This window comes from Mycobacterium europaeum, assembly GCF_002102155.1.
In the GTDB taxonomy this organism is placed as follows: Bacteria; Actinomycetota; Actinomycetes; order Mycobacteriales; family Mycobacteriaceae; genus Mycobacterium; species Mycobacterium europaeum.
In genome coordinates, this window is sequence record NZ_LQOU01000032.1 from 54,623 (window position 1) to 169,965 (window position 115,343).

103 protein-coding genes and 2 pseudogenes (2 of these 105 running past the window's edge) are annotated in these 115,343 nt (G+C 70.4%); 42 read left to right on the forward strand and 63 right to left on the reverse strand.

Going from position 1 to position 115,343, the window contains the following annotated elements; genetic code table 11:
- Nucleotides 1-44: the 3' end of a DUF302 domain-containing protein gene (locus tag AWC03_RS15650; protein WP_085241638.1), read on the forward strand. The gene continues 442 nt to the left of window position 1, outside the view; only the last 44 of its 486 coding nucleotides appear in the window; the start codon falls outside the window, past its left edge; it ends in the stop codon at nt 42-44.
- On the opposite strand, the gene AWC03_RS15655 is transcribed toward AWC03_RS15650, so the two are convergent.
- From AWC03_RS15655 to AWC03_RS15695, 9 genes are all read right to left on the reverse strand, one after another.
- Nucleotides 41-577 (reverse strand): hypothetical protein, encoded by a 537-nt coding sequence (locus AWC03_RS15655; RefSeq protein WP_085241639.1) that lies wholly within the window; start codon nt 575-577, stop codon nt 41-43. The genes AWC03_RS15650 and AWC03_RS15655 overlap by 4 nt on opposite strands.
- 27 nt (nt 578-604) lie before the next feature.
- A complete protein-coding gene (locus AWC03_RS15660; RefSeq protein ID WP_085241768.1) occupies nt 605-2,101 on the reverse strand; it encodes a flavin-containing monooxygenase in 1,497 nt (498 codons plus the stop codon).
- Nucleotides 2,102-2,181: 80 nt separating this feature from the next.
- Nucleotides 2,182-3,246: an AraC family transcriptional regulator gene (locus AWC03_RS15665; protein ID WP_085241769.1), complete on the reverse strand. Its 1,065-nt coding sequence runs from the start codon at nt 3,244-3,246 to the stop codon at nt 2,182-2,184.
- A gap of 46 nt (nt 3,247-3,292) precedes the next feature.
- Nucleotides 3,293-4,588, reverse strand: a complete 1,296-nt coding sequence (locus AWC03_RS15670) for a fatty acid desaturase family protein (RefSeq protein ID WP_085241640.1) — start codon at nt 4,586-4,588, stop codon at nt 3,293-3,295.
- Between the two features lie 97 nt (nt 4,589-4,685).
- Nucleotides 4,686-5,879: a ferredoxin reductase gene (locus tag AWC03_RS15675; RefSeq protein ID WP_420845676.1), complete on the reverse strand. Its 1,194-nt coding sequence runs from the start codon at nt 5,877-5,879 to the stop codon at nt 4,686-4,688.
- A gap of 176 nt (nt 5,880-6,055) precedes the next feature.
- Entirely contained in the window at nt 6,056-6,406 is a 351-nt protein-coding gene (locus AWC03_RS15680; RefSeq protein WP_338067424.1) for an FAD binding domain-containing protein, read from the reverse strand.
- 11 nt (nt 6,407-6,417) lie between these two features.
- Nucleotides 6,418-6,936, reverse strand: a complete 519-nt coding sequence (locus tag AWC03_RS15685; RefSeq protein WP_085241642.1) for a DUF6912 family protein — start codon at nt 6,934-6,936, stop codon at nt 6,418-6,420.
- A 1-nt stretch (nt 6,937) separates the two neighbouring features.
- Nucleotides 6,938-7,732 carry a polyphosphate kinase 2 gene (gene ppk2 / locus AWC03_RS15690; protein ID WP_244275518.1) on the reverse strand — a complete coding sequence of 265 codons (795 nt, stop codon included), beginning with the start codon at nt 7,730-7,732 and terminating at the stop codon, nt 6,938-6,940.
- A gap of 110 nt (nt 7,733-7,842) precedes the next feature.
- On the reverse strand, nt 7,843-9,261 hold the full coding sequence (locus tag AWC03_RS15695; RefSeq protein WP_085241644.1) for a WS/DGAT/MGAT family O-acyltransferase: 1,419 nt from the start codon (nt 9,259-9,261) through the stop codon (nt 7,843-7,845).
- Nucleotides 9,262-9,446: 185 nt separating this feature from the next.
- On the opposite strand from AWC03_RS15695, the gene AWC03_RS15700 reads away from it, so the two are divergent.
- Nucleotides 9,447-9,995 (forward strand): Rv3235 family protein, encoded by a 549-nt coding sequence (locus AWC03_RS15700; RefSeq protein ID WP_085241645.1) that lies wholly within the window; start codon nt 9,447-9,449, stop codon nt 9,993-9,995.
- 9 nt (nt 9,996-10,004) lie between these two features.
- Here AWC03_RS15700 and AWC03_RS15705 read toward each other — a convergent pair whose 3' ends face one another.
- From AWC03_RS15705 to AWC03_RS15780, 16 genes are all read right to left on the reverse strand, one after another.
- Nucleotides 10,005-11,162: a cation:proton antiporter gene (locus tag AWC03_RS15705; protein ID WP_085241646.1), complete on the reverse strand. Its 1,158-nt coding sequence runs from the start codon at nt 11,160-11,162 to the stop codon at nt 10,005-10,007.
- Nucleotides 11,163-11,166: 4 nt separating this feature from the next.
- Complete coding sequence (locus AWC03_RS15710) at nt 11,167-11,649, reverse strand: cation:proton antiporter regulatory subunit (RefSeq protein WP_085241647.1); 483 nt, start codon at nt 11,647-11,649, stop codon at nt 11,167-11,169.
- A gap of 71 nt (nt 11,650-11,720) precedes the next feature.
- Nucleotides 11,721-12,476, reverse strand: a complete 756-nt coding sequence (mddA, locus tag AWC03_RS15715) for a methanethiol S-methyltransferase (protein ID WP_085241648.1) — start codon at nt 12,474-12,476, stop codon at nt 11,721-11,723.
- Nucleotides 12,477-12,631: 155 nt separating this feature from the next.
- Nucleotides 12,632-15,457, reverse strand: coding sequence for a preprotein translocase subunit SecA (secA, locus tag AWC03_RS15720; RefSeq protein WP_085241649.1), 2,826 nt, complete (start codon nt 15,455-15,457; stop codon nt 12,632-12,634).
- A 110-nt stretch (nt 15,458-15,567) separates the two neighbouring features.
- Nucleotides 15,568-16,236 carry a ribosome hibernation-promoting factor, HPF/YfiA family gene (gene hpf / locus AWC03_RS15725; RefSeq protein WP_085241650.1) on the reverse strand — a complete coding sequence of 223 codons (669 nt, stop codon included), beginning with the start codon at nt 16,234-16,236 and terminating at the stop codon, nt 15,568-15,570.
- 322 nt (nt 16,237-16,558) lie between these two features.
- Entirely contained in the window at nt 16,559-17,191 is a 633-nt protein-coding gene (locus AWC03_RS15730; protein ID WP_085241651.1) for a ComF family protein, read from the reverse strand.
- Nucleotides 17,192-17,231: 40 nt separating this feature from the next.
- Nucleotides 17,232-18,989 (reverse strand): MtrAB system accessory lipoprotein LpqB, encoded by a 1,758-nt coding sequence (lpqB, locus tag AWC03_RS15735; RefSeq protein WP_167542751.1) that lies wholly within the window; start codon nt 18,987-18,989, stop codon nt 17,232-17,234.
- A complete protein-coding gene (gene mtrB, locus AWC03_RS15740; protein WP_085241653.1) occupies nt 18,989-20,671 on the reverse strand; it encodes an MtrAB system histidine kinase MtrB in 1,683 nt (560 codons plus the stop codon). Before mtrB ends, lpqB begins: the two co-directional genes overlap by 1 nt.
- A gap of 13 nt (nt 20,672-20,684) precedes the next feature.
- Nucleotides 20,685-21,371 (reverse strand): two-component system response regulator MtrA, encoded by a 687-nt coding sequence (mtrA, locus tag AWC03_RS15745; RefSeq protein ID WP_067925378.1) that lies wholly within the window; start codon nt 21,369-21,371, stop codon nt 20,685-20,687.
- Between the two features lie 80 nt (nt 21,372-21,451).
- Nucleotides 21,452-22,141 (reverse strand): dTMP kinase, encoded by a 690-nt coding sequence (locus tag AWC03_RS15750; protein WP_085241654.1) that lies wholly within the window; start codon nt 22,139-22,141, stop codon nt 21,452-21,454.
- A 64-nt stretch (nt 22,142-22,205) separates the two neighbouring features.
- Nucleotides 22,206-23,678 carry an adenosylhomocysteinase gene (gene ahcY / locus AWC03_RS15755; RefSeq protein WP_085241655.1) on the reverse strand — a complete coding sequence of 491 codons (1,473 nt, stop codon included), beginning with the start codon at nt 23,676-23,678 and terminating at the stop codon, nt 22,206-22,208.
- A 96-nt stretch (nt 23,679-23,774) separates the two neighbouring features.
- Nucleotides 23,775-24,371 (reverse strand): TetR family transcriptional regulator AlkX, encoded by a 597-nt coding sequence (gene alkX, locus AWC03_RS15760; protein ID WP_090422814.1) that lies wholly within the window; start codon nt 24,369-24,371, stop codon nt 23,775-23,777.
- Between the two features lie 49 nt (nt 24,372-24,420).
- Nucleotides 24,421-24,603: a rubredoxin gene (locus tag AWC03_RS15765; RefSeq protein WP_085241657.1), complete on the reverse strand. Its 183-nt coding sequence runs from the start codon at nt 24,601-24,603 to the stop codon at nt 24,421-24,423.
- Between the two features lie 46 nt (nt 24,604-24,649).
- Entirely contained in the window at nt 24,650-24,832 is a 183-nt protein-coding gene (locus tag AWC03_RS15770; RefSeq protein ID WP_085241658.1) for a rubredoxin, read from the reverse strand.
- Nucleotides 24,829-26,070 carry an alkane 1-monooxygenase gene (locus AWC03_RS15775; protein WP_085241659.1) on the reverse strand — a complete coding sequence of 414 codons (1,242 nt, stop codon included), beginning with the start codon at nt 26,068-26,070 and terminating at the stop codon, nt 24,829-24,831. Before AWC03_RS15775 ends, AWC03_RS15770 begins: the two co-directional genes overlap by 4 nt.
- Nucleotides 26,071-26,169: 99 nt before the next feature.
- Entirely contained in the window at nt 26,170-27,678 is a 1,509-nt protein-coding gene (locus tag AWC03_RS15780; protein WP_085241660.1) for an APC family permease, read from the reverse strand.
- 63 nt (nt 27,679-27,741) lie between these two features.
- Here AWC03_RS15780 and AWC03_RS15785 point away from each other — a divergent pair, with 63 nt between their 5' ends.
- On the forward strand, nt 27,742-29,193 hold the full coding sequence (locus AWC03_RS15785) for an FAD-dependent oxidoreductase (RefSeq protein ID WP_085241661.1): 1,452 nt from the start codon (nt 27,742-27,744) through the stop codon (nt 29,191-29,193).
- Between the two features lies 1 nt (nt 29,194).
- Here AWC03_RS15785 and manA read toward each other — a convergent pair whose 3' ends face one another.
- The 4 genes from manA to AWC03_RS15805 all read right to left on the reverse strand — a co-directional run bounded on the left by manA (nt 29,195) and on the right by AWC03_RS15805 (nt 33,479).
- Nucleotides 29,195-30,421, reverse strand: a complete 1,227-nt coding sequence (gene manA / locus AWC03_RS15790; protein WP_085241662.1) for a mannose-6-phosphate isomerase, class I — start codon at nt 30,419-30,421, stop codon at nt 29,195-29,197.
- 8 nt (nt 30,422-30,429) lie between these two features.
- A complete protein-coding gene (locus AWC03_RS15795) occupies nt 30,430-31,530 on the reverse strand; it encodes a TobH protein (RefSeq protein ID WP_085241663.1) in 1,101 nt (366 codons plus the stop codon).
- Nucleotides 31,527-32,924: a phosphomannomutase/phosphoglucomutase gene (locus AWC03_RS15800; protein ID WP_085241664.1), complete on the reverse strand. Its 1,398-nt coding sequence runs from the start codon at nt 32,922-32,924 to the stop codon at nt 31,527-31,529. Before AWC03_RS15800 ends, AWC03_RS15795 begins: the two co-directional genes overlap by 4 nt.
- Before the next feature lie 111 nt (nt 32,925-33,035).
- Nucleotides 33,036-33,479, reverse strand: a complete 444-nt coding sequence (locus tag AWC03_RS15805; RefSeq protein ID WP_085241665.1) for a DUF3499 domain-containing protein — start codon at nt 33,477-33,479, stop codon at nt 33,036-33,038.
- Between the two features lie 172 nt (nt 33,480-33,651).
- Here AWC03_RS15805 and AWC03_RS15810 point away from each other — a divergent pair, with 172 nt between their 5' ends.
- The gene (locus AWC03_RS15810) at nt 33,652-34,074 is read left to right on the forward strand and encodes a metallopeptidase family protein (protein WP_085241666.1); all 423 of its coding nucleotides are present in this window, start codon (nt 33,652-33,654) and stop codon (nt 34,072-34,074) included.
- A 27-nt stretch (nt 34,075-34,101) separates the two neighbouring features.
- On the opposite strand, the gene AWC03_RS15815 is transcribed toward AWC03_RS15810, so the two are convergent.
- Nucleotides 34,102-34,440: a WhiB family transcriptional regulator gene (locus AWC03_RS15815; protein ID WP_085241667.1), complete on the reverse strand. Its 339-nt coding sequence runs from the start codon at nt 34,438-34,440 to the stop codon at nt 34,102-34,104.
- A gap of 352 nt (nt 34,441-34,792) precedes the next feature.
- On the opposite strand from AWC03_RS15815, the gene cofD reads away from it, so the two are divergent.
- Genes cofD through AWC03_RS15840 form a run of 4 tightly spaced genes read left to right on the forward strand, consistent with a single transcriptional unit; the run spans nt 34,793 to nt 39,258 of the window.
- Nucleotides 34,793-35,794: a 2-phospho-L-lactate transferase gene (gene cofD / locus AWC03_RS15825; protein ID WP_085241771.1), complete on the forward strand. Its 1,002-nt coding sequence runs from the start codon at nt 34,793-34,795 to the stop codon at nt 35,792-35,794.
- Nucleotides 35,791-37,131: a coenzyme F420-0:L-glutamate ligase gene (locus AWC03_RS15830; RefSeq protein ID WP_085241668.1), complete on the forward strand. Its 1,341-nt coding sequence runs from the start codon at nt 35,791-35,793 to the stop codon at nt 37,129-37,131. Before cofD ends, AWC03_RS15830 begins: the two co-directional genes overlap by 4 nt.
- Nucleotides 37,132-37,141: 10 nt before the next feature.
- On the forward strand, nt 37,142-38,728 hold the full coding sequence (locus tag AWC03_RS15835) for an Eco57I restriction-modification methylase domain-containing protein (protein ID WP_085241669.1): 1,587 nt from the start codon (nt 37,142-37,144) through the stop codon (nt 38,726-38,728).
- Entirely contained in the window at nt 38,725-39,258 is a 534-nt protein-coding gene (locus AWC03_RS15840) for an NUDIX hydrolase (protein ID WP_085241670.1), read from the forward strand. Before AWC03_RS15835 ends, AWC03_RS15840 begins: the two co-directional genes overlap by 4 nt.
- An 84-nt stretch (nt 39,259-39,342) precedes the next feature.
- Here the strand turns inward: AWC03_RS15840 and manB are convergent, their stop codons facing one another.
- The 3 genes from manB to rfbD are packed head-to-tail and all read right to left on the reverse strand — an operon-like array spanning nt 39,343 to nt 42,233.
- On the reverse strand, nt 39,343-40,422 hold the full coding sequence (manB, locus tag AWC03_RS15845) for a mannose-1-phosphate guanylyltransferase (protein ID WP_085241671.1): 1,080 nt from the start codon (nt 40,420-40,422) through the stop codon (nt 39,343-39,345).
- A 1-nt stretch (nt 40,423) separates the two neighbouring features.
- Nucleotides 40,424-41,323: a glycosyltransferase family 2 protein gene (locus AWC03_RS15850; RefSeq protein ID WP_085241672.1), complete on the reverse strand. Its 900-nt coding sequence runs from the start codon at nt 41,321-41,323 to the stop codon at nt 40,424-40,426.
- Entirely contained in the window at nt 41,316-42,233 is a 918-nt protein-coding gene (rfbD, locus tag AWC03_RS15855; protein ID WP_085241673.1) for a dTDP-4-dehydrorhamnose reductase, read from the reverse strand. The genes AWC03_RS15850 and rfbD overlap by 8 nt, the downstream gene beginning before the upstream one ends.
- A 99-nt stretch (nt 42,234-42,332) precedes the next feature.
- Between rfbD and AWC03_RS15860 the strand changes: the two genes are divergently transcribed.
- The 4 genes from AWC03_RS15860 (at nt 42,333) to ctpC (ending at nt 47,077) form a co-directional block, all read left to right on the forward strand.
- Nucleotides 42,333-43,805, forward strand: coding sequence for an LCP family protein (locus tag AWC03_RS15860; protein ID WP_085241674.1), 1,473 nt, complete (start codon nt 42,333-42,335; stop codon nt 43,803-43,805).
- The gene (locus AWC03_RS15865; protein WP_211279242.1) at nt 43,793-44,515 is read left to right on the forward strand and encodes a TIGR03089 family protein; all 723 of its coding nucleotides are present in this window, start codon (nt 43,793-43,795) and stop codon (nt 44,513-44,515) included. The genes AWC03_RS15860 and AWC03_RS15865 overlap by 13 nt, the downstream gene beginning before the upstream one ends.
- Nucleotides 44,516-44,612: 97 nt before the next feature.
- On the forward strand, nt 44,613-44,894 hold the full coding sequence (locus AWC03_RS15870; protein ID WP_085241675.1) for a DUF1490 family protein: 282 nt from the start codon (nt 44,613-44,615) through the stop codon (nt 44,892-44,894).
- 11 nt (nt 44,895-44,905) lie between these two features.
- Nucleotides 44,906-47,077: a manganese-exporting P-type ATPase CtpC gene (ctpC, locus tag AWC03_RS15875; protein WP_085241676.1), complete on the forward strand. Its 2,172-nt coding sequence runs from the start codon at nt 44,906-44,908 to the stop codon at nt 47,075-47,077.
- Nucleotides 47,078-47,169: 92 nt separating this feature from the next.
- Here the strand turns inward: ctpC and AWC03_RS15880 are convergent, their stop codons facing one another.
- Nucleotides 47,170-48,780, reverse strand: a complete 1,611-nt coding sequence (locus tag AWC03_RS15880; protein ID WP_142278406.1) for an AMP-binding protein — start codon at nt 48,778-48,780, stop codon at nt 47,170-47,172.
- 116 nt (nt 48,781-48,896) lie between these two features.
- Between AWC03_RS15880 and AWC03_RS15885 the strand changes: the two genes are divergently transcribed.
- Nucleotides 48,897-49,811 (forward strand): class I SAM-dependent methyltransferase, encoded by a 915-nt coding sequence (locus tag AWC03_RS15885; protein WP_085241774.1) that lies wholly within the window; start codon nt 48,897-48,899, stop codon nt 49,809-49,811.
- 14 nt (nt 49,812-49,825) lie between these two features.
- Entirely contained in the window at nt 49,826-51,040 is a 1,215-nt protein-coding gene (locus tag AWC03_RS15890) for a CoA transferase (protein WP_085241677.1), read from the forward strand.
- Here the strand turns inward: AWC03_RS15890 and AWC03_RS15895 are convergent.
- From AWC03_RS15895 to AWC03_RS15920, 6 genes are all read right to left on the reverse strand, one after another.
- A complete protein-coding gene (locus AWC03_RS15895; RefSeq protein ID WP_085241678.1) occupies nt 51,030-51,470 on the reverse strand; it encodes a response regulator in 441 nt (146 codons plus the stop codon). The genes AWC03_RS15890 and AWC03_RS15895 overlap by 11 nt on opposite strands.
- Nucleotides 51,467-52,999: a sensor histidine kinase gene (locus AWC03_RS15900; protein WP_249025896.1), complete on the reverse strand. Its 1,533-nt coding sequence runs from the start codon at nt 52,997-52,999 to the stop codon at nt 51,467-51,469. Before AWC03_RS15900 ends, AWC03_RS15895 begins: the two co-directional genes overlap by 4 nt.
- 71 nt (nt 53,000-53,070) lie before the next feature.
- Nucleotides 53,071-54,264 carry a PP2C family protein-serine/threonine phosphatase gene (locus AWC03_RS15905; protein ID WP_085241680.1) on the reverse strand — a complete coding sequence of 398 codons (1,194 nt, stop codon included), beginning with the start codon at nt 54,262-54,264 and terminating at the stop codon, nt 53,071-53,073.
- 137 nt (nt 54,265-54,401) lie between these two features.
- Nucleotides 54,402-55,571, reverse strand: coding sequence for an acyl-CoA dehydrogenase (locus AWC03_RS15910; protein ID WP_085241681.1), 1,170 nt, complete (start codon nt 55,569-55,571; stop codon nt 54,402-54,404).
- A gap of 78 nt (nt 55,572-55,649) precedes the next feature.
- The gene (gene purE, locus AWC03_RS15915) at nt 55,650-56,168 is read right to left on the reverse strand and encodes a 5-(carboxyamino)imidazole ribonucleotide mutase (RefSeq protein WP_085241682.1); all 519 of its coding nucleotides are present in this window, start codon (nt 56,166-56,168) and stop codon (nt 55,650-55,652) included.
- A complete protein-coding gene (locus AWC03_RS15920; protein WP_085241683.1) occupies nt 56,155-57,447 on the reverse strand; it encodes a 5-(carboxyamino)imidazole ribonucleotide synthase in 1,293 nt (430 codons plus the stop codon). Before AWC03_RS15920 ends, purE begins: the two co-directional genes overlap by 14 nt.
- A gap of 97 nt (nt 57,448-57,544) precedes the next feature.
- Between AWC03_RS15920 and AWC03_RS15925 the strand changes: the two genes are divergently transcribed.
- Nucleotides 57,545-58,204: a GtrA family protein gene (locus AWC03_RS15925; protein WP_085241684.1), complete on the forward strand. Its 660-nt coding sequence runs from the start codon at nt 57,545-57,547 to the stop codon at nt 58,202-58,204.
- Here the strand turns inward: AWC03_RS15925 and AWC03_RS15930 are convergent.
- Complete coding sequence (locus AWC03_RS15930) at nt 58,159-58,677, reverse strand: PH domain-containing protein (protein ID WP_085241685.1); 519 nt, start codon at nt 58,675-58,677, stop codon at nt 58,159-58,161. The two genes, AWC03_RS15925 and AWC03_RS15930, sit on opposite strands and share 46 nt — an antisense overlap.
- Before the next feature lie 11 nt (nt 58,678-58,688).
- Nucleotides 58,689-59,504 (reverse strand): biotin--[acetyl-CoA-carboxylase] ligase, encoded by an 816-nt coding sequence (locus tag AWC03_RS15935; protein ID WP_085241686.1) that lies wholly within the window; start codon nt 59,502-59,504, stop codon nt 58,689-58,691.
- Between the two features lie 49 nt (nt 59,505-59,553).
- On the opposite strand from AWC03_RS15935, the gene AWC03_RS15940 reads away from it, so the two are divergent.
- The 7 genes from AWC03_RS15940 to AWC03_RS15970 all read left to right on the forward strand — a co-directional run bounded on the left by AWC03_RS15940 (nt 59,554) and on the right by AWC03_RS15970 (nt 66,044).
- Nucleotides 59,554-61,194: an acyl-CoA carboxylase subunit beta gene (locus AWC03_RS15940; RefSeq protein ID WP_085241687.1), complete on the forward strand. Its 1,641-nt coding sequence runs from the start codon at nt 59,554-59,556 to the stop codon at nt 61,192-61,194.
- A gap of 8 nt (nt 61,195-61,202) precedes the next feature.
- Nucleotides 61,203-61,451, forward strand: coding sequence for an acyl-CoA carboxylase subunit epsilon (locus AWC03_RS15945; protein ID WP_085241775.1), 249 nt, complete (start codon nt 61,203-61,205; stop codon nt 61,449-61,451).
- Nucleotides 61,448-62,077 carry a Maf family protein gene (locus AWC03_RS15950; protein WP_085241688.1) on the forward strand — a complete coding sequence of 210 codons (630 nt, stop codon included), beginning with the start codon at nt 61,448-61,450 and terminating at the stop codon, nt 62,075-62,077. Before AWC03_RS15945 ends, AWC03_RS15950 begins: the two co-directional genes overlap by 4 nt.
- 124 nt (nt 62,078-62,201) lie before the next feature.
- The gene (locus AWC03_RS15955) at nt 62,202-63,095 is read left to right on the forward strand and encodes a sulfurtransferase (RefSeq protein ID WP_085241689.1); all 894 of its coding nucleotides are present in this window, start codon (nt 62,202-62,204) and stop codon (nt 63,093-63,095) included.
- Entirely contained in the window at nt 63,092-63,538 is a 447-nt protein-coding gene (locus AWC03_RS15960) for a SufE family protein (protein WP_085241690.1), read from the forward strand. Before AWC03_RS15955 ends, AWC03_RS15960 begins: the two co-directional genes overlap by 4 nt.
- Before the next feature lie 99 nt (nt 63,539-63,637).
- Complete coding sequence (locus tag AWC03_RS15965; RefSeq protein WP_085241691.1) at nt 63,638-65,434, forward strand: acetyl/propionyl/methylcrotonyl-CoA carboxylase subunit alpha; 1,797 nt, start codon at nt 63,638-63,640, stop codon at nt 65,432-65,434.
- A 178-nt stretch (nt 65,435-65,612) separates the two neighbouring features.
- Entirely contained in the window at nt 65,613-66,044 is a 432-nt protein-coding gene (locus AWC03_RS15970) for an STAS domain-containing protein (RefSeq protein ID WP_085241692.1), read from the forward strand.
- On the opposite strand, the gene AWC03_RS15975 is transcribed toward AWC03_RS15970, so the two are convergent.
- Nucleotides 66,015-66,803, reverse strand: coding sequence for an RNA polymerase sigma factor SigF (locus AWC03_RS15975; RefSeq protein WP_067918163.1), 789 nt, complete (start codon nt 66,801-66,803; stop codon nt 66,015-66,017). The genes AWC03_RS15970 and AWC03_RS15975 overlap by 30 nt on opposite strands.
- On the reverse strand, nt 66,800-67,237 hold the full coding sequence (locus tag AWC03_RS15980; protein ID WP_068059208.1) for an ATP-binding protein: 438 nt from the start codon (nt 67,235-67,237) through the stop codon (nt 66,800-66,802). The genes AWC03_RS15975 and AWC03_RS15980 overlap by 4 nt, the downstream gene beginning before the upstream one ends.
- Before the next feature lie 107 nt (nt 67,238-67,344).
- Between AWC03_RS15980 and AWC03_RS27495 the strand changes: the two genes are divergently transcribed.
- Complete coding sequence (locus AWC03_RS27495; protein WP_167542750.1) at nt 67,345-67,494, forward strand: hypothetical protein; 150 nt, start codon at nt 67,345-67,347, stop codon at nt 67,492-67,494.
- Between the two features lie 132 nt (nt 67,495-67,626).
- Here AWC03_RS27495 and usfY read toward each other — a convergent pair whose 3' ends face one another.
- Nucleotides 67,627-67,938 (reverse strand): protein UsfY, encoded by a 312-nt coding sequence (gene usfY / locus AWC03_RS15985; protein WP_085241693.1) that lies wholly within the window; start codon nt 67,936-67,938, stop codon nt 67,627-67,629.
- Nucleotides 67,939-68,035: 97 nt separating this feature from the next.
- Nucleotides 68,036-68,419, reverse strand: a complete 384-nt coding sequence (locus AWC03_RS15990) for a hypothetical protein (protein ID WP_085241694.1) — start codon at nt 68,417-68,419, stop codon at nt 68,036-68,038.
- A gap of 351 nt (nt 68,420-68,770) precedes the next feature.
- Here AWC03_RS15990 and AWC03_RS15995 point away from each other — a divergent pair, with 351 nt between their 5' ends.
- From AWC03_RS15995 to nei2, 3 genes are read left to right on the forward strand one after another with little or no spacing between them, the layout of a single operon-like run.
- Nucleotides 68,771-69,442: a TetR/AcrR family transcriptional regulator gene (locus AWC03_RS15995; protein ID WP_085241695.1), complete on the forward strand. Its 672-nt coding sequence runs from the start codon at nt 68,771-68,773 to the stop codon at nt 69,440-69,442.
- A 38-nt stretch (nt 69,443-69,480) separates the two neighbouring features.
- Nucleotides 69,481-74,091: an ATP-dependent helicase gene (locus tag AWC03_RS16000; protein WP_085241696.1), complete on the forward strand. Its 4,611-nt coding sequence runs from the start codon at nt 69,481-69,483 to the stop codon at nt 74,089-74,091.
- A gap of 13 nt (nt 74,092-74,104) precedes the next feature.
- On the forward strand, nt 74,105-74,860 hold the full coding sequence (gene nei2 / locus AWC03_RS16005) for an endonuclease VIII Nei2 (protein WP_085241776.1): 756 nt from the start codon (nt 74,105-74,107) through the stop codon (nt 74,858-74,860).
- Between the two features lie 83 nt (nt 74,861-74,943).
- On the opposite strand, the gene AWC03_RS16010 is transcribed toward nei2, so the two are convergent.
- Complete coding sequence (locus tag AWC03_RS16010; RefSeq protein WP_085241697.1) at nt 74,944-75,861, reverse strand: extracellular catalytic domain type 1 short-chain-length polyhydroxyalkanoate depolymerase; 918 nt, start codon at nt 75,859-75,861, stop codon at nt 74,944-74,946.
- 161 nt (nt 75,862-76,022) lie between these two features.
- Here AWC03_RS16010 and AWC03_RS16015 point away from each other — a divergent pair, with 161 nt between their 5' ends.
- Both AWC03_RS16015 and AWC03_RS16020 read left to right on the forward strand, forming a co-directional pair.
- Nucleotides 76,023-76,373, forward strand: a complete 351-nt coding sequence (locus AWC03_RS16015; RefSeq protein ID WP_085241698.1) for a DUF732 domain-containing protein — start codon at nt 76,023-76,025, stop codon at nt 76,371-76,373.
- 25 nt (nt 76,374-76,398) lie between these two features.
- A complete protein-coding gene (locus AWC03_RS16020) occupies nt 76,399-76,668 on the forward strand; it encodes a hypothetical protein (protein WP_244275367.1) in 270 nt (89 codons plus the stop codon).
- Here AWC03_RS16020 and mgtA read toward each other — a convergent pair.
- The 3 genes and pseudogenes from mgtA to phoU form a co-directional block, all read right to left on the reverse strand.
- Nucleotides 76,665-79,301, reverse strand: coding sequence for a magnesium-translocating P-type ATPase (mgtA, locus tag AWC03_RS16025; protein ID WP_085241700.1), 2,637 nt, complete (start codon nt 79,299-79,301; stop codon nt 76,665-76,667). The two genes, AWC03_RS16020 and mgtA, sit on opposite strands and share 4 nt — an antisense overlap.
- Nucleotides 79,298-80,295: pseudogene (locus tag AWC03_RS16030) on the reverse strand (magnesium transporter CorA family protein). Before AWC03_RS16030 ends, mgtA begins: the two are co-directional and overlap by 4 nt.
- A 36-nt stretch (nt 80,296-80,331) precedes the next feature.
- Nucleotides 80,332-80,997, reverse strand: coding sequence for a phosphate signaling complex protein PhoU (gene phoU / locus AWC03_RS16035; protein ID WP_085241701.1), 666 nt, complete (start codon nt 80,995-80,997; stop codon nt 80,332-80,334).
- A gap of 166 nt (nt 80,998-81,163) precedes the next feature.
- Between phoU and AWC03_RS16040 the strand changes: the two genes are divergently transcribed.
- The 3 genes from AWC03_RS16040 to AWC03_RS16050 are packed head-to-tail and all read left to right on the forward strand — an operon-like array spanning nt 81,164 to nt 88,956.
- Nucleotides 81,164-85,651: a cation-translocating P-type ATPase gene (locus AWC03_RS16040; protein WP_085241702.1), complete on the forward strand. Its 4,488-nt coding sequence runs from the start codon at nt 81,164-81,166 to the stop codon at nt 85,649-85,651.
- A gap of 9 nt (nt 85,652-85,660) precedes the next feature.
- Entirely contained in the window at nt 85,661-86,275 is a 615-nt protein-coding gene (locus tag AWC03_RS16045; RefSeq protein WP_244275365.1) for a DUF5994 family protein, read from the forward strand.
- A 17-nt stretch (nt 86,276-86,292) separates the two neighbouring features.
- The gene (locus AWC03_RS16050; RefSeq protein WP_085241704.1) at nt 86,293-88,956 is read left to right on the forward strand and encodes a cation-translocating P-type ATPase; all 2,664 of its coding nucleotides are present in this window, start codon (nt 86,293-86,295) and stop codon (nt 88,954-88,956) included.
- Here the strand turns inward: AWC03_RS16050 and AWC03_RS16055 are convergent.
- Both AWC03_RS16055 and AWC03_RS16060 read right to left on the reverse strand, forming a co-directional pair.
- Nucleotides 88,925-90,463 (reverse strand): FMN-binding glutamate synthase family protein, encoded by a 1,539-nt coding sequence (locus AWC03_RS16055; RefSeq protein ID WP_085241705.1) that lies wholly within the window; start codon nt 90,461-90,463, stop codon nt 88,925-88,927. The two genes, AWC03_RS16050 and AWC03_RS16055, sit on opposite strands and share 32 nt — an antisense overlap.
- Nucleotides 90,460-90,864, reverse strand: a complete 405-nt coding sequence (locus AWC03_RS16060; protein ID WP_085241706.1) for a CBS domain-containing protein — start codon at nt 90,862-90,864, stop codon at nt 90,460-90,462. Before AWC03_RS16060 ends, AWC03_RS16055 begins: the two co-directional genes overlap by 4 nt.
- 107 nt (nt 90,865-90,971) lie before the next feature.
- On the opposite strand from AWC03_RS16060, the gene AWC03_RS16065 reads away from it, so the two are divergent.
- The gene (locus AWC03_RS16065; protein ID WP_085241707.1) at nt 90,972-93,344 is read left to right on the forward strand and encodes a heavy metal translocating P-type ATPase; all 2,373 of its coding nucleotides are present in this window, start codon (nt 90,972-90,974) and stop codon (nt 93,342-93,344) included.
- On the opposite strand, the gene AWC03_RS16070 is transcribed toward AWC03_RS16065, so the two are convergent.
- The 3 genes and pseudogenes from AWC03_RS16070 to AWC03_RS28240 all read right to left on the reverse strand — a co-directional run.
- Nucleotides 93,333-94,472 (reverse strand): PPE family protein, encoded by a 1,140-nt coding sequence (locus tag AWC03_RS16070; RefSeq protein WP_085241777.1) that lies wholly within the window; start codon nt 94,470-94,472, stop codon nt 93,333-93,335. The genes AWC03_RS16065 and AWC03_RS16070 overlap by 12 nt on opposite strands.
- A 128-nt stretch (nt 94,473-94,600) precedes the next feature.
- Nucleotides 94,601-95,737: a PPE family protein gene (locus AWC03_RS16075; protein WP_085241708.1), complete on the reverse strand. Its 1,137-nt coding sequence runs from the start codon at nt 95,735-95,737 to the stop codon at nt 94,601-94,603.
- Nucleotides 95,738-95,978: 241 nt separating this feature from the next.
- Nucleotides 95,979-96,181, reverse strand: a pseudogene (locus AWC03_RS28240) (MBL fold metallo-hydrolase); the annotation flags it as partial.
- 146 nt (nt 96,182-96,327) lie between these two features.
- Here AWC03_RS28240 and AWC03_RS16085 point away from each other — a divergent pair.
- From AWC03_RS16085 to AWC03_RS16095, 4 genes are all read left to right on the forward strand, one after another.
- Complete coding sequence (locus AWC03_RS16085) at nt 96,328-96,630, forward strand: CDGP domain-containing protein (RefSeq protein WP_085241709.1); 303 nt, start codon at nt 96,328-96,330, stop codon at nt 96,628-96,630.
- A 447-nt stretch (nt 96,631-97,077) separates the two neighbouring features.
- Complete coding sequence (locus AWC03_RS27000; RefSeq protein WP_249025894.1) at nt 97,078-97,251, forward strand: cation-translocating P-type ATPase C-terminal domain-containing protein; 174 nt, start codon at nt 97,078-97,080, stop codon at nt 97,249-97,251.
- 737 nt (nt 97,252-97,988) lie between these two features.
- Nucleotides 97,989-98,765, forward strand: coding sequence for a CBS domain-containing protein (locus tag AWC03_RS27920; RefSeq protein ID WP_249025897.1), 777 nt, complete (start codon nt 97,989-97,991; stop codon nt 98,763-98,765).
- Complete coding sequence (locus AWC03_RS16095; protein ID WP_249025895.1) at nt 98,653-100,482, forward strand: NRAMP family divalent metal transporter; 1,830 nt, start codon at nt 98,653-98,655, stop codon at nt 100,480-100,482. Before AWC03_RS27920 ends, AWC03_RS16095 begins: the two co-directional genes overlap by 113 nt.
- Before the next feature lie 134 nt (nt 100,483-100,616).
- Here AWC03_RS16095 and AWC03_RS16100 read toward each other — a convergent pair whose 3' ends face one another.
- From AWC03_RS16100 to AWC03_RS16110, 3 genes are all read right to left on the reverse strand, one after another.
- Nucleotides 100,617-101,405 carry a pseudouridine synthase gene (locus AWC03_RS16100; protein WP_249025898.1) on the reverse strand — a complete coding sequence of 263 codons (789 nt, stop codon included), beginning with the start codon at nt 101,403-101,405 and terminating at the stop codon, nt 100,617-100,619.
- A gap of 79 nt (nt 101,406-101,484) precedes the next feature.
- On the reverse strand, nt 101,485-103,242 hold the full coding sequence (locus AWC03_RS16105; RefSeq protein ID WP_085241713.1) for a glycerol-3-phosphate dehydrogenase/oxidase: 1,758 nt from the start codon (nt 103,240-103,242) through the stop codon (nt 101,485-101,487).
- 66 nt (nt 103,243-103,308) lie between these two features.
- Complete coding sequence (locus AWC03_RS16110; protein ID WP_085241714.1) at nt 103,309-104,724, reverse strand: NAD(P)H-quinone dehydrogenase; 1,416 nt, start codon at nt 104,722-104,724, stop codon at nt 103,309-103,311.
- A 207-nt stretch (nt 104,725-104,931) separates the two neighbouring features.
- Here AWC03_RS16110 and AWC03_RS16115 point away from each other — a divergent pair, with 207 nt between their 5' ends.
- Entirely contained in the window at nt 104,932-105,411 is a 480-nt protein-coding gene (locus AWC03_RS16115) for a gamma-glutamylcyclotransferase family protein (protein ID WP_085241715.1), read from the forward strand.
- Here AWC03_RS16115 and AWC03_RS16120 read toward each other — a convergent pair.
- From AWC03_RS16120 to AWC03_RS16130, 3 genes are read right to left on the reverse strand one after another with little or no spacing between them, the layout of a single operon-like run.
- Nucleotides 105,408-106,586 (reverse strand): M20 family metallopeptidase, encoded by a 1,179-nt coding sequence (locus AWC03_RS16120; RefSeq protein WP_085241716.1) that lies wholly within the window; start codon nt 106,584-106,586, stop codon nt 105,408-105,410. The genes AWC03_RS16115 and AWC03_RS16120 overlap by 4 nt on opposite strands.
- Complete coding sequence (locus tag AWC03_RS16125; RefSeq protein ID WP_085241717.1) at nt 106,583-107,776, reverse strand: M20 family metallopeptidase; 1,194 nt, start codon at nt 107,774-107,776, stop codon at nt 106,583-106,585. Before AWC03_RS16125 ends, AWC03_RS16120 begins: the two co-directional genes overlap by 4 nt.
- A gap of 35 nt (nt 107,777-107,811) precedes the next feature.
- Complete coding sequence (locus AWC03_RS16130; RefSeq protein ID WP_085241718.1) at nt 107,812-108,477, reverse strand: cutinase family protein; 666 nt, start codon at nt 108,475-108,477, stop codon at nt 107,812-107,814.
- Nucleotides 108,478-108,553: 76 nt separating this feature from the next.
- Between AWC03_RS16130 and AWC03_RS16135 the strand changes: the two genes are divergently transcribed.
- A complete protein-coding gene (locus AWC03_RS16135; protein ID WP_085241719.1) occupies nt 108,554-109,360 on the forward strand; it encodes a purine-nucleoside phosphorylase in 807 nt (268 codons plus the stop codon).
- Between the two features lie 57 nt (nt 109,361-109,417).
- Nucleotides 109,418-111,001: a phospho-sugar mutase gene (locus AWC03_RS16140; protein ID WP_142278412.1), complete on the forward strand. Its 1,584-nt coding sequence runs from the start codon at nt 109,418-109,420 to the stop codon at nt 110,999-111,001.
- A gap of 3 nt (nt 111,002-111,004) precedes the next feature.
- Here AWC03_RS16140 and upp read toward each other — a convergent pair whose 3' ends face one another.
- The gene (gene upp, locus AWC03_RS16145; protein WP_085241721.1) at nt 111,005-111,628 is read right to left on the reverse strand and encodes a uracil phosphoribosyltransferase; all 624 of its coding nucleotides are present in this window, start codon (nt 111,626-111,628) and stop codon (nt 111,005-111,007) included.
- 219 nt (nt 111,629-111,847) lie between these two features.
- On the opposite strand from upp, the gene AWC03_RS16150 reads away from it, so the two are divergent.
- From AWC03_RS16150 to AWC03_RS16160, 3 genes are all read left to right on the forward strand, one after another.
- Nucleotides 111,848-112,624 carry an alkaline phosphatase family protein gene (locus AWC03_RS16150; protein ID WP_085241778.1) on the forward strand — a complete coding sequence of 259 codons (777 nt, stop codon included), beginning with the start codon at nt 111,848-111,850 and terminating at the stop codon, nt 112,622-112,624.
- A 120-nt stretch (nt 112,625-112,744) separates the two neighbouring features.
- Nucleotides 112,745-114,043: a protein export chaperone SatS gene (gene satS, locus AWC03_RS16155; RefSeq protein WP_085241722.1), complete on the forward strand. Its 1,299-nt coding sequence runs from the start codon at nt 112,745-112,747 to the stop codon at nt 114,041-114,043.
- 42 nt (nt 114,044-114,085) lie between these two features.
- Nucleotides 114,086-115,069 (forward strand): VWA domain-containing protein, encoded by a 984-nt coding sequence (locus tag AWC03_RS16160; protein ID WP_085241723.1) that lies wholly within the window; start codon nt 114,086-114,088, stop codon nt 115,067-115,069.
- A gap of 4 nt (nt 115,070-115,073) precedes the next feature.
- Here the strand turns inward: AWC03_RS16160 and AWC03_RS16165 are convergent, their stop codons facing one another.
- Nucleotides 115,074-115,343, reverse strand: partial view of a VWA domain-containing protein gene (locus AWC03_RS16165; protein WP_085241779.1) — the 3' end only. 738 nt of this gene lie beyond the right edge of the window; the window shows 270 of its 1,008 coding nt (coding positions 739-1,008); the start codon falls outside the window, past its right edge; the stop codon is at nt 115,074-115,076.

Sequence of the window (115,343 nt, forward strand, 5' to 3'; positions counted from 1 at the left end):
TCGACGCCAAGCTGGCCGCCCTGGCCGCGACGGTGACCGGCTAGAGCCAGCCGGTGCGGGCCGCGGCCACCGGCTCCGCGGGTATCGGGGCCAATGCCCCGTCGCGGACGCCGTCGAGCATCCGTTTGACCGCGGTGACGATCTCCGGGGCCGCGGCGGCGAGGCCGGCCTTGTCGGCCTCGCTGACCTCGTCGGGGTCGACGCCCGCCCGGGCCAGCACGGCGGCCGGGTCGGCCAGCTGGCCGGCCAGCCAGGACACGGGGTCGGCCGACAGCTCGGGTACGAAATGCCGGCGGCCGGGTTCCCAACCCTCGAACCGCGGATGGTGATGGGCCCGGTCGAGCGTGCCCGGCGGGCTCTCGGTGGACCCGAACAGGTCCACCCGCCACACCGGGCGGTTGAAGCAGATCGGAACCCCGGCGTAGATCGACCCCTGCGGCTCGTCGCGGTCGACGAGGCGCAGTTCCAGCCTGACTCCCCGCTCCGGGGTTTCCTGACCTTCGAGCGGGCGCGGGTCGACGAAGAACATGTCCCCGACGACGACACCCATGGTTTCGAATCCGAACGCTGCGAGCATGTTTTCGAGCGTAGTCCGGCCGTCGCGTCAGGCGCCGACCTTCTTGGCCGCGCGCTCGGGCACCACCACCTCGTAGTCCGCGAGCACCGCGGTCCGGGTGCGGCGCTGGTATTCGTGCACCAGGCCGGGCCAGTTGGTGGTGACGCGGCCGGAGGCCGTGCGGTACCAGGAGTCGCAGGTGGTCCATACGCCGGCATCCAGGCGGGACTGAACCTCCGCGTCGTAGGCCTGCTCCACCGCGCGTCGGACCTCGAACGCGCGGACCACGCCCCCGCGGGCGAGCTCCTCGGTGAGCTGGCGGATGTAGCGGGCCTGCTGCTCCATCATCAGGATGATCGAGCTGCTGCCGAGGTTGGTGTTCGGGCCGTAGATCAAGAACATGTTCGGGAAACCCGGTACGGCCATGCCGAGGTGGGCGCGCGCCCCCTGGGCCCATTCGGCCTGCAGGTCACGCCCGTCACGGCCGGTGATCGTCATGGGCGCAAGGAATTCGGTCGCCTTGAACCCGGTGCCGTAGATGATCACGTCGACTTCATGCAGCCGGCCGTCGATGGTGCGCACACCCGTGGCCGTCACCTCGGTGATGGCGTCGGTCTCGACGTCGACGTTGTCGCTGGCCAGTGCGGGATACCAGTCGTTGCTGAACAGCACCCGCTTGCAGCCGACCGGGTAGTCGGGCGTGAGCTTGGCCCGCAGCACCGGATCCTTGATGTGGTGCTTGAGGTGCGCGGACGCGACGACGCCGATCAACCGGGCGAGCGGGGCCACCTTGGTCAGCGCGAGGCCGAAGAACTCCGAGATCTCCCAGATCAGCCCGCGCATCGCGGCGGCGAACCCCGGCACGCCGCGGAAGGCGGCGTGGTGCGCGCCGGTGTAGGCCCGGTCGGGCTTGGGGATGATGTACGGCGCGGAGCGCTGAAAGACGGTGACATGCGCGGCGGATTCGCGGATCCGCGGGACGAACTGGATTGCCGATGCGCCGGTGCCGAGCACCGCGACGCGCTTGCCGGCCAGGTCGACGTCGTGGCGCCACTGCGCCGAGTGGAACGCCGGTCCCTCGAAGGCATCGAGCCCCGGGATGTTCGGCAGCGCCGGCCGCGACAGCTGGCCGACCGCGGGCACCAGCACGTCGGCCTCGAACGCCTCGCCGGCCGACGTCTCCACCCGCCAGGTGGCGGCGCCGTCGTCGTAGCGGGCCGAGGTCACCTCGACCCCGGTGCGCACCAGGTCGCGCAGGCCGAACCGGTCGGCGGTGTCGTGGATGTAGCGCAGGATGTCGGGCTGCTCGGCGTACCGGCGCCCCCAGTCGGTCTTACGGGAAAAGGAGTAGGAGTACAGGTTGGACGGGACGTCGCAGGCCGCCCCGGGGTAGGTGTTCTCCCGCCACACGCCGCCGATGTCGTCGGCCTTCTCCAGCACGGTCACATCGGCCAGGCCGTCCCGGGACAGCTCGTAGGCGGCGGCCAGGCCACCGAAGCCGGCGCCGATCACCAGCACGCGAGGCTTGCTCATGGTCGAAGTCATGAGGCCCACGTTAGGGGCGAACTGCACCCCGCCGGCAGCCGATTGCGGTCGGCAAATCCATCATTCCGGCCACGCCTCTCTCAGCCGGCGGCCAGCCGGGCCCGCGGCGCGACCGAACGCTGGTAGCGCGCCGGGGTGGTGCCCGTCCAGCGTTTGAACGCGGCGATGAAGCTCGTCGACTCGGCGTAGCCCAGCCGCAGCGCGACGTCCTCGACCGACAACGCGCCCGTCGCCAGCAGCTCCTCCGCGAGGACCCGGTGGACCTCCTCGGCCAGATCCCGGAACGTGGTGTTCTCCTCGGCCAGCCGCCGGCGCAGCGTCCGCTCGCTCATCGCCAACTGCCGCGCGACGGCCGCGATGGTGTGGGGTTCGCCGTCGATCGACGCCAGCCGCTCACGCACTCGGCGCGAGACGCCGGTCCGCAGCCGGCGGCGCTCCAGCAGGGCGCGGCACTGCTGCTCGCACATGGCGACGCTGCTCGCGCTGGCCCGCGGGAGCGGGTTGTCCAGCAGCGCGGCCGGCCAGCGCGCCACGTTGGCCGGCGCGTCGTAACTCGGCATCACGCCGAATTCCTTGCGCGCCAGGGCATCCCCCGACGACGGCGCGGGGCCCGCGAACTCGATGGAGGTGAACGGGACGGGTCGGCCCAGCATCTCCGCCATGACCCGGGCGATCGCGACCAGGTCGCGCCGGACCAGGAATTGCGCGACCGGACCGGTCAGGTCGGGCAGGTCCAGCCGCATGGCCGCCACCGGCCCGTCGACCGTGACCGTGGGCAGGCCGAAGCCGTAGCTGAGTTCGTAGAACCGGGCCGCGAACCGGACGGCGTCGCCCAGCGTCGAACTGGTGAGGCAGGCGAAGCCGAAGATGCCCAACGAGCCGACGTGATAGCTGCCGCCCACCCGCACCCCGAGGTCGGCGGCGTCACCCAGCAGGCTGACCAGGTTGGTCGCGACGGCCAACTCCTGGCGCCCGACGATCATCCGGTCGTGGTCGCGCAGGTCGGCCTCCGACAGGCCGGACCCTGCGAGGACGTCCGCCAGGGCAAGCCCGTTGCGGGAACCGAACTCGGCCATCAACGCGACGCTGGCCGTGCTGCGCGGGAAATCCCAGTGGGAGACCTGCGACCCGACGAAGACCTGCACGTATCCCAGTATGGCGAAGGACGATGCGCCGGTTGGCGCGAAAACGCTAGGCCGCGAGGCCGTCGGCGCCGTCGGTGGCCCGGCGCGCATCGCGCTGCGCGCGCTTGGCCCGCCGCCACCCCCGCACGGTCTCGATGGCGGTCTTGAGCCCGCGCCGCCGGCCGGTCTCCGGGTCGGTGCCCAAGAAGCCGGGCTCCAACTCGGCGAACATGCGCTCGCTGCGCGTTTCCGGCGCATCGTCGGCGCTGTCGCGCAAATACTGGTTGGGCAGCGACAGCTTGGCCAGCGTGCGCCACGTCTTGGCGTACTGCACCAGGAACGAGCCCGTGGTGTAAGGCAGGTCGTACTTGTCGCACACCTCGCGCACCCGCACCGCGATCTCCTCGTACCGGTTGCTGGGCAGATCCGGGAACAGGTGGTGCTCGATCTGGTGGGACAGGTTGCCGCTCATGAACCGCAGCACCGGCCCGGCGTCGAAGTTGGCGCTGCCCAGCATCTGGCGCAGGTACCACTGGCCCCGGGTTTCGCCGATCATGTCGGTCTTGGTGAATTTCTCGGCGCCGTCGGGGAAATGGCCGCAGAAGATTACCGCGTTGGCCCACACGTTGCGGATCACGTTGGCCACCGCGTTGGCCTTCAGCGTCGAGGTGTATGTGGCGCCGGGTGACAGCGCGGTCAGCGCCGGGAACGCGACGTAGTCCTTGAGCACCTGCCGGCCCGCCTTGGCCAGGAACTCGTCGACCCGCTGCCGGGCGTCGTCGTGGTCCATCCGCCTCTTGGCGATCTTGCCGAGTTCCACGTGCTGCAGGCCGACGCCCCACTCGAACAGGAGCATGAGCATGGTGTTGTAGACGAGGTTGAACAGGTTGAAGCGCTTCCAGCGCTGGTCCCGGGTGACACGCAGCAGGCCGTAGCCGACATCGTCGTCCATCCCGAGGATGTTCGTGTACTTGTGGTGCACGAAGTTGTGAGTGAAGCGCCAGTGCTTGGACGACCCGCTCATGTCCCACTCCCATGTCGAGGAGTGGATCTCCGGGTCGTTCATCCAGTCCCACTGGCCGTGCATGACGTTGTGGCCGATCTCCATGTTCTCGATGATCTTGGCCACGCCCAAGGTGACGGCCCCCGCCCACCACGCCGAGCGGCGGGAACTCGCGGTCAGCATCAGCCGGCCCGATACCTCCAGCGCGCGCTGCGCCGCGATGGTGCGGCGAATGTAGCGGGCGTCCCGCTCGCCGCGAGAGTCTTCGATCTCCTGGCGGATGGCGTCCAGCTCAACGGCCAGGCTCTCGATGTCGGCGTCCGTCAGATGGGCGAATACGTCGACGTCGGTGATCGCCATCGTCTTCCTTCCCTGCGGTCGATTTGTCGGTTCGAAAACCAGATCCAGACCTACGCTATCGTAACCTACGAATCCGTAGGTTACCTGTGAGTAGCAGTTAGATGTCGAGCACACAATCGCCCGAGGCGGCAGACACACAGGTCTGAATCCGCGTCCCCGGGTCGTGTTCCGCGCCGGTGCGCAGGTCACGCACGTGGCCCTCCACGAGGCCGACCACGCACGACTGACATATACCCATCCGGCAGCCGAAAGGCATCTGCACGCCGGCACCCTCGCCGGCGTCCATCAACGACGTCGCGGCGTCTGCGGCGACGGCGCGGCCGCTTCGTGCGAAGGTGACCATGCCGCCGGCCCCCGCCGGCGCGGCCTTGGACACGGCGAACCGTTCCAGGTGCAGCCGGTCGCCGACGCCCGCCGCCGACCAGAGCTTCTCCGCCTGGGCCAACATGCCCTCCGGCCCGCACGCCCAGGTGTGGCGGTCGCGCCAGTCCGGCACCTCGCGGTCCAGCAGCGCGAGGTCGAGCCGGCCCTGGGAGCGGGTTTCCCGCAGCGTCAGGCGATAGCCCGGATGCTCGTCGGCCAGCGCCGCCAACTCCGCGCGGAACAGCACGTCGGACTCGGTCGGCGCGGAGTGCACGTGCGCGATGTCACCAATCTGGTTGCGGCGCACCAAGGTTCGCAGCATCGACATCACCGGCGTGATCCCCGATCCGGCGGTGAGGAACAGAATCGACGGCGGCGCCGGGTCGGGCAGCACGAAGTTGCCCTGTGGGGCGGCCAGCCGGACGATGGTCCCCCGTTCGACGCCCGCCACCAGATGGGTGGACAGGAACCCCTCGGGCATCGCCTTCACGGTGATGGTCACCGTGCGCGTCGAGCCGGATCCGGACGTCTCGGCCGGGCTGGACGTGAGCGAATACGACCGCCAGCGCCAGCGCCCGTCCATCAGCAGGCCGATCCCGATGTACTGGCCGGGCTGGTAATCGAAGTTGAAGCCCCAGCCGGGCTTGATCACCAGGGTGGCGGAATCCTCCGTCTCGCGGCGCACCTCGAGGATGCGTCCGCGCAGTTCGCGCGCCGACCACAGCGGGTTGGCCAGATGCAGATAGTCGTCGGGCAACAGCGGCGTGGTGATGCGTGCGACCAGCTTGCGCAGCGCATGCCAGCCGGGATGCCGCTCAGCGCCCGCGACCACCGGCCGCTTGGTGTCGACGACGTTGCCCGTAATCGAGGGGTTACGTCTGCCCAGTGGAAGCTCCTGCTCACGATGCTGCGTCTTGCTTGCGCTCACCATTGTGGTCGACTCTGTGGGCCTCACGAAACCTACGGTACCGTAACCTACGGTTGCGTAGCCAGTGTTCGGTGGGCGCGATCACATGCCCCGCCGGCCGCGGCGTGCTCGATCACCGCGGTGCGCGCCCGCGCCTTGTGGGGGACTGACCTAGCCGGCCGCACCGGCGGCGAGCGTCAACGCCCGGACCACGGCTTGGGCGCCACCCCGCCCAGCGCCATCGCCGCCGACGCGATGACACCGTCGGACAGCACGACGCCGACCGCCACCGACACCAGCGCGAACGCGTAACTGTGCCGGTCCCGCACCTTCAGGTACCAGGATTTCGCCGGGTACGGCGAGGGCGGGAGCTCGACGCCCACGATCAGTTCGGCGGGCTCGAGGGCATTGTCGATCTCCGGTGTCTCGCCGGGCAGGCGGAAGAACTCCCCGATCGGAATGCGGCGCGCGCCGCCGGGGCCCACCACATGCACCACGGCATCGAGGATCGTCAAGGCCACCGCCATGTCGGAGGGATTCGTGGCCACGCACCGCTGCCCTACAGCAGCTCGAGCAGGAACGGCAGCTCCTGGTTGGCGTACCACGCCAGGTCGTGGTCCTGCGCGTCGCCGACGATCAACTCGGCGTCCTCGTCGCCCAGGTCGGCGGCGTCGATGGCCTCGATCGCCTTCGTCACCGCCGGCTCGGCGCCGGGGTTGTCGACGTACGCGGCGATCACGTCCGCGAGCGCGACCGGCCCGCCGAGCCGCACCACCGCGTCGTCGAGGTCGGGCCGGTAGCTGACGTCGCCGGCCTCGGCGGCCAGCACCGCGCGCCGCGGCGGCAGGGAGCCGGTCGCGCCGGCCCCTTCGGCTTCCGAGTCCGCCAACAGGCGCAGCGAGGCCAGCGCCGCCTCGCGCAGCGCGACCTCGGCGAGCTCGTCGTCGTCGCCCTCGGCGTACGCCTCGCGCAAGGTCGGGGTCACCGCGAACGCGGTGCCGTTGACGGGCCGCAAAGAGCCGTCGGCGACCAGCCGCTCAAGCATGGCCAGCGTCGCCGGAATGTAGACGACCGTCATGTCACGAATTCCCGATCAGTGTGGCCGCGTAGTCGTCGACGTATTTGGACAGCTCGCGTGGCGGGCGCCGGTAGTTGCCGCTCACCACCGGGTTCTTGGGCAGTTTGACCCGAGGCCGCTCGACGTCGTGATACGGGATCGTCGACAGCAGGTGCGCCATCATATTCAGCCGCGCGTGCTTTTTGATGTCCGATTCCACGACATACCAAGGGCTCACCGGGGTATCGGTGTGCACCATCATCTCGTCCTTGGCGCGTGAGTAATCCTCCCGCTTGTACAGCGATTCGGTGTCCATCGGGCTCAGTTTCCATTGCCGCACAGGGTCGTTCAGCCGCGCCTTGAACCGGCGGAGCTGCTCGCCCTCCGAAACCGAAAACCAGTATTTGCGCAGCAGGATCCCGTCGTCGATGAGCATCTGCTCGAAGATCGGGGTCTGCCGCAAAAACAGCGCATGCTCTTGGGGCGTGCAGAATCCCATGACCTTCTCCACGCCGGCGCGGTTGTACCACGACCGGTCGAACAACACGATCTCCCCTTTGGCGGGCAGGTGGGCGATGTAGCGCTGGTAATACCACTGGCCCCGCTCCCGGTCGGTCGGCGAGGGCAGCGCCGCGATGCGGGCGACCCGCGGATTGAGGTATTCGGTGATCCGCTTGATGGTGCCGCCCTTGCCCGCCCCGTCGCGGCCTTCGAAAACGACCACCAGGCGCTGGCCGGTATGGCGCACCCATTCTTGTAGCCTCACCAATTCCGTTTGCAGTCGGAACAATTCAGCTTCGTATACCTCATCGGAAATCCTGGGCGCGTTTGCCGCAGTTGATTTCGCCGGCCTCGCCTTGGCGCTCTTCGTCGCAGTGCTCACATCAACGAATGATAGAACCGGCCACCGATTTTCACCGTGACTAATTACCGGGAAGCTTCCAGCAATTCCTCGAGCGATTGGCTCAACAGGCCCGGCAGCAGCTCGACGTCGCTCATCGCTTCGCGGTCGGCGTTGATGCCGAAATACAGCATGCCGTTGTAGGACGTCACGCTGATGGCCAGCGCCTGGTTGTGCAGCAGGGGCGGGACGCCGTAGGTCTCCAGCAATTTGGTGCCGGCGATGTACATCTGCGACTGGGCCCCCGGCGCATTGGTGATCAGCAGGTTGAACGTCCGCCTGGAGAAGCTGGGGAAACTGGTGGCGACCCGGATGCCCATGGCGTGCAGCGTCGGCGGCGCGAATCCGGACAGGGTGACGATGGTCCTGGCGTCCACCAGGCGGGCGGCCGTCGGGTTCGACTCGGTGGCGTGCGCGATCTGCGACAGCCGCACCACCGGGTTCGGCTCCCCCACCGGCAGGTCGACCAGGAACGGCATCACCTGGCCGATGGCCTGGCCGGGGCCGGTCGCGTCGAGCTGGCTGTCGGCGTAAATGGACAGCGGCGCCATGGCGCGCACGGTCGCGGTCGGCGACACCGCCACCCCGCGTGACATCAGCCAGTTGCCCAGGGCGCCGGCGATCACCGCGAGCACGACATCGTTGACGTCGCAGTCGTAGCGCGCGCGCACGGTGCGGTAGTCGTCGAGGTTGCAGCTCGCGACCGTGAATCGCCGGTGCCGGGACACGTTGGCATTGAGCGGGCTGCTCGGCGCGGTGCCGCGCGCCACGGTCCGCGCGAAATCGACGACCCGGCGACCCGCGGCCAGGAGTTCGCCATGGTTGGTCACCAGGCCGCCGATCGTCGACCCGACGGCCTGCAGCTGGGTGGTCGGCCCCACGAACCAGTCGCCGATGGCCCCGAAGATCAGCCGCGCGTTGCCCGGGTCGCGTTCCGGGACCCAGATGTCCTCGACCAGGGCCGGCGGGCGCCTGGTGCGATCGGCGATGACGTGGTTGATCTCCAGCGCCGCCATGCCGTTGATCAGGGCTTGATGCGACTTGGTGTAGAGGGCGACCCGGTTCTTGGCCAGGCCCTCGACCAGATACATCTCCCATAGCGGCCGCGACTTGTCCAGCGGCCGGGCGGCCAGCCGGGCGATCAGCTCGTGCAGCTGTTCGTCGCTGCCCGGGGAGGGCAGCGCCGAGCGCCGCACGTGATAGGTGATGTCGAAGTCGGCGTCGTCGATCCACACAGGCCGGGCCGGGCCCACCCGCACCTCGCGCACCTTCTGCCGGTAGCGCGGGATTTGCGGCAACCGCCGTTCCACCGTGGACAGCAGCGTCTCGTAGCTCAATCCCGCGCGCGGACGGCGCAGGATCGACAGCGATCCGACGTACATCGGGGTGGCCGTGTTCTCCAGCCGGTAAAACGCCGCGTCCGATGGGGACAACCGGGTCACCATAGGGCGCTGTCCTCCTCGTCGAATCATCGCCGGCGTCGCTGAGGGAGATTTCCCGCCCACGGTAATCGCCGGGCCGGGGCCCGGCCGAGCGCGGGTACGCGCGGGCGCGAGTTGTGCCATGATGACCACTGCCTGCCACTCTCCAGCGGGCTCTGAGGTCCGGCCGTCGAGTTGGAGAGTGCGCGTTGAACACCAGTCCCGTCGTGCGTCCGCCCGACGCCTTCGCCGTCTCGCCCGTCGTCGACTACGAGCCTCCGGCGCAAGACGTACCGCGCAATGCCCCGGCCTGCCGGCGATCGCCCCGCGCGCCGTCGCTGCGGCGCAGCACCCACGCGCCGCGCCGGCCCCACCCGCCCGGAAGGCCGGCGGCCGAGGCCCGCGCCGCCGTGTCGGCGCCGATGCGGCAGGCCGCGGCGTTCGCCGACGCGGCGCTGCGCCGGGTCCTGGAAGTCATCGACCGCCGCCGGCCGGCCGCCCAGCTGCGGCCCCTGCTGGCGCCCAGCCTGGTGGATTCCGTGCTCGCGGCGGGCCATTCGGCCACCGGTCAGCGGGGCGCCGCGGTGCTGCGACGGATGCGGCTGCAGCCGGCCGGGCACCGGGACCCCGACTCCGCGGCGGAGGTCTGCGGCTCGTACAGCCGCGGGAACCGGATCCACGCCATCGCCTGCCGCGTCGAGCGGGTCCCCGCCGATTCCGGGACAAGGTGGCTCGTGGTGGCCCTGCACATCGGTTGACCCGTCAGGTCAGCGCACGGGACCGGCGCTGGGCGCCAGCGGGCCGCCCGTGTAGCGGGCCAGCACCGGCCCGGCGATCGCCATGACGAAGACGTACGACGTCGCCAGCGCGGCGACCGCGGGGATCGACGTGCCCGCCAACCCGATGATGATCAGCGAGAACTCGCCCCTGGCGATCAGCGCGGTGCCCGCGCGCAGCTGTCCGCGCCGCGCCACCCCGTCGCGCCGGGCGGCGAAGACCCCGGTGGCGACCTTGGTCGCCGCGGTCACCGCGGCCAGGATCAGCGCCGCCGGCAGCATCGGGATCAGCTCCTTCGGATCCACCGAAAAGCCGATCGCCAGAAAGAAGATGGCGGCGAACAGGTCCCGCAGCGGACCCAGCACCTGGCGCGCCCGGTTCGCCGTCTCCCCGGTGAGCGTCAGGCCCACCAGGAAGGCGCCCACCGCGGCCGACGCGTGCAGGGATTCCGCCACGGCCGCCACGATCAAGGTGATGCCCAGCACCCTCAGCAGGAGCTGTTCGGACTCGGGGTGTTCGACCAACCGGCCCACGTGGTGGCCCCAGCGGTAGGACGCGGCGAACGCCGCCAACAGCGCGGCCACCGCCGCCACCATGCCCACGACGGCGTGCGGCCAACCGCCCCCCGAGGCCAGGACGGCGAACAGCGGCAGGTAGGCCGCCATCGCGAAGTCCTCGAGGACCAAAACGGAGAGCACGGCCGGGGTCTCCCGGTTACCGAGCCGGCGCAGGTCCTCCAGCAGGCGCGCGATGACGCCCGACGAGGAGATGTAGGTGACCCCGGCCAGGCACAGGATCGCCACCCCGTCCAGTCCCAGCAGCCAGCCGGCGATCGCGCCGGGCGTGGCATTGAGGACGACGTCGACGCCCGCGGAGGGCAGGTGGTGGCGCAGGCTGGCGGCGAATTCCGCCGCGGAGAACTCCAGGCCCAGGGTCAGCAGCAGCAGCACCACGCCGATGGGCGCGCTGGTCGTGATGAACTGGCCCCCGGCGTCCAGCGGAAGGATCCCGCCCTTTCCCAGCGACAGGCCCGCCAACAGGTAGACCGGGATCGGGGACAACGCGAACCGGCGCGCGACGCCGCCCAGGACGGCCAGCGTGGCCAGGAGGGCGCCGAGCTCGAGCAGCAGCGCCCACGAAACCTGCACCGGCTCAGCCCTTGTCGATGATCTGTTCGACGCCGGCGATGCCGTCATGGGTGCCGATGACGATCAAAACGTCTCGGGCGTGCAGCGTTTCGGCCGGGCCGGGCGAGGCGAGCACCTCCTCGTTGCGCACGATCGCGACGATGGAGGCGCCGGTGCGGGTGCGGGCGCGGGTGTCGCCCAGGGGGTGGCCGACGAACGGGCTGCCGGCCAGGATGTGGACCTGACCCGTCTCGAGTCCGGGTATTTCGCGGGCCAGCTCGGTGAACCGCTCGGCGATCCGGGGCGCCCCCAGGATCTGGGCCACCGCCTCGGCCTCTTCGTCACTGAGCTGCAGGAGCGGCCGGGCCTCGTCCGGGTCCTCCCGGGCATAGACGACGACCTCGAACTCGCCGCTTCGCCGCGCGATGATGCCGATGCGGTCGCCCTTGTGGTCGGTGAATTCGTAGCGAAGGCCGACGCCCGGCAGCAGCACCTCCTTGACATCCATGCGGTCAATCCTGACAGGTCGGCCGGTGGTGCGGTCGCCGGATCGCGGGGCTCCTAGAGAACTGCTGTGAATCAGCCCTGCCGGGCCACGCCGGTGGGCTGCCGGCGCGGAATCGGCAGCAGCATCGACACCTCGCGGCGGTAGTCGCGGTACTGGGGACCGAGCGTCGCGACCAGGTCACGCTCCTCCAGCTGCGTGGCGACGAGGACGTAGATCGTCATGCCCGTCGAGAACAGCAGGTGCCCGGCCGTCATGACGGGCGCGGCCCAGAACGCGATGACCATGCCGAGCATCAGGGGGTGGCGCACCACGCGGTAGAGCAGGCGGACGCGGAATTCGACGCTGGTATAGGGCTCTTGGCGCGAAGCCAGATACACCTGCCGGAGCCCGAACAGGTCGAAATGGTTGATCAGGAACGTCGAGAGCAGCGCTATGGCCCAGCCGAGCCAGAACAGCGCCCACAACACCGCGCGGACGGCCGGCTGCCGCACGTCCCAGATGACCGTCGGCATCGTTCGCCATTGCCAGTACAGCAGGGCCAGCACCGCGCTGGACAGCAGCACATAGGTGCTGCGTTCGATCGGTGACGGCACGACGCGGACCCACCATCGCTTGAATGCGGGGCGGGCCATCACGCTGTGCTGCACCCCGAACGCGGCCAGCAGCGCCGCGTTGATCAGTACGGCCGTGGCGAGGGGCGCGGCGGGCCCATGATCGACGCTTCGTGGCACCGCGAAGTTTCCCAGGAAGCCGATGAGATACAAGAAGGCCGCGAGGAAGAGCAGGTACGCCGCGGCGCCGTAGCCAAGCGTCAGGTATCGCTTCATGGGCTAAGTGTCCGCCGCGCGGGCGCGCTCGCCTATAGGTCGATTGCCTCATCTTCGCGAAGGCGGGCGCTAGGCAATTTTGACCAGTCCGAGCGTGAAGCTACCTTCACGCTCGGCGCCGAGTGTGAAGGTGGCTTCACGCTCGGCGGAAAGCCCTAGCGGCGCTTGACCGATTTGGGCGGCTTGGCGCCGCGGCCCTGCTGCCTGGCGGCGGCACGGCGCTCGCGCCGGGAACCTCCCCCCGCCACGCCGGCCGGCGTCTTCTGGCCGTCGCCGCCGTTGCGCTGCACCTGCGCCGAGCCGTCCTCCGACGGGCCGGAGTAGGTCATGGCCGGCGCGGCGTTGTCAATCCCCTTGGCACGCAACTGCGGCGGGGCCTCCTCGCGGGCAGCCGCGGGTGTGGCGGGCTGCTCTTCGGCGGCCCCGAGCTCCGCCAGCCCCTCCGGCGCTTCCATCGGCGCGATCTGCGGGGACGGCACCGCCTCGACGGTGACGTTGAACAGGAACCCGACCGACTCCTCCTTCATGCCGTCGAGCATCGCCATGAACATGTCGTAGCCCTCGCGCTGGTATTCCACCAGCGGGTCGCGCTGCGCCATGGCGCGCAGCCCGATGCCCTCCTTGAGGTAATCCATCTCGTAGAGGTGCTCGCGCCACTTGCGGTCGATGACGTTGAGCAGCACGTTGCGCTCCAGCTGCCGCATCGCGCCCTCGCCGGCGATCTCCTCGAGCTCGGCTTCCCTTGCAGCATAAGCGTTTTCGGCGTCCTTGAGCAGCTCGTCGAGCAACTCCTCGCGGGTGAGATCATCGCGCTCGGACTCGGCGTCCAGGCGCATCAACGTCTCGTGGTCGATGCCGACCGGGTACAGCGTCTTCAGGGCCGTCCACAACGCCTCCAGGTCCCAGTCCTCGGCGTAGCCGTCGGACGTCGCGCCGTCGACGTAGGCGGTGACCACGTCGCGGACCATGTCCAGCGCCTGCTCCTTGAGGTTCTCGCCCTCCAGGATGCGGCGGCGCTCGGCGTAGATCACCTTGCGCTGCTGGTTCATCACCTCGTCGTACTTGAGGACGTTCTTTCTGACCTCGAAGTTCTGCTGCTCGACCTGGGTCTGGGCGCTCTTGATCGCCCGGGTGACCATCTTGGCCTCGATCGGCACGTCGTCGGGCAGGTTCAGCCGGTTCAGCATCGCCTCCAGCGCGGCGCCGTTGAACCGGCGCATGAGCTCGTCGCCCAGCGACAGGTAGAAGCGGGACTCGCCCGGGTCGCCCTGGCGGCCGGAGCGGCCGCGCAGCTGGTTGTCGATGCGGCGCGACTCGTGCCGCTCGGTGCCCAGCACATAGAGGCCGCCCGCCTCGACCACCTCGGCGGCCTCCTTGCCGGCCTCCTCCTTGACGATCGGCAGCTCTTCGTGCCAGGCCGCCTCGTACTCGTCGGGGGTCTCCACCGGATCCAGCCCGCGCTCCCGCAGCCGCAGGTCGGTCAGGAAGTCGACGTTGCCGCCCAGCACGATGTCGGTGCCGCGGCCGGCCATGTTGGTGGCCACCGTGATGCCGCCGCGGCGGCCCGCCACGGCGACGATGCCCGCCTCCTGCTCGTGGTACTTGGCGTTGAGCACGTTGTGCGGGATGCGGCGCTTCTGGAATTGCCGCGACAGGTACTCCGAGCGCTCGACGCTGGTGGTGCCGATCAGCACCGGCTGGCCCTTCTCGTAGCGCTCGGCGACGTCGTCGACCACCGCGATGTACTTGGCCTCCTCGGTCTTGTAGATGAGGTCGGAGCAGTCGGTGCGGATCATCGGCTTGTTCGTCGGGATGGGGACCACGCCCAGCTTGTAGATCTCGTGCAGCTCGGCCGCCTCGGTCTGGGCGGTACCGGTCATGCCGGCCAGCTTGTCGTAGAGCCGGAAGTAGTTCTGCAGCGTGATGGTGGCCAGCGTCTGGTTCTCGGCCTTGATCTCGACGTGCTCCTTGGCCTCGATGGCCTGGTGCATGCCCTCGTTGTAGCGGCGGCCATACAGCACGCGGCCGGTGAACTCGTCGACGATGAGCACCTCGCCGTCGCGGACGATGTAGTCCTTGTCGCGGTTGAACAGCTCCTTGGCCTTCAGCGCGTTGTTGAGGTAGCTGACCAGCGGCGAGTTGGCGGCCTCGTACAGATTGTCGATGCCGAGCTGGTCCTCGACGAACTCGACGCCGAGCTCGTGTACGCCGACGGTGCGTTTGCGCAGGTCCACCTCGTAGTGGACGTCCTTCTCCATCAGCGGCGCCAGCCGGGCGAACTCGAGGTACCAGTTGGAGGCGCCGTCGGCGGGCCCGGAGATGATCAGCGGGGTGCGGGCCTCGTCGATCAGGATGGAGTCGACCTCGTCGACGATGGCGAAATTGTGCCCGCGCTGCACCAGGTCGTCGAGCGAATGCGCCATGTTGTCGCGCAGGTAGTCGAAGCCGAACTCGTTGTTGGTGCCGTAGGTGATGTCGGCGTGGTAGGCCACCCGGCGCTCGTCGGGCGTCATCTGGGCCAGGATCACCCCGACGTCCAGGCCGAGGAAGCGGTGCACGCGGCCCATCCACTCGCTGTCGCGTTTGGCCAGGTAGTCGTTGACGGTGACGATGTGCACGCCCTTGCCGCCGATGCCGTTGAGGTAGGCGGGCAACACCGAGGTCAGGGTCTTGCCCTCACCGGTCTTCATCTCGGCGACGTTGCCGAAGTGCAGCGCCGCGCCGCCCATCAGCTGCACGTCGAAGGGACGCTGGTCGAGCACCCGCCAGGCCGCCTCGCGGGCCACCGCGAACGCCTCGGGAAGCAGGTCATCGAGGCTCTCGCCGTCGGCGTGCCGCTTCTTGAACTCGTCGGTCTTGGCGCGCAGCTCCGCGTCGGTCAGCTTCTCGACCTCGTCGGACAAGGTGTTGACGTAGTCCGACACCCGCTTCAGACGCTTGAGCATGCGACCTTCGCCGAGGCGCAGCAACTTCGACAGCACGGTGTTGTCCCCTTTTTCGGGATGTTCCCCTGTTGGTAGGAGTCTCTATAAGGCGACTCCCATGGTAGGTGACAACCCCGCGGGGGCCGTCCAACCTCAGGAGGGCCTGCTCAGGCGAGCCTGATCAGCCCGTAGTCGTAGCCGTGGCGGCGGTAGACCACGCAGGGCCGTTCGGTCTGCTTGTCGTGGAACAGGAAGAAGTCGTGCCCGACGAGCTCCATCTCGTAGAGCGCGTCGTCGACCGTCATCGGCGTGGCCGGGTGCTCCTTGGTGCGCACGATGCGCCCGGGCTCGTGGTCGGTCTCGGCGCCGTCATGGTCGAGGGGCGGCTCCGGCAGGGGTTCGGCCGGCGGCGCCGGCACCACCGCGGTGGCGGCGGCCAGCGACACCGGCGTCTTGTCGCCGTAGTGGACCTTGCGGCGGTCCTTGGCGCGGCGCAGCCGGTTCTCCAGCTTGTCGACCGCGGACTCGAACGCCGCGTAGAAGCTGTCGGCGCAGGCCTCGGCCCGGCTCACCGGCCCGCGGCCGCGCGCGGTGATCTCGACGCGTTGACACGATTTGCGCTGGCGCCGGTTCGGCGCGTGTTTGAGCTCGACATCAAAGAGGTAGATGGAGCGATCGAACCGCTCGAGGCGGGCGAGTTTCTGGGAGACGTAGAGGCGGTAGTGATCGGGGACTTCTACATTGCGGCCCTTGAAGACCACGTCGGCGCTGGTCGTCGGTTGAGCTTGGCCGTCGGTGTGCGTCGGCGGTTGGTCGAGAATCTGACCGGAATCCACGGATAGCCTTGACATACGTGACAACTCGTTTCTCTTTCACGTCGCACGCGCCCTGCGTGCCCGGCTTACTACGACGCGCCGACGAGGTGGGAGAGCGGTCCTTTCAACAGGTAACCGCCGCAGGCTGCTCGCCGATGCAAGGTGTCGAATACTCACCCCTTCCCGCGAGTGGGGTCTCAACCTGGGAACGTCGCGACCAGTGAAGTCAGCCCAGTGAGTCGATTGATGTTGTCCTCGACGTTAGCTCTTGTTCGCCTCGCCATGCCACTGATTTCGCGGAGGTGTTGCGAGTTCTTCACATACTCTTGGCGGCCGCACAGCCTCACGCGACCGCGACCGTCAGCACGGCCGCGACCCGCACGCCGGCGGCGCTCAACACCCGCACCGACTCGCGCGCCGTCGCCCCGGTGGTGACGATGTCGTCGACGATCAAGGCCTCGCTGACCGGCCGTGTTCCCCGCAGCAGCACCCGGCCCGCGACGTTGCGCTCGCGGGCGGCCGTCCCCAGGCCCACCGAGTCGCGAACCAGCGCCCTCATCCGCAGCGCCGGGACGACGCTGATGGCCGGGTGGCCGGCCACCGCGGCGCGCGCCAGCCGGGTGACCGGATCGCCCCCGCGCCGGCGCGCCGCCGAACGGCGCGTCGGAGCCGGCACGACCGTCACCGGCGTTTCGACGATCCCCCACGACAGCAGCCGGTGCACCCCGGTGGCCAGCGCGGCCGCCAACGGCCCGACGAGGTCGGCGCGGCCGTGCTCCTTGAGCTCCAGGATCGCCTGCCGGCGCGCGCCGGCGTAGCGGCCGAGCGCGAACACCGGCACCCCCGGGTCGACCCGCGGGTTCACCACGTGCGGCTGGTCGGGCGCCACCGACAGCTCCCGGGCGCACGCGTCACACCAGCGGGTCGACGGCGCCCCGCAGCCGCCGCACTGCAGCGGCAGGATGAGGTCGAGCACGGCGCCAGTCTGGCGCGCGGGACCGACAACGCCGGTGGGGTCAGCCCGGGAGCACGGGGGCCGCCCCGAACACCGCCAACCCCGGCACCTCCGACCAGCCCTGCTGGCTTTCGGCCGCCGACGCCGAATACTGCAGCACCCCCTGCGGGGCCCCGACGTAGATCGTCGACGGGTTGGCCGCGACGGTCAGCACCGGCATCTGCAGGCCGCGGGCGGGCGCGTCGGAGTTCACCCCGTCGAGGTTGACGTAGGACACGGGATGGCCGGCATCGGTACGCGTCACCACGATGTCGTCGCCGGTGCGCCAGGACAACGAGACCACCGAGTTGCCCAGCCCGAAGCCGAGCCGCCGCGGGTAGGTCAGGGCGAACTGGCCGGCCTGGGTCTGCTCCACGCTGGCCAGGATCACCTGGCCGCCGATCACCATCGCGGCGCGCGTGCTGTCGCGGGACAGCTGCAGGTCGGTGATCGGCCCCGGGAAGCGGCTGGCCACGGCGACGGAATCGACCGGGATGCGGGCGGGTTGCCCCGACGCCGGCTCCTGGATCGCGCGCAGCACGTTGTTGCCGTCCACCACCGTCCAGACCGCGTCGTCCAGCGACCAGCTGGGCCGCGTCAGGCTGTGCCCGTCGGCGGACTGGACCGCCTCGCCGCCGAGGTCGCCGATCCACAGCGACGCCGCCTCGTCGGGCGCGCCCCGGTGCAGCGTGACGACGGACGCCACCTGCCGCCCGCTGCGGGACAGCGCGGCGCCGGTCTGGTCGCCCATGCGGCCGAAGGCGCCGGGCACGTTGCCGAAGCGCTGGCCGTCCAGCGACACCAGCGAGCCGTTCACCAGCGCGTGCAGCCCGGCGCCCGCGCCGTCGGCCACACCGGGGTCGGTGGCCGCCACATCGGAGGTCGTCCAGCCCTCGGCGAACCGGTCGTCCAGCGGCGCGCCGTCGGCGTTGATCACATACGGGCCCCGGATGTCGGCCCTGGCCAGCGTCCAGATGATCTGCGCGGCGAGCAATTGCCTGCTGTGCGGATCGGTGGTGGACAGCTTCTCCAGGTCGACGCGCGCCCCGCCGTAGCCGCGCCCGATCCCGTTCTTGCCGCCATCGGCCCGGGTCACCGGCCCGCGCAGCCGCAGCGGCGGGGCGAGCAGGTTGCGGACGGTGTGCGCCATCTCGGGCCGCGGGCCGCCGATCAGCTTGGAGACCAATTCGGTGGCCAGCTGGTCGTGGTCGGCGACCGCGACGTAGCGCGGATCGGGAACCACCGTCTTGCCGGTGGGGTCGGCGAAGTACAGCGTGTTGCGCTTGTAGGTCGCCTGAAACTGCTGCCAGTCCAGGAACACCCCATTGGGCAGCCGGTCGATGCGCCACCCGCCCGACGTCTTGACCAACTCGATCGGGCCCGGGTCGGGCAGCACCCCCTCCGCGGTCTCGAACACCCCCATGTCCGACAGCGACCCGAGGATGTCCGCCCGCATGTTCGCCGAAACACGTTCGGCCGCACGGGTTTCCACGAACACCACGTGGTCGATCAGCAGGGCGCTACCGGCGTCGTCCCAGGCGTTGGACGCCGACTGGGTGAGGAACTGCCGGGCCGCCAGATGCCGGTTCGCGGGATCGGCTGTGGCCTTGAGGAATTCGCGCAGCAGCACGTCGGGATCCATGCCCGGCGTCGGCTTGGGCAGGTTCGACGGGGCCGGCCGTTCGACGGTGCCGATGGCCTGCGGGGCCGACGAGCTGGGCACCCCCGCGCAACCGGCCAGCACCACCGTGAGGAACACCAACCCGAGCAGGCGCCGCATCACCCGCTCCTCTCGGCGTGTTCCCGTTGCCGCGACCGGTCTTTGGTCGGTTGCGGCCCCGTGTTTGTCGTCGCGGTGGGCGGAATGGGCTTCATGGGCAGCGGGCTGGTGGTCACCTTGTGGCCGCGGACCAGCGGAAGCGTCAGCCGGAAGCAGGATCCCTCACCGGGTTCGCCCCACGCCTCCAGCCGGCCCTGGTGCAGGCGGGCGTCCTCCACGCTGATCGCCAGGCCGAGCCCGGTGCCGCCGGACCGGCGCACCCGCGACGGGTCGGCCCGCCAGAACCGGCTGAACACCAGCTTCTCCTCGCCGGGCCGCAACCCCACCCCGTAGTCGCGGACGGTGACGGCCACGGTGTCCTCGTCGGCCCCCATCCGGATCTGCACCGGCTTGTGTTCGGCGTGGTCGATCGCGTTGGCGATCAGGTTGCGCAGGATCCGCTCCACCCGCCGGGTGTCGACCTCGGCGATCACCTCCTCGTCCGGCAGGTCGACGAGCAGCTCGATGCCGGCGTCCTCGGCCAGGTGGCCGACGTTGCTCAGCGCGCTGCGCACGGTGGTGCGCAGGTCCACCGCCTCGACGGACAACTCGGCCACCCCGGCGTCGTGCCGGGAGATCTCCAGCAGGTCGTTGAGCAGCGACTCGAACCGGTCCAGCTCGTTGACCATCAGCTCGGTGGAGCGCGCCAGCGTGGGATCCAGGTCGGCACTGTGGTCATAGATGAGGTCGGCGGCCATCCGGACGGTGGTCAGCGGGGTGCGCAGCTCGTGGCTGACGTCCGAGGTGAACCGGCGCTGCAGGTTGCCGAACTCCTCGAGCTGGGTGATCTGGCGGGACAGGCTTTCGGCCATGTCGTTGAACGACACCGCCAACCGGGCCATGTCGTCCTCGCCGCGCACCGGCATCCGTTCGGACAGGTGCCCCTCGGCGAACCGCTCGGCGATCCGCGACGCCGACCGCACCGGCACCACCACCTGCCGGGATACCAACAGCGCGATCCCGGCGAGCAGCACCAGCAGCACCGCGCCACCGGTGATCATGGTGCCGCGGACCAGCGCGATGGTGGACTGCTCGTTCTTCAGCGGGAAGATCAGGTACAGCTCCAGGTTGGCCACCTGCGACGACGCCGGCGTGCCCATCACCAGCGCCGGGCCGGAAAAACCGTCGGTGTGCACGGTGGCGTACTGGTACGCCGCCTGCCCGGCCTTGACGAAGCCGCGCAGCGCATTGGGCACCTGGTCGACCGGTCCGGCCGTGGTCGCCGCGCGGGGCCCGTCGCCCGGCACGATCAGCACCGCGTCGAACGCGCCGGCCAGCCCGGCGCCCGACGCGGAGTCGGTCTTCGACGTCAGCGTGTTGCGGGCCAGCTGCAGACTGCTGTCCAGCGAGCGCGTCTCCTCGCCGCTGACGATCCCGCCGACGGTCGTGCGCGCGCGCTCGATCTGCTCGATGCCCGCCTTGACCTTGACGTCGAGCACACGATTGGTGACCTGAGAGGTCAACACGAAGCCGAGCGCGAGGATCACCGCCAACGACATCCCGAGCGTCAGCGCGACGACCCGCAGCTGCAACGACCGGCGCCAGGCAACAGCAACGGCGCGACTCACCGCGCCCATGCCGCGGGTCATGGGACCGGAGCGCCCCCAACGGCTCCGAGTGCGTCGCCGAGAGCCCCAGATCAATGGCGCCCCCGGATCACGGAGGTCCGGCCTTGTATCCCACTCCTCGAACGGTCAGCACCACGGTCGGGTTCTCCGGGTCCTTCTCAACCTTGGCCCGCAGACGCTGGACGTGCACGTTCACCAGGCGGGTGTCCGCCGGGTGCCGGTAGCCCCACACCTGTTCGAGCAGCACATCACGAGTAAACACCTGCCGCGGTTTGCGCGCCAACGCGACCAGCAGGTCGAACTCCAGCGGAGTCAGGGAGATCTGCTCGCCGTTGCGCGTCACCTTGTGCGCCGGCACGTCGATCTCGACGTCGGCGATCGACAGCATCTCGGCGGGCTCGTCGTCGTTGCGCCGCAGCCGCGCCCGCACTCTCGCCACCAGCTCCTTGGGCTTGAACGGCTTCATGATGTAGTCGTCGGCGCCGGACTCGAGGCCCAACACCACGTCCACGGTGTCGGTCTTGGCGGTCAGCATCACGATCGGCACACCGGAATCGGCGCGCAGCACGCGGCACACGTCGATGCCGTTCATGCCCGGCAGCATCAGGTCCAGGAGTACCAAGTCGGGGCGCAGTTCGCGCACCGCAGTCAGGGCCTGGGTACCGTCACCGATGACCGCGGTGTCGAAACCCTCCCCACGCAACACGATGGTGAGCATCTCGGCCAGCGAAGCGTCGTCATCGACGACTAAGATCCTTTGCCTCATGGCATCCATGGTGTCACCAGATCGGGACAAAACTGGCGCGCCACACGGGCGTTTCTTGGGCCTGGCCGCAAATATAGCGGCAATTCGGGTCAAAAACCCCTGCCCGGCGCCCCCGGTGTGCCCTCCCGGACGGTCGGGGGCACCTCCTTGGCGCCGATGAGGGTGGCGGCCAGCCGGGCCGGATCGACGTCGGCGTCGGCGACCAGCCAGGGCCCGCCCCAGCCCGCCGCGGCCAGCTCGGCGTAGACCGCGCCGGTGCGCAGCTGCAGTTCGTCGTCGAGTTCGTAGCTGTCGCGCGCCCGCCCCGGATCGGACTGCGCCCGGCTGCGCGCGCGCTGCCCGGCCAGCTCCGCCGGCACCGCGAGCAGCAGCTGCCAGTCGGGTGCGGGCAGCCGCAGCCGCCGGTACTCCAGCTCGAGCACCCAGGCGGCGGCCGCCCCGCCCGCGCCCTCGTGCAGGCGCGCGGCGCTGTAGGCGGCGTTGGACGCGACGTAACGATCCAGGATCACCACGTCGTGGTCGCGGCGCAGCGCCTCGATGTCGTCGACGGCCCCCGCCCGGTCGAGCGCGAACAGCATCGCCATCGCGTAGACCGACGACGCCAGGTCGCCGTGCTCGCCGTGCAGGGCCTCGGCCGCGACGTCGGCGGTCACCGACTTGCCGTAGCGGGGGAAGGCCAGGATCGCCACGGACTTCCCGGCCGCCTCGAAGGCCTTGCGCAGGCCCTCGGACAGCGTTCGCTTGCCCGCCCCGTCGACCCCTTCGATCGCGATCAGCACCGCGCGAGCCTATCCCGCGCACGAGTGTGCGGCTGGCCGCACACCCGGCATGAGGACCGAGGACTCAGTAGCGGTAGTGGTCGGCCTTGTAGGGACCGTCGACGTCGACGCCGATGTACTCGGCCTGCTCCTTGGTCAGCTTGGTCAGCTTGCCGCCGAGCGCCTCGACGTGGATGCGGGCCACCTTCTCGTCGAGGTGCTTGGGCAGCCGGTACACCTCGTTGTCGTACTCGTCGTTCTTGGTCCACAGCTCGATCTGGGCGATCACCTGGTTGGAGAAGCTGTTGCTCATCACGAACGACGGGTGCCCGGTGGCGTTGCCGAGGTTCAGCAGCCGGCCCTCGGAGAGCAGGATGATCGACTTGCCGCTGTCGGGGAACGTCCACACGTCGACCTGCGGCCGGATGTTGGTCTTGGTGGCGCCCGAGCGCTCCAGCGCGGCGACCTGGATCTCGTTGTCGAAGTGCCCGATATTGCCCAGCACCGCGTAGTCCTTCATCGCCTTCATGTGCGCCAGCGTGATGATGTCCTTGTTGCCGGTCGCGGTGATGACGATGTCGGCGGTGCCGATCGCGTCCTCGACCGTCTCGACGTCGTAGCCCTCCATCAGCGCCTGCAGCGCGTTGATCGGGTCGATCTCGGTGACGACGACGCGCGCGCCCTGCCCCTTGACCGACTCGGCGCAACCCTTGCCCACGTCGCCGTAGCCGCAGACCAGCACCTTCTTGCCGCCGATCAGCACGTCGGTGCCGCGGTTGATCCCGTCGATCAGCGAGTGCCGGCAGCCGTACTTGTTGTCGAACTTGGACTTGGTCACCGAGTCGTTGACGTTGATCGCTGGGAAGGCGAGGTCGCCGGCCGCGGCGAACTGGTAGAGGCGCAGCACGCCGGTGGTGGTCTCCTCGGTGACGCCCTTGACCGACTCGGAGATCTTCGTCCACTTGTCCTTGTCGGTCTCGAAGCGCTTGCGCAGCAAGTCCAGGAAGACCTTCCACTCGGTGGGGTCGTCCTCCTCCGCGGGCGGCACCACGCCGGCCTTCTCGTACTGCGCGCCGCGCAGCACCAGCATGGTGGCGTCGCCGCCGTCGTCGAGGATCATGTTGGCCGGCTCGTCGGGCCACGTCAGCATCTGCTCGGCGGCCCACCAGTACTCCTCCAGCGTCTCGCCCTTCCAGGCGAACACCGGGACGCCCTTGGGCTCCTCGGGCGTACCGTGCGGGCCGACGACCACGGCGGCTGCGGCGTGGTCCTGGGTGGAGAAGATGTTGCAGGACGCCCACCGGACTTGCGCGCCCAGCGAAACCAGGGTCTCGATGAGCACGGCGGTCTGCACCGTCATGTGCAGCGAGCCCGAGATCCGCGCCCCCTTCAGGGGCTGCACCTCGGCGTACTCGCGGCGCAGCGACATCAGACCCGGCATCTCCTGCTCGGACAGCTCGATGTCCCGGCGACCGTATTCAGCCAACGACAGGTCGGCGACCTTGAAATCGATGCCGTTGCGGACGTCGGCGGTCAACGAACTTTCGGTCGTCGTCATAAAAGTCTCATTCCTTCTGCGGCTTAGGTTCCACGCGGATTACTTAGCTTAGGTATGCGCTCTTGCGCCACTGTAGTCGGCGGCCGCGGGAGGGCGTCAGGGGACGTTGACGACGCCGTGGCGCTCCGCGAACGGTGTCATCAGCCGCGCCAGGTCGGCCGCCACGTCGTGGTCGGCCTCCGGCGGCATCGACACGTAGCTCATCGCCAGCCGGACGATCGCCCGGGCCAGGACGCCGGCGTCGAAGTCACTGGTGGCCACCCAGCTCTGGGTGAAGGCCGCGCTCAGCCGGTCCGACGCCCGGGTGATGATGGGGCCGCTGTCGGTGGTGATGATCTGCAGCAGGTCCGGCTTGGCGACGCCGGTCAGCAACGAGATCACCAGCGGGTCCGCCGCCGACTCGGCGAAGAAGGCGCGAAAGCCCTGCAGGAACGCCTCATAGATGTTGCCGACGTTGGCGTCGATGGCGGCCTGCACGGCGTCGACCAGCCGGTCGGCCAGGCGCAGGGCGTAACCCTGCGCCAGGCCTTGCCGCGAGCCGAACTCGTTGTAGATGGTCTGCCGGCTGATGCCCGCGGCGCGGGCCACGTCCGACAGCGTGACGGCGGACCAGTCGCGGGTCAGCAGCAACTCTCGCATCGCGTCCAGCACCGAGTCGCGCAGCAGCGCGCGCGACGCCTCGGGGAACGGCATCCGCTTCACAGGCGCGACAATAGCCGCTTTCGAGCCGCTTTCGCGCCGATCACGAACGAGCAATCTCCACCATCTCGAAGTCGGATTTCGCCGCGCCGCAGTCCGGGCAGCTCCAGTCCTCGGGGATGTCGTCCCAGCGGGTCCCGGGCGCGATGCCGTCCTCCGGCCAGCCCTTGGCCTCGTCGTATTCGAATCCGCACTGCACGCAGACGAAGAGTCTGTAGTCGCTCACCGGTTCACTCCACTCCTATCCGATTGTCCGGCTTCTCCTCACCCGCTTACGCGGCTGCATCGTCGCCGGACGTCAATTCGAAATCGGCCTTATCCCGCACCGCACAGTCCGGGCAGCGCCAGTCGTCGGGGATGTCACCGAACGGCGTGCCCGCGGGAAATCCTTCCCGCGGAGCACCTTTCGCCTCATCGTAGGTGTAGCCGCAGCCCGGGCACCGGTAGGCGGTCACGCCCGCACCCCGTAGCGCGCCAGCACCCGCTCCCGCACCCGCGGGTGGATGTTGACCTTGGTGATGTCGCCGTCGTAGTGCTCGAGCACCCGGTGGTCCATCACCTTGCGCCACAGCGGCGGGAGGTAGGTCAGCGAGATCATCGACGCGTACCCGCTCGGCAGGTTGGGCGCGCCCGCCATGCTGCGCAGGGTCTGGTACCGCCGGGTCGGGTTGGCGTGGTGGTCGCTGTGCCGCTGCAGGTGGTACAGGAACAGGTTGGTGACGACGTGGTCGGAGTTCCAGCTGTGCACCGGGGTGCAGCGCTCGTAACGGCCGTTGGCCTGCTTCTGCCGCAGCAGCCCGTAGTGCTCGAGGTAGTTGACGGACTCGAGCAGGCTGAAGCCGAAGACGGCCTGGATGACCACGAACGGGATCAGCGCCGGGCCGAAGACCGCGATCAGCACCCCCCACAACACGATCGACAGCAGCCAGGCGTTGAGCACGTCGTTGGACAGGTACGTCCGGGGGTCCCACGGGCTCCGCCCCTGCCGGCGCAGCCGCTGGGCCTCCAGCCGCAACGACGAGCGCAGGCTGCCGAAGACGCTGCGCGGCAAGAACTCCCAGAACGTCTCGCCGAAGCGCGCCGACGCCGGGTCCTCAGGGGTGGACACCCGCACGTGGTGGCCGCGGTTGTGCTCGATGTAGAAGTGGCCGTAGCAGGTCTGGGCCAGGGTGATCTTGGACAGCCACCGCTCCAGGGAGTCCTTCTTGTGGCCCATCTCGTGGGCGGTGTTGATGCCCACGCCGCCGAGCACGCCCACCGACAGCGCCACCCCGAGCTTGCCCGCCCAGCCCAGCGCGCCGTCATAGCCGAGCCAGCTCAGGTTCGAAGCGGTGAACAGGTAGGCGCCGAAGACCACGCTCAGGTACTGGAACGGGATGAAGATGTAGGTGCAGTAGCGGTAGTACTTGTCGTTCTCCAGCTGCTCCATCACCTCGTCGGGCGGGTTCTGGCCGTCGGGCCCGAAGCGCAGGTCCAGGATCGGCAGCAGGACGTAGACCAGGATCGGCCCGATCCACAGCAGCGCCTGCGAGCCGGTCCGCCAGCCGAGTGAGTTCATCGCCCAGACCAGCGGCAGCACCACGAACAACGCCGTCGGCGCGATCAGCCCCATCAGCCACAGGTGCCGCTTCTTGTCCCGCCAGACCGGCGGCTCGGACGCCTCCGGGTGTACCTGCCGTTCGAGTGTGGTCATATGCCAAACCTCCTTGTGAGTCACACCACGCTTGAGTTTGACAATATCGCCTACCGCGTCTCGTGTCTAGACAAGAGACGTACTTTTGTAAACCGGCCGCTACGGCACGGTGTCGGGTTCCGCGCGCGCGGGCGCCTCGATCCCGTGGGCCTCGCGCCGGCCCTGCACCGAGTGCCGGTATCCGTAGCCGACGTAGATCGCGGTCCCCACCGCCAGCCAGACGGCGAACCGTACCCAGGTCAGCGCGGTGAGGTTGACCATCAGCCACACGCACGCGGTGATCGAGGCGATCGGCAGGACCGGCACCCACGGCGCCCGGAAGCCGCGCTCCAGGTCCGGGCGGGTGCGCCGCAGCACCATGACGCCGGCCGAGACCAGTACGAACGCGAACAGGGTCCCGACGTTGACCATCTCCTCGAGCTTGTCGATGGGGAACACCGATGCCGTCGCGGCCACCACGACCGCAACCAGCACGGTGATCCGGACCGGGGTGCCGCGCGTGCCGGTCTTGGCCAGTTGCCGCGGCAAGAGGCCGTCGCGCGCCATCGCGAACAGGATGCGGCACTGGCCGAGCATCAGGACCATCACCACGGTGGTCAATCCGGCCAGCGCGCCGATGGCGATGATCTTGCTGGCCCAGTGGATCCCGTTGGCCGTGAACGCCGTGGCCAGGTTCGCCGGCCGGTGGCCCGGGGCCGTCTTGAGCTGGGTGTAGGAGACCATGCCCGACAACACCACCGAGACGGCCACGTAGAGCACGGTCACGATGGCCAGCGACGCGAGGATGCCCCGCGGGACGTCGCGCTGGGGCCGCTTGGTCTCCTCGGCCATGGTGGCGACGATGTCGAAACCGATGAACGCGAAGAACACGATCGACGCGCCCGCCAGCACGCCGTACCACCCGTAGTGGCTGCTGTGCGCCCCGGTCAGCAGCGACAGCACCGACTGGTTGATGCCGGAGGCCTCATGCCCGGCTTCGGGCTTGGGAATGAACGGCGAATAGTTGGAGCCCTTGATGTAGAAGGCGCCGACCACGACCACCAACAGCACCACCGACACCTTGATACCGGTGACCACCGCGGAGAACCGCGACGACAGCTTGGTGCCCAGCGCGATCAGGGTCGCCACCCCGGCGACGATCACCAGCGCACCCCAGTCCAGGCTGATCGACCCGAATTCGGTTGTGCCACCGGCGAACCCGAACACGTTGCCCAGGTAGCTCGACCACCCCTTGGCCACGACCGCGGCGCCGATCGCGAGCTCCAGCAGCAGGTTCCACCCGATGATCCAGGCCAGGAACTCCCCGAAGGTGGCATAGGAGAAGGTGTAGGCGCTGCCGGCGACCGGGAGCATGGAGGCGAACTCGGCGTAACACAACGCCGCCAGGGCGCAGGTGATCGCCGCGATGACGAACGAGACCCAGATGGCCGGGCCGGTGATGTCGCCGGTCGTGGACGCCGTCACCGTGAAGATCCCGGCGCCGATCACCACCGCGACGCCGAAGACGACCAGGTCCAACCAGGTCAGGTCCTTGCGCAGCCGGGTGTCGGGCTCGTCGGTGTCGGCGATCGATTGTTCGACCGACTTCGTCCGCCATCGGTTGGCCATCCGTCGCCCTTCGGAATCAACTGGGACCCATTGGTCCGCCACAGTACTGGGTACTCTGCCGAGATGCCGGACACCAAAGCAAACACCAGGGAGCATGCGGCGGTCATCGGAGGCAGCGTCGCAGGCCTGTGCGCCGCGCGGGTGCTCGCGGATTCGTATGCGCGTGTCACCGTCTACGAACGCGACGACTTGCCGGCCACACCGTCGAACCGGGCGACGGTCCCGCAGGACAGGCACCTGCACATGCTGATGGCCCGCGGCGCAATGGAGTTCGAGAGTTTGTTCCCCGGACTGCTGGACGACATGGTGGCCGCCGGCGTGCCCATGCTGGAGAACCGGCCCGACTGCATTCACCTCGGCGCGGCCGGCCACGTGCTCGGGACCGGGCACACGCTGCGCGACGAATTCACCGCGTACGTGCCCAGCCGCCCGCACCTGGAGTGGCAGTTGCGCAAACGCGTCCGCGACACCGACAATGTCGCGATCGTGCGCCGCTCGGTGGCCGAACCGCGGTACGACCCGGCGCGCCGGCGGGTGACCGGGGTGCTGTTGGACGCGACCGGCACCGACGGCGGGGAGCCGGAATTCGTGGCCACGGACCTCGTCGTCGACGCGGCCGGACGGGGCACCCGGCTGCCGGTCTGGCTGGAGCAGTGGGGGTACGAACGCCCCAGGGAAGACGCCCTGGACATCGGCATCCACTACGCCACCCAGCAGTTCCGCATCGCGGACGGGCTGATCACCGAGAAGGTGGTGGTCGCGGGCGCCTCGCACGACAAGTCGCTCGGGCTGGGCATGCTGTGCTACGAGGACGGCACCTGGGTGCTGACCACGTTCGGGGTGGCCAACGTCAAACCGCCCCGGACCTTTCCCGAGATGCTGGCGCTGGCCGACGAGCTGCTCCCGGCCCACTTCAGCACCGCCCTGACACGCGCCGAACCCCTGGGGGAACCGGCTTTCCACGCCTTTCCGGCCAGCCGTTGGCGCCGCTACGACAAGCTCGACCGCTTCCCCGCGGGGATCATCCCGTTCGGCGACGCCGTCGCCAGCTTCAACCCCACCTTCGGGCAGGGCATGACGATGACGTCGCTGCAGGCCGGTCACCTGCGGCGCGCGCTGTCCTCCCGCGACGAGCAGCTGGCGGCGGAACTGAGCCGGGCCACCGCCAAGACCACCTTCCCCGTCTGGATCATGAACGCCATCGGCGACGTCACCTTCCACCACGCCGGCGCCAAGGGGCCGATCCCCTGGTGGTGGCGACCGTCCGGTGCGCTCTTCGACCAATTCCTGGGGGCCGCCGAGACCGATCCCGTTCTCGCCGAGTGGTTTTTGCGCCGGTTCTCGCTGCTCGACAGCCTGTACATGATCCCGCCGCCGCGCATCATCGGGCGGGCGATGGCCCACAACCTGCGGCTGTGGCTGGGCGAACGCCGTCAGGCCGCCCGGGACCGGCACACCGTGGCGATCGCGAGCGCGGCGGAGCCGGGCGATGCGGGTCGCCACCATCGGGTCTGAGTTACAGCCCTACGGTCGCCCTGAACAGCTTGGTGGGTTCGCGCGCGACCAGCCGGATCGGGGCGTCGTCGGCCGCCACCCAGGCGGCCATCCCCCGCTGCAGGGTCAGCGACCCGGACTTGCCGTGCACGGTCGTGCAGCCCTCGGTGCACAGCAGGATCTGCGGGCCCTCGTGGCTGCAGGTGGCGTCGACCTCGTGGCCCAGGTAGTCGCCGTCGAGCTCGAGCAGCGCCACCGCGAACTCCTCGGCCGGGGTCTCGTAGATCAGGCCGAAGCCCTCGCGGTGGACGCGGGGCCGCACCTGAGCCTCGGTGGTCGGGGTGAAGTCGAGCACCCGCAGCAGCTCGGGCACGTCCACGTGCTTGGGGGTCAGGCCGCCCCGCAACACGTTGTCGGAGTTGGCCATCACCTCCACCGCGAACCCGCGCAGGTAGGTGTGCAGGCTGCCGGCCGACACGAAGATCGCCTCGCCCGGGGCCAGCGTGATGCGGTTCAGCAACAGCGCCGCCAGCACCCCGGCGTCGCCGGGATAGCGTTCCCCGAGTTCCAGCACCGTCTTGACCTCGCCGGCGAATTCGGTCGCCCCGGAGCTGATGTACTGGATGGCGCCGTCGAGCACCGCGGGCACCAGCACGTCGATGTCGGGCTGGGGTGCGGTGATCCAGGTGGTGAACAGCGCGCGCAGGCCGTCGGCGTCGGACTGGTCGTTGAGCAACTCGATGTACGGGTCGAGGTCGGAGACGGCCAGGGCCCGCAGCAGCTCGACGGTGCGGGTGACCTGACGGAATCCGGCGAGCGCCTCGAACGGCTGCAGCGCGACCAGCACCTCGGGCTTGTGCGAGGTGTCGCGGTAGTTGCGCACCGGGGAGTTCAGCGGGATGCCCAGCCGCTCCTCGCGCAGGTAGCCCTCGGCCGCCTGCGCCGCGCTCGGGTGGGCCTGCAGGGACAGCGGCTCGTCGGCCGCGAGCACCTTGACCAGGAACGGCAACATGTCTCCGAAGCGGGCGCGCGCCCCGGGGCCGAGCTGGCCCTCCGGGTCTTCGACGAGCGCGTCGAGCAGCGTGATCTCGCCATGGTCGGTCTCCAGCCAGGCGGGGTCGCCGGGGTGGGCGCCGAACCAGAGCTCGGCCTCGGGGTGGGCGGCCGGGACCGTCCGCCCGGTGAATTCCGCGATGGCGGTGCGTGATCCCCAGGCGTACGTCCGCAACGCTCCGCGAAGCAATTCCACTGTTCTATCTATCCCCGCACCAGTCGCGCATAAACCGCGGCCATCTCCAGCCGGACGGCCAATACTGCCAGTTGCTGCTCGGCGCTGATGGCCCCGCCCAACGCCGGCGCGACGGTGGAGCCGGCCGAGCCGCCGGGTCCGTCGGGCACGTCCTCGGCGGCCAGCAGGTACACGTCGTCGAGCCCCGCGGTGCGGGCCGCCACCACCGGCTGTTCGGCGGACAGGGTCAGCGCCAGCACCAGCAGCCGCTGGGGCAGCGGGCCGTCGATCTGTTCGTCGTGGAACAGCGCCTCGGCGGGATCCACGAACCCGGCGGACGCGCCTGCGCGCAGCGCGACGACGGCGTCGGGCAATCCGGCGGCGGCAACCGCCTGATGGGCGATCCGCAGCAGCACCGAGCTGCCGTGCCGGGCCAGCGCCAGCGTCGCGGCGCAGTCGCCGGCCAGCGCCACCTGACGGTCGGCCAGGCGCGCGGCGATGGTCTTAGCCGGGTTGGTGAACAGCTCGCGACCCGCGCTGTTGCGCAGCGCCTCGGCGTCCAGCTCGTCGGCCAGCGCCCGCAGGTCGATGCCCGGTCGCCGGTCCACGGTTTGCAGGACGGCCAGGCCGGCGGCCAGGTACCGGCACAACCCGAACTCGTCGGGCACGTCAAGGCGCGGCGCCAGCACCGCCGCCCGCCCGGCCGTGGAATCCCGCATCGGCCCCTCGTACGGCGCGGCGACCACGACCCGCGCCCCGCGCCGCACGCCGGTCGCCGCCGCGCTGACCAGAGCGGGGTCGCCCGGGTCGTCGCCGGCGACGACCAGCACGTCGAGGGGGCCGACCCACGGCGGAACCTCCGCGGTCAGCGCGATCGGCTGGGAGGCCGCACCGCCCACCGTCGCGGCGAGCATGGCACCGGCGGAGTCGGCGGCGCCGCGGCCGGCGACCCAGATCAGGCTGCGCGGCCGGTCGTCGGTCCGCAGCGAATCCAGCGCGCCCTCGTCGACCGCCGCGGCGATCGCGCGCACCTGCGCGCCGGTCGACGACGCCGAGCGCAGCAGGCCGTCCCGGTCGGCGGCCAGCAGACCGTCGGTGTCCTCGAGATCGATCGCCCGCACGGCGCTCACGGGGCGGCCCCGGCGGGCGCCGACTGCGCCTCGATCTCCGCGCGGACCTGGGCCACCACCGCGTCGACGTCCTCGGTGGTGCGCCCCTCCACGTTGAGCCGCAGCAAGGGCTCGGTGTTGGAGCTGCGCAGGTTGAACCAGCTGCCGCCGCCCAGGTCGACGGTCACCCCGTCCACGTGGTCGATGGAGTGGATCCGGCTGCCGAAGGACTTCAGCACCGCCTCCGTGCACAGCGCCGCGTCGGCGACGGTGAAGTTGATCTCGCCGGACGATTCGTAGCGCTGGTAGTCGGCGGTCAGCTCCGACAGCGGCCGGTCCTGCTCGCCGAGGGCGGCCAGCACGTACAGCGCCGCCAGCATCCCGGAGTCCGCGCCCCAGAAGTCGCGGAAGTAATAGTGCGCCGAGTGTTCGCCGCCGAAGATGGCGCCGGTGTCGGCCATCATCGCCTTGATATAGGAGTGCCCGACGCGGGAGCGCAGCGGCGTGCCGCCGCGTTCGGCGACCAACTCCGGCACCGCGCGCGACGTGATCACGTTGTGGATGATGGTCGCGCCGATCTCCCGGCCCAGCTCGCGGGCGGCCACCAGGCTGGTCACCGTCGAGGGCGACACCGGCCGGCCGCGTTCGTCGACCACGAAGCAGCGGTCGGCGTCCCCGTCGAAGGCCAGCCCGAGGTCGGCACCCGTCTCGCGCACGTAGGCCTGCAGGTCGACCAGGTTGGCCGGGTCCAGTGGGTTGGCCTCGTGGTTGGGGAACGAGCCGTCGAGCTCGAAGTACAACGGCAGCAAGGTGATCGAACCGATCGCCCCGAGCACCGCGGGCGCGGTGAGACCGGCCATGCCGTTGCCGGCGTCCACGGCCACCCGCAGGGGCCGCAGCCCCGACGTGCTCACCAGCGAACGCAGGAACACCCCGTAGTCGTCGAGCACGTCGCGGTCGGTGACGGTTCCCGGCCGCCCGGCATACGCCGGCACCCCGGCGATCACGTCCTCGCTGATGGTGCGCAGGCCACTCTCCGCGCCGACCGGCTTGGCGGCCGCCCGGCACAGCTTGATCCCGTTGTAGGCGGCGGGGTTGTGGCTCGCGGTGAACATCGCGCCGGGGCAGTCCAGCGAACCGGAGGCGAAGTAGAGCTGGTCGGTCGAGGACAGGCCGATCCGCACCACGTCCAGGCCCTGGCCCAGCACCCCGGAGGCGAAGGCCGCGGCCAGCGCGGGCGAACTGTCGCGCATGTCGTGGCCGATCACCACCTGCCGCGCACCCTCGCCGCGCATCAGCCTGGCGAACGCCGCCCCCAGGGCGGTGACCAGCGGCTCGTCGAGCTCTTCACCGACCAGCCCTCGCACGTCGTAAGCCTTGACGACACGGTGGACGGTCGCGGCGAGCCGAGACATGCGGGGGCCTCCTGACGCCTTGAACGGGTTCGCGTTCCTTCGCCTCTTGGCCGTCAGCCTATCGGCCCGCGGGAAACACCGACCGCAGCGGTGGGCGCGGATCGCGGTCGCCTAGTCACTGGGGTCGGGCAACACCCGCAGATGCCCGCGGCGCCGGCCGGACCGATGCTCGGGCGGCGCGAGCACGCTGCTGCTCGGCGCGGTGGCCTGCGACCCGCCGTGATGAAGGTGCGGGTCGGCGAAGCCGTTCACCGGGGTTGCGGCGTACGGCACGCCCCGATCGCCACCTTCGCGCACCGCGTCAGCCAGGGCGACCAGGTCGTCCTCATCGGGATGCGTGGGCTCGGACAAGAGGGGCCCGGCGTGGCGCACGAGATCCCACCCGCGGGGCGCGGTGATCCGGCCGGCATGGCCGACGCACAGGTCCCACGAATGCGGCTCCCGCGCGGTCGCGAGTGGCCCGACCACCGCCGTGGAGTCCGAGTAGACGAACGTCAGGGTCGCTACGGCGTAGTGCGGACACCCGGGCCGGCAACAGCGACGGGGAACGTTCACGCCGAAAGGCTATCGTGCGCAAACGCTCGTGAAGCGCCGGACACGCGCAACCGGCGGACCGCCGATGTTCAACCGTTACCATCGGCGCGTGGGCGATTCGCGCAGCTCCCCGCGGAGGGGTCGGTCCCCGGGCCGATTCGCTTCCCACCGGTCCAGCCGGCGGGGCCGCGACGTGCGCGGCCCGCTGCTGCCGCCGACGGTGCCCGGGTGGCGCAGCCGGGCCGAGCGGTTCGACATGGCGGTGCTGGAGGCCTACGAGCCCATCGAGCGGCACTGGCAGGCCCGCCTCGCCGAGCTCGACGTGGCGGTCGATGAGATCCCCCGCATCGCGGCCAAGGATCCCGACAGCGTGCAGTGGCCGCCGGAGGTCGTGGCCGACGGGCCGATCCCGCTGGCGCGATTGATCCCGGCCGGCGTCGACGTCCGCGGCAACGCCACGCGGGCGCGAATTGTCCTGTTCCGCAAGCCTATTGAGCGACGGGCCAAAGACACCGTCGAACTCGGTGATTTGCTGCACGAGATACTGGTGGCCCAGGTAGCCATCTACCTCGATGTCGAGCCGTCGGTCATCGACCCGACGATCGACGACGAATAACCCTGGCGCGTCGGCGCCTTCGGCGCCTTAGATGATGCCGCGCTTGAGGCGACGGCGCTCCCGTTCGGACAGGCCGCCCCAGATGCCGAAGCGCTCGTCGTGCTCCAGGGCGTACTCCAGGCACTCATGACGTACCTCGCACCCCAGGCAGATCTTCTTGGCCTCGCGGGTCGACCCGCCCTTCTCCGGGAAGAAGGCCTCGGGGTCGGTCTGGGCGCACAGCGCCCGGTCCTGCCATTGGTCCGCAACTGGCTCCGGCAACGGCTCGGGCTCGAATGCGACTGGCGCATCAGGAACCACGGTCAGGTGCGGCCGAACGGGTCGGACCGGCGCCGAGCCGATAGGGGTGTGCGGCGTGCTCGCCATGACTCCTCGAAGATGTTCGTAAGACATACGGTCGTCCGCCTCCTCAGATCGATTGAGAGAGTGAGTGGTTCCCACTTTTCTGATGTGTACAGACAATTCGAACAAGTGATCGAATCTCGGTCTGCGACACCGGAACCGGCCGGCCAACCGGGAAATGACACTGTTGTGATTAGACACGGGTTGATCTGCCGGGTCAAGCATTACGGCGCATTTCCATACCATCTCGTGACCGAATTACGGCGTTTCCGTTGTTTTGCGCATTCGGCGTGTCGATCACACTGCCCGCGACTACGCTTAAGGGCCGCGTAACGGGGCGGCCATCACACGGTCGTCGGGCAGTACTGTCGTGCACGTGAAGGTCACCGTTCTGGTCGGTGGGGTTGGCGGCGCCCGCTTCCTGCTGGGGATTCAACAGTTGCTCGGGCTGGGTCAGTTCGCAACGCAACAGCACCCAGACGCGGGAGCCGACAACCACGAACTTAATGCAATCGTCAACATCGGCGACGACGCCTGGATTCATGGACTGCGGGTCTGCCCGGACTTGGACACCTGCATGTACACCTTAGGTGGAGGCGTAGACCCGGAGCGCGGGTGGGGTCACCGCGACGAAACCTGGCACGCCAAAGAAGAATTGGCCCGCTACGGCGTGCAGCCGGACTGGTTCGGCCTCGGCGACCGGGATATCGCCACCCACCTGGTGCGCACCCAGATGCTGGGCGCCGGCTACCCGCTGTCGCAGATCACCACCGCGCTGTGTGATCGCTGGCAACCCGGTGCCCGGTTGCTGCCGGCCAGTGACGACCGCTGCGAGACGCACGTGGTGATCACCGATCCGGACGACGGCACCCGGCGCGCGATCCACTTCCAGGAGTGGTGGGTGCGCTATCGGGCCGGCGTGCCCACGCACAGCTTCGCCTTCATCGGCGCCGAAAAAGCCACCGCCACAAGTGAAGCTGTCGCTGCCATCGCCGACGCCGACGTCATCCTGCTGGCGCCGTCCAACCCGGTGGTGAGCGTCGGCGCCATCCTGGCCGTGCCCGGCATCCGCGCGGCGTTGCGCTCGGCGGCCGCCCCGGTCGTCGGCTACTCCCCGATCATCGGTGGAAAACCCTTGCGTGGCATGGCCGATGCGTGCCTGTCGGTGATCGGGGTGGACTCCACCGCGGAGGCGGTCGGCCGGCATTACGGGGCGCGCGGCGGCACCGGGATCCTGGACTGCTGGCTGGTGCACGAGGGCGACCACGCAGACATCGACGGCGTGGCGGTGCGCGCCGTACCGCTGCTGATGACCGACCCCAAGGCGACGGCCGAGATGGTCCGCGCCGGGCTCGACCTCGCGGGTGTGAGCCCGTGACTGAGCACGGCACCGGCGCGGCGGTCGAGATCCTGCCCGTCGCCGGGCTTCCCGAGTTCCGCCCCGGCGACGACCTGAGCGCGGCGCTGGCCGCGGCCGCACCCTGGCTGCGCGACGGCGACGTCGTGGTGGTGACCAGCAAGGTGGTGTCCAAGTGCGAGGGCCGGCTGGTGCCGGCGCCGCGGGACGCCGAGGAGCGGGACCAGCTCCGGCGCAAGCTCGTCGAGGAGGAGGCGGTGCGGGTGCTGGCGCGCAAGGGCCGCACCCTGATCACCGAGAACCGGATCGGTCTGATCCAGGCCGCCGCGGGGGTGGACGGATCCAACGTGGGCCGCGACGAACTGGCGCTGCTGCCGGTCGACCCCGACGACAGCGCCGCGGCCCTGCGCGCCGGCCTGGCCGACCGGCTCGGTGTCGACGTCGCGGTGGTCATCACCGACACGATGGGCCGCGCCTGGCGCAACGGCCAGATCGACGCGGCGGTCGGGTCGGCCGGTATGGCTGTGCTGCACGGCTATTCGGGGACCGTCGACCGCCACGGCAACGAACTGGTGGTCACCGAGATCGCGGTCGCCGACGAGGTCGCGGCGGCGGCCGATCTGGTGAAGGGCAAATTGACCGCGATGCCGGTCGCGGTGGTGCGCGGCCTTGCCGTGTCCGACGACGGCTCGACCGCGCGGCAACTGCTGCGGCCCGGCGAGGAAGACCTGTTCTGGCTCGGCACCGCCGAGGCCCTCGACATGGGGCGCCGCCAGGCGCAGCTGCTGCGCCGATCGGTGCGCCGGTTCACCGCCGAGCCGGTGCCGCCGGAGCTGATCGAAGCCGCCGTCGCCGAGGCCCTCACCGCGCCGGCCCCGCACCACACGCGACCGGTCCGGTTCGTCTGGCTGCAAACACCTGGCGTCCGCACCCAGCTGCTGGACCGGATGAAAGACAAGTGGCGCGCCGACCTCGCCGGCGACGGCAGGCCGGCCGACTCGGTGCAACGCCGGGTGGCGCGCGGCCAGATCCTCTACGACGCACCCGAGGTCGTCATCCCGATGCTGGTGCCCGAAGGCGCGCACACGTATCCCGACGCCGCCCGCACCGACGCCGAGCACACCATGTTCACCGTGGCGGTCGGGGCGGCCGTGCAGGCCCTGCTGGTCGCGCTGGCCGTGCGAGGGGTGGGCAGCTGCTGGATCGGCTCGACGATCTTCGCCGCCGACCTGGTGCGCGCGGAGCTGGAGTTGCCCGCCGACTGGGAGCCGCTGGGCGCCGTGGCGATCGGTTATCCGGAGGACCCCGCCGGGGCACGCGACCCGGCGGACGCCGGGGACTTGTTGATCCGCAAGTGATACTGGGCTGATGAAGTTCGCGGGCAAGGCGGCGGCGTCCGCCGAGAAGGCCCGCGGCGGCTACTACACGCCGGCGCCGGTGGCCCGGTTCCTCGCCCGGTGGGTGCGCGAAGCCGGGCCCCGCGTCCTGGAGCCCTCCTGCGGCGACGGGGCGATCCTGCGCGAGCTGGCCGCCCTCGGCGATGGGGCCCGCGGCGTCGAGCTCGTCGCCGAAGAGGCGGCCAGGGCACGCGAATTCGCTCCCGTCGACACCGCCAACCTGTTCACCTGGCTCGCCACCGCCGATCCCGGCGGCTGGGACGGGGTCGCGGGCAATCCGCCCTACATCCGGTTCGGCAACTGGGCGGCCGAGCAGCGCGCCCCCGCGCTGGAGCTGATGCGGCGCGCGGGCCTGCGACCCACCCGGCTGACCAACGCCTGGGTCCCCTTCGTGGTGGCGAGCTCGATGCTCGTGCGCGACGGCGGCCGGGTGGGGCTGGTGCTGCCCGCCGAATTGCTACAGGTCACCTACGCCGCGCCGCTGCGCGAGTTCCTGCTGAGCCGCTTCAGTGACATCACGCTGGTGACGTTTGAGCGGTTGGTGTTCGACGGCATCCTGCAGGAGGTCGTGTTGTTCTGCGGGGTCGCCGGCCCCGGCCCCGCCCGGGTCCGCACGGTCGGGCTGGCCGACACCGACGGGCTCGCGGGGGCGGACCTCGGCGTCGAAGCGGCGCCGGCGCTGCTGCACGAGAACGAGAAGTGGACCACCTACTTCCTGGACCCGGCCGCGATCCGGCTGCTGCGCGCGCTCAAGGCGTCGGCGGCGATCACCCGCCTGGGGTCGGTCGCCGAGGTGGATGTGGGCATCGTGACGGGGCGCAACAGCTTCTTCACGTTCACCGATGCGCAGGCCCGCGCGCTGGGGCTGCTGCCCCACTGCGTCCCGCTGGTCTCGCGCAGCGCGCAGTTGTCCGGCCTGGTCTACGACACCGATTGCCGGGCAGGCGATATCGCCGCCGGGCACCGCGGCTGGCTGCTCAACGCGCCGCGCGACCCGGCCGACCCCGCCCTGGCCGCGCACATCGACGCCGGTGCGGCCGCCGGGGTGGACCGCGGCTACAAGTGCTCGATCCGCACGCCGTGGTGGAGCACGCCCTCGCTGTGGGTTCCCGACCTGTTCCTGTTGCGCCAGATCCACCTGACGCCGCGGCTGACCGTCAACGCCGCCGCGGCGACGAGCACCGACACGGTGCACCGGGTCCGGCTCGCCGCCGGGGTGTACCCCCAGACCGACCCCGCCGCCCTGGCCGCGGTGTTCCACAACAGCGCGACGTTCGCCTTCGCCGAGATCCTCGGCCGCAGTTACGGCGGGGGCATCTTGGAGCTGGAGCCCCGCGAAGCCGAGCAGCTGCCCATTCCCCCACCGGCGCTCGCCGGCCCCGAGCTCGCCGGTGACGTCGACCTGCTGTTGAAGGCCAACGAGACCGACAAGGCGCTCGACCTCGTCGACCGCCACGTCCTGATCGACGGGCTGGGGCTCGCGCCGGAGGCGGTGGCGCAGTGCCGCGCGGCGTGGGTCGCGCTGCGGGACCGCCGCAAACGACGGGGTTGCCGATGAGCGTGCGGGAGTCGGCGATCGCGTTGCTGTCCGACTGGCAGGCCCCGGACCCGGCGCAGGACGCTTTGCGGCACGCGGTCCTGGCGTTCGTGCTCCACCGTCCCGACGCCTGTCGCCGCGAATGCGTGCCGGGCCACGTCACCGCCTCGACGCTGGTGCTCGACCACACCGGCGACCGGGTGCTGCTCACCCTGCACCCCCGCCTGGGCCGCTGGGTGCAACTCGGCGGCCACTGCGACGACGACGACGGCGACCTCCTCGCCGCGGCGCTGCGCGAGGCCACCGAGGAGTCCGGCGTCGAGGGCCTGCGCATCGAGCCGCGGCTGGCGGCCATCCACGTCCACCCGGTCACCTGCTCGTTGGGCGTGCCCACCCGCCACCTGGATCTGCAGTTCGTCGCGCACGCGCCGGCCGGCGCGCGGATCGCGATCAGCGACGAGTCGGAGGACTTGCAGTGGTGGCCGGCCGACGCGCTGCCCGACGACGCCGACCACGCGCTGGCGTATTTGGTCTCGCGGGCCCGCGTTTAGCCGCCGAGCGTGAAACTAATTTCACGCCGGACGTCGAGCGTGAGATTAGTTTCACGCTCGGGCGCCACAACACGCCGAGTGCGCCTAGACGTCGCTGGAATACCGGATGCCGCCATCGGGGATCGAGACGCCGGGCCAGACCCGGGCGCCGCGCAGCAGCTCGCAGCGCGCGCCGATGTCGGCGCCGTCGCCGATCACGCCGTCGCGGATCAGCGCCCGCGGGCCGATGCGGGCACCGAAGCCGATGATGGAGCGCTCGATCACGCTGCCCGCCTCGACCTTGACGCCGTCGAAGATCACGGCGCCGTCCAGCCGGACGCCGGGTCCGATCTCGGCGCCCCGCCCGACGACGGTTCCGCCCACCAGCACCGCGCCCGGCGACACCGCCGCGCCGTCGTGCACCAGCTGCTCGCCGCGGTGACCGTGCAGGGCCGGCGACGGCGCGATGCCGCGCACCAGGTCCGCCGAACCGCGCACGAAGTCTTCCGGTGTGCCCATGTCCCGCCAGTAGGTGGCGTCGACGTAGCCGCACACCTTGACGTCCGGGTCGGAGAGCAACGCGGGGAACACCTCGCGCTCGATGGACACCTCGCGCCCGCGCGGGATGCGGTCGATGATGTCGCGCGCGAACACGTAGGTGCCGGCGTTGATCTGATCGGTGGGCGGGTCCTGCGTCTTCTCCAAAAAGGCCGTGACGCGGCCGTTTTCGTCGGTGGTCACGCAGCCGAAGGCCCGCGGGTCGCCCACCCGGACCAGGTGCAGGGTGACGTCGGCCCGGTTGCTGCGATGAAAGTCGAGCATCTGGCCCAGGTCGGCACCCGAGAGGACGTCGCCGTTGAACACCATCACGGTGTCGTGGCGCAGGTGGTCGGCGACGTTGGCGATGCCCCCGCCGGTCCCCAGCGGCCGGTCCTCGGTGACGTATTCGATCTGTAGGCCCAGCTTGGACCCGTCGCCGAACTCCGCCTCGAACACCGCGGCCTGATACGAGGTGCTCAGGATGACGTGCTCGATGCCCGCCGCGGCGACCCTCGACAGCAAGTGCGTCAGGAAGGGCAGCCCCGCGGTGGGCAGCATGGGCTTGGGCGCCGACAGCGTCAGCGGCCGCAGCCGGGTCCCCTTGCCGCCGACCAGGATCACGGCATCGACTTGCGGGTTAGCCATCTCAGCGCCGCCCTTCCGCCAGTTTCCGTCTCCGACTGCGCAGCGCCCCGCGCACCATCAGGCGGGAACGCAGCGCCAGCGCGGCCCGCAGCACCCAGCGCAGCGGCGCCCGCCACCAACCCGAATGCCGGTCCGCGAGGAACATATAGGTGCTCTCGTGATGCGCCGCCAGGTGGCTCGCCGGGTCGCCCCCGGTGGAGTGCCCCTTGTGGTGCAGCACCTCGGCCGACGGCACGTAGACGCTCAGCCAGCCGGCCCGGCCCAGCCGGTCCCCGAGGTCGACGTCTTCCATGTACATGAAGTAGCGCTCGTCGAACCCGCCGACCTGGGCGAACGCGGACCGGCGGACCAGCAGGCAGGACCCGGACAGCCAGCCGACCGCGCGTTCGGTGGGCTCCAGCCGCTCCTGGCGGTAGGCCGCCGTCCACGGGTTGCGCTTCCAGATCGGGCCGACCACCGCGTGCATGCTGCCGCGGACCAGGCTCGGCAGGTGGCGCGCCGACGGGTACACCGAACCGTCGGGATCGCGGATGAGCGGGCCCAGCGCCCCGGCGCGCGGCCACCGGGTGGCGGCCTCCAGCAGGGCGTCGATGCTGCCGGGGCCCCACTGCACGTCCGGGTTGGCCACGATCACCCAGTCGTCGTCCACGTCCGGCGTCTCGGCGAGCTGCGCGACCGCGCGGTTGACCGCGGTCCCGTAGCCGAGGTTGGCCCCGGTGTGGAACAGCCGCACGTTGGGGTAACGCTCGATCGCGGCCTGCGGGGTCCCGTCGGTGGAGCCGTTGTCGGCCATCACCACGCACACGGGTCGCTCGGTGGCCAGCGACAACGAGGCCAGGAAACGCTCGAGGTGTGGGCCCGGCGAGTAGGTCACCGTCACGACCGGCAGGACGTCAGTCACGCGTAGAGGGTAACGGTCGATCGGCGGCGACCGTGGTTGCCGCGTTGGTGTTCGGGGCGGCCAGCGCCGCGACAAGTGCGGCGCGCCACGGCCTTAGCGGCCGCAGTCCCGCCGCGGCGGACTCCCGTCCCGACAGCGCGGAGTAGCTGGGCCGCGGCGCGGGGCGGGGGAACTCCGCGGTGCTGACCGACTGCACCCGCTCCGGGTCGGCGCCGCATTCGGAGAAGATCGCCCGGGTCTGCTCGAAGCGGGACACCGCGCCCTCGTTGGCGGCGTGCAGGATGGGGCCGGGCACGCGGTCGTCGGCGACCTGCAGCAGGGCGGCCGCCAGGTCGCCCACGTAGGTCGGCGACCCGACCTGGTCGTGCACCACCCGCACCGGGTCGTCGCCCGCGGCCAGCCGGCGCATGACGGCGACGAAGTCCTTGCCGTCACCGCCGGTGTAGACCCAGGCGGTGCGGACGACGACAGCCTCCGGCAGCGCCTCCAGCACGGCCTGCTCGCCGGCGAGCTTGCTGCGGCCGTACACGCCCGCGGGGGCGGTCGGGTCGCTGGGCTCGTAGGGGCGCGGGTCGGCGCCGCCGAAGTCCCCGTTGAAGACGTAGTCGGTGGAGACGTGGATGAACCGGGCGCCGGCGCGGGCGCAGGCCTTGGCGATGTTCTCGGGTCCGGTGGCGTTGACGGCGTAGGCGCCGGCCTCGTCGCTCTCGGCGGCGTCGACGTTGGTGTAGGCCGCGCAGTTGAGCACCACGTCGCCCCGCCGGACGATCCGCTCGGCCGCGGCGGGGTCGGTGATGTCCCACTGCGACGACGTCAGCGCCAGGACGTCGCGGCCCTCACCGGTCGCCAGCGAGCTCAAAAAGCCACCCAGCTGCCCTCCGACACCGGCGATCACGATCCTGCTCGACATGGTCTGAGTCTGGCATGCCCGGGAGAGCACGGGCGAACGCCCGGGGCACGCGGGGCTTCGCTACCCGCGAAGCGCGTGGGTCGCAAGTAATCTAGTGGGATGCCTGTGCATCGTGTGATTCGTGTGATTGCGACCGTGCTCACGCTCGCGGTCGTCCTCGGCACCGGGCTGGCGTGGAGCAACGTGCGGTCCTTCGAGGACGGCATCTTTCACATGTCCGCACCCTCGCTCGGCAAGGGCGGCGACGACGGCGCCATCGACATCCTGCTGGTCGGCCTCGACAGCCGCACCGACGCCCACGGCAACCCGCTGTCGCAGGAGGAGCTGGCGACCTTGCGGGCCGGCGACGAGGAAGCCACCAACACCGACACGATCATCCTGATCCGCATCCCCAACAACGGGAAGTCGGCGACCGCCATCTCGATCCCCCGCGACTCCTACGTCACGGCCCCCGGGCTGGGCAAGACGAAGATCAACGGGGTCTACGGCCAGACCCGCGAGGCCAAGCGCGCCAACCTGGTCAAGGCCGGCGACTCGGCCGAGGACGCGGCGGCGCAGGGCACCGAGGCCGGGCGCGAGGCCCTGATCAAGACCGTCGCCGACCTCACCGGCGTCACCGTCGACCACTACGCCGAGATCGGCCTGCTCGGCTTCTCCCTGATCACCGACGCGCTCGGCGGCGTGGACGTCTGCCTCAAAGAGCCGGTGTTCGAGCCCCTTTCGGGCGCCGACTTCCCGGCCGGCCCCCAGCGGCTCGACGGGCCGGAGGCGCTCAGCTTCGTCCGCCAGCGCCACGAGTTGCCGCGCGGCGACCTCGACCGGGTGGTGCGCCAGCAGGTGGTGATGGCCTCGCTGGCCCACCGCGTCATCTCCGGCAAGACACTGTCCAGCCCCACCACGGTCAAACGGCTGGAGGCGGCCGTGCAGCGCTCGGTGGTGATCTCCTCGGGTTGGGACGTCATGGATTTCGTCCAGCAGATGCAGAAGTTGGCCGGCGGCAACGTCGCGTTCGCCACCATTCCGGTGCTGGACGGGGCCGGCTGGAGCGACGACGGCATGCAGAGCGTGGTGCGCGTGGACCCGCGCCAGGTCCAGGACTGGGTCAACGGGCTGCTGCACGACCAGGAGCAGGGCAAGACCGAGGAGATCGCCTACACCCCGGCGAAGACGACCGCCAGCGTGGTCAACGACACCGACATCAACGGCCTGGCATCGGCCGTCTCGGAGGTGCTGAGCGCCAAGGGGTTCGGCGCGGGCACCGTCGGCAACAACGACGGCGGCCACGTCAAGGGCAGCCAGGTGCGGGCCGCCAAGAGCGACGACCTCGGCGCCCAGGAGGTGGCCAAGGAGCTGGGCGGGCTGCCGGTGGTCGCCGATCCGTCCGTCGCGGCGGGCTCGGTCCGGGTGGTGCTGGCCAACGACTACACCGGCCCCGGCTCGGGCCTGTCCGGCACCGGGTCGGTGATGCCCGCCAAGGTGTCCAACGTCGGTGCGGTGGCGCCCGACCCGAACGCGCCCGCACCCTCGCCGATCCTGACCGCCGGTTCCGACAAGCCCGAGTGCATCAACTGAGCACGCTGTCCGGCGCGATCCTCGACCCGATGCTGCGGGCCGACCCGGTCGGCCCGCGGATCACCTACTACGACGACGCGACCGGCGAGCGGATCGAGTTGTCCGCAGCGACGCTGGCCAACTGGGCGGCCAAGACCGGCAACCTGCTGCGCGACGAGCTGGGTGCCGGGCCGGGCAGCAGGGTCGCGATCCTGCTGCCGGCGCACTGGCAGACCGCGGCCGCGTTGTTCGGGGTGTGGTGGATCGGCGCCGAGGCGGTGTTCGCCGGCGAGGCGGAGATCGCGCTGTGCACCGGCGAACGGCTCGACGCGGCGGACTCCGCCGTGGCGGCGTCGGGGGGTGAGGTGGCGGTGCTCTCGCTGGACCCGTTCGGCCGCCCGGTCCCCGACCTGCCGATCGGGGTCACCGACTACGCCACGGCCGTGCGGGTGCACGGCGACCAGATCCTCGCCGAACGCCATCCCGGTCCCGCGCTGGCCGGCCGATCCGTCGACGAGGTGCTTGCCGATTGCCAGACCTCTGCGGCGGCAAGGGATTTGACGGCCGCCGACCGGGTCCTTTCCACCGCCGCCTGGTCCGGACCCGCGGAGTTGGTGGACGGCCTGCTGGCGGTCCTGGCCGTCGGCGCGTCGCTGGTGCAGGTGGCCCACCCCGACCCGTCGGCGCTGCCGCGCCGGATCGAGACCGAAAAGGTCACCCGGGTGCTGTAGCCCCAGACCGGGCCCGATTCATATTGATATCGCAATATTTCGATGTTAACGTCGAGCGAGCATGAGCTGACGCTGCGACGACGAGGAGGTCCGGGCAATGGCGGGATACGCGCTCTTGGCGAAGGCGGCATCGACGGTGCTGACCGGCCTTGTCGGCGTGACGGCCTACGAGGTGGTGCGCAAGGCCGTGGCCAAGGCCCCGCTGCACGAGACCGCGGTGTCGGCCGCCGAACTCGGGCTGCGCGGGACCCGCAAGGCCGAGGAGGCCGCCGAGTCAGCCCGATTGAAGATCGCCGACGTGATGGCCGAGGCCCGGGAACGCATCGGCGAGGAAGCCCCCACGCCCGCGGTGACCGACGTCCACCAGCACGACCACTGATCGCCGCGCAGATGGCGCTCGCCCCCGCCCTGGAGCCGGTCTCCTCGAAAGACCCTGCGCTGCAGATCGTTTCCGATGCCGCCGGACGGATGCGGGTGTCCGTCGAATGGGTCCGGCGCAGCTCCCGGCGCGCGGTCGCCGTCGAGGAGGCCGTCGCCCAGCAGGACGGCGTGCGGGTGGTGCACGCCTACCCGCGCACCGGATCGGTCGTCGTCTGGTATTCGCCGCGGCGCTGCGACCGCGCCGCGGTGCTGGCGGCGATCGGCTCCGCCGCCCACGTCGCCGCCGAGCTGATCCCCGCACGCGCGCCGCATTCGTCGGAGATCCGCAACACCGACGTGTTGCGGATGGTCGTCGGCGGCGCGGCGCTCGCGCTGCTCGGCGTGCGCCGCTACGTCTTCGCCCGACCTCCCCTGCTCGGCCCCAACGGGCGGGCACTGGCCACCGGGGTCACGGTCTTCACCGGCTACCCGTTCCTGAGCGGCGCGCTGCGCTCGCTGCGCGCCGGCCGGGCCGGCACGGACGCCCTGGTTTCGGCGGCGACGGTGGCCAGCCTGGTGCTGCGCGAGAACGTGGTGGCGCTCACCGTGCTGTGGCTGCTCAACATCGGCGAGTACCTGCAAGACCTCACCCTGCGCCGGACCCGGCGGGCCATCTCGGAACTGCTGCGCGGCAGCCAGGACACGGCCTGGATCCGGCTGGCCGACGGAGCCGAGGTGCAGGTCCCCATCGACGGCGTGCAGATCGGCGACGAGGTGGTCATCCACGACCACGTCGCGATACCGGTGGACGGCGAGGTGGTCGACGGCGAGGCGATCGTCAACCAGTCCGCGATCACCGGTGAGAACCTGCCGGTGTCGGTCATGGTCGGCGCGCACGTGCACGCCGGGTCGGTCGTGGTGCGCGGACGCCTGGTGGTGCGCGCCCAGGCCGTCGGCAACCAGACCGCGATCGGGCGCATCATCACCCGGGTCGAGGAGGCCCAACACGACCGCGCGCCCATCCAGACGGTCGGCGAAACCTTCTCCCGCCGTTTCGTTCCCACCTCGTTCATCGTGTCCGCTCTCACCCTGGCGGTCACCGGCGACGTACGCCGCGCGATGACCATGCTGTTGATCGCCTGCCCCTGCGCGGTGGGCCTGTCCACCCCGACGGCGATCAGCGCCGCGATCGGCAACGGCGCGCGCCGCGGCATCCTGATCAAGGGCGGCTCGCACCTCGAGCGGGCCGGCCGGGTGGACGCGATCGTGTTCGACAAGACCGGGACACTGACCGTCGGCCGCCCGGTGGTCACCAACATCGTTGCCCTGCACAAGGATTGGGAACCCGAGCAGGTGCTGGCGTACGCGGCCAGCTCGGAGATCCACTCGCGGCACCCGCTCGCCGAGGCGGTGATCCGCTCGACCGAGGAACGCCAGATCACCATCCCGCCGCACGAGGAGTGCGAGGTGCTGGTGGGCCTGGGCATGCGGACCTGGGCCGACGGCCGCACCCTGCTGCTCGGCAGTCCCGGGCTGCTGCGCGCCGAACAGGTCAGGGTGTCCAAGAAGGCGTCGGAGTGGGTGGACCGGCTGCGCCGCCAGGCCGAGACGCCGCTGTTGCTCGCGGTCGACGGCAAGCTGGTCGGGTTGATCAGCCTGCGCGACGAGGTGCGGTCCGAGGCGGTCGAGGTGCTGAAGAAGCTGCGGGACAACGGCGTTCGCCGCATCGTCATGCTCACCGGCGATCACCCCGACATCGCCCGGGTCGTGGCCGAGGAGTTGGGCATCGACGAGTGGCGCGCCGAGGTGATGCCGGAGGACAAGCTCGAGGTGGTGCGCGGGCTGCAGGACGACGGCTACGTGGTCGGCATGGTCGGTGACGGCATCAACGACGCACCGGCGCTGGCGGCGGCCGACATCGGGATCGCCATGGGCCTGGCCGGAACCGACGTCGCCGTCGAGACCGCCGACGTGGCGCTGGCCAACGACGACCTGCACCGCCTGCTCGACGTGCGCGATCTCGGCGCCCGCGCCGTCGACGTCATCCGGGAGAACTACGGCATGTCCATCGCGGTCAACGCGGCGGGCCTGATCATCGGCGCCGGCGGGGCCCTGTCCCCCGTGCTGGCCGCGATCCTGCACAACGCGTCGTCGGTCGCGGTGGTGGCCAACAGCTCACGGCTGATCAGGTATCGCCTTTAACCGCCGCGAAACTGCAACTGGCGACGGCATTACTCGGCGAACGCGTCGCGGAATGCAGTTTCGCGGCGAAAACCATTGGTAACACCACCGTGTCAAGCCTGGCTGTTCAGCACCCGCTTGAGCACCTTGCCGCCCGCGTTGCGCGGCAGCGCGTCGACGAACAGCACATCGCGCGGGATTTTGAAGCGCGCCAACCGCTCTCGGACGTAATCCTGGACGTCGCGCTCGGTCAGCGCCGCGCCCGGCCGGACCACGACATAGGCGCGCAACCGCTGGCCGAACTCCTCGTCGTCGACGCCGACGACCGCGACGTCGACGATGTCGGGATGATGCGCAAGCGCGTCCTCGACCTCGCCGGGGTACACGTTCTCCCCGCCGGAGACGATCATCTCGTCGTCACGGCCGTCGATGAAAAGCCTGCCAGCGGAATCGAAATGGCCGACGTCGCCGGTCGACATCAGCCCCCGGATCGATTCCTTGGTGCCGCCGCCGGTGTATCCCTCGAAGGCCAGCACATTGCCGACGAAGATCCGCCCCGGCGTCCCCGGCGCCAGCTCGCCGCCGTCGTCGCCGAGGATCTTGACGACCGATCCGGGCACCACCGCGCCCACGCATCCGGGCGCGACGGCCAGGTCGGCGGGCGTGGCGATGGTGGCGTAGGCGACCTCGGTGGACCCGTACATGTTGTAGACCACGGGGCCCAGCGCCTCGAGCGCCCGGGTGGCCAGCGCGGCACCGAGCTGGGAACCGCCGACGAACACGATGCGCAGCGAGGACAGGTCGTGCCCGGAAAGGGCCGCCGGCCCCAGATCGAGGATGCGCCGCAACATGATCGGGACGACGATCATGGCGCTGGCCCGGTGCGCGGCCACGCTCGCCAGCGCCTGCCGGGGGTCGAAGTGGCGGCGGACCACCAGGGTCGAGCCCAGCACCATCGCGTACATCGCGTGGCTGAAGCCCATCGAATGAAACAGCGGCACACAGCATTCGGTGACTTCCCGGCCGCGGAACGGCACCTTGCCGAGCAGGCCGCCGACCGGTATCAGCGAACTGGGTTCCGAACGCGCGGCGCCCTTCGGGGTGCCGGTCGTCCCGCTGGTCGAGATGACGATCCTGGGCCGCCCACCCGACGGCGGCGGGCCGGGATCGCCGCGCTCGATCAGCGCGTCGAGGCTGTCGGGGTCGGGCGTCTGGGTCCAGGCCCGGATCCGGCCCAGCCTCGGGTGCACGTCGGCGACGACGGCGTCGTACTCCTCGTCGTAGACGAGCAGGTCGGCGCGTTCCCGGGACAGCATCCCGGCGAGCTGGGCGGCGCCGAAGCCGGTGTTGAGCATCAGGACGCCGGCGCCGCACTTGGCGGCGGCGTACACCGCCTCCAGGAAGCCACGGTGGTTGCCCACCAGGATGGCCACGGCGTGGCCCGGGCCCAGGCCGCGCCGCCGCCACTCGTTGGCCAGGGCGTTTGTCCGCGCGTCCAGCTCACCGAACGTCAGGGGTCCGCGCTCGTCGATCAGCGCCACGCCATCGGGGTCTCGTCCGGCGGCGATCGCCGTCGCCGCCCCAAGCAGGCCGTAGCGCCGCACGGCGCGCAGGACCGAGAAGACTTGTCCGGGTGCGACCAACCGCAGGCCCCCGGAGCGGGCATAGAGCAGGAGCGACCGGGCCTCCAAGCCCGCACGCCCGACAAGTCGCAGGGTCTGCACACGTCGATGCTGCCGCCCGCCGCGGTCCCGGATAAGGGCGCAACGCCACTACCGGGTGGGGCCTTTGGTCACCATCGTTATTCTGGCTAACGACTCGCCGGAAAGGGGCAATGCCGATGACGCGCACTGACAACGACACCTGGGACCTGGCCACCAGCGTGGGGGCCACCGCCACCATGGTGGCGGCCGGACGGGCCCGGGCCACCCGGGACGGGCTGATCGACGACCCGTTCGCCGAGCCACTGGTGCGCGCCGTCGGCGTCGACTTCATGACGCGATGGGCCGCCGGTGAGTTGAGCTCCGCCGACGTCGACGAGCCCGGCGCCCCGTGGGGCATGCAGCGCATGACCGACATGCTGGCCGCGCGCACGCGCTACATCGACGCGTTCTTCGCCGAGGCCGGCGCCGCCGGCATCCGCCAGGTGGTCATCCTGGCCTCGGGTCTGGACGCGCGGGCCTACCGGCTGCCGTGGGCGTCGGGCACCACGGTGTTCGAGATCGACCAGCCGCAGGTCATCGAATTCAAGACCGCCACCATCGCCGAGTTCGGCGCCGAGCCCACCGCCACGGTCCGGGCCGTCCCGATCGACCTGCGGCACGACTGGCCCTCGGCGCTGCGCCAGACCGGCTTCGACGCGGGGCGGCCCGCCGCCTGGGCCGCCGAGGGTCTGCTCGGCTTCCTGCCGCCCGAGGCGCAGGACCGGCTGCTCGACGACATCACCGCGCTCAGCGCCGACGGCAGCCGCCTGGTCGCCGAGGTCTTCATCAACTCCGGCACCAACGGTGACGCCCTGAACGCCGCCAGCCAGAAGTGGCGGGACAACGGCCTGGACATCGCGCTGGGCGACCTGGGCTTCCCGGGCGAGCGCACCGACGCCGCGACACACCTGGAGCGGCACGGCTGGCGCACCGTCCGCACACCCCTGAATCAGCTGTTGGCCGACAACGGGTTACCTTTGCAGCGCACCGACCCCGGCGCCCCGTTCGCCCAGAACTACTACTGCACTGGGGTCTTGACCAAGGCCGAATGACAGGAAGGCCACCCATGGCAGACAGCACCCCCGCCAAGCCCCTTGACGGATTCCGGGTACTCGACTTCACCCAGAACATCGCCGGGCCGCTGGCCGGGCAGGTGCTGGCCGACCTGGGCGCCGAGGTCATCAAGGTCGAGGCACCCCACGGCGAGGCCGCCCGGCAGATCACCGCGGTCCTGCCCGGTCGCCCGCCGCTGCCCACCCTGTTCCTGCCGCACAACCGCGGCAAGAAATCGGTGGCGGTGGACCTCACCGACGAGGAGGCCAAGCAGCAGATCCTGCGGCTGGTCGACACCGCCGACGTGGTGCTGGAGGGCTTTCGCCCCGGCGTGATGGAACGCATGGGCCTGGGCCCCGACGACCTGCGCGCCCGCAACCCCCGGCTCATCTACGCGCGGCTGTCGGCCTACGGCGGCAACGGCCCGCACGGCAGCAGGCCGGGCGTGGACCTGATGGTCGCGGCCGAGTCGGGCATGACCACCGGGATGCCGACGCCGAGCGGCAAACCGCAGATCATCCCGTTCCAGCTCGTCGACGCCGCCAGCGGGCACGTGCTGGCCCAGGCGGTGCTGGCCGCGCTGCTCAACCGGGAGCGCCACGGGGTGGCCGACGTGGTGCGCGTCGCCATGTACGACGTCGCGGTCAACCTGCAGGCCGGCCAGCTCACGATCCACCTGAACAAGCCGGCCCAGGCGCCCGGACCGAAGCCGGACTCGGAGCCGAAAGCCAAGGAGCGCAAGGGTGTTGGCTTCGCGACCCAGCCGTCGGACGCGTTCAAGGCCGCCGACGGCTACCTGGTGATCAGCGCGTACGTGCCCAAGCACTGGGCCAAGCTGTGCCAGATCATCGGCCGCCCCGACCTGCTGACCGACGAGCGGTTCATCGACCAGCGTTCGCGCGCAATGAATTACCCCGAGCTGACCGCGGAACTCGAGGCGGCGCTGGCCGCCAGGACCGCGGCCGAATGGGTCGAGCTGCTGCAGGAAGGCGGCCTGATGGCCTGCCTGGCCTACACCTGGAAACAGGTGGTGGACACCCCGCTGTTCGCGGAGAACGAGCTAGCCCTGCGGGTGGGCAGCGGCGACGACGGCGTCACGGTGGTGCGCATGCCCGCGCGCTACTCGAGTTTCGACGCCGCGGCCATGGACGCCCCGCCCGCCATCGGGGAGCACAACGAGGAGTTCCTCACCGCCCCGCAGACCACCTCGTCACCTGTCACTGGCTAGGCAGCCGCACCACCTGGACGAAGAACTCGTCGATCTGTCGGACCGCCTTCATGAACTGGTCCAGGTCGACCGGCTTGGTCACGTAGGCGTTAGCGTGCAGCTTGTAGCTGCGCAGGATGTCCTCCTCCGCCGAGGAGGTGGTGAGCACCACGACCGGGATGCGGGCCAGGTCCGGGTCGGACTTGATCTTCTCCAGCAGCTGGCGGCCGTCGTATTTCGGCAGGTTCAGGTCCAGCAGGATGAGGTCGGGCCGCGGCGCATCCTCGAACCTGCCGCGCTGGTAGAGGTAGTCGAGGCCCTCCTCCCCGTCGTGCGCGACGTGCAGCCGGTTCTGGAGTTTGTTGTGCTCGAACGCTTCTCGCGTGATGAGCTCGTCTCCCGGGTCGTCTTCGACGAGCAGGATGTCGATCGCCCTGCCTTCTGATGTCATTGATGCGCTCCTTCCAAAGCGTCTGAGTCTTCTTCGCCGACGGGCTCGGGCTCGGGCATGGGCAGGGTGAACTCGAATCGCGTTCCCTCGGTGCGGGACGTGTCGATGCGAATGGTGCCGCCATGGTGCTCGACGATCTTCTTGACCAGGGCCAGCCCGACGCCGGTCCCGGCGTACACGTCGCGGCCGTGCAGGCGCTGGAAGATGACGAAGACCTTGTCGGCGAACTCCGCCGGGATGCCGATGCCGTTGTCCGACACGGTGATCACCCATTCGCCGTCGTGATCGCCGGTGCCCGGCGCGCACTCGATCACGACGCGGGGCCGGCGATCCTTGTGCCGGAACTTCACCGCGTTGCCGATGAGGTTCTGCCAGAGCATGGTCAGCAGCGTCGGGTCGCCCTTGATCCGCGGAAGCGCGTCCGGGCGCACGATGTCGGCGTGCGACTCCTCGATCGCGACGGCCAGGTTGGCCAGGCCGGAATCCAGCGCAGAATCGAGGTCCACGTCGGTTTCGGTGGTGCCGAGCCGGCCGACGCGGGAGAAGGTGAGCAGGTCGTTGATCAGCGCCTGCATCCGCTTGGCCCCGTCAACCGCGAAGCCGATGTATTCGATGCCGCGCTCGTCGAGCTTGTCACCGTAGCGGCGCTCCAGCAGCTGACAGAACGAGGCGACCTTGCGCAGCGGCTCCTGCAGGTCGTGGGAGGCGACGTAGGCGAACTGCTCGAGTTCGGTGTTGGACCGGCGCAATTCGGCGGCCTGCTCGTCCAGCTGCGTCTGCGCCGAGCGCGATATCTCGAGTTCCTCGACCATCCGTTTGCGCATGTTCTCCACGTCGATCGCCATGTCGCGAACGTCCTTGGGCCGCCTCGGCGGTGTGATGCTCTCCTCGAAGTTGCCCTGAGTGATCCGCCGGCACGCCGCGGCCAGCGCCGCGAGCGGGCGGGCGACCGTGTCCCGGATCAGGAACCCCAGCAGCCCGGCCGTGGCGAAGAACAGCAACACCATCGCGCCGAACACCCGGTCACGCCAGGCGTCCGTGCGCTTGAGTTCGGCCGCGCCGGTCGCCGCCGCTGCCGACAGGTTCGCGTTCTGCCTCTCGAAAAGTGTTCGGAGATGGTCGAATTCGGCTTTTCCGCGCTCAGCCGACGGCTTGCTCGCGACGTTCTTGCCGGTGGGCATCACCGTGGCGATGACCGGCTCGGCGTAGTTCGCCCGCCAGTTCGCCGCGGCATCCTCGATGGCGGCGAGGTCGGTGCTGAGGTCCGGGCGCTGGCTCAGCCGCCGCCGGATCTCTTGCGCCGCGGCCTGTTCGGCGTGTTGCCCGTCGTAGTACGGCATGAGGAATTGCCGGTCCCCGACCAACAGGTAGCCGCGGATCCCCGTTTCCTGGTCACGCAACGCGGACTGCAGCTGGAAGGCCGCCACGCGTGCCGGCTGGATGCTGTCGACGAGCTGGTGGGTCATCTCGTCCGTGCGGTTCAGCAGCAGCGCGCCGACCACCGCGCCGGCCAGCACCATCACGCCCATGCTGACCAGGACCAGGGCCTGCCATCCGCGCACGGTGAGCTCCGAGAGCCGCAAGCGGCGCACGCTGGGGGTCACTCGGCGGTCCTCTCGACCCGCAGCACGGCGATGTCGTCGGTCAGTCCGCCCCGGGGGCGAGCGAGTCGCTGCGCGCCGTCGATGAGCGCGTCGACGAACTCCGGACCCGGCCGATTCGCGTGCGACCGGGCCAGCTCGAGCAGGCCCTCCTCGCCCAGGCGCCGGGTGCCCTCACCCGAATACCCCTCGAACAGCCCGTCGGTGAGCAGCAGCAGGCCGTGCCCCGGCGGCAGGTCCAACTCGTGCCGCGGCCAGTCGTCGTCGGCGCGCAGACCCAGTGCGGGGCCACCGGGCGGCTCCAACCACTCGACGGTGCCGTCGCGCTGCAACAGCATCCCGGGATGGCCGGCCCGGATCGCGGTGATGCAGGAGCCGCCGGGCGGAATCTCGAGGCTCAGCACAGTCGCGAAAACCCCTGTGCCCGTTCGTTCCGAGTGCAGCACCCGCTCGAGTTGCCGCATCAGCTCCACGCCCCGCACGCCGGCGAAGGTGAGCGCGCGGAAGGCGATCCGCAGCGCAGCGCCCAGGGCGGCCTCGTGCGGCCCGTGCCCGGCGACGTCGCCGATCAGGACGTGGATCACCCGGTCGGGCGTCTGCACCACGTCGTAGAAGTCCCCGCACAGCAGCGCGTCCTCGCGGCTCGGCCGGTATCGGGCGACGATGTCGACGCCCGGGTCGTCCAGCAGCAGCGGGGACGGCAGCAGCCCGCGCTCCAGCAGCGCGTTCTCGCGGGCCCGCAGCCGGGTCGCGTGCAGGTCGGCGGCGATCAGCTCGGCGCGCTTGCGCTCGATCGCGTACAGCAGCGCGCGCCGCAGCATCTCCGGCTCGACGCGGCCCTTGACCAGATAGTCCTGGGCGCCGGCAGCGACCGCGGAAGCCCCGAAGTACTCGTCGTTCAGCCCGGTCAGCACGACGATCGGAACGGTGGCGTCGCGCTCGGCGATGCGGTTCAGCGCGTCGATGCCGCTGGCGTCGGGCAGGTGCAGGTCCAGCAGCACGCAGTCGGGCCGGGCCGAGGCCAGTTCGCGCTCGGCGTGGGCCATCGACTGCGCCCAGACCACCCGGATATCGGCGACCGCGTCGGCGATCAGCTCCTCCACCAGCACCGCATCGGCGCGGTCGTCCTCCACCAACAGCAAAGACAAGGACTGCCAATTCGCCGCCGGGATCACGGGAGCGCGCGCTGGCATCAATTCCGGGTCATCCCCGGATGCGCGGAGGTAGCCACGCTGTTCACTCCAGCCCCCCTCCGCCGGTAAGACCCATTCGCACGACTCTACGTCCGGCCCGACACCGCAGAGTGGTTAACCGTCGGAGATCCTATCGGTCAGCGCAGCAGTGCCCGTGACATCACCACGCGCTGGATCTGGTTGGTGCCCTCGTAGATCTGGGTGATCTTGGCGTCGCGCATCATCCGCTCCACCGGGAAGTCCTGCGTGTAGCCGTAGCCGCCGAAGAGTTGCACCGCGTCGGTGGTCACCTCCATCGCGACGTCGGACGCCCAGCACTTGGACGCCGCGGAGATGAAGCCCAGGTTGGCTTCGCCACGTTCGGCGCGGGCGGCGGCGTGGTAGACCATCAGCCGCGCCGCTTCCACCTTCATCGCCATGTCGGCGAGCATGAACTGCACGCCCTGGTTGTCGCTGACCGGACGGCCGAACTGCTTGCGCTCCTTGGTGTACGCGATCGCCGCGTCCAGCGCCCCCTGGGCGATGCCGACCGCCTGGGCGCCGATGGTGGGCCGGGTGTGGTCCAGCGTCGCCAGCGCGGTCTTGAAGCCGGTGCCCGGCTCGCCGATGATCCGATCCCCCGGGATGCGGCAGTTCTCGAAGTACAGCTCGGTGGTCGGGGAGCCCTTGATGCCCAGCTTGCGTTCCTTGGGGCCGACGGTGAAACCCTCGTCGTCGGCGTGCACCATGAACGACGAGATGCCGTTGGCTCCCTTGTCGGGGTCGGTGACCGCCATGACCGTGTACCAGCTCGACTTGCCGCCGTTGGTGATCCAGCACTTGGCGCCGTTGAGGATCCAGTCGTCGCCGTCGGCCTTGGCGCGGGTGCGCATCGAGGCGGCGTCGCTGCCGGCCTCCCGCTCGGACAGGGCGTAGGACGCCATCGCGGTGCCGTCGGCGATCTGCGGCAGCACCTGCTTCTTGAGCTCGTCGGACCCGCGCAGGATCAGCCCCATGGTGCCCAGCTTGTTCACCGCCGGGATCAGCGACGCCGACGCGTCGACGCGGGCGACCTCCTCGATCACGATGCACGCCGCGACGGAATCGGCGCCCTGTCCGCCGTACTCCTCGGGCACATGCACCGCGTTGAAACCCGACGCGTTCAACGCCTCGAGCGCCTCGTCCGGGAACCGCGAGTTCTCGTCGACGTCGGCGGCGTGCGGGGCGATCTCCTTCTCCGCCAACGCGCGGATCGCCGCCCGCAACTCCTGGTGTTCCTCGGGCAACTGAAACAAATCGAACGTGGGGTCTCCGGCCCAACCAGCCATCACGAGCCTCCTCTAGCGCTTGGGCGAACTGCCCGGCTCCTCTTCCGGCCGCTGCGCGGCCGCATCGTCGCCAGGCTACTAGCCGGTAACTTTACCTTGACGCTGTTGCAGCGCCTCATCCTTGGCCCGCACGCTCTCGGCCAGCTGGTCGGAGAACTCGACGATGCGGGCGCGCAGCGCCGGGTCCGACGAGCCGAGCATGCGCACGGCGAGCAGGCCCGCGTTGCGGGCGCCCCCGATCGACACCGTGGCCACCGGAACGCCCGCCGGCATCTGCACGATGGACAGCAACGAGTCCAGGCCGTCCAGCCGCGCCAGCGGCACCGGCACCCCGATCACCGGCAGCGGCGTCGCGGACGCCACCATCCCGGGCAGGTGGGCGGCCCCGCCGGCCCCGGCGATGATGACCTCGATGCCGCGGTCGGCCGCCCCGCGCGCGTAGTCGAACATCACCTGAGGCGTGCGATGCGCCGACACCACCCGGACCTCGGCCGGTATGTCGAACTCGGCCAGCGCGGCCGCGGCGTCGGCCATCACCGACCAGTCGCTGTCGCTGCCCATGATCACGCCGACCCTGGGGTTGCTAGTCATGGCCATTGATGCCGCTTCTCCCGCCTTTTCCTATCGCACTGCTCTGTTTATCGTCGCCGGCATGCGGATCCCATCCGTCCGTCCACTGCGCGTGTGACAACCAGTGTGCCGCCAGCTCGGCGCGTTCCCGCAGCGCGGCCACCTCCGCCATGTCGGTCCCGAGGAAGTTGACGTGGCCGACCTTGCGGCCGGGCCGTTCCTCCTTGCCGTACAGGTGCACCCGGGCGTCGGGCATGCGGGCGAACAGGTGGTGCAGCCGCTCGTCCACCGTCATGGCGGGCCGCTCCGGCGCGCCGAGCACGTTCGCCATCACCGTCACCGGCGCGACGGCATCGGTGTCGCCGAGCGGATAGTCCAGCACCGCGCGCACGTGCTGCTCGAACTGGCCGGTGCGCGCGCCGTCCATGGTCCAGTGCCCGGAGTTGTGCGGCCGCATCGCGAGCTCGTTGACCAGCAGGCCCCCGTCGGCGGTCTCGAACAGCTCGACGGCGAGCACCCCGACCACGCCCAGCTCGGCGGCCAGCCGCAACGCCAGCTGTTGGGCGGCGGCGGCCACGTCGTCGGGCAGCCCGGGCGCGGGGGCGATCACCTGAACGCAGATGCCGTCCCGTTGCACGGTCTCCACCACGGGCCAGGCCGCGCCCTGGCCGAACGGGGAGCGCGCGACCAGCGCCGACAGTTCGCGGCGCAGGTTCACCTGCTCCTCGGCCATCACCGGCACGCCGTCGGCCAGGAAGGCGGTCGCGATGTCGCGGGCATGCGAAGGGTCACGGGCCATCCGCACTCCCTTCCCGTCGTAACCGCCGCGCACCGCCTTCACGACAACGGGGCCGGCTATCCGCCGCGCGAAGGCGTCGAGGTCGTCGATGGTTCCGATCTCGGCATAGCGGGGCACCGGAACCCCGAGTGCCTCCAGCCGCCGGCGCATGACCAGCTTGTCCTGGGCGTGCACCAGCGCCTCCGGCGGCGGCGCGACGTTGACGCCCTCGGCGACCAGCTTCTCCAGCAGCTCGGTCGGCACGTGCTCGTGGTCGAACGTCAGCACGTGGGCCCCGGCCGCCACCCGGCGCAGGTCCTCCAGCTCGGTGTGCGAGCCGATCACCACGTCGGGGGTGACCTGCGCGGCAGGCTCGCCGGGGGCGGTGGCCAGCACCCGCAGGGTCTGCCCCAGCGCGATCGCGGCCTGGTGGGTCATCCGGGCCAGCTGACCGCCGCCGACCATGGCGACCAACGGCGGGACGGCGGGGACGGCTCCAGGCGGGGGTGTACTCGGCACGGCCATCATGGTGTCACGGCGCCGGCGGCGTGTTGACCGGCGGTGACGCCGAAACGTTATGTACGATTTTGCGTCGATTTTGTGTGCGTCCGTACACTGACGACTTGTGCCCTTCGCCGAAGCCGCAATCGAGCGCCTACCCGGGTTTATTCAGCCCTATTTGTTGCGCCACCACGAACTGATCAAATTCGCCATCGTCGGCGGAACGACGTTTGTGATCGACTCGGCGATTTTCTACACCCTCAAGCTGACAATTCTGGACTACAAGCCGGTCACCGCGAAGGTCATCGCCGGCATCGTCGCGGTCATCGCATCCTACGTGTTGAACCGCGAATGGAGCTTCCGCGATCGCGGCGGCCGTGAGCGTCACCACGAGGCGCTGCTGTTCTTCGCGTTCAGCGGGGTGGGCGTGCTGCTGTCCATGGCGCCGCTGTGGTTCTCCAGCTACATCCTGCAGCTGCGGGAGCCGATGGTGTCGCTGACCGTGGAGAACATCGCCGACTTCATCTCGGCCTACATCATCGGCAACCTGCTGCAGATGGCGTTCCGCTTCTGGGCGTTCCGGCGCTGGGTCTTCCCGGACGAGTTCGCCCGCAACCCCGACAAGGCGCTGGAGTCCGCGCTGACCGCCGGCGGCATCGCCGAGATGCTCGAGGACGAGATCGAGGGCGGGAACGTCACGCTGTTGCGGGCCTGGCGCAACCGCGCCGGCCGGCTGGCTCAGCCGGGCGACTCCTCCGAGCCGAGGGTGTCGAAAACTTCGTGATAGAGCAGCGCGTGCACCTCGCGCAGCCGCGGAATGTCGTAAAACTCCAACGGATCCTGTGACGCCGATTCGATAATCAGCGTCCCGGTCCGAAACATCCGCTCGGTAATGCGGTCACGGAATTCCACGCTGTTGATCCGCGCCAGCGGGATATCGATCCCGGTGCGGGTCAGCACTCCGTGCCGGAACATCACCCGCCGGTTCGTGACCACGAAATGTGTGGTCAGCCAGCTCAGGAACGGCCACAGCGTCAGCCAGCCGACGATCACCAGCCAGATGGCCCAGATGACGGCGTAGATGATGTTCTTGGCCGGCTGGCCCCAGTGCGTCGAGTTGAGGTATCCGGACCCGAACGACGCCAGCGCGGTCGCCAGCAGCAGGGCCACGACCGGCCAGATCAGCCGCTTCCAGTGCGGGTGGCGGTGGACGATCACCTGCTCGCCGGCGGCCAGGGCGTTATCCGGGTAGCTCATGCTCGCCGAAGCTACCGCAAATGCACCACGTCACCAGCGGAGACGACGACGGTTTCCGACCCGGTCTCGATGCACAGCCTGCCCTGGTCGTCGATGGCGCTCGCGGTCCCGACGACTTCCTTGCCGCCGGGCACCTGCGCGCGCACGCGGTTGCCGATGGTCAGGCTGCGCGCCCGGTAGTCGGCCGCCAGCGCCCAGTCCGCCCCGCGGGCGGCCCGCCACGCGACGATGCGCCGCCCGAGCTCGGCCAGCAGCGCGCACACCAGCCGGGTGCGGTCGGGCTCCCGCACGCCGAGGTCGCGCAGCGAGGTGGCCCCCTCGACGCCGCCGGGGGCCTCGAAGACGTTGAGCCCCACGCCGATCACCACGACCGGCTTCGCCACCTCGGCCAGGATGCCCGCGAGCTTGCCCGGCGACTCGGAGGGGCCGGCCAGGACGTCGTTGGGCCACTTGAGGCCCACCACCCGAACCCCGTCGAGCAGCGGGGCGACCGCATCGACCACCGCCACCCCGGTGGCCAGCGGCAGCCAGCCCCACCCGGCGGTCGGCACGTCGACGATGCTGACGCCGACCGACATCGTGATCTGGGTTCGCGGGGTGGCCGACCAGCCGCGGCCGTGCCGCCCGCGGCCGGCGGTCTGGTGCTCGGCGATCAGCACGGCCCCGGCCACGTCAGCCCCCGAGGCGGCCTGCGCGAGCAGGTCGGCGTTCGTGGAGCCGGTCTGTTCGACGACGTCGAGCCGGCGCCAGCCGAGCCCCGTCCCGATCAGTTCGGCGCGCAATGCGGTCGCGTCCAGCGGTGGCCTGAGCTCATCGGTGTCCATCACCGCCCAGCCTAAAACTGCGCCGCAGCGGCGGCCGATACCATCGGATCCCATGACAAGCGTTACGGACCACACCGCGGAGCCGGCCGCCGAGCACACCATCGACATCCACACCACCGCAGGCAAGCTGGCCGAGCTGCACAAGCGGCGGGAAGAGTCGCTGCACCCGGTGGGCGAAGAGGCCGTCGACAAGGTGCACGCCAAGGGCAAGCTGACCGCCCGCGAGCGCATCCTGGCCCTGCTGGACGAGGACTCGTTCGTCGAGCTCGACGCCCTGGCGCGGCACCGCAGCAAGAACTTCGGCATGGAGAACAACCGCCCGCTCGGCGACGGCGTGATCACCGGCTACGGCACCATTGACGGCCGCGAGGTGTGCATCTTCAGCCAGGACGCCACGGTGTTCGGCGGCAGCCTCGGCGAGGTGTACGGCGAGAAGATCGTCAAGGTGCAGGAGCTGGCGCTCAAGACCGGCCGCCCGCTGATCGGCATCAACGACGGCGCCGGCGCGCGGATCCAGGAGGGCGTCGTCTCCCTGGGCCTGTACAGCAAGATCTTCCGGAACAACATCCTGGCCTCGGGCGTGATCCCGCAGATCTCGCTGATCATGGGCGCCGCCGCCGGTGGGCACGTCTACTCCCCCGCGCTGACCGACTTCGTGGTGATGGTCGACCAGACCAGCCAGATGTTCATCACCGGGCCGGACGTCATCAAGACCGTCACCGGCGAGGACGTGACGATGGAGGAGCTCGGCGGCGCCCACACCCACATGGCCAAGTCGGGCACCCTGCACTACGTCGCCTCCGGCGAGCAGGACGCCTTCGACTGGGTGCGCGACCTGCTGAGCTACCTGCCGCCCAACAACGCCACCGACGCGCCCCGCTACGCCGAGCCCATCCCCGGAGGCGCCATCGAGGACAACCTCACCGAGGAGGACCTCGAGCTGGACACGCTGATCCCCGACTCGGCCAACCAGCCCTACGACATGCACGAGGTGATCACCCGCATCCTCGACGACGACGAGTTCCTGGAGATCCAGAACGGCTACGCCACCAACATCATCGTCGGATTCGGCCGCATCGAGGGCCGGCCGGTGGGCATCGTGGCCAACCAGCCCACGCAGTTCGCCGGCTGCCTGGACATCAACGCCTCGGAGAAGGCGGCGCGGTTCGTGCGGACCTGCGACTGCTTCAACATCCCGATCATCATGCTGGTGGACGTCCCGGGCTTCCTGCCGGGCACCGGCCAGGAGTACAACGGCATCATCCGCCGCGGCGCCAAGCTGCTGTTCGCCTACGGCGAGGCCACCGTCCCCAAGATCACCGTGATCACCCGCAAGGCCTACGGCGGCGCGTACTGCGTCATGGGCTCCAAGGACATGGGCTGTGACGTCAACATCGCCTGGCCGACCGCGCAGATCGCCGTGATGGGCGCCTCCGGCGCCGTCGGGTTCGTCTACCGCAAGCAGCTCGCGGAGGCGGCCAAGGAGGGCAAGGACGTCGACGCGCTGCGGCTGGAGCTGCAGCAGGAGTACGAGGACACGTTGGTCAACCCGTACGTCGCCGCCGAGCGCGGCTACGTCGACGCGGTGATCCCGCCGTCGCACACCCGCGGCTACATCGGCACGGCGCTGCGGCTGCTGGAACGCAAGATCTCGCACCTGCCCCCCAAGAAGCACGGGAACATCCCGCTGTGAGCGACGAGATGAACGACGAAAACGGTTCCGAGGCAACCGAAACCGCCCACGAGCCGCACATCCACATCCTCAAGGGCCACCCCACCGACGAGGAGGTGGCCGCGCTGGTCACCGCGCTGGGTCTGGTCGGCGGGGGCGTCCCCGAGCCCACCGAGCCCGAGGCCACCCGCTGGGGCCTGCCGGTGGACCGGCTGCGGTTCGCCATGTCCAACTACCAGCGGCTCACCATGCAGCAGATGACACACATGAAGCGTTGACCCGCCTGGTCCTCGGGTCGGCCTCGTCGGGCCGCCTGAAGGTGCTGCGCCAGGCCGGCGTCGATCCGCTGGTGGCGGTGTCCGGTGTGGACGAGGACGCGATTGTGGCCGAGCTGGGGCCCGGCGCCCCGCCGGCCGAGGTGGTGTGCGCGCTGGCGGCCGCCAAGGCCGAACGCGTGGCGGGCGAACTGGACGGCTCCGTCGCCGCGGATTGCCTTGTCCTGGGCTGCGATTCGATGCTGCACCTGGACGGCGAACTGTGCGGCAAGCCCGGCTCGGCCGACGCCGCGATGGCCCAGTGGCGCGGGATGGCCGGCCGGGCGGGCCGGCTGCACACCGGGCATTGCCTGCTGCGGCTGAGCGACGGCGTGATCACCGGCCGCGAAGCCGAATCCGCCTGTACCACAGTGCGTTTCGCCTCGCCGACGGACGCGGACCTGCGGGCCTACGTCGCCAGCGGCGAGCCCCTGCGGGTGGCCGGCGGGTTCACCCTCGACGGGCTGGGCGGCTGGTTCATCGACGGGGTCGACGGCGACCCGTCGAACGTGATCGGCGTGAGCCTGCCGCTGCTGCGGTCGATGCTGGGCCGCCTCGGCCTGTCGGTCGCCGCCCTGTGGGCGGGCTAGCGCCGGGCCGCTCCACGAGACATCAACCGCTGCGACCCGCGGCGTGTCGTCGCAACGGTTTATGTGCCGCGGGCAGGGCAACGGCGCTGGGTGACCGGTTACCCCTGGCGGTAGGCTCGGTCGCGTGGCATTACCCCCCGATCCGAGCCCGACACTGACCGATTACGCCCACCCCGAACGGCTGGTCACCGCCGACTGGCTCTCCGCCCACCTGGGCAGCCCCGGCCTGGTCATCGTCGAATCCGACGAGGACGTCCTGCTCTACGACGTCGGCCATATCCCGGGCGCCGTGAAGATCGACTGGCACACCGACCTCAACGATCCCCGGGTCCGCGACTACATCAACGGCGAGCAGTTCGCCGAGCTGATGGACCGCAAGGGCATCGCCCGCGACGACACCGTGGTCATCTACGGGGACAAGAGCAACTGGTGGGCCGCCTACGCGCTGTGGGTCTTCACGTTGTTCGGCCACCCCGATGTGCGCCTGCTCAACGGCGGCCGCGACCTTTGGCTCCGGGAAGGGCGGGAGGTGACGCTGGACGTGCCGACCAAGACCTCCACCGGCTACCCCGTCGTCGCGCGCAACGACGAACCCATCCGGGCCTTCAAGGACGACGTGCTGGCCGCCCTGGGCAGCCAGCCGCTGATCGACGTGCGCTCGCCCGACGAGTACACCGGCAAGCGCACCCACATGCCCGACTACCCCGAGGAAGGTGTGCTGCGCGGCGGCCACATCCCGACCGCCCGCTCCATCCCGTGGGCCAACGCGGTCGACGAGAGCGGGCGATTCCGCAGCCGCGAGGAACTCGAGGAGCTCTACGACTTCATCACCCCCGACGACAAGACCGTCGTGTACTGCCGCATCGGCGAGCGGTCCAGCCACACCTGGTTCGTGCTCACCTACCTGCTGGGCAAGCCCGGCGTGCGCAACTACGACGGGTCGTGGACGGAATGGGGCAACACCGTGCGCACCCCGATCGTCGGCGGCACCGAACCGGGGGACGTTCCCGCCCGATGACCCTGCCCGCCCCGCTGGCTGAGGTGGTGTCCGACTTCGCCGAGGTCGAGGGCCAGGACAAGCTGGCCCTGCTGCTGGAATTCGCCAACGAACTGCCCGCCCTGCCCGCCGAGCTGGAAGAGCGGGCCATGGAGCCGGTGCCGGAGTGCCAGACCCCGCTGTTCCTCCACGTCGACGCCAGCGACCCGGAGCGGGTGCGGTTGCACTTCAGCGCGCCGGCCGAGGCGCCGACCACCCGGGGGTTCGCCGCGATCCTGGCCGCCGGCCTCGACCAGCAGCCCGCGGCCGACATTCTGGCGGTGCCCGAGGACTTCTACACCGACCTGGGATTGGCCGCGCTGATCAGCCCATTACGGTTGCGCGGCATGTCGGCGATGCTCGCCCGCATCAAACGGCGGCTGCGCGAGTCGGGTCGAAATACCGGCACCGCCTCATCGGCCTGACGGCGCGGCGCTTAGACTTCCCAGGAGTTGTAAGAAACTCTCTTAAAGAAGCCCACGGCGGAAACACGTCCGCTTCAGATCTGCCAAACAGGAGGCGCAGTGGCTAGTCACGCCAGCTCGAGGATCTCCAAAGTGCTTGTCGCCAACCGCGGCGAGATCGCTGTCCGGGTGATCCGGGCGGCCCGCGACGCGGGCCTGCCCAGCGTGGCGGTGTACGCCGAGCCCGACGCCGACGCGCCGCACGTGCGCCTCGCCGACGAGGCCTTCGCCCTGGGGGGCCAGACCTCCGCGGAGTCCTACCTGGACTTCGGCAAGCTGCTCGACGCGGCGGCCAAGTCGGGCGCCAACGCCGTCCACCCCGGCTACGGCTTCCTCTCGGAGAACGCCGATTTCGCGCAGGCGGTCATCGACGCCGGGCTGATCTGGATCGGCCCCAGCCCCCAGTCGATCCGCGACCTCGGTGACAAGGTCACCGCCCGCCACATCGCCGCCCGCGCCCAGGCCCCCCTGGTGCCGGGCACCCCGGACCCCGTCAAGGACGCCGACGAGGTGGTCGCCTTCGCCAAGGAGTACGGCGTGCCGATCGCCATCAAGGCGGCCTTCGGCGGCGGCGGCCGCGGCATGAAGGTCGCGCGCACCATCGAAGAGATCCCGCACCTGTACGAGTCGGCGGTCCGCGAAGCCGTCGCCGCCTTCGGCCGCGGCGAGTGCTTCGTCGAGCGCTACCTGGACAAGCCCCGCCACGTCGAGGCGCAGGTGATCGCCGACCAGCACGGCAACGTGATCGTCGCCGGCACCCGGGACTGCTCGCTGCAGCGCCGCTTCCAGAAGCTGGTCGAGGAGGCGCCCGCGCCGTTCCTCACCGACGCGCAGCGCAAGGAGATCCACGAGTCGGCCAAGCGCATCTGCAAGGAAGCGCACTACTACGGCGCCGGGACCGTCGAATACCTGGTCGGCCAGGACGGCCTGATCTCGTTCCTGGAGGTCAACACCCGCCTGCAGGTCGAGCACCCGGTCACCGAGGAGACCGCGGGCATCGACTTGGTGTTGCAGCAGTTCAAGATCGCCAACGGCGAGAAGCTGGACCTGACCGAGGATCCGACGCCGCGCGGCCACGCCATCGAGTTCCGGATCAACGGCGAGGACGCCGGACGCGGCTTCCTGCCGGCCCCCGGTCCCGTCACCCGATACGACACCCCCAGCGGCCCGGGCGTACGGCTGGATTCCGGCGTCGAGGCCGGCTCGGTGATCGGCGGCCAGTTCGACTCGATGCTGGCCAAGCTCATCGTCTACGGCGCTGACCGAGATGAAGCACTGCGCCGCGCCCGCCGGGCTCTTGATGAATTCCACGTCGAAGGGCTGGCCACCGTCATCCCGTTCCACCGCGCCGTGGTGTCCGACCCGGCGTTCATCGGCGACGGTGAGGGCTTCTCGGTGCACACCCGCTGGATCGAGACCGAGTGGAACAACACCATCGAGCCCTTCACCGGGGGCGAGCCCCTCGACGAGGAGGACACCCGGCCCCGCCAGAAGGTGGTTGTGGAGGTCGGCGGCCGCCGGCTCGAGGTGTCGCTGCCCGGTGACCTGGCGCTGGGGAACGGTTCGGCCGCCGACCCGGCCGGTGTCATCCGCAAGAAGCCCAAGCCGCGCAAGCGCGGGGCGCACGGCGGCGCCGCCGCCTCCGGTGACGCGGTGACCGCGCCCATGCAGGGCACCGTGGTCAAGGTCGCGGTCGAGGAGGGGCAGCAAGTCGTGGTCGGCGAGCTGGTGGTGGTCCTGGAGGCGATGAAGATGGAGAACCCGGTCACCGCGCACAAGGACGGCGTGATCACCGGACTCGCGGTCGAGGCCGGCGTCGCCATCACCCAGGGCACGGTCCTCGCCGAGATCAAATAGCCCGCGGAAACCCTATTCGTGGGAAACAGTTGTCGGCCCGGTCCGGCGGGGGTAGCGTTCGGGTCAGGTTGAGTTCACAGCCGTGCGGATCAGATGAACGGGCGCGGGAAGACGAACTCTCTGTACTTTTCGGTTCAGTACACGCCTGGCACCTTCCGCAGCACATCCGCCTCTACGGATGGAGTCAGTAATGTCTGTGGCCCAATCTTGGCAACACAGCCGCGCGGCACAGTTCACCGCGCGCTGGGACTCGTCGGGCACGCTGATCACGGTGGACGGTGAGCTCGACGCCGCCAACGCCGACCAGCTTGCGGCCTACGTCCGACAGGTCACCGGTCGTTCGCCGCGCATGATCCTGGATCTTCGCGGGCTGAAATTCATTGGCACGGCCGGCTTTTCGGCCCTGCACCGGATCAACGTCGGGTGCTCGGGCGCCCAGGTGGACTGGGCCATGGCGCCCAGCCCGGCGGTGTCGCGGCTGCTACGCATCTGCGACCCCGACGGCACCCTGCCCGTGACGACGCCGTCGGCCGAGCCGCTCCTGGAACCGCTGCGCGCGGAAGGCGAACAGCTTCTGTCCCTACTGCAATTGGTCGCGCAGCCGCGTTAGCGACTTCGCCAGCAGCCGGGAGACGTGCATCTGGGAGATGCCGACCCGTTCGGCGATCTGTGTCTGCGTCATCGACTCGAAGAACCTGAGCACCAACACCGTTCGTTCCCGTTCGGGCAGCGCCTCGAGCAGCGGGCGCAGCGACTCCTGGTCCTCGATCCGGTCCAGGCCGGTGTCCACGTCGCCCAGCGTGTCGGCGATGGCGCGGGCTTCGTCCTCGTCGCTGCCGCCTCCGCTGTCGATGGACAGGGTGTTGTACGAGCTGCCCGCCACCAGGCCCTCCACCACCTCCTCGCGGTCCATGCCGAGTTCGGCGGCGAGTTCGGTCGCGGTGGGCGCCCGGCCGAGCCGCTGCGACAGATCGGCGGTGGCGGTGCCCAGGCGCAGATGCAGTTCCTTGAGGCGCCGTGGCACCTTGACCGACCAGCTGTTGTCGCGGAAGTGCCGGCGAACCTCGCCCATGATCGTGGGCACCGCGAACGACACGAAGTCGGAGCCGGTCTCCACGTCGAAGCGGACCACCGCGTTCACCAGTCCCACCCGCGCCACCTGGACGAGGTCGTCGCGCGGTTCGCCGCGTCCCTCGAACCGGCGGGCGATGTGGTCTGCCAGGGGCAGGCAACGCTCGACGATCTTGTCCCGTTGACGCTGGAATTCCATCGAGTCGGCGGGCACGGTCGCCAACTCACGGAACATGTCCGGGACGTCGGCGTACTCGTTCGGGCGCGAGACCGAACCGCCGGCAGCTGGTGGTGTCACCTGCTGGAGGCCGCCCGTCGCGCCGTCAGCGTGATACCGAAGACACTGCCGGTTTGGTTGGGTTCACGACCATCGTGGAATGTCTGGACGTCGTCGGCCAGCGACGTCAGCACGTGCCAGCTGAAGCTGCCGGGCGCCACCACGTCATGGGTGTCGCACGCCGCCGACGCCTCCACCACCAGTTGGTCGTCCTGCGGGTCGACCACCACCACCAGGACGGCGTCGGGGGTGGCGCAGCGGATCAACCGGGTGCACACCTCGTCGACCGCGAGCCGCAGATCCGCAACGGCATCGAAGTCCAGATCCTCGAAGGTGCCGATCGCACCGACCAGCGTCCGCAGCATCGCGAGGTTCTCCAGGCGCGCCGCGACGTGCAGTTCGACGGCGCGATGGCCGCGCTGACGCTTGCTGGTGCGCAATCCCGCATCGTTCATCTGGTCTCCCGGCAACGTTTGACTGACATTACTACCGCCCCGCACACCGCCGTGGACCGTACGTTCGAGTCGATTAGTCACGTTTGCCGCCGGGTATTGGGCCCAGTATGGAGGGTCCAAAGGCCAGCGAAGCGGTTCGGGCGCGACCGCTCGAGCGCGCGGCGGTAGCAGCCGGGATCGCGCTGGCCGTGTTCGTGATTCTGGCGGTAAGCATCTACGTCGGCGTCCTCGTGATCGTGTCCCCCATGATGGGATGACCACGCTGACGCAACCTTTCCGGCACTCATCATGGTGCACACCTGATACCCACTCCACGGGGCCGGTAACCCCCCACACCCGCTTCCCCGAAAAATGATTCGCCGCTTGGCCGGAGCGCGGCGTGCGTGCCCCTAGCTGGCGGGCCGCTGGCGGTGTGCCTCGGGGTGTTCGGCGTACCAGCGATCCGCGAGCCGGCGGATCCGCCAGTGTTCTATCGCCACCCACACCAGTCCCAGGACCGCGGCGATGATGGCGAGCACGCCGGCGGTCATGCCCTCGTGATGATGTCCGGTGCCGAAGGCCGCCAGGCTCCCGCTAGCCCCGATCACGCCCCCCATCACCAGCAAATAGCCGGGCCAGTGCAACACGTCGATCAACGATTCGCCGGCAAGCGGCCGCGTGGTCCTCAGGTGGTCGACGGGGTCATGAAAGGTGTCTCCCATGGCTGCTCCTAGTGGAAACTTCGTGACTTGTGCGCAGCTCAATACGGGTTGCACCTTCAACGGTAGATCCCCCGGAAGGGTTTTGGCGAGACCCTCCTCAGAGGGCCAGCGACTGGCCGGCGATCGGGGCCACGCCGAGGGCCCCCATGAACACCATCAGCGTGAACAGGAACCAGCCCGCGCCGTGCCATCCCCACCAGGTGCCCTGCGCCTTCCACACGCGGTAGGTGCGCAGGAATGCCCAGAGCCCGCCAGCCAGCAGGATCAGCGGCCCACCCAGCGCCAGCAAAGTGCGCTGCGGAGCGCCGCAGGCCACGGTGTCCACGCTGTTGCCCGGGCAGGTGCTGACCCACAGCGCGGCCATGACCAGGAAGCCGACCGCCGCGGCCGCGACCAACACCGCGAACCGGACGGCCGCGCGCACCTCGCCGTCCTCCTGTCCCAAGCGATCACCACCCGACCGCTCATCCGCTTTGTGCATCCGCGCCCCTCATGTCCCCCACGTGGTTGTGCCCCACCCGATCATTGTCTTGTTCATCGTTTGCCGCGTCGCAATGGTTACCGCGCGACGGCTAATGGCCGACGATCTTCGGACCCCGATCGCGCCGGCACCAGCGGTGTGCGCACGGGAACACATACCCAACGGAAAAACCGGTAAACCGCCCGGGTCGCGCGGTGGGCCGGAATCCGGTCCGACGGGCGGGCGGCTCCGGGTGCCGCGCCACTGACAACACCGTCAATTACACCTATGAATCACCGCTGGCACGGGGCGTGAACGCCGGATAGACACAAACTCATTGGTGTCTCAGCACCGATGAGTACTATCTCTCACATGCCGACAGCCCGAAGGCGGTTATCCCCCGAGGATCGACGCGCTGAGCTGCTCGCTTTGGGGGCAGAAGTCTTCGGAAAGCGACCCTACGACGAGGTGCGGATCGACGAGATCGCCGAGCGCGCCGGAGTGTCCCGGGCGCTGATGTATCACTACTTCCCCGACAAGCGCGCCTTCTTCGCCGCGGTGGTCAAGGACGAGGCCGACCGGCTCTACGAGACCACCAACATGGACGACGCCAGCGGCCTGACCATGTACGAAGAGGTGCGGATGGGGGTCATGGCGTACATGGCCTACCACGAGCAGAACCCGGAGGCCGCGTGGGCCGCCTACGTCGGCCTGGGCCGGTCCGACCCGGTTCTGCTGGGCGTCGACGACGAAGCCAAGAACCGCCAGCTCGAGCACATCATGAGCCGGATCCACGACCTGGTGGCCAACATCTCGGGCGCCAAGCTGGAGGCCGACGTCGAGCGGGACCTACGGGTGATCTGCCACGGCTGGCTGGCGTTCACCTTCGAGCTGTGCCGCCAGCGCATCATCGACCCCACGATCAACGCCGAGCGCCTCGCCGACGCCTGCGCGCACTCGCTGTTCGACGCCATCGCACGGGTGCCCGAGATACCCGCGGAACTGTCCCACGCGATGGCCACGGCCCGCATCGAACCGCGCTAGCCCGCACGCATGTCGGTGCGCCTTGGCACCATGGTCAGGTGAGCACCCGCGACCCGTTAGGCCGGTTCAGCGCGACCGCCCGCGAATGGTTCACCAGCACGTTCGCCGGTCCCACCACCGCGCAGGCCCAGGCCTGGGACGCCATCGCCGACGGCGACAACACGCTGGTGATCGCGCCGACCGGATCCGGCAAGACGCTCGCGGCGTTCCTGTGGGCCCTTGACTCCCTGGCCGCTCTCGCCGGTTCGGCGGAACGGCCGGCCGGCACCCGCGTGCTCTACGTGTCGCCGCTCAAGGCGCTGGCGGTCGACGTCGAGCGCAACCTGCGCACCCCGCTGGCGGGCCTCACCCGCATCGCCGAGCGCCACGGCCTGCCGCCACCGGACATCAGCGTCGGCGTCCGCTCCGGCGACACGCCGCCCGCCGAACGCCGAACGCTCATCGCGCGGCCGCCCGACGTCCTGATCACCACGCCGGAGTCGCTGTTCTTGATGCTGACGTCGGCGGCGCGCGAGACGCTGGCCGGGGTGCAGACGGTGATCGTCGACGAGATCCACGCCATCGCCGCGGGCAAGCGGGGCGCGCACCTGGCGCTGTCGCTGGAGCGGCTCGACGACCTGCGGGAGGGCCGGCCCGCGCAGCGCATCGGGCTGTCGGCGACCGTGCGCCCACCCGAAGAGCTCGCCCGGTTCCTGTCGGGAGGAGGCCCCGCGACTCGGACAAGGGTGGTCGCCCCGCGGGCGGCCAAGACCGTCGAGCTGACGGTGCAGGTGCCGGTGCCCGACATGGCCAACCTGGCCAACAACAGCATCTGGCCCGACGTCGAGGCGCGGCTGGTCGACCTGATCGAGGCGCACCGGTCGACCATCGTGTTCGCCAATTCGCGGCGGCTCGCCGAGCGGCTGACCGCGCGGCTCAACGAGATCCACGCCGAACGCTGCGGCATCGCGCTGACGCCGGACGCCAACCGCGGGGTGCCCGGCGGCGCGCCCGCACACATCATGGGCAGCGGCCAGACCTACGGCGCCGAGCCGCTGCTGGCGCGCGCGCACCACGGTTCGGTCAGCAAGGAGCAGCGCGCCCTGGTCGAGGAGGACCTCAAGCGCGGGCTGCTCAAGGCGGTGGTGGCCACGTCGAGCCTGGAGCTGGGCATCGACATGGGCGCGGTCGACCTGGTGATCCAGGTCGAGGCGCCGCCCTCGGTGGCCAGCGGCCTGCAGCGCATCGGGCGGGCCGGCCACCAGGTCGGCGAGGTGTCGCAGGGCGTGCTGTTCCCCAAGCACCGCACCGACCTGATCGGCTGCGCGGTGACCGTGCAGCGCATGCTCGCCGGCGAGATCGAGACGATGCGGGTGCCCGCCAACCCGCTGGACATCCTGGCGCAGCAGACGGTGGCGGCCGCCGCGCTGGAGCCGTTGGACGCCGACCGCTGGTTCGACACGGTGCGCCGGGCCGCCCCGTTCGCGACGCTGCCGCGCAGCGTGTACGAGGCCACCCTCGACCTGCTGTCGGGCAAGTACCCGTCCACCGAGTTCGCCGAGTTGCGTCCGCGGCTGGTCTACGACCGCGACTCCGGCACGCTGACCGCGCGGCCCGGCGCGCAGCGGCTGGCCGTGACCTCCGGGGGCGCCATCCCCGACCGTGGGCTGTTCGCCGTGTACCTCGCGTCGGAGGCCGAAAAGCCCACCCGGGTGGGCGAACTCGAAGAAGAGATGGTGTACGAATCCCGGCCCGGGGACGTGATCTCGCTGGGCGCCACCAGCTGGCGGATCACCGAGATCACCCACGACCGGGTGCTGGTGATCCCCGCGCCCGGGCAGCCGGCCCGGTTGCCGTTCTGGCGCGGCGACGGCGTGGGGCGGCCGGCCGAGCTGGGCGCGGCGCTCGGCGCGTTCACCGGCGAGCTGGCCGGGCTGGACCGCGAGGCGTTCGACGCCCGGTGCGCCGGCCTGGGCTTCGACGCCTACGCGACCGACAACATGTGGGCGCTGCTGGACGAGCAGCGCACCGCGGCCGGGGTGGTCCCCACCGACACCACCCTGCTGGTCGAGCGGTTCCGCGACGAGCTGGGCGACTGGCGGGTGATCCTGCACTCGCCGTACGGGCTGCGGGTGAACGGGCCGCTGGCGCTGGCGGTGGGCCGGCGCCTGCGCGAGCGCTACGGCCTGGACGAGAAGCCCACCGCCTCCGACGACGGCATCGTGGTGCGCCTGCCGGACACCTTTTCCGATTTCGCGTCCGACACCGTCGAGAACCCGCCCGGCGCCGACCTTTTCGTCTTCGACGCCGAGGAGATCGACCCGATCGTCACCGCCGAGGTGGGCGGCTCGGCGCTGTTCGCGTCGCGGTTCCGCGAGTGCGCGGCCCGCGCCCTGCTGTTGCCCCGCCGGCACCCCGGCCGCCGCTCGCCGCTGTGGCAGCAGCGCCAGCGGGCCGCCCAGCTGCTGGAAGTGGCGCGCAAATACCCCGACTTCCCGGTGGTGCTGGAGACCGTCCGCGAATGCCTGCAGGACGTCTACGACGTCCCGGCCCTGACCGCGCTGATGGCCGGCATCGCCCAGCGCAGGGTGCGGGTGCTCGAGGTCGAGACGCCGCGGCCGTCACCGTTCGCGGCGTCGCTGCTGTTCGGCTACGTCGGCGCGTTCATGTACGAGGGCGACTCGCCGCTGGCCGAGCGCCGGGCCGCCGCGCTGTCGCTGGACAGCACCCTGCTGGCCGAGCTGCTGGGCCGGGTCGAACTCCGTGAATTACTCGATGTCGAGGTGATCGCCGCGACGGGCCGCCAGTTGCAGCACCTGACGCAGGACCGGGCCGCGCGGGACGCCGAAGGGGTGGCGGACCTGCTGCGGCTGCTGGGCCCGATGACCGAGGACGAGATCGCCGCCCGGGCCGGCGGGGCCGAGGTGGGCGGCTGGCTCGAGGGCCTGCTCGCGGCCCGGCGGGTGCTGAACGTGTCGTTCGCCGGCCGCAGCTGGTGGGTGGCCGTCGAGGACATCGGGCGGCTGCGCGACGGGGTGGGCGCGCCGGTTCCGCTGGGTGTGCCGGCCGCGTTCACCGAGGCGGTGGCCGACCCGCTGGGCGAGCTGCTGGGCCGCTACGCGCGCACCCACACGCCGTTCACCACGGCCGAGGCCGCCGCCCGGTTCGGGCTGGGGCTGCGGGTGACGGCCGACGTGCTGGGCCGGCTGGCCGACCCGTCCAGTTCTCAAGGCCGGCTGGTGCGCGGTGATTTCGTCGCCGCGGCGGCATCCGGGGTCTCCGGCGCGACCGGCGGCGAACAGTGGTGCGACGCCGACGTGTTGCGCGTCTTGCGGCGGCGCTCGCTGGCGGCGCTGCGGGCGCAGGTCGAACCGGTGAGCACCGCCGCGTACGGGCGGTTTTTGCCGGCCTGGCACGGGGTGGCCTCCCCCGGTTCGCCCGCCCACTCGGGGCTGGACGGGCTGATGTCGGTGGTCGACCAGCTGGCCGGTGTCCGCTTGCCGGCGTCGGCGCTCGAACCGCTGATCCTGGGCCCCCGGGTCCGGGACTACTCCCCCGCCATGCTCGACGAGCTGCTCGCCACCGGCGAGGTGACCTGGTCGGGCGCGGGGTCGATTTCGGCCGGCGACGGCTGGGTCGCGCTGCACGTGGGCGATTCCGCGCCGTTGACGCTGGCCGGCCTGGCCGCGCCCGCCGAGATCGACGAAACCGACGCCCATCGCGCGATTCTGGACACCCTGGCCGGCGGCGGCGCGTACTTCTTCCGTCAGCTGGCCCAGAGCGGAATCCCCGAGGGGGAGCTGAAAGCCGCGCTCTGGGAACTGATCTGGGCCGGCCGCGTCACCGGTGACACGTTCGCGCCGGTGCGCGCCGTGCTCGGCGGCGCGGGCAGCCGCAAACGCTCCGCCCCGGCGCACCGGTCGCACCGGCCGCCGCGCCTGAGCCGCTACAGCGTCGCGCACGCGCAAACGCGCCCGGCCGACCCGACCGTGGCCGGCCGCTGGTCGGCCCTGCCGGCGCCCGAGCCCGATTCCACGGTGCGCTCCCACTACCAGGCGGAGTTGCTGTTGGGCCGCCACGGCGTGCTCACCCGCGGCGCGGTAGCGGCCGAGGGCGTCACCGGCGGGTTCGCCACGCTCTACAAGGTGCTGAGCGGCTTCGAGGAAGCCGGCCGGTGCCAACGCGGGTACTTCGTCGAGTCGCTGGGCGGCGCCCAGTTCGCCGTCGCGTCGACCGTCGACCGGCTGCGCAGCTACAGCGACGGCATCGATCCCGAGCGCCCGCAATACCGGGCCGTGGCGCTGGCCGCCGCCGACCCGGCCAACCCGTACGGCGCCGCGCTACCGTGGCCCGCCTCCGGCGCCGAGGCCGCCGGGGCGCGGCCGGGCCGCAAGGCCGGCGCGCTCGTCGTCCTGGTGGACGGCCACCTGGCCTGGTTCCTGGAGCGCGGCGGGCGGTCACTGCTCACCTTCGGCGACGACCCGGCGTCCCACCACGCGGCGGCCGCGGCGCTGGCCGACCTGGTCGCCTCCCGGCGCGTCGCGTCGATCCTGGTGGAACGCATCGACGGGGTGCCGGCGCTGCAGCCCCAGGATGGGCCGACCCGGGTGGCGAACGCGTTGCAGGAGGCCGGGTTCGCCCGCACACCGCGCGGACTGCGGCTGCGGTGAGGCGGCGATCACCATGCCCGAAGGGGACACCGTCTGGCACACCGCGGCCGTCCTGCGCGAGCACCTGGCCGGCCGCACCCTGACGCGCTGTGACGTTCGCGTCCCGCGGTACGCCACCGTCGACCTGACCGGGCAGGCGGTCGACGAGGTGCTCAGCCGGGGCAAGCACCTGTTCATCCGGGTCGGCCGGGCCAGCATCCACTCACACCTGAAGATGGACGGCAGCTGGCGGGTGGGCGACCGGCCGGTCCGGGTCGACCACCGGGCCCGCATCGTCCTGGAAGCCGGCTCCGTCCGCGCCGTCGGCGTGGACCTCGGCGTCCTGGAGATCCTCGACCGCGACCGCGACGGGGACGCCGTCGCCCACCTGGGGCCGGACCTGCTGGGCCCAGACTGGGACCCCGCGCTGGCCGCCGCAAACCTGGCGGCCCAGCCGGACCGGCCCCTGGGCCAGGCGCTGCTCGACCAGCGGGTGCTGGCCGGCATCGGCAATGTCTACTGCAACGAGCTGTGTTTCGTCAGCGGGCATCTGCCCACCGCGCCGGTGAGCGCGGTCGCCGACCCGCACCGGCTGGTGTCCCGCGCACGAGAAATGTTGTGGCAGAACCGATTCCGTTGGAACCGATGCACCACGGGCGACACCCGGAGGGGGCGGCAGCTGTGGGTCTACGGGCGGGGCGGGCAGAGTTGCCGGCGTTGCGGCACCCGCATCTGCTACGCCGGCACCGGCGAACGGGTCACCTACTGGTGCCCGTCGTGTCAGCGCTGACGTGGCTAGTCCGACGGTGGCGACCCGCAGCGCCCGGTCCCGCGCAAGCCGGAGGTGCCCCCAACGCGCCCTCGCGATCGCCCCTAGTCGCGAGCGTGCGCCAGGAAGAACTCCGCGATCGCCTCCGACCCGTCGAGCGAGCGGGTGGTGGGGCCGATGATCGCCTTGGGCAGGTATTGCCTCCCGCCCGGCCAGGTGTGCCCGCCGCTGTCGATCCGGTAGAAGGTCACCTCGGTGGACGCCGCACACGCCGGGGAGTCGAAGCGGTGCACGACGGTGCCGTCCCCGACATTGGGCAGCGCCTGCACCGCCGGATCGCCCTGGCAGCCGTCGGCGGCGCGCCACTTGTCCACCATGGCGCCGGCGGAGATGGAGTGGCTCACCCCGCCGCGGCCGCGCACGACACCGCCGTTGAACGGCACCAGCGGGTCGGCGGTGCCGTGCGCCTCCCACACCGACACGGGCCGCGACGGATTGCACGCCACGCCCACGCCCAGGGTGCCCGCCACCGGCGCGGCAGCCGCGAACACGTCGGCGCGGTCACACGCCAGCCGGTTGGACATGAAGCCGCCGTTGGACATTCCCGTGACGAAGACATGTCCCGGGGCGATGCCGTAGTCGTTCTGCAGCTTGCCCACCAACCCCACCAGGAAGCCGACATCGTCGACATGCCGGCGATCCGCCGGCGACGCGCCCCGCCCGTCGGCCCAGCTCTTGTCGTAACCGTCGGGATAAACCACCAGCAGGTCGTGGGCATCGGCGACCGTGTCGAACCCCGTGAGGCCCCGCTGCCCCTTCCCGGTGCCGCCGCCGCCGTGCAGGCTCAGCACCAGGCCCACCGGGCTACCCGGCGGCACGTGCAGCAGGTAGGTTCGGTCCATGCCGCCGGAACGGAACGTCCCGGAGGCATCTCGAGCGCTGGCCGCCGACACATGCCGCACACCACAGGCCGCCAAGCACACCGCCACGACGGCCAGCGCCAACCAACGCACGTGCGGCATCCCGTCAGTGCACCGACGGGATCGGGGCCGCAGCAAAACGGGGTGTGGCGATGGTCGCAATATGATCGATGCTGCACCGTGCGACACCGCAACGTGCAACTATTCGGGCAGTCCCCGCTGTCAGCGAGCAATGGCACTTCGATGTCACGGGAGTATCAGAAATGACAAGGACCCAGATCCGCAACCCCAGCCTGGCGCTGTTGTTGTCGGCTGCCGGTGTCGTCCCGGCGGTCGGACTGCTGGGGCTCCTGGGACCGACAGCGACCGCCCACGCCACCGCCACCGATGACGCTTTCCTGGCGGCGCTGACGGCCAAGGGCATCAACTACGAATCTCCCGAGACGGCGATCCGATCCGGTCACTTGGTGTGCCAGGAACTCGATTCCGGCCAAGCGCCGGAACAGGTGGCAAACGACGTCATGAACAACAGCCACCTCGATGGCTACCACGCCGGCTACTTCGTCGGGGTCAGCATCCGCGCGTACTGCCCGAAATACGGCAGCCACGGCTGAAAGTTAACAGCTAGTTGACAGGCTCGTGACACGCGCGCCGGTAAAATTGGTGGCGATCCAATTTCGAGAACTCGAAGGCCAAATGATTCCTAGACTTTTGGTCGGCGTTGCACTCATTCTCGGCGCTGCAAGTTGGTCGGCAGCATCGGCGAACGCCGACCCAAGCCCCTTCAGTACCCTCAGCTGCGCCTGCCAGGAGACGGCTCCGGCGGGCAGCACGACCATGATCGACAAGGTCGACCGGGGAATCCAGCAAGGCCTTTCCGATCCGCCGACCCTCCAGGTCGAGCGCTAAGCTGCGTTCCGCCTCCGCATCCGCCGCTCGATGTAGTGGTAGCGCGCCGCACGGCGCCGGATGCGATACGCGCTTCCGCGGGTGCGGTGCGGCTGCCCGTTGAGGTGCATCGGCTCGCTGTAGAAGAGCAGCTTGCCCAGCTCCACCAGGACCAGATAGCTGACGACGAAGGCGCCCAGCACGGCGAAGAACTGCCACGGCAGCGGCGTGAAGCCCAGGGTGCGGGCCAGCGGCGAGATCGTGAGCCCGGCACCGACGGCGACCACGGTGAGGCTGGTGACGGTGAGCAACACGCTGGCCCTGCTGCGAAAGAACGGCACCATGCGGGTGCGAATGACGAAGATGATCAGCGTCTGCGTCGCGAGCGATTCCACGAACCACCCGGTCCGGAACTCGATCGCGCCGGCGTGCAGCACGCCCAGCATCAACCCGAACGTCAGGAAGTCGAACAGCGAACTGATCGGGCCGAAGATCAGCATGAACCGGCGGATGAACGCGACGTTCCAATGCGAGGGCGCCTGCAACTGCGCCGCGTCGACCCGGTCGGTCGGGATCGCCAGCTGCGAGGTGTCGTAGAGTAGGTTGTTCAGCAGGATCTGGCTGGGCAGCATCGGCAGGAACGGCAACAGAGCGGATGCGGCCGCGGCGCTGAACATGTTCCCGAAATTGCTCGACGTGCCCATCAGCACGTACTTGATGGTGTTGGCGAAGATGCGCCGGCCCTCGGCCACCCCGGTGGCCAACACACCGAGGTCCTTTTCTAAAAGCACCACGTCGGCCGCGTCCTTGGCCACGTCGGTGGCGCTGTCGACCGAGATCCCCACATCGGCGGCGTGCAACGCCAGCGCGTCGTTGACCCCGTCACCCAGGAAGCCGACCGATCGCCCCTTGCGCCGCAGCGCGGTGATCAGCCGTGCCTTCTGCTCGGGGGAGATGCGCGCGAAAATGGTGTGGTTTTGCGCGATGTCGACGAACGCGTCGTCGTCCAACGCGTCCAGCTGCGCGCCGGTGATGGTGCCCTTCGAAACCAAACCCAGGTCGCCGCACACTTTTTCGGCGACCCGAGGATTGTCCCCGGTGGCGATCTTCAGCTCGATGCCCAGGTCGGCCAGCTCGGCCAGCGATTGGCGTGCAGCGATTTTGGGTTCGTCGGCGAAAACTAGGAACCCCGCGAGCGACAGCCCGTATTCGTCCGCCCGGGTGAGCGTCGTCATCCCCGGCGCCGATTTGGTGGCCACGGCCACCACCCGGCGCCCGGCGGCGAACAACGCCGCGAGGGTGTCCTCCGCCGCCGGCGGGATGGCTCGGCATTGGGCCAGCACCTGCTCGGGCGCCCCTTTGACCACCAGCACCCGGTTGCCGTCGTCATCGACCAACACCGACGTCGCCCGACGTTCATGGTCGAACGGCAGAATTGCCACCCGGTGCGCGGCACCGGCCACCAATTCCCGCGCCTGCGGGGACTCCCAGAGCGCGGCGTCGAGCGGATTGGCGCTGGCGCCAGCGGTTTCCGGGTCCACGTCCGAGGCCAGCAGTCCCAGTCGCCGGACCGAGTCGCTGTGCGCACCGGCGGGATCGCACGACTCCACCAAACGGATCCGGCCTTCGGTCAGGGTTCCGGTCTTGTCGGTGATCAGGATGTCGATATCGCCGAGGTCCTCGATGCACACCAACCGCTTGACGAGCACCTTCGCCTTGGCGAGCTGCCGTGACCCGGTCGCCAGGCCGGTGCTGACGACGGCGGGCAGCAGCTGCGGCGTGATCCCGACCGCGATCGCCAGCGAGAACAGCACGGAGTCGATGATCGGCTTGGACAACAGCAGATTGCTGACCAAGATGATCACCATCAGCGCGGCGGCGACTTGCAGCAGCAGGTAGGAGAACCGGCGCAGCCCCACCTGGAAGCTGGTCTCGGGCTGGCGTTCGTCCAAACCCGAAGCGATTCGCCCGAATTCGGCGTTTCTTCCGGTCGCGTACACGACTCCGGTGCCCTCGCCGGCGCTGACGATGGTGCCCATGAAGGCCAGGTCGGTCGCGTCGGCCAGGTCGGTCCCGGGCGGCACCGGATCCGGCGATTTCTCCGATCCGGTCGATTCCCCGGTCAGGATGCTTTCGTTGCATTCCAGACCGCTGACCTCTATCAGCCGCACATCGGCCGGCACGGCCTCCCCCAGCGACAGCCGAATCACGTCGCCCGGTACGAGCGCGGTGACCGCGAGCGCGACGAACTCGCCGTCGCGGCGCACCAGCGCGTTGTGATGCACGCTCGCATGCAGGTCGGCGGCGGCCCGCTCGGCGCGGTATTCGTTGATGAAACCGAGGCCGATGCTGGCCGCCAGGATGATGCCGATGATGACGGCCTGCATGCTGTCGCCCAGGAAGTACGAGACGATCGCGGTACCGGCCAACAGGATGAGCACCGCATTGCGCAGTTGACGACCCAGCACCGCAAGGACATTGACGTGATGGGTGCGCACGGCGTTGGGTCCGTGGCGCGTGAGCCGGGCGGCGGCCTCCGCGCTGGACAACCCGGCGGCCGAGCTGTCCAGCCGGCGCAGCACGTCGTCGACGGGGGCGGCGGCGACCAGCGCCGTGTTCGGGGCCGCGGTATCCGGTAGCAGGTCAGCGGTCATAGCCAGTCCCGTCGTTTGAACATCACGTAGATCACCACCATCAGGACGAATATCAGGCTGGTACTGGCAAGGAAGCCGGCGACGTGGCCGAAGCCCGGGTAGGGGACGTTCTGGCCGTAGAACCCGGTGATCGCGGTGGGGACGGCGATGATGGCCGCCCACCCGGTCAGCTTCTTCATGATGGTGTTCAGCCGGGCGTCCTGAAGGGACAGGTTGGTCTCGAAAATGGTTGTGACCATGTCGCGCAACGACTCTGTCCATTCCGACACGCGAAGCACGTGGTCATACAGGTCGGCGTACAACGGGTCCAGTTCTGGGACGGTGCCGACCTCGTGGCGGTGGTGCTGGATCGAGTTGACGACCTCGCGCATCGGCAGCGCCACCCGCCGCAGCGCCACCAGGTCCCGTCTCATCTGGAATGTCCGGCGCTGAAAGCTCGCCTGGCGCGGCGTGCCGTCGAACAGCTCGTCTTCGATGTCTTCGACGCAGTCGTCCAGGGCCTCCACCGCGGCGAAGTGGCTGTCCACCACGACGTCGAGCAACCCGTGCACCAGGGCGCCCACACCGTACTGCTGGGCGCCGATCTCCTCCCAGCGCCGCGTGACCGCGGCGACGTCGAAGTCCGGAGTCAGGCGCACCGTGATCAATCCGCGGGGAAGCACGAAGGCCGAAATCCGGGCATGGACAGCGTTCGCCGCGGCTCGTCGGCACCTTTGGCCGCAACCCGAACGGCGTAGACGGTGAAGAAGGTGTGCGTCTCGTACGCGGTGGCCTTCACCCGTTCTGCCGCCGCCAAGGCGTCTTCGACCGCCCACGTGTTGAGGCCGAGTTCGGCCGCCAGGTCGCACAACGCGTCGTGGTCCGGGGCGCACAGGTCCACCCAGACCAGGGTGTCGGGCTCGCGCAGGTATCCCGAGATGTCGTCGAACGTGAAGTCTTCCTGCGGCTTACCGTGGCGCCAGACGCGGCCTTGAATGTCCGGTGTGCCCTGCACGACGTTATCTTCCCAGCCCGGCCCGACCGGCGCCGCTCAGTAGGTCGAGATCTCGTCCGGCGTGGGCAGATTGCCGCTGACGATGAATACGACGCGGCGGCCGACCTCCACGGCATGGTCGGCGAAGCGCTCGTAGAAGCGGCCCAGCAACGCCGCGTCCACGGCGAGGGGAATGTTGTCCCGCCAGTCCTCGTCCAGCAGCGTGCTGAACAAGTTCCGGTACAGCTGGTCCATCGCGTCGTCCTGTTCGCGAAGTCGGGCGGCCTGCTGTGGGTCGCGGGAGATCAGCACCTGTTTTGCGCTGTCGCCCAAGGCGATTGCCACCCCAGCCATGTCGGCGAAGCACGCGCGGAGGTCGTCGGGAAGTATCCGGTTCGGGTGTTCGCGCCGGGCGATCTTGGCGATGTGCACCGCCAACGCGCCCATGCGTTCGATGTCGGTGATGATCTGGATGGCGCTGAAAATCGCCCGCAACTCACCGGCGACCGGTTGTTGCAGCGCCAGCAGGGCGAACGCTTCTCGTTCGGTTTCCGCCCGCAGCGCCACCATGCGGTCGTGCTCACGGATAACCTGTTCGGCTGCGTCGAGGTCGGCCTCCAACAGGGCGTCGGTGGCGCGCCGCATGGCTTCGTTGGCCAGGCCGCACATCTCGCCGAGCTGGACGGTCAACTCGGCCAGCTGGCGGTGATATACGCTTCGCATAGCGCAACGGTGGCCAACGCGAGAGCATTTGACAAGGGACGAAAGCCCCCCGAAAAGGGCCTGAATGACTTTTCCCGCGCGCGTTACCGCCCGTTAAGCTGCCGCTGTCACCCTTGCCGCACCGGGGCGACCTGTAGACACACACCACCCGAGCCCGGAGAACACGGTGAGCACACGACGCAGCCTGCCCGGCCTGGGCTTGCTGACGGCGCCGTTGCGCGTCGCCGCGGTCGGCACCGAGCTGGCGGCCGGCACCGCCCTGCTGGGCGGGCATGTCGCGGCGAGCGTGGGCCGGTCCCTGGTGCAGGCCACCCCGGACGTTCCCGCACTGACCCGTGCCGCGGCGGGCGCGGTGATCGAGGCGGTGGGTGGCCCGCCGGCCCGGCGCGTCAGCGGCAACGGGCCGAGGCGCTGGATCGAGGTGCGCGGCCTCGACGGCACACACGGACCGGCGATCGCCACCGACGTGTTGGCGGCCGTCCGGGCGATGCCCGGGGTGCGCCAGGCCTACCTCAACCGCGCGCTGGCGCGGGTGGTGGTGACCGTGGCCGACGATGGGCCCTCGGCGGCCGCGCTGTGCCGGAGCGTCGCCGACGCGGAACGACGCGGCGGAAGGCGCGCGGGCAGGGCCCTGCCGGCCAGCCTCCCGGGCGACGACGCGCTGCTGATGGGCCGGATGGTGGCGGCCACGGCCGCCTCGGTGGGCCTTGGCCTTTCGTTGACCGGCAGTCTGCTGCGGCTGCCCCGGCTCCCCGACCTGGTGGCCGTGCCGCCGACCGTGGCCGACCACCTGCCGCGGCTGCGCCGCGAGTTGGAGCGACGCCTCGGGCCCGACGGCACCGATGTGCTGTTCGGCATCGTCAACGCCACCTCCGCGGCGCTGACGCTGTCGCCCACGGCGGCGGCCGCCGAGGCCGCCACCCGCACCATGCTGGCGGCAGAGGCGTGGAACGGCAGGCTGGCCTGGGTCCGGCACGAGCCCGGGTTGGCCGACCGGCCGGTGTCCGACGACGCCACCCCGGCCCCCGTCGGCAACCCGGCTCCGCCGGACGGGCTCGCGGAACGCTACGCCAACCGCGCCGGCCTGGCCGGCGTCGGCGTCGCCGCCGCGGTCGGCCTGCTCACCCGCAACCCCGACGCGGCCGGCGCCGCCGCGCTGGCCGCCGTCCCCAAACCCTTGCGCACCGTGCGGGAAGCGTTCGGCTGCACGATGAACCGCGGCCTGTCCAGCCGCCACGACGCGTTGGTGCTGCGCCCCCGGGTGTTGCGGACGCTGGACCGGATTGACGCGATCATGGTCGACCCCCGAGCGCTGTACACCGACGAACTGACGGTCAGTCGCGTGCTCGGAGTGGAGAATTCCGCACGCGCCCGCGCCTGGGAAGCGGTTCGCGCCGCACTCGACAACGACGGTCTGCAGCCCGGATGGCACCGACTGGCCGACATCGCCGGGGCGGGCAACGTCGGCGAGGCGCTCATCAGCCCGGTCCGGGATCCGCTCGCGGCGGCGGTGCTCACCGAGGCGCGGCGGTCACAACCGCGCGTCTATTCCCTCGACGACGACGGATTGCGCTCCCTGGCACAGGGTTTCGACCAGCTTTATCCCGCAGCCGAGCCGGGCGGATCGATCGACCACGCGGTGGCGGCGGCCGTGGCGGAGCTGAAGGCCGCGGGGAACACCGTGGCGCTGCTGACGACGTCGGACATGCGGGCCGCCCACCGCTCCGACGTGACGATCGGCCTGCTGCGGCCGGGACATTCCCCGCCCTGGGCGGCCGACGTGATCGCGAACGACTTGACGGGGGCCTGGCGCCTGTTGCACGCGCTGCCCGCCGCGCGCGCGGCCACCGACGGTGCCGTCCGGTTGTCCGCCTCCGCGTCGGCGATCGGCGCGTTGATGCTAATTCCCGGTGTGCCCGGGCGCAGTTCGGCCTCCGTCAATGTCGGCATGGCGGCCAGCCTGTGGTTCGGGTACCGGGCGGCCGTCAAGACCCTCCGGGATCCGCTGCCGGAGCCCGAAACCAGCCACGACTGGCACGCGTTGCCGGTCGCCGAGGTGCAGCGGCTGTTGCCCCGCCCCACCGACGACGAGGCCCGCGAGGAGGCGGCCGCGTGGTGGCAGCAGGTGCCGCCGGTTCGCGCGCTGCACGACGCGGGCGCGGCGTCGTGGGGGACCATCCGCGATTTCTTCGACGAGATGCGCGGTGACCTGGCGGACCCGATCACCCCGCTGCTGGCCACCGGTGCGGCGGCCAGCGCGCTGCTCGGCTCCCCGCTGGACGCGGTGCTGGTCGGCAGCGTGCTGTTGGTCAACGCCGCCTTGTCGGCCGAGCAGCAGCTGCACGCCGAACGCACCCTGGATCGCCTGCTGGCCGTGCAGGATCCGCCGGCGAGGCGGCGGGTGGGCCCGCTGGACGCGCAGCGCCGCGAGAAGGTGCCGACCAAGCGGCTGCGGCTGGGCGACATCATCGAAGTCCACGCCGACGAGGTGGTCCCCGCGGACGCCCGACTGCTGCACGCCTCGAACGTGGAGGTCGACGAGTCGACGCTGACCGGCGAATCGCTGCCGGTGGCCAAGCAGACCGAACCCACGCCGGGAGCCCCGCTGGCCGAACGGACCTGCATGCTCTACGCCGGCACGACGGTGGTCGCGGGCACGGCGGTGGCCGTGGTGACCGCCGTGGGATCGCGGTCGGAGATGCGCCGGGCGCTGGCGATGGCGCCCAGGAAACTGCAGGAGATCGGGCTGCAGCGGCAGTTGCGGCACATCACCCGCCGGGCCTTGCCGTTCAGTGTGGCCAGCGGCGCCCTGGTGGGACTGCTCAGCATGGCGCGGGGCACCGGGTTGCGCGAGGCGGTATCCAGCGCGGTCACCCTCGTCGTCGCCGCGATCCCCGAGGGCCTGCCGCTGGTGGCGACGCTGGCCCAGCTGGCCGCCGCGCGCCGGCTCACCGGCGAATCGGTGCTGATCCGCAACCCCCACTCGGTGGAGGCGCTGGCCCGGCTGGACGTGGTGTGCTTCGACAAGACCGGGACGCTGAGCGAAAACCGGCTGAAGGTCAAGGCGGTGCGCCCGATGACGGGCCACCCCCCCGGTGTCGTGCTGGATGCGGCGTTGAGCACCAGCTATGCCCGGCACAGCCACCGTGTCGACCACGCCACCGACGATGCGATACAGCGGGCCGCCGACGATCCGGCGCTTCGCGGCGACGGCTCCGAGCCGCAGCGGCTGACCCGCGACGCGTTCCTGCCGTTCCAGTCCGGCCGACCGTTCGCGGCCGCACTGGTCGGCACCCGGCTGACCATCAAGGGCTCACCCGAGGTTCTCGCCTCGGCGTTGCTGCACGACGGCCACGCCCTGACGCGGCAGGTCGACGAGATGGCGGCCAACGGCTTACGGGTGCTGGCGGTGGCCGAGCGGGAACTCAGCTCCGACGACGCGGCGGCCGCGGCGGCCGATCCCGACCGCCTGGAGGCCTTGTGCGCCTCCGGGCTCACCCCGATCGGCCTGCTCGGGCTCGCCGACACCCCGCGGCCCGCCGCCCGCGCGGTGCTGAAGGAACTCGACGAGCGCGGCATCGGCGTCCGGTTGATCACGGGTGATCACCCGGCGACAGCGGCCGTGATCGCCCAGGAGATGGGCCTCGACGTCACGGCCGATCAGGTGATGACCGGCAGCGACTGGGAGGCGCTGTCCGCCGACGGGCGGGCCGCCGCGGCGGCGTCGCGGGTGGTCTTCGCGCGGATGACGCCGGAGCACAAGATCGGCGTCGTGCAGACCCTCGAGCGGGCCGGGCTGGTGACCGCGATGGTCGGCGACGGCGTCAACGACGCCGCCGCGATCCGGGCGGCCAGCGTGGGCATCGGCGTGGCGGCGCGTGGCAGCGACGCGGCCCGCACGGCGGCCGACGTGGTCTTGCTCGATGAGCGGATCGAGGGGCTGCTCGACGCCCTCGACGAGGGCGAGCAGCTGTGGCGGCGGGTGCAATCGGCGGTGTCGATGCTGTTGGGCGGCAACCTCGGGGAGGTGTGCTTCGCCCTGCTGACCACCATCCTGACCGGGCGTTCGGTGCTCAATGCCCGCCAGATGCTGTTGGTCAACATGCTGACCGACGCGCTACCGGCCGCCGCATTGGCCGTCAGCCCGCAGGTGGGCTCCGCCGACGTCGACCGCGACGAGGCGGCGATGTGGCGGGCGATCGGGATCCGCGGGGCCGCGACCACCATCGGCGCCACGGCGGGCTGGGCGATGGCCAGCGTGACCGGCCCGCCGCGCCGCGCGGCGACGGTCGCCCTGGTTTCGTTGGTGGGTGCGCAACTCACCCAGACCCTGGTCGACTCGCGCGCGCCACTGGTGGTGTTGACGTCGGTCGGCTCGTTGGGCGCACTCGCGGTGGTGATCAGCACCCCGGGCCTCAGCCAGCTGTTCGGTTGCACGCCGCTGGACCCGTTGGCCTGGGGGCAGGGCCTGCTGGCCGCGGCGGCGGCCAGCTCCTTGTCCGCCGTCGCGCCCGATCTGATGTTGCGCGCATCACACAGCGTGCAGCGGCGTTGGCTCGGCGTCGAGTCGGCGGCTGATCCCGAAAGGGCACAAAGTCACACCCCTTCGGTGCGGCGGACCCTGTCGGGTTCCGACCGCCCCGACGACGATTGAGCCGTGCAAATGGAAAATCGCTTAGAACTCAAGCCTTATCGGTCCGTATCGGAGCACATCGACGGTGCCTGGTGGCCGCGGACCGCGAACCTGGTCGACGAGTTACCGGACTTGCTGGCGTCGGTGTCCGAGCGGCTCGGCCCGGTCGTGATGGTGGGCTACCGCCGCAACGGCTGGCAAGAGACGCCTCCGCTGGCCGAGATCGGCGGCCACACGATCGAACTGCTAGCCTTCACCAGCGACGAACCGGCCAGCGTCATCCTGATCGGGGAGGATGGCCACCACCTCACACTGCACGTCATCCGCCCCGACGCCGGCGAAGACGTCGCCCGTGAAGCGCTGGAACAGGTGCGGGTCCCCGCCGAAGACGCGGTGCCGCAACAGCCCCGCTGGACGGTGGCGCGGTCGGTGGCCGACGTCGCCGAGAAGCTGGCCCGCCACGAAGGGCTCGACGACGAGGAACGGACCGCCCAGATCAAGCGGTGGTCCGAGGAGGCCGCCGCGCAGTTCGTCGACGCACCCGTCCAGACCTTCGTGCCTGTCCTCGTCGAACACATCGTCCGCAACCGCATGATCGAGTCCCGCAGGGAAGCCGCCTCGCCGCTCCCGGCGAGCCACGCCTGACCGGCTGAGCGCGCTCGGTGGACGCCGCACTGCTCGACCCCGACCCCGCGCTCCTCGACGCCGCAGCCGTCGTCGAAATGCTGCGCACCGACCCCCAAACGGGATTGACCGCGACGGAAGCCGCCCGGCGGCTCGTCGTCGTGGGCGCCAACGACATCGAGAGCGTCCCCCCGGCGCCGGCCTACCGGAGACTGCTGGTGCAGTTCCGCAGCCCGCTGATCTACCTGCTGCTGGCCGCGCTGGTCGCATCGCTTGCGGTCTGGGCGGTCGAGGGGGCCGGCGGCTGGCCCGTCGACGCGGTGGTGATCGCGGTCATCCTCGTCCTCAACGCGCTGTTGGGGTACGCACAGGAAGCCCGCGCCGAGCGGGCGGTCGGCGCGCTCGCGCGGATGGCCGCGACCTCCGCCACCGTCATCCGCGACGGCGCGCGTTGCATCGTGCCCGCGGCCGCGGTCGTCCCGGGCGACGTGCTGCTGCTCGCCGAGGGCGATGCCGTTGCGGCCGATGCCAGGCTGCTCTCGTCGCCGGGGCTGGAGGTGTCCGAGGCGGCGCTGACGGGGCTGAGCGAACCCGTGCTCAAAGATGCCCGGACGCTACCCGAGCCGGCGGCGCTCGGGGACAGGGCGGACATGGTGTTCAAAGGCACCGCGGTCACTAGGGGCGCCGGGCGGGCGGTGGTGACCGCCACCGGGATGGCGACCCAGACGGGTCAGATCGCCGGCCTGGTGCGCACCGTCGACCACGAGCCGACGCCGCTGCAGCGTGAGGTGGCCCGGGCCAGCCGGCTGCTGGGGATCGCCGTGCTGGTGATCGCGGTGCTGGTGATCGCGACGATCTTCGTGGTCTTCGGCATCCACAGCGCCCACGACCTGGTGACGGCCGTGCTCCTGGGCGTCTCGCTGGCCGTGGCGGCCGTGCCCGAAGGCCTGCCCGCCATCATGTCGGTTGTACTCGCCCTGGGCATGCGGCGGATGGCCGGTCAGAACGCCGTCGTCAAGGAGCTGGCCTCCGCCGAGACCCTGGGTTCGGCGTCGGTGGTGTGTTCGGGCAAGACGGGCACTCTCACGACCGGGGAGATGACCATCGTGCGGGTCGTCACCCCCCTTGGGGAGGAGGTGCGGGTCACCGGCGCCGGATATCGCCCCGAGGGTCGCCTCGAGCGTGACGGCGCGCCGCTGGGTGAGGGCGACGCCCTGTGGCGTCAGGCCGCCCTGGTGCTGGACGGGGGCGCCGCCACGGGCCGGGATGCCGCCCTCGAGGCGCACGACGGCCGGTGGACGATCCGGGGGGATCCCGTCGACGCGGCCTTCCTGGTGGCCCACGGGAAGCTCGGCGACGGGCCCCGCCCGACTCCGGCCGACGTGACGACGGGCGACCCCGACGAGGTGCTCGGCCGCTGCACGCACCTACAGGCCGGTGATCGGCTTGTTCCGCTCGACGACTCGGCACGGGCCACGATCCGGGGCGATGCCGAGCGGCTGGCGCTCGATGCCCTGCACACTGTGGCGGTCGCCTGCCGGTCCGGCGGGCACCTGGTGTACCTGGGCATGGTGGGGATCACCGACCCGCCCCGTCCGGAGGTGGCGGCGGCGATCGCCGAGGCGCGCCGCGCCGGTGTGCGGGTCGTGATGATCACCGGCGACCATCCGCGGGCGGCGGCGCGCATCGCCCGGAAGCTGGGTATCGAAGACAGCGAGTCTGCCGTGTCCGGCGCGCAACTGGCCACCCTGGACGACGAGCAGCTCCGGGAAGCGGTTCGTCTGCACTCGCAGTACACCCAGGTCGATCCGGCGGAGAAACAACGCATCATCTACGCCCTTCAGGCCGACCATGAAATCGTCGCCGTCACCGGCGAGGGGATCAACGACGCGCCCGCGCTGAAATCGGCCGACATCGGCATCGCCATGGGCCGCTCCGGCACCGAGGTCGCCAAGGAAGCGGCGAACATGATCCTCGCCGACGACAACTTCGCATCCATCGTCCAGGCGATCCGCGAGGGCCGGGGGATCTTCTCGAACATCAAGAAGTCGCTACGCTACCTGCTGTCCTCCAACATGGGCGAGATCTTCACCGTCTTCTTCGGCGTCGTGCTGGCCGGGGCGATCGGCCTGTCGCAGGGCGACACCTTCGCGCTGCCGCTGCTGGCCACGCAGATTCTGTGGATCAACCTGCTGACCGACGGCGCCCCGGCGCTGGCGCTGGGCGTGGACCCACACACCGAGGATGTCATGAGCCGGCCGCCGCGCTCGGTGTCGGACCGGGTGATCGACGGGCGGATGTGGAACAACATCATCGTGATCGGCGCCGCCGTGGCGGCCGCCACGCTCGTTACCATCCACCTCTACGCACCCGGCGGCACCCTCCCGTCGTCGCTGGACACGGCCCGCACGGCGGGCTTCACCGTGCTGGTGATCGCGCAGCTGATCAACGCCATCAACGCCCGCTCGGAGACCCGGTCCGCGTTCCACCGCTTCTTCGCCAACCGGTGGTTGTGGGCGGCGATCGGGCTGTCGGCCCTGCTGCAGGTCGCCGTCGTTCAGCTGCCCGTCCTCAACACGGCCTTCACCACCACCCCCCTGTCGCTGAGCCAGTGGCTGGTCTGCATCGCCGTGGCCAGCACGGTCCTGTGGGTCAGCGAAATCCGCAAACTCATCCTGCGCCGGTGGACATCACGGCGGTGATCGCCTCGCTGTCGGCCGGGCCGGGCAGGCCCCAGCCGGGCCGGTAGCCCAGCAACTCGTCGACCGGCACCGTCTTCATGTCGATGTCGAGAAGTTCGATGGCGTCCAGCGGGACCAGCGCCGGATGGACGTAGCCGCAGGTGCGGGCCAGTTGCAGCAGTTCGAACCGCAGGGTGGCCAGGTAGTTGGCGCAGCGCACCGCCTTCAGGTCCGGGTCGAGGCCGTGCTGCAGCCAGGGCGACTGGGTGGCCACGCCCGACGGGCAGCGGCCGGTGTGGCAGCGCTGCGCCTGGATGCAGCCGATGGAGAACATGGCGGTCCGGCCGACGTTGACCATGTCGCAGCCGGCGGCCAGGGCCAGCAGCGCGTTCTCCGGGATGCCCAGCTTGCCCGAGCCGACGAAGACCACGTCGTGGTGCAATCCCCGTTCGGCGAAGGCCCGGTAGACCCGGGGGAAGGCCCACTTGAAGGGCAGGGCGACGTGGTCGCTGAAGACGAGCGGGGCCGCGCCGGTGCCGCCCTCGCCACCGTCGACGGTCACGAAGTCGACGCCCGTGCCGGTGGCGGCCATCCGCGCGGCGAGGTCGAGCCAGAACCGCCCCTCCCCCACCGCCGACTTGATGCCGACCGGCAGGCCCGTCTCGGCGGCGATGGTCTCCACGAGTTCCAGCAGCCCGTCGACATCGCCGAACGCGGAGTGTCCCGAGGGGCTCCGGCAGTCCACCCCGGCCGGTACGCCGCGGATCGCGGCGATCTCGGAGGTGACCTTGACGCCCGGCAGCACCCCGCCCAGGCCGGGCTTGGCGCCCTGGCTGAGCTTGATCTCGATGGCGCGGATGGACGGCGTGGCCGCCACCCGGTCCGCCAGCCGGGGCAGGCTGAACCGGCCGTCGTCGTCGCGGCAGCCGAAGTAGCCGGTGCCGATCTGCCAGACCAGGTCGCCGCCGTTCAGGTGATACGGCGACACCCCGCCCTCGCCGGTGGTGTGCAGCGCGCCGGCCAGCGCCGCGCCCTTGTTCAGGGCGGTGACGGCCGCGCCGCCGAGCGCGCCGAAGCTCATCCCGGAGATGTTGACCAGCGACGACGGGCGGAAGGCCTTGGCTCGGCCCCGCGCGGCGCCGAGCACCTTGGCCGCCGGCAACGGCACCGCCGGGTCCGGATGCTCGGCCTCGCCGGCGGGCGCCGCGACGGGGAACGCGGCGTGCTTGACGATGGGGTAGTTGTGCACCCGCTCCAGGTCGTTGTCGGTGCCGAAGCCGAAGTACCGGTTGGCCAGCTTCGACGAGGTGTACACCCAGCGGCGCTGGTCGCGGCTGAACGGGCGCTCGGCGTCGTTGTCGGTGACGATGTACTGGCGCAACTCGGGGCCCACCGCTTCCAGCAGGAACCGCAGGTGTCCGACGATCGGGTAGTTGCGCAGGATGGCGTGGCGGCGCTGCAGCAGGTCCCACCCCGTCAGGCCGGCCAGGCTGCCGCCGATCAGCGCGGCCACCGCTCGCCGCGTCAAGAATCGAAGTCCGCGTAGACGCCCAGCAGGTCGCGGGCCGAGACGATGCCGACGAGCGCGCCGTCGCGCTCCACCAGCACGTGCCGGATGTAGCGGTCCATCATCCGGGCGGCGACCTGGTCCACCGAGGCTTCGGCGTCACACCACACCAGTTTGGTGCTGGCCACCTCGGAGACCGGAGCGGTCGCGGGGTTGCGTCCGGCCGCCACGGCCCGCACGATGTCGCGTTCGCTCACCAGCGCGGTCGGCCGCGGCTCGTCGCCGACCGCGATCGCTCCCACGTCGCAGGTCACCATGGCCCTGGCCACGTCGGCGATCGTGGCGTCGGCGGGGACCCGGGCGACCGGGTCGCCGGTGATGGTGTGAATGGGCAGGGAACCGGCGGAGAGACTCTCAGTCACGTCATCATGCTGACCGGGACGAGCCGCCCCCTGCTAGTGACCTGAGTCCCCAATCCGCGTCCATCCGGCCCTAGCCATCGCCGCGATCTCGGGGAAGGCTGACAGGCATGGATGCCAGGGCGCGGGAGCGGCGGATGTGGCCCGCCCAATGGGTCGAGCCCACCCTGGCCGCGGTGACCGCCCTGGCGCTGGCGGCCGGCGGGACCGCCTGGCTGGTCGGTGCGCGCCGGCTGGCCGACGGCTGCTGGATCGCAGGCACGGTGGTAGCGGTCATCCCCGCGGTGGTGTGGGTGCTCGCCGCGCTGCGGCGGGGCCGGTTCGGGGTCGATCTGATCGCGGTGCTGTCGCTGGTCGGCACCCTGCTGGTGGGCGAATATCTCGCCGGGGCGTTGATCGCGGTGATGCTGGCCGGCGGGCGTGCCCTGGAGTCCGCGGCCGAACGCCGCGCGTCCCACGACCTGCGGGCGCTGCTGGAGCATGCGCCCCGGTTCGCCCGCCGCCGCGTCGACTCGGCGGTGGACGTCATCGCGCTGGAGGACGTGACGATCCACGATCTGCTGGTGGTCGGCCCGGGGGAGGTGGTGCCCGTCGACGGGCGCATTTCCAGTCCGGTCGCGGTACTGGACGAGTCGGTCCTGACCGGCGAACCGCTGCAGGTCGAGCGCAGCGCCGGCGAATCCGTGCGCAGCGGGGTGGTCAACGCGGGCAGCGCGTTCGAGATGCAGGCCGCGGCCACCGCGGCCGACAGCACGTACGCCCAGATCGTGCGCCTGGCCGCGGAGGCCGGGGCGGAGAACGCGCCGGTGGTGCGGCTGGCCGACCGGTATGCGGCGTGGTTCCTGCCGTTGACGCTCCTGGTGGCCGGTGCGGCATGGCTGGCCACCGGCTCACCGGTGCGGGCGGTGGCCGTGCTGGTGGTGGCGACGCCGTGCCCGCTGTTGCTGGCCGCACCGGTCGCCATCGTGTCGGGGCTGTCGCGGGCGTCGCGGCGCGGGGTGGTGATCCGCGGCGGCGGCGCTCTGGAAAACCTCGGCCAAGCAACCACTTTGGTGATGGACAAGACCGGCACCCTGACCATGGGGCGCCCGGTGGTCATCGACGTCGCCGCCGCCCCCGGGCGCGACGCGATCGCGATCCTGCGGATGGCGGCCTCGGTGGACCAGATGTCCCCGCATGTGCTGGCCGAGGCGATCGTCACCGCCGCGCGGGACCGCGATCTGCAGCTGTCGCTTCCCACCGAGGTGGTCGAGGAACCCGGCCGCGGCGTCACCGCCACCCTGGACGGTCACCGGGTGCACGTCGGCAAACTCGCGCACGACATCGCGAACACCGAATGGGCCAGGGCGGTGGTCAATCGCGCCCTGCTCGACGGCGCCGCCATCGCCTGGGTCTGCGTCGACGGGCGGCCCACGGGCGCGGTGCTGCTGCGCGACCCGCTGCGTCGCCACGCCCCGCGCACCCTGCGCCGGTTACGCGAGGCGGGGCTGAACCGATTGGTCATGCTCACCGGGGACCGCACCGAGCCGGCCCGCGAGGTCGCGGCCGTCCTGGGATTGGACGACGTGTACGCCGAACAAAGCCCGGCCGACAAGGTGGCCGCCGTCCGCGTCGAGAAGGACCGCGCGGTGACCGTGATGGTGGGCGACGGGGTCAACGACGCCCCCGCGCTGGCGGCGGCCAGCGTCGGCGTGGCGATGGGCGCCCGCGGCGCCACCGCATCCTCGGAGGCGGCCGCCATCGTCTTGACCACCGACCGACTGGAGCGGCTCGCCGATGCGATGGACATCGCCCGGTGGTCACGGCGCATCGCCGTGCAGAGCGCGGTCGTCGGCATGGCCCTGTCGCTGGCCGCGATGGCCGTCGCCGCCGTGGGGTGGCTGCCACCGGCCGTCGGTGCGCTGGTGCAGGAGGGCATCGACGTCGCCGTGATCCTCAACGCGCTGCGCGCCCTGCGCGGCAATCCCGACATCGAGGTCGATCTGCCCGCGACCACCGAGCAGCTGTTGCGGCGCTTCGACGCCGAACACGACGAGCTGCGCGACGCCGTGGATCTGTTGCGCGGCGCCGCCGACCGGCTGGCCGACGGGGCCGATCAGCCGGCGATGGAAGCGGTCCGCCACGCCCACACGGTGCTCACCGAGCGGATCATCCCGCACGAACGCGCCGAGGAGTCGGAGCTCTATCCGGCGCTGGCATATCCGCTGGGCACCAGCGAAGCGACCGCGCCGATGAGCCGGACCCATGCCGAGATCCAGCGACTCTCCGACCGGATCGGCGCGCACCTGGCGTTGGCCCAAAGCGGCGGAGGGATCGGCCCCGACCAGGTCGACGACCTGCTCGCGTGCCTCTACGGGCTGCACGCCCTGCTGCGCCTGCATTTCCTGCAGGAGGAGGAGAGCTACTTCACCCTGGCCGAGGACGAGCCCGCTCCGGCACGGTCGGAGAGCCGTCAGGCCTTGGGGCACAAGCTATCCCGCTGACGGCGGTCGCTTCATGACCGTGCCGGGAAGCTCCGCGCCGATCTCGATGTCGTCGTAATCCCGGCCTTCGCCGCGGCCATTTTTGGCACCCAGCGGCGGCCGCATCGGGGCCACCGGGATCGCGGGCGGCTGCGCTGCGCCCGGTGGAAGCGGGGACACCGCCGAGACCAGCTGCACCGGCGGCTGGACGCCGGACAGCATCCCCACCGTCGCGGGCGGCATGCTCAGCTTGCCCACCAAGACGGAGACCCCCAGCGTGCCGCGCGGTGCCAGCAACGAATTGGCGGAGCCGAGGGCGCTCACAAACCTGGCCTCCGCGGAGGCCAACGCGGCCGAGCCCTCCGCCAGGCCCTGCCCGATGTCGGTGCTGACCCCCTGAAGCGCCTGGGCGGCGGTGACCTGCGCGATGTAGCTGAGCAGGTTGACGGGGAGACCTCCCGCGATGATCTGGTTGCCCCACGTGCTGAAATACCCGAACCAGCCCTTGTTGGGGTCGAACGGGGTGACGCCGAGCGCGTCGAGCACCGACCCGGTGCCGGTGGTCGACGAGCTGGTCAGCGCGTTCGCGGTGGGTGCGATCGGGGCCTGCAGGGACACCGCCGAGGGGTTGGCCACCTGCGGCGGTGACGAGAGCTGGGACAGCTTGACGGCGTTCAGTGACGTCGCGCCGTACCGGTACATCGCGGTGGAGTTGTTCACCCACATGGCGTCGTACTCCGCCTCAGTCTCGGCGATCGCCGGAGCGTTGACGCCGAAGAAATTGGTGGCCAGCAGCAGCGCCAACCGCGCCCGGTTGGCCGCCACGACGGAGGGATGCACCACCGTCCAGTGGGTCAATTCGAATGCGGCGGTGACGATTTCCACCGACGTGGCGATTTCCTGGCACTGCACCGCGGTGGCGCGCAGCCAGGCGAGGTAGGGCTCGAACGCCTGGGCCATGGCCAGCGCGGACGGGCCGCGCCAGGTCGCCGTCGTCGACGCCAACTCCGAGGCATAGCTGCTTGCCGCCGCCTCCAGCGCGGCGCCGAGCTCATGCCACGCGCCGGCGGCGTCAATCATCGACCAGGCGCCGGGTCCGGCGTGGATCAGCGCCGAGGTGATCTCGGGCGGCAGCAGCCCGAAATCGATCACGGGTCACCCGACCGGACAGGGCGCGCGGGTGGCGTCGCGCGGGCGCGATACAGGGCTCGCGCCGCCATTGACCTATCCGGCGGCGAAATGCGGCTTCCGGAGTGGTGAGGAACCATCGTCGCTCCTCATCCGCCGCTGGGGGGTCGGTGAATCACCTTCTTCGGGAGTTCCGCCCCGTATTCCTGATCCTCGAACTTCTGCTGTTTGCGCTTGCGCCAGCCGCTGCCCGCCGAGTTCGTCGCCGGCGCCATCATCGGCATCAGCGGCATCCCGGTCAGCCCCGCGTCGGCCGGCAGGGGCGACACCGACGAGGCCAGCTGCACCGGCGTCTGCGTCGCCGGGAGCAGCCCCACCACCGCGGGCGGGGCGGTCAGCTTGCCCAGCGAAACCCCGACCCCCATCGCGGCCGCGGGTGCGCCGCCCGGAGCGGCCGAGATCGCGCCGGCCAGCCGGGTCATCGACGCCGCCAGCGCCCCCTCGCCCTCCGAGAGCCCGAGGCCGATGTCGCTGCCCACGCCCTGCAGAGCCTGGGCGGACGTGTTCTGCGCCAGGTAGCTCAGCATGTTGATCGGGAACCCCGACGAGATGAACTGGTTGCCCCAGGTGCTGAAGTAGCTGAACCAACCCGCGTTCGGGTCGAACGGGGTGGCGCCGAGCTGGTTGATGGCGTTCCCCGTGGTGCCCACCGTGGTGAGCAACGAATTGGACACCGCGGCGTTCTGGTTGACCGCGGCCGTCGGGCTGCTGATGGTCAGCGGCGAATTGAATTGAGACAGCTGGCCCGTCGCCTGTGAGGAGGTGGCCTGGTACCGGGTCATGGCCGCCGAGTTGTTCGCCCACATGGTCTGGTATTCGTCTTGGGTCGCGGCGATCGCCGCGGTGTTCTGCCCGAAGCGGTTGGTGGCCAGCAGCTGCGCGAGCCGCGTCCGGTTGACGGCCACCACCGCCGGATGGACCACCGCCGCGCGGACGGCGGTGAAGGCCACCGCGGCGGATTCCGCCGAGGCGGCCGTTTGCTGGGCCTGCTGGGCGGTCTCGCGCAGCCAGATGAGGTAGGGCTGGACGGCCTGGAGCATCGCCATCGAGGAGGGGCCGTTCCACGACTCGATCAACGACGAAAGAGCGGACGCATACACGGCAACCGAGTTCTCCAGCTCGACGGCCAAGTTCTGCCACGCGCCGGCGGCCTCGATCAGCGAACCCGCTCCCGGCCCGGAGTGGATTAGCGTCGAGGTGACCTCAGGCGGCGCGAATAAGTCCATCACATCTCACCTTGTCTATGCCGAGTACGCGGCCGGTAAATTACGCTTACCAGGTTGCAAACTGCCCGGAAATAATGGGCGTTCACCCCCCAGGGTGGCCCCCAGATCCTTCCGCGTCGAGTCCCGGACGGGACGAACGATATACCCCTGCCGTTAGGGTAACCAAAGCATTAACCCGGTGGGCCCGTTCCAGGCAGCCGATCAGCCCCCGCGACGGCTCTTTCAGACGGTCACCGCGGCGCCGCGGGCCGGCCGGCAGCCGGGTCCCGCCCAGGTGCGGCACGCCGACGTCGATGGGGTCGAACCGCGCCGGGATCTCGTTGAGTTCCTCGACGAGCAGGGTGTCGCCGGAGATGTAGAGCCGGCGCCCCGGCGATCCGTCGTCGGCGGCGACGTCAGGGTGAGGCTGGTGCCGCCCTGGGTGATCTTGTGCTGTCCCCACGTCGGCCGGCGATGACCTCCCGGCCATCGCTACCGATCCAAAAGCCGGCAGGAAAGCGGTAGCGTCACTGGTTGCTGGCTGGGTTGTCGACGGCACTGCCACCGCAAGCACTCGGCACCGCCCAGCCGTGGGGTGACGGGAGGCAAGCATGAAGCTCGGCATCGTTGGAGGGATCGTCGGAGGATTGGCCGCCCTGCTGATGGCCGCGGGGCTGATCGCCGCCGCGCCGCCGGCCGGCGCCGGCTGCCAGTACGGCGGACCCGTCCTCAGCAAGTGCGATGGACCCGTCCAGCCGGACGGCACGTGGCAGCGGTGCGTCGCGGTGGCCCGATTGATTCCCAACGGCGCCAGCTCCTACCTGGTGCCCGACGGGCACTGCGACACGATGGGTCCCGACCATCCCCCTTCGGATTTCACCTTCGCCGACCCGCCGACGCACATCGACGGCTGAGGCCGGCAACGACTCCACACCCGTGGCTCAGGCGGGGCCCGGCCGTCAAAACGGTGGTGGGTCATCGGGGTCGATGGGTGGGGCGGGTCTGAAGTAGTTGGGGTGGCTGCTTTTCGGGCGGCGCGGGTTTGGCGGTTGTGGTGGCGTTCGGTGGCTATGCGGGTGGCGCGGTCTTGGGCGCGGGTGCGGTTCCTCGCGCCAGCCCCACTAGGTTTTGAGTAAATGATGACTGTCGGCCTGGTTCGCGCATTTCGCTTGGTTGTTGGCCGGGCTCGCCGCGGCCGTGGTGCTCGGCCCCAACTTCCCTCGCCGATCACCGCGGTGTCTGGCTCGGTTGATCATCTAATAGCGTTCATCCGTTGTTCACCTGACAGAATCACTGGCCTTCTTCTGGGTTCGCAGCTGTAGCTCAGCGAAACTGCTTGCTCCTCAAGACGGTTCACTTTGGTGTTCGTCTACGTCCCACCGCTGCAGACCCTGCTGGGAACCGCCGCATTACCGGCTACCGACCTGTTGCTACTGCTGCCGTATCCCTTTGTTGCCTGGGGCGCCGACGAGCTATGGCGCTACCTGTTGCGGCGCTCCGAATCGAGGCGGCAGCAAAAAGCAGCGTGCATCTGATACCCAGCGCTGCAACACACTTCGAGGCTTCCCGGGACACGCCGATGCCCTCGGTCAGAGCCGCCGAAGGGCACAAGGTCCCACCCGTGTCGGTGCGATCGGCCCTGTTGTCGTCGGGTCGCGCCGCCAAGAATGCAAGGGTGTGCCCCACCGGGCCAGGTCACAGATCAATCGGAGCGGTCCTCATGAATAGATCCCGACCAGCATCAAGCACGGCCGCACCCCGGCCTGCCACGCAGATTCTGTTAACCAAACTGCTGGACCAGCCCTTGGTCGATCCTGACCGACACGCCGCCGGGGATGTGGCCGATGTGGTCGCGGAGCGTCGCAATGGCCGCGACTTGGTGATCACCGGATTGGTCGCCCGGATCGACGGTCGGCAAGTGTTCGTGCCGATGACGCGGCTGACGCTGCTTGAGGACGCCATTGTCGTCGACACCAACGCCGGATTCGATGAGCCCTACCAACGGCGCCCTTCGGAGCTGCTGCTGGTCACCGATGTGCTCGGACGCCGCCTGCTCGATGCGCGGATCGGTAAGTTGGTGCGCGCCCGCGACATCGACCTGATGCTGTTGCACGGTCGCTGGACGGTCGCCTGGGTTGACGTGCAGTGGGGCGGCTGGTGGCATCACCTGACTGGCCGACTCAATCACTACCGTGCGCACCGCAGGTGGGACGCACTCGAACCGCTCACCACCACCGAAGACGGCCCGACGGTAGGTCATTTCGGTGCCGGGATGGCCCGGCTGAAGGCCGCCGAAGTAGCCGATCTACTCGAAAACGCATCAACCGCAGAGACAAACGACATTCTCGGCGACTTGGCCAACAATCCCGAACTGGAAGCCGAAGTGTTCGAAGAACTTGACGACGATCACATCACGAAGCTGTTGGAACTGCGCGACGATGCCGACATCGCCGCGTTGCTGACACGCATGAGCGCCGACACCGCCGCTGACGCGATCGCCACGTTGTCCCGCGACCGACTGGTCCACGTACTGGATCTGCTGCAGGCCCACGATCGGGTCAAATTATCGATGCTGCTGGGCTACAACCCCACTACTGCCGGGGGCCTGATGGGAGTCGACTTCCTCACCGCGCCAGGAAGTGCCGACGCCAAACATGTCCTGGCAAGCGTCTCCGACGCTACCGGGATGGAACCGCAGGCACTGAGCAACGTGTACCTGGTCGACGGACAGGGCCGGTTGACCGGCGCGGTTACCCTGCCACAGCTGGTGCAGGCCACACCCGGCACCCCCGTCGACAAACTGGCCGACCATGACCCGATAAAGATCACCCCCGACGCCGACGCCGAGGACGCCGCCCTGCTGATGAGCGACCACAATCTCATCAGCTTGCCGGTCGTGGATCCGCAGGGCCGCATGATCGGGTTGATCACCGTCGATGACGTCCTGGAAACCACAATCCCCATCGATTGGCGGCGCCGCGGCAGCGGATGGTCACCGCAGGTACTGGAAACCGATGACGCCGCAGCGAGACCGGACGAGAAGCCGTGACATGGCGCATCCGCCAGCACGGTCGGCAAAGCAACCTGTACGCCCACCACGCCGACAGCACTCCCCGAAGTCAGTCTCCAAAACCACACAGGCTCAAGAGCCGATCCTGAACGGACAACCCGTCGATATCGACAGCACTGACATCGAAGGTGCGCTCGGGCGGGTCCGCGTTGCCCAATACAGCCAAGACGGCAGACACGGTCTTAAACGACGTCTGCTGACCTTTCTGGCGATTATGGGCCCCGGCCTGATCGTCATGATCGGTGACAACGACGCCGGCGGTGTGGCCACCTATGCGCAGGCCGGCCAGAACTATGGCTACAGCCTGCTGTGGACGATGACGCTGCTGCTCCCAGTGTTGATCGTCATCCAGGAGATGGTGGTGCGCTTGGCTGCGGTGACCCAGATCGGCCATGCCGTACTAGTCACCCAACGCTTCGGCCGCTTTTGGGGCTGGTTTTCTTCCGGCGATCTATTCGTGCTGAACTTCCTCACTCTGGTCACCGAATTCATCGGGGTCGCTTTAGCGTTGGAGTATTTCCACATCAGCCGCACGGTCTCGGTGCCGATTTCCGCCGCGGCTTTGATCGCGATCACCGTGACCGGAAGCTTCCGCCGCTGGGAGCGTGCCATGTTCGCGTTCCTGGTCATCAACGTGCTGTTGGTACCGCTGCTGTGGTTGTCGCACCCGGACTATCGACAGGTCGCACGCGGCATCCTGGTGCCCGGTGTGCAGGGCGGGGTGTCTTCGGATGCGGTGTTGCTGATCATCGCCATCATCGGCACCACCGTGGCACCCTGGCAGCTGTTCTTCCAGCACGGCAATGTCATCGACAAGCGCATCACCCCGCGATTCCTGAACTACGAACGCGCCGACAACATCGTCGGGTCTATCATCACCCAGCTCGGTACCGTCGTGTTCATGGTCGCCGGGGCCGTCGCGGTGGCCGGCACACCGCTGGCAGGAAAATTCACCGACGCGCTCGGTGTCGCCTGCGCGCTCTCGGCGCACAGCCATTTCCTCGCAACGTGTTTCGCGGTCCTATTACTGGACGCCGGTATCGTCGGCGCGGCCGCGGTCACGCTGTCTTCCAGCTATGCCTTCGGTGACATCTTCGGGGTGCACCACTCACTGCACCGCCGTTTCAGCGAAGCCAAGCCCTTCTACATCACCTACACGTTGCTGGTGATCCTCGCCGCGGCGCTGGTGCTGATACCGCACGCCGCGCTCGGACTGATCACCATGGCGGTACAGGCGCTCGCCGGAGTCTTGCTTCCCGCGGCGTGCGCCTTCCTGCTGCTGCTGTGCAACGACCGCCCGCTACTGGGGCCCTGGGTCAACCCGCGCTGGCTGAACATCCTGAGCAGCATCATCATTGGAGGCCTGCTGGTGCTGTCGTGCACGCTGATGATCACCACGATCTTCCCCGCCACCGACACAACCGCCGTGCTGGCGGGGATCAGCTTCGCACTAATCATCGGGTCGGCAGTCGGGTTCACCACGCTGCGCCTCACCAGCCGCTCATCGCCGGCGGGCGCGAAGCTCCCGCCCGTCGACCGATCCCAGCGGCCGGTGTGGCGCACCCCGCCGCTTGCCACCCTGCCGCCCTATCGCTGGTCACCGAGCCTCCGGCTCGCCATGGTCGTGCTTCGCGGCTATCTGATCGTGTGCGTGGCGCTACTGGTCATCAAGGTCGTGCAACTCAGCCACACCTGAGCAGCCGAAAAGCTTGGCCGGCAAGAGGCCGTACGTCAGGTACCGCAACGGTCCGGAACGCGCATCCGCCGACCGGGGCCGCCCTCGCGTTTAGTCAGTTTGCCTCGCACACGCCCGGCGGAATACCGGCGAAACTAAGGGCCCGGTCGTCGGCTGACGAAAACGCGCCGCTCGCCCGTCATCGGATCGTCGAACTCGATGCGCTGCGCCAATAGCCGTAGCGGCGTGCTGAAGTCGTCAGGCGGCACGTCAATGATGTTGGGATACAGGGGATCCCCGTCGATCGGCAGGCCGAGGGAGGCCATGTGCACGCGCAGCTGGTGGGTCCGCCCGGTGCGCGGGGTCAGCCGGTACAAACCGTCCGGGGAAACGAGCTCGACGAGGGTCTCCGCGTTGGCCGCGCCGGGTTCGCTGAAGGCTTGTAAAACCCCGCGCCGCTTGATGATCCGGCTGCGCACCACGCGCGGCAAGACCAGGGCGGGATCCACGGCCGCGCGCGCCAGATAGGTCTTGCGGACCAGGCCACGCGAGAACAGGGTCTGGTACGCGCCGCGCACCTCGCGGCGCGCCGTGAACAGCAGCACCCCGGCGGTCAGCCGGTCCAGCCGATGGGCCGGGCTCAGCTCCGGCAGACCCAGTTCCCGGCGCAGCCGCACCAGCGCCGTCTGGGCCACGTGCCGTCCGCGGGGCATGGTGGCCAGAAAGTGTGGCTTGTCGACCACCACGATGTCCGCGTCGCGATGCAGCACCGGGATGTCGAACGGCACCGGAACCTCATCGGGCAGCTCCCGGTACAGAAACACGTGTGATCCGGCGGGCAGCACCGTGGCTTCGTCGACCACCGCACCGGCCGCGTCGACCACCTCGCCGGCCAGCACCTTCGACCGCGCCGGCGCACCGAACCGGTCGGTCAGCTCGGCCATCACCGGGCCCCCGCGCAGGCGCACGCGCGCCGGGCCGAGCCCGTCCCGCACCGGAAGGGGTGCGGGCCTCACCACGCGCTCAATTCAAAGGCACCGGCTCGAGGATCTCCGCGCGGGCCTCCGGGGCGCTGGCGCGCAGCTCGTCGGCCGACACGTCGTCGGGCTGGGCCTGCGACAGGATCTCGGCCTCCACCCGCGCGGAGTAGTTCGACACCTCGCGCTCCACGTCCGCCACGCTCCAGCCGAGCACCGGGGCGACCACGTCGGCCACCTCGCGCGCGCAGTCGACGCCGCGGTGCGAGTATTCGATGGAGATGCGCATCCGGCGGGCCAGGATGTCCTCGAGATGCAGTGCGCCCTCGGCGGTGACGGCGTAGAGCGCCTCCACCTTGAGGTAGCCGGGCGCCTCCTTGATCGGGCTGAGCAGGTCGGCGTTTCCGGCCGCCAGCGCCAGCACATCGCCGATCATCGAGCCGTAGCGGTCCAGCAGGTGGCGCACCCGGTACGGGTGCAAACCCTGCAGCGCCGCAACGTGTTCGGCCTGATTGACCAGCGCGAAGTAGCCGTCGGCGCCCAGCAGGCTGACCTTCTCGGTGATCGAGGGCGCCACCCGGGCCGGCACGAACTGCGCCGCGGCGTCGATCGCGTCGGCGGCCATCACACGGTAGGTGGTGTACTTGCCGCCGGCGATGGCCACCAGGCCCGGCGCGGGCACGGCCACGGCGTGCTCGCGGGACAGCTTGGAGGTCTCCTCGCTCTCCCCGGCCAGCAGCGGGCGCAGCCCGGCGTACACGCCGTCGATGTCGGCATGGGTCAGCGGGATGGCCAGCACCGTGTTAACGGTCCGCAGGATGTAGTCGATGTCCGCCTTGGTGGCCGCGGGGTGGGCCAGGTCCAGGTTCCAGTCGGTGTCGGTGGTGCCGATGATCCAGTGGCTGCCCCAGGGGATGACGAACATCACCGATTTCTCGGTGCGCAGGATGATGGCGACGTCGCTGACGATGCGGTCGCGCGGCACCACCACGTGCACGCCCTTGGACGCGCGCACCTGAAATCGCCCGCGCTGCTTGGACAATGCCTGAATCTCGTCGGTCCAGACCCCGGTCGCATTGACGACGACGTGGCCGCGGACTTCGGTGACGGCGCCGTTCTCGGAGTCGCGGACCCGCACGCCGGTCACCCGGTCGCCCTCGCGCAGCATCGCGACCACCTGGGTGGAGGTCCGCACCACCGCGCCGTAGTGGGCGGCGGTGCGGGCGACGGTCATGGTGTGCCGGGCGTCGTCGACGACGGTGTCGTAGTAGCGGATTCCGCCGATCAAGGCGCTGCGCTTGAGTCCCGGGCTCAGCCGCAACGCACCGGCACGGGTCAAATGCTTTTGTGCCGGAACGGATTTCGCGCCGCCCATCCGGTCGTAGAGGAAGATGCCCGCGGCGATGTAAGGCCGCTCCCACACGCGGTTGGTCAGCGGGAACAAGAATGGCATCGGCTTGACCAGGTGCGGCGCCAGCGTGGTCAGCGACAGCTCCCGCTCGTAGAGCGCCTCGCGCACCAGCCCGAATTCCAGCTGCTCGAGGTAGCGCAGCCCGCCGTGGAACATCTTCGACGAGCGGCTCGAGGTGCCCGACGCGAAATCGCGCGCCTCGACCAGCGCCACCTTGAGCCCGCGGGTGGCGGCGTCCAGCGCGCAGCCGGAGCCCACCACGCCGCCGCCGATGACGACGACGTCGAACTGCTCGGCGCCGAGCCGCTCCCAGGCCAACGCGCGCTGCTGAGGTCCCAGCGTGGAAGCCGCCCAGGTCTGTGCGCTTTCGGGCGCCTGTATGGGGTTGCTCACGGCAGAGGACTCCTCACCGGGAAACTCCTGTCGGTTACTCGCCAGTAGGACGGTGTCGAACCAAGGCTAGTCCAGATCGTCGTGTGCCATCAGCCGACGAGCGGCCTCGGTGATCGACCCGGACAACGACGGGTAAACGGCGAGCGTCTGCGCCAGCTCGTTGACGGTGATGCGGTTCTGGACGGCCACGGCGATCGGCAGGATCAGTTCGGAGGCGATCGGGGCCACCACCACGCCGCCGATCACCACGCCGGTGGATTTGCGGCAGAACATCTTCACGAAGCCCTGCTGCAGCCCCGACATCTTGGCCCGCGCGTTGGTGCGCAACGGGAGCATGATCGTGCGGGCCGACACCGAACCGTCGTCGATCATCGTTTGCGGCACGCCGACGGCCGCGATCTCGGGCCTGGTGAACACCGTCGCCGCCACCGTGCGCAGCCGGATCGGGCTGACGCCCTCGCCCAGCGCGTGATACATCGCGATCCGGCCCTGCATGGCGGCGACCGACGCCAGCGGCAGCAGGCCGGTGCAGTCGCCGGCGGCGTAGATGCCGGCCACCGAGGTCCGCGACACCCGGTCCACGGTCAGGTAGCCGCCGCGGCCCAGCTCGATGCCGACCCGGTCCAGGCCCAGGCCGTCGGTGTTGGGGACCGACCCGATGGTCATCAGGGCGTGGCTGCCCTCGACGGTGCGCCCGTCGGCCAGGGTGACCAGCACGCCGTCGGCGGTGCGGGTGACCGACTGGGCGCGGGCGTTCTTGACCAACTGGACGCCGCGCTCGGAGAAGGCCTCCTCCAGGACCAGGGCGGCGTCGGCGTCCTCGTAGGGCAGCACCCGGTCCCGGCTGGCGACCACCGTCACCGGGACGCCCAACTCGGTGTAGGCGTGCACGAACTCGGCGCCGGTGACGCCGGACCCGACGACCACGAGGTGCTCGGGCAGCGCCTCGAGGTTGTAGAGCTGCCGCCAGGTCAGGATCCGCTCGCCGTCCGGCTGGGCCGACGGCAGGATCCGGGGGCTGGCGCCGGTCGCGATCAGCACGACGTCGGCCTCGAACTCGCTGGTCGTCCCGTCTGCGGCGGTGGCCTTGACGCGGTGGCAGGCCAGCCCGGGCGTGGGGTCGATCAGCTCGCCGTGCCCGGCGACCACGTGCACGCCCATGGTGAGCAGCTGATCGGTGATATCGGCCGACTGCTCGGTGGCCAGTTGCTTCACCCGGGCGTGGATCTGCGGCAGGGAGATCTTCGCGTCGTCGATGTCGATCTCCAACCCCAGCCGCGGCGCCCGGCGCAGCTCGGTGCGCAGCCAGGTGGAGGCGATGAAGGTCTTGGACGGCACGCAGTCGTCGAGCACGGCCGCGCCGCCGATGCCGTCGGAGTCAATGACGGTGACATGAGTGCTGTCGGGGTGGGAGGTGGCGGCCACCAGGGCGGCTTCATAACCGGCCGGGCCTCCACCGAGGATCACGATGCGGGTCGCCACAGCCCCAACCTAGTGGGGCGACCCGCCACCCCGCAGCGCGGTGACGATGCACGCCGCGGCGCGGCGTGAGGAGGAGCCGCGCCATCGGACAGCGCGGTGACGATGCACGCCGCGGCGCGGCGTGAGGAGGAGCCGCGCCATCGGACACCGCGGTGACGATGCACGCGGGAGGAGACCGCCCGGGCATGCGACGTCTAAGCTTTCCCCGTGCCGCTCTACGCCGCCTACGGGTCGAACATGGATCCTGAGCAGATGCTCAAGCGCGCACCCCATTCGCCGATGGCCGGGACGGGCTGGCTGCATGGCTGGCGCTTGACGTTCGGGGGCGAGGACATCGGCTGGGAGGGCGCGCTGGCCACCGTGGTCGAAGACCCGGATTCCAAGGTGTTCGTCGTGCTCTACGACATGACCCCGGCGGACGAGAAGAACCTCGATCGGTGGGAGGGCTCGGAGTTCGGCGTGCACAAGAAGATCCGGTGCCGGGTGGAGCGCATCTCGTCGGACACCAGCACCGACCCGGTGCTGGCCTGGCTGTACGTGCTCGACGCCTGGGAGGGCGGCCTGCCGTCGGCGCGGTATCTGGGCGTGATGGCCGACGCGGCCGAAATCGCCGGCGCCCCAGCCGATTACGTGCACAACCTGCGGACCCGCCCGGCCCACAACGTCGGCCCCGGGACCGGCCCCTAGGGCGAGGAGAACGCGGCCGACTGCTCGACGATGTTGACCATCACGCGCAGCCCGATCGCCAGGGCGCGCTCGTCGAGGTCGAACGTCGGCTGGTGCAGGTCCAGCTGCGGGCCCTGACCCGACCACACTCCCAGGCGCGCCATCGCGCCGGGGATCTCCTCGAGGTACCAGGAGAAGTCCTCGCCCCCGCCGGACTGGCGGGTGTCGGCCAGCGCGTCGGGGCCGATGGCCTCGATCGCGTGGGTGAGGATGCGCGTCGAGACGTCCTCGTTGACCACCGGCGGCACGCCGCGCCGGTACTGCAGCGTGTGTTCGATGCCCAGCGGCGCCAGCAGCGCCGACACCGTCTCCCGGATGATCTCCTCGAGCCCCACCCAGGTCTGCCGGCTCGCGGTGCGGACCGTCCCGCCCAGCACCCCGCTCTGCGGGATGGCGTTGGCGGTCACCCCCGCGTTGACCGCGCCCCACACCAACACGGTGCCGTTGCGCGGGTCGATGCGCCGCGAGAGCACCCCGGGCAGCCCGGTGATCAGCGTGCCGAGCCCGTAGACCAGGTCGGCGGTCAGGTGTGGGCGCGACGTGTGCCCGCCCGGGGAATGCAGCGTGATCTCGATCTGGTCGGCCGCCGAGGTGATGGGGCCGTGCCGGACCGCGACCTGCCCGACCTCGAGCCGCGGGTCGCAGTGCAGGGCGAAGATCCGCGACACCCCCGAGATCGCGCCCGCGGCGATGGCGTCGATCGCGCCGCCGGGCATCAGCTCCTCGGCGGCCTGGAAGATCAGCCGCACCCCCACCGGCAGCTGCGGCACCGAGGCGAGGGCGAGCGCGGTGCCGAGCAGGACCGCGGTGTGGGCGTCGTGGCCGCAGGCGTGCGCGACGTTGGGCATGGTGGAGGTGTAGGGCGCGCCGGTCCGTTCGGCCATGGGCAGCGCGTCCATGTCGGCCCGCAGCGCGATCCTGGGCTCGTGTTCGGGGCCCAGGTCGCAGACCAGCCCGGTCCCGCCGGGCAGCACCTTGGGGTTGAGCCCCGCGTCGGCCAACCGCTCGGCGACGAACTGGGTGGTGGCGTACTCCTGGCGGCCCAGTTCGGGATAGCGGTGGATGTGCCGGCGCCATTCGACCAGGTCGTCGTGGTGGGCGGCCAGCCAGGCGGTGGCGGCATCGGCGAGGCTCATGCGCGCGCCCGCCGTTCCAGCGCCGCCAGTACCCGGTCGCGTTCGGCGGGCGTCTGGGCCAGCTGAACGACCGTGCGGGCCAGCATGATCGCACCCTCGACGACGGCGCGGTCGGCGCTGGGGCTGGCGGCGGCGGTGGTGAACGCGCGCTGGTGAACCATGGCGCCGCCGGCGTCGACCCCGACCACCGGATGGATGCCCGGCAGCACCTGGGTCACGTTGCCCATGTCGGTGCTGCCCATGGGCAGCGCCGCCTCGAACTCGCGGGCCACCGGCTCGCGTCCCAGCCGGCGCATCTCCTCGCGGAAGGTGTCGGCCAGCCATTCGTCGGGGGTGAGCTCGTCGTAAGCGGGTGCCGGGTTGTCGATTTCGTATTCGCAGCCGGTGGCCAGCGCACCCGCGGCGAAGCACGCGTACATCCTGCCCTCCAGCTGTCTCAGCGACTCCGACTCGACGGCCCGCATCGCGTACTGCAGCGTCGCGTGCCCGGGGATGACGTTGACCGCCTGCCCGCCGTCGGTGACGATCCCGTGCACCAGTTGGCCCGGGGCCAGCTGCTGGCGCAGCAGCCCGATGGCCACCTGCGCGACGGTCACCGCGTCGGCGGCATTGATACCCTGATGCGGCGCGACGGCAGCGTGGGATTCCTTGCCACGGTAGTGCACGGTCGCCTCCGACAGTGCCAGCGAGCGGGCGGCCGCGATGTCGGCGGGCCCCGGATGCAGCATCACCGCCGCCGCGATGTCGTCGAACACCCCGGCCGCCAGCAGCAGCGCCTTGCCGCCGCCCGCCTCCTCGGCGGGGGTACCGATCAGCGCCACCCGCAGGCCCAGGTCGTCGGCCACCTCGGCCAGCGCCAGCGCGGTGCCCACCGCGGACGCCGCGATGATGTTGTGGCCGCAGGCGTGCCCGATCTCGGGCAGCGCGTCGTATTCGGCGCAGACCCCGACGGTCAGCGGGCCGCTGCCGAAGTCGGCGCGAAACGCGGTGTCCAGGCCACCGGCGGACGCGGTGACCTCGAAGCCGCGCTCGGCGACCAGCGCCTGGGCCTTGGCGCAGCTGCGATGCTCGGCGAACGCCAGCTCGGGCTCGGCGTGGATGGCGTGGGACAGCTCAACCAGGTCGGAGCCACGTCGCCGCACGACAGCCTCGACCCTGTCTGAGGGGTTGTCCAATGCGGAGGTGGGCATTCTCGCAGTATCCCACCGCGACGTCGGGGCCCGGGCTACACCAGTCCGGCGATGAATCCCGCCGCCTGCCCGGGGTAGGGCGCCACCCCGTAATCGTGGTGGGCCTCCCGGTCGCGGCCACCGACGACGCACACCGGATCACCGGGGCTGCAGATGTCGATGGCGCGGCCGGCGAACAGACCGGTCGTCGACAGGGGGGTGTTGAAGCGGTTGCCGGGATTGCCGAACACCGCAACCGCCCTGACCTTGTTCGCCAGGCCGGGATCCAGCTCGGGCGCCGATCCGAAGTTGCCGACGGTGTTGCCCAGCGGCGGCACCCCGGCCAGCATCGAGACCGCGGCGGCGCCCTGAGAGAAGCCGCCGAGCACCAGCTTCGTCGCCGGGCACTGGTCGACCATCTGCGCGATGTGGTCGCGCGCGTCGTTGGCTCCGTCGGCGGTCTGCAGGAAGTTGTAGCTGGCCGGGTAGTCCACCGCGTACGCGTCGACGTTGCGCGAGCCCAGGTCGTGCTGCAGCGCGGCCAGCAGCGCGTCCCCGGCGACGCCCAGGCCGGGCGGCTCGGCGGTGCCGCGGGCGAAGATCAGCTGCACGTTGGGGCACCCGTCGGCGCGCGCCGATGGCAGCGCGCCGCTTGTGATCGAAAACACTGACACCGCAACGGCGACGGCCAGGCCGACGATCGGCCACCTACGAAGACTCATGCGGCAGATTTTCACACATTCCGGCGGGCACCATCGCGGCGCTAACCCAAGGTGACCCGCACTATGCTCGCCGACTGTGAGCGACGTCGCATCCGACCCCGCCGAACTGGCCCGGCGGGCGGCGCACTTCATCGCCGAACGCACCGGCGTGCCCCGTCACGACGTCGCGGTCGTCCTCGGATCGGGGTGGCGCCCCGCGGCGGACGCCCTCGGCACCCCGACCGCCGTGCTGCCCCAGGCCGACGTGCCCGGCTTCGCGCCCCCCACCGCCGTGGGGCACACCGGTGAGCTGATGTCGGCGCGCGTCGGCGAGCGCCGCGTGCTGGTACTGGTCGGTCGCGTGCACGCCTACGAGGGCCACGACCTGTGCCACGTGGTGCACCCGGTGCGGGCGGCCTGCGCGGCCGGCGCGCGCATCGTCGTGCTCACCAACGCGGCCGGCGGCCTGCGGCCCGACATGGCGGTCGGCCAGCCGGTGCTGATCAGCGACCACCTCAACCTGACCGCGCGTTCGCCGCTGGTCGGCCCGCAGTTCGTGGACCTGACCGACGCCTACGCGCCGCGACTGCGCGAGCTCGCCCGCGTTGTCGACCCCGGGCTGACCGAGGGCGTCTACGCGGGGCTGGCGGGGCCGCACTACGAGACGCCCGCCGAGGTGCGGATGCTGCGGACGCTGGGCGCCGACCTGGTCGGCATGTCGACCGTGCACGAGACGATCGCGGCCCGGGCGGCCGGCGCCGAGGTGCTGGGGGTGTCGCTGGTGACCAACCTGGCCGCGGGGATCGGCGGCCAGCCGCTCAGCCACGCCGAGGTGCTCGCCGCCGGCGCCGCGTCGGCAAGCCGGATGGGCGCCCTGCTGGCCGACGTCGTGGCCCGGTTCTAGGCCATGACACCCGAGGAGTGGCGGCGACCCGCGGCCCCCGGCGACGCCGGGCTTGCGATCGCCGCGCAGGAGTGGATCGCGCACGATCCCGACCCGGCGACGGCCGCCGAGCTCGCCGCCTGCGGCCCCGACGAACTGGCCGCACGCTTCGCCCACCCGCTGAGGTTCGGCACCGCGGGGCTGCGCGGCCCGGTGCGCGGCGGACCCGACGCCATGAACGTGGCGGTGGTGTCGCGCGCCACGTGGGCGGTGGCCCGGGTGCTGGGCGGGCGCGGCCTGGCCGGCTCGAACGTGATCGTCGGGCGCGACTCCCGGCACGGCTCCGCCGTCTTCGCCACCGTCACCGCCGAAATCCTTGCTGCCCAGGGATTTTCGGTGACGCTGCTACCCGGTCCGGTTCCCACGCCGGTGGTGGCGTTCGCCGTGCGCCGCACCGGCGCCGCCGCCGGGATACAGATCACCGCGTCACACAACCCGCCGACCGACAACGGCTACAAGGTCTACACCGACGGCGGCATCCAGATCGTCTCCCCCACCGACCGCGAAATCGAGGCCGCGATGGCCGCGGCTCCCCCGGCCGACGAAATCGACCGGGCGCCCGTGCAACCCGCCGCCGGCGACCTGGTCGAGCAGTACATCGGGCGGGCGGCCGGCGTGCGGCGCGGCACCGCCTCGGTGCGGGTGGCCCTGACCCCGCTGCACGGGGTCGGCGGCGTGGTGGCCGTGGAGGCGTTGCAGCGCGCCGGCTTCGAGCAGGTGCACACCGTGGGAGCGCAGTTCGCGCCCGACCCCGACTTCCCCACCGTCGCCTTCCCCAATCCCGAGGAGCCCGGCGCCGCCGACGCGCTGCTCACCCTCGCGGCGGACGTCACCGCCGACGTCGCGATCGCGCTGGATCCCGACGCCGACCGCTGCGCGGTCGGCATCCCCACCGAATCGGGATGGCGAATGCTGTCCGGGGACGAAACCGGTTGGCTGCTGGGCGATTACATCTTGTCGCATATCCCCGATCCGCGGACGGCGGTGGTGGCCAGCACCGTGGTGTCGTCGCGGATGCTGGCGGCCATCGCGGGCCACCACGGGGCCACCCACGTCGAAACCCTCACCGGCTTCAAGTGGCTGGCCCGCGCCGACGCGAACGTGCCCGCCGGCACCCTGGTGTATGCCTACGAGGAGGCCATCGGCCACTGCGTCGACCCGGAGGCCGTGCGCGACAAGGACGGCATCAGCGCCGCGGTGCTGGTGTGCGACCTGGTGGCCGCGCTGAAGGACCACGGGCATGCGGTGACCGACGCGCTCGACGACCTCGCCCGGCGACACGGCGTGCACGACGTCGCCGCGGTGTCGCGCCGCGTCGCCGACCCCGCCGAGGCCGCCGGACTGATGCGGCGGCTGCGGGCGACACCACCGCAGACGCTGGCCGGCTTCGGCGCGACCCTCACCGATATCACCGACGCGCTGATCTTCACCGGCGCCGACGGGGACACGTCGGTCAGGCTGGTGGTGCGCCCTTCGGGGACCGAGCCGAAGCTGAAGTGCTACATCGAGGTTCGCTGCGCGGTGACCGGGGACCTGCGCGAGGCGCGAGGCCGCGCCCGCGCGTTGCGCGACGAGCTGGTGTCGGCGGCGCGGCAGCTCTAGGGGCTAGCGTGGCCCGTACTGGCGGTCGCCCGCGTCGCCGAGACCCGGCACGATATAGGCGTTCTCGTTCAGCCCGTCGTCGACCGCCACGGTGAACAGCCGCGCGTCGGGCGCCGCTTTCTCAAGCGCGGCAATGCCTTCCGGGGCGGCCAGCGCACACAACACCGTGATGTCGGTGGCGCCGCGGGCAAGCAGCAGCCCGACGGTGTGCTTCAGCGACCCGCCCGTGGCCAGCATCGGATCCAGCACCAGCACCGGCAGGCCGGAAAGCTGGTCGGGCAGCGACTCGAAATATCCACTCGCCTGATGGGTTTCCTCGTTGCGGGCGACGCCGACGAATCCGACCCGGGCGTGCGGCAGCAGCGCAAGCGCCTGATCGACCATGCCCAACCCGGCCCGCAACACCGCGACCAGCAGGGGTGGCTTGGCCAGCCGCTCACCGAGGGCTTCGGCCAGCGGCGTGTGCACCGGGAAGGTCTCTCGGGGCGCGTCGCGGGTGGCCTCGTAGAGCAACATCGCGGTCAGATCACGCAACGCAGCCCGGAATCCGTCGTTGTCGGTGCGCTTGTCGCGCATCGTCGTCAGCCGGGCGACCGCCAGCGGGTGATCGACAATGCGCACCTCCACGAGGTTCGACCCTATATAACGATCCGGCCGCGATTCGTTAACGCCCCGCCGAAACGGCCCGCGTCGGGGTCTCCGGCGCGCGGGGCCTACCCGTATGCTCCCGTGGTGCTGAGCGGAATCGCGGGGGCAACCCGCTTGGTCGGCAGGGTATTTCGGGCACTCGCGCTCCTCGGCGCGGCGGCCGTGCTGGGGCTGGCGGCCGGCCCGCCGGCCCCGCGGATGATCCTTGCGGCCGGGGCGCTTCCGCAGCCGGCGCACATCGTGATCGTGGTGGAGGAGAACCGCTCGGCGGCCAACATCATCGGCAACAGGTCGGCGCCCTTCATCACCGCGCTGGCCGCGGCCGGCGCGAACATGACCCAGTCGTACGCCGAAACACACCCGAGCGAACCGAACTACCTGGCGCTGTTCGCCGGCGACACCTTCGGGGTGACCAGCGACCGGTGCCCGGTCAACGCCGGCGCCGCGCCCAACCTGGGTTCGGAACTGCTGGCCGCGGGTTACACATTCGCCGGCTTCGCCGAAGGCCTGCCCGCGGTCGGCTCCCCGGCGTGCACCGCCGGCAAGTACGCGCGCAAGCACGTGCCGTGGGCCAACTTCACCAACGTCCCGGCGGGGAATTCCCTGCCGTTCTCGGCCTTCCCGATAGGCAACTACGCCGCCCTGCCCACCGTGTCGTTCGTCATCCCGAACAACGACGACAACATGCACGACGGCTCCATCGCGCAGGCCGACGCCTGGCTGAACCGCGAGCTGTCGGGCTACGCCAACTGGGCCGCGGCCAACAACAGCCTGCTGATCCTGACGTTCGACGAGGACGACGGCGGCAGCCGCAACCAGATCCCGACGATCTTCTACGGGGCCCACGTGCGCCCCGGCAGCTACAGCGAGCAGATCAACCACTACAGCGTGCTTTCCACGATCGAGCAGATGTACGGGCTGCCCAAGACCGGCCACGCGGCCGGCGCGCCGCCGATCACGGATATCTGGGGCTAGTTCGCGGCCACGTCCGAATCGCCCGGTTCCTTACTCGCGCCGTCCCGGCGCTCGCCGTCACCGGGCCAGCCGGGCCAGCCGCGCCGGGCGCCTTCCCCGGTCGTCGCTATTGTGTGCCGCATGGCTGCTGACCTCGTGCCCATCCGCCTGAGCCTGTCCGACGGTGACCGCTACACGGTGTGGGCACCCCGCTGGCGCGACGCCGGCGACGAGTGGGAGGCGTTCCTGGGCAAAGACGAGGACCTGTACGTGTTCTCCTCCGTCGCCGACCTGGTCGCCTTCGTGCGCTCCGACACCGACAACGACCTGTTCGACCACCCGGCGTGGAAGGACCTGACCGCCGCGCACGCGCACAAGTTCGCACCGGCTGAGGACCAACAGTTCGACCTGGTCGCGGTGGAGGAGCTGGTATCGGAGAAGCCGACCGAGGAGTCGGTGGCCGGGCTGGCCCGCACGCTGGCGGTGGTCTCGTCCATCGGATCGGTGTGCGAGCTGGCGGCGGTGCTGAAGTTCTTCAACGGCAACCCGACGCTGGGCACGGTGTCGGGGGGGATCGACCACTTCACCGGCAAGGCCGGCCTCAAGCGCTGGAACGCGATCGGCGAGATCATCGGGCGCGGCTGGGACGACGTGCTCAGCGCGATCGAGGGCATCGTCGCCACGCCCGAGGTCGACGAGAAGCTGTCGGCCAAGGCCGCCGACGAACTCGCCGAGGAGCCCGACGAGGAAGACGCCGAGGGCGTCGAGGGGACCGAAGCCGCCGCCGAGGACACCGAAGACGTCGAGGAGGCGGACGAGTCCGAAGAGGGCGCCGACGAGGAGGACGGCGACGAGCCGCGCGCGGCCGGTGACACCGTGATCCTGGGCAGCGACGAGGATTTCTGGCTGCAGGTGGGCATCGACCCGATTCGGATCATGACAAGCTCGGGCACCTTCTTCACGCTGCGCTGCTACCTGGACGACCGCCCGATCTTCCTGGGCCGCAACGGGCGCATCAGCGTGTTCGGCTCGGAGCGGGCGCTGGCCCGCTACCTCGCCGACGAGCACGACCACGACCTGGCCGACCTGAGCACCTACGACGACATCCGCACCGCCGCCACCGACGGTTCGCTGGAAGTCAGGGTCACCGAGGACAACATCTACGTGCTCAGCGGGCTCGCCGACGACATCGCCGACGGTCCCGACGCCGTGGACCGCGACCAGCTGGAGCTGGCCGTCGAGCTGCTCCGCGACATCGGCGACTACTCGGAGGAGAGCACGGTCGACAAGGCGCTCGAGCCGGGCCGCCCGCTGGGCAAGCTGGTGGCCTACGTGCTCGAGCCCGGCTCGGTCGGCAAGCCCGCCGCGCCGTACGCCCCGGCGGTACGGGAGTGGGAGAACCTGGAGCAGTTCGTCGACGGGCGGCTCCGCAGAGAATAGGCCCGCGTTTGACGGGCCGGTGAGTCTCCTCTTTACTGGCGGGTGTCGCTTCCCGGGATAGGCCCGTTACCGCTCTACGGCTTTCAACGCCCGGGCATGCTGTTGTTCGGTTTGCTCCCGCTGGCTCTGCTCGCGGTGTACGTCCTGGTGCAGTCCCGCCGCCGGCGCAGGCTGCGCCGGTTCACCGAGGCGGACGTGCCGCAATCGCCGACGCGGCACATCCCGATCGCCGTCTCGCTGCTCAGCCTGATCCTGCTGACGATCGCGCTGGCCACACCCACCCACGACATGCGCATCCCGCGCAACCGGGCGGTGGTCGTGCTGGTCATCGACATGTCGCAGTCCATGCGGGCAACCGACGTCCCGCCCAACCGGCTCAAGGCCGCCGAGGAGGCGGCCACCCAGTTCGCCACCCAGCTGACGCCGGGCATCAACCTCGGGCTGGTCGGCTTCGCGGGCACGCCGTACCTGCTGGTGCCGCCCACCCCGCAGCACCAGGCGACCATCGATGCGCTCAAGAAGCTCGACTTCGCCGACAGCACCGCCACCGGCGAGGCCATCTTCACCGCCCTGCACGCCGTCAGCGCCACCGCCATCACGGGCGGCGACACCCCGCCGCCGGCCCGCATCGTGCTGCTGTCCGACGGCAAGGAGAACAAGCCGACCAACCCCAGCGACCCGCATGACGGGGCCTACACGGCGGCGCGGCTGGCCCGCGACGAGGGGGTGCCGATCTCGACGATCTCGTTCGGCACCAAGACCGGGGAGATCGAGATGGACGGGCAGCGGGTCGCCGTCCCGGTCGCGACCGACCAGATGAAGATGATCGCCAAACTCTCCGGCGGGCAGTCCTACACCGCCGGCAACCTCGCCGAGCTCTCCAAGAGCTACAACGCCATCGAGAAGGACATCGGCTACCGCACCGTGCCCGGCCCGGGCAGCGCCGGCTGGTTGCGCCTGGGGGTCCTCACCGCCCTGATCGCGACGGCGCTGGCGCTGCTGATCAACCGGCGGCTGCCGGTCTGACCGCTCAGGAGGGCAGCCGGCGGTTCAGGACCAGGCCGGCCAGGATGGCGCCCGCCATGGCCGCGGCGCCCAGCAGCATCCAGGCCAGGCTGGCGTCGCCCTTGACGGTCTCGTAGCCGATCTGGCGCTGCAGGGTCGAGTAGACGTTCTTCAGCGACTCCAGGCTGTCCGCGTGGAACGACTCGCCGCCGGTGATCTCGCAGATCTTCTGCAGCGTCTGATCGTCGACGGGGACCGGAATGGTCGCGCCCTCGTACTCGACGGTGCCGTACGG

What these genes read in the sequence shown, in the direction of transcription:
- AWC03_RS15655 (WP_085241639.1), bottom strand. Translation starts at nt 577, where the DNA reads ATGCTCGCAGCGTTCGGATTCGAAACCATGGGTGTCGTCGTCGGGGAC.
- AWC03_RS15660 (WP_085241768.1), bottom strand. Translation starts at nt 2,101, where the DNA reads ATGACTTCGACCATGAGCAAGCCTCGCGTGCTGGTGATCGGCGCCGGC.
- AWC03_RS15670 (WP_085241640.1), bottom strand. Translation starts at nt 4,588, where the DNA reads ATGGCGATCACCGACGTCGACGTATTCGCCCATCTGACGGACGCCGAC.
- AWC03_RS15685 (WP_085241642.1), bottom strand. Translation starts at nt 6,936, where the DNA reads ATGACGGTCGTCTACATTCCGGCGACGCTGGCCATGCTTGAGCGGCTG.
- AWC03_RS15695 (WP_085241644.1), bottom strand. Translation starts at nt 9,261, where the DNA reads ATGGTGACCCGGTTGTCCCCATCGGACGCGGCGTTTTACCGGCTGGAG.
- AWC03_RS15710 (WP_085241647.1), bottom strand. Translation starts at nt 11,649, where the DNA reads ATGGATGTCAAGGAGGTGCTGCTGCCGGGCGTCGGCCTTCGCTACGAA.
- mddA (WP_085241648.1), bottom strand. Translation starts at nt 12,476, where the DNA reads ATGAAGCGATACCTGACGCTTGGCTACGGCGCCGCGGCGTACCTGCTC.
- lpqB (WP_167542751.1), bottom strand. Translation starts at nt 18,989, where the DNA reads ATGCGGCGCCTGCTCGGGTTGGTGTTCCTCACGGTGGTGCTGGCCGGT.
- mtrA (WP_067925378.1), bottom strand. Translation starts at nt 21,371, where the DNA reads ATGGATGCCATGAGGCAAAGGATCTTAGTCGTCGATGACGACGCTTCG.
- ahcY (WP_085241655.1), bottom strand. Translation starts at nt 23,678, where the DNA reads ATGACGACGACCGAAAGTTCGTTGACCGCCGACGTCCGCAACGGCATC.
- alkX (WP_090422814.1), bottom strand. Translation starts at nt 24,371, where the DNA reads ATGCCGTTCCCCGAGGCGTCGCGCGCGCTGCTGCGCGACTCGGTGCTG.
- AWC03_RS15775 (WP_085241659.1), bottom strand. Translation starts at nt 26,070, where the DNA reads ATGACCACACTCGAACGGCAGGTACACCCGGAGGCGTCCGAGCCGCCG.
- AWC03_RS15780 (WP_085241660.1), bottom strand. Translation starts at nt 27,678, where the DNA reads ATGGCCAACCGATGGCGGACGAAGTCGGTCGAACAATCGATCGCCGAC.
- AWC03_RS15785 (WP_085241661.1), top strand. Translation starts at nt 27,742, where the DNA reads ATGCCGGACACCAAAGCAAACACCAGGGAGCATGCGGCGGTCATCGGA.
- AWC03_RS15800 (WP_085241664.1), bottom strand. Translation starts at nt 32,924, where the DNA reads ATGTCTCGGCTCGCCGCGACCGTCCACCGTGTCGTCAAGGCTTACGAC.
- AWC03_RS15815 (WP_085241667.1), bottom strand. Translation starts at nt 34,440, where the DNA reads ATGGCGAGCACGCCGCACACCCCTATCGGCTCGGCGCCGGTCCGACCC.
- AWC03_RS15835 (WP_085241669.1), top strand. Translation starts at nt 37,142, where the DNA reads ATGAAGTTCGCGGGCAAGGCGGCGGCGTCCGCCGAGAAGGCCCGCGGC.
- AWC03_RS15840 (WP_085241670.1), top strand. Translation starts at nt 38,725, where the DNA reads ATGAGCGTGCGGGAGTCGGCGATCGCGTTGCTGTCCGACTGGCAGGCC.
- manB (WP_085241671.1), bottom strand. Translation starts at nt 40,422, where the DNA reads ATGGCTAACCCGCAAGTCGATGCCGTGATCCTGGTCGGCGGCAAGGGG.
- rfbD (WP_085241673.1), bottom strand. Translation starts at nt 42,233, where the DNA reads ATGTCGAGCAGGATCGTGATCGCCGGTGTCGGAGGGCAGCTGGGTGGC.
- AWC03_RS15860 (WP_085241674.1), top strand. Translation starts at nt 42,333, where the DNA reads ATGCCTGTGCATCGTGTGATTCGTGTGATTGCGACCGTGCTCACGCTC.
- AWC03_RS15870 (WP_085241675.1), top strand. Translation starts at nt 44,613, where the DNA reads ATGGCGGGATACGCGCTCTTGGCGAAGGCGGCATCGACGGTGCTGACC.
- ctpC (WP_085241676.1), top strand. Translation starts at nt 44,906, where the DNA reads ATGGCGCTCGCCCCCGCCCTGGAGCCGGTCTCCTCGAAAGACCCTGCG.
- AWC03_RS15885 (WP_085241774.1), top strand. Translation starts at nt 48,897, where the DNA reads ATGACGCGCACTGACAACGACACCTGGGACCTGGCCACCAGCGTGGGG.
- AWC03_RS15890 (WP_085241677.1), top strand. Translation starts at nt 49,826, where the DNA reads ATGGCAGACAGCACCCCCGCCAAGCCCCTTGACGGATTCCGGGTACTC.
- AWC03_RS15895 (WP_085241678.1), bottom strand. Translation starts at nt 51,470, where the DNA reads ATGACATCAGAAGGCAGGGCGATCGACATCCTGCTCGTCGAAGACGAC.
- AWC03_RS15900 (WP_249025896.1), bottom strand. Translation starts at nt 52,999, where the DNA reads ATGGGCGTGATGGTGCTGGCCGGCGCGGTGGTCGGCGCGCTGCTGCTG.
- AWC03_RS15905 (WP_085241680.1), bottom strand. Translation starts at nt 54,264, where the DNA reads ATGCCAGCGCGCGCTCCCGTGATCCCGGCGGCGAATTGGCAGTCCTTG.
- AWC03_RS15910 (WP_085241681.1), bottom strand. Translation starts at nt 55,571, where the DNA reads ATGGCTGGTTGGGCCGGAGACCCCACGTTCGATTTGTTTCAGTTGCCC.
- purE (WP_085241682.1), bottom strand. Translation starts at nt 56,168, where the DNA reads ATGGCCATGACTAGCAACCCCAGGGTCGGCGTGATCATGGGCAGCGAC.
- AWC03_RS15920 (WP_085241683.1), bottom strand. Translation starts at nt 57,447, where the DNA reads ATGATGGCCGTGCCGAGTACACCCCCGCCTGGAGCCGTCCCCGCCGTC.
- AWC03_RS15930 (WP_085241685.1), bottom strand. Translation starts at nt 58,677, where the DNA reads ATGAGCTACCCGGATAACGCCCTGGCCGCCGGCGAGCAGGTGATCGTC.
- AWC03_RS15940 (WP_085241687.1), top strand. Translation starts at nt 59,554, where the DNA reads ATGACAAGCGTTACGGACCACACCGCGGAGCCGGCCGCCGAGCACACC.
- AWC03_RS15945 (WP_085241775.1), top strand. Translation starts at nt 61,203, where the DNA reads ATGAACGACGAAAACGGTTCCGAGGCAACCGAAACCGCCCACGAGCCG.
- AWC03_RS15960 (WP_085241690.1), top strand. Translation starts at nt 63,092, where the DNA reads ATGACCCTGCCCGCCCCGCTGGCTGAGGTGGTGTCCGACTTCGCCGAG.
- AWC03_RS15970 (WP_085241692.1), top strand. Translation starts at nt 65,613, where the DNA reads ATGGAGTCAGTAATGTCTGTGGCCCAATCTTGGCAACACAGCCGCGCG.
- AWC03_RS15980 (WP_068059208.1), bottom strand. Translation starts at nt 67,237, where the DNA reads ATGAACGATGCGGGATTGCGCACCAGCAAGCGTCAGCGCGGCCATCGC.
- AWC03_RS27495 (WP_167542750.1), top strand. Translation starts at nt 67,345, where the DNA reads ATGGAGGGTCCAAAGGCCAGCGAAGCGGTTCGGGCGCGACCGCTCGAG.
- usfY (WP_085241693.1), bottom strand. Translation starts at nt 67,938, where the DNA reads ATGGGAGACACCTTTCATGACCCCGTCGACCACCTGAGGACCACGCGG.
- AWC03_RS15990 (WP_085241694.1), bottom strand. Translation starts at nt 68,419, where the DNA reads ATGCACAAAGCGGATGAGCGGTCGGGTGGTGATCGCTTGGGACAGGAG.
- AWC03_RS15995 (WP_085241695.1), top strand. Translation starts at nt 68,771, where the DNA reads ATGCCGACAGCCCGAAGGCGGTTATCCCCCGAGGATCGACGCGCTGAG.
- nei2 (WP_085241776.1), top strand. Translation starts at nt 74,105, where the DNA reads ATGCCCGAAGGGGACACCGTCTGGCACACCGCGGCCGTCCTGCGCGAG.
- AWC03_RS16010 (WP_085241697.1), bottom strand. Translation starts at nt 75,861, where the DNA reads ATGCCGCACGTGCGTTGGTTGGCGCTGGCCGTCGTGGCGGTGTGCTTG.
- AWC03_RS16015 (WP_085241698.1), top strand. Translation starts at nt 76,023, where the DNA reads ATGACAAGGACCCAGATCCGCAACCCCAGCCTGGCGCTGTTGTTGTCG.
- mgtA (WP_085241700.1), bottom strand. Translation starts at nt 79,301, where the DNA reads ATGACCGCTGACCTGCTACCGGATACCGCGGCCCCGAACACGGCGCTG.
- phoU (WP_085241701.1), bottom strand. Translation starts at nt 80,997, where the DNA reads ATGCGAAGCGTATATCACCGCCAGCTGGCCGAGTTGACCGTCCAGCTC.
- AWC03_RS16045 (WP_244275365.1), top strand. Translation starts at nt 85,661, where the DNA reads ATGGAAAATCGCTTAGAACTCAAGCCTTATCGGTCCGTATCGGAGCAC.
- AWC03_RS16065 (WP_085241707.1), top strand. Translation starts at nt 90,972, where the DNA reads ATGGATGCCAGGGCGCGGGAGCGGCGGATGTGGCCCGCCCAATGGGTC.
- AWC03_RS16075 (WP_085241708.1), bottom strand. Translation starts at nt 95,737, where the DNA reads ATGGACTTATTCGCGCCGCCTGAGGTCACCTCGACGCTAATCCACTCC.
- AWC03_RS16085 (WP_085241709.1), top strand. Translation starts at nt 96,328, where the DNA reads ATGAAGCTCGGCATCGTTGGAGGGATCGTCGGAGGATTGGCCGCCCTG.
- AWC03_RS27920 (WP_249025897.1), top strand. Translation starts at nt 97,989, where the DNA reads ATGGCCCGGCTGAAGGCCGCCGAAGTAGCCGATCTACTCGAAAACGCA.
- AWC03_RS16095 (WP_249025895.1), top strand. Translation starts at nt 98,653, where the DNA reads ATGACGTCCTGGAAACCACAATCCCCATCGATTGGCGGCGCCGCGGCA.
- AWC03_RS16100 (WP_249025898.1), bottom strand. Translation starts at nt 101,405, where the DNA reads ATGGCCGAGCTGACCGACCGGTTCGGTGCGCCGGCGCGGTCGAAGGTG.
- AWC03_RS16120 (WP_085241716.1), bottom strand. Translation starts at nt 106,586, where the DNA reads ATGAGCCTCGCCGATGCCGCCACCGCCTGGCTGGCCGCCCACCACGAC.
- AWC03_RS16125 (WP_085241717.1), bottom strand. Translation starts at nt 107,776, where the DNA reads ATGCCCACCTCCGCATTGGACAACCCCTCAGACAGGGTCGAGGCTGTC.
- AWC03_RS16130 (WP_085241718.1), bottom strand. Translation starts at nt 108,477, where the DNA reads ATGAGTCTTCGTAGGTGGCCGATCGTCGGCCTGGCCGTCGCCGTTGCG.
- AWC03_RS16150 (WP_085241778.1), top strand. Translation starts at nt 111,848, where the DNA reads ATGATCCTTGCGGCCGGGGCGCTTCCGCAGCCGGCGCACATCGTGATC.
- satS (WP_085241722.1), top strand. Translation starts at nt 112,745, where the DNA reads ATGGCTGCTGACCTCGTGCCCATCCGCCTGAGCCTGTCCGACGGTGAC.